Below are 112,477 nucleotides of genomic sequence, written 5' to 3'. Positions count from 1 at the left end.
CGGGCCGGGGCGGGCCGTCCGCAGCCGTCACCGACCACCGCTCTCCGGCACCCCGACGGCCGAAGACCCAGAGCAGACCGCCCTCCGCCCGCGAAGGCACCGCCCGGGCGGTCCCGGTCGTGAAGCCGCGGTCGGCCCCGGACCGCGGGGATGGCGCTGCCGCCGAACCCCTCCTCGATGAACGCCTCGGTCCCGGCCGAGGTGAGCGGGTGGCGATGCGCGGGCCGTCCTCCAAGGCCTCCGGCAGAACGGAGTCCTCCTGTGGGCCATCGGCCGCTCAGACGGCCTCCCGCCGCTGGAGGTAGGAGAACGCCCCCCACCCCGGCAGCACCGGGAACCAGAACGTGAGCACCCGGAACAGCAGCACCGCGGGCAGCGCCACCGCCGCCGGGACCCCCGCCACCGCGGTCAGCCCGCCGATGAGCGCGGCCTCCACCGCGCCCAGCCCGCCCGGGGTGGGCGCGGCCGACCCGATCGCGTTCCCGGCCAGGAACACCACGGCGACCGCCACCAGGCTCACCTGCGCGATGTCCGGGGCGAACGCCAGCACCGAGAAGTACAGGCACAGCACGAACGCCACCGTCAGCAGCACGGTCCCGCCCAGCCCCATCGCCAGGGAGGCGGGCCGTTGCAGGGTGTCCAGCAGCCGGGGCAGCACCCCGCGCAGGTAGGGGCGCACCCGCTCGGTGATCGCCCGGCGCAGCCGCGGCGACAGCAGCACCGCCGCGACGAGCACGGTGACGGCGATCGCGATGGACACCACCGTCGGCGAGGGCGTGAACCCGGTCCAGTACGAGGTCCCGGTCAGGTAGGCGCACACCAGCAGCAGCGGCACGTGCACCAGCAGTCCGACCAGCTGGCCGAGCCCGACCCCGGACAGCGCCAGCGGCGTGGACGCCCCGGCCTTGATCGCGAACCGGGTGTTGATGGCGATCGACCCCAGCCCCGCGGGGGCGGCGATGCGCACGAACGACGCCGCGTACTGCACCAGGACGCTGCGCCACCAGGGCAGCTCGACCGGTACGAACCCGATGAGCACCATCGCCGCCGCGACCATGCACGCGGTGGCCATCGCGAACGCGGCCAGTGCCCACCCCGGGTCGGCCCGGCCGACGGCGCTCAGGTCCACGCCGGTGAGCTGGTAGAGCAGGACCAGGCCGACCACGGTGGCGACGATGACGCTGACCACGGTGCGCGGCCGCATCCGCTCCACCCGCGCCGGTTCGGCGGGGGCCTCGGGGGCGACCTCGACCACCGCCTCGCGCAGTCGGCCGATGAGCCCCTTGCGGGCGCGCAGCGCGCGGCGCAGCGGGTAGGGCAGGCCGGGCGGTTGCAGGAACGGCAGGATCGCGGCGGTGGCGGGCACCCCGAGGGCGCGCACGGCGGAGGCGACGGCGCGTTCGGCGCCGACCCGGGTGGCCAGCAGGGCGACCAGGGCGGCCGAGTCCAGGGAGACGGTCAGGGGCGGCGCGGCCACCGAGCCGCGGCCCACCCCGGTGAACACGATCCCCCCGCCCGCCCGGTCGGTCCCGACGGTGGCCCCGTGCAGGTCGCCGTGGGCGACGCGGTGCCGGTGCAGCCGGCCCAGCGCTTCCCAGCAGCGGTCGAGCAGGGCGTCGGTGAACTCCTCCTCGGCCAGGTCGTCCAGGGGCCGGACCTCGGGCAGTTCGCGGACCAGCAGGACGGTGCCGGGCCGGGGTTCGCCGACGGCCAGCACCCGGGGGGTGGCCACCCCGGCATCGCGCACGGCGTGGGCCATGAGCGCGGCGTGCTCGGCGCGGCGGCGCACCCCGTAGAGCATGCGGGGGGCGAAGGGGCCGCGCAGCAGCAGCAGGTCGCGCAGCCGCCGCCAGAACCCGGCGGTGTTCTCGGAGCCGAGCACGACGGCCTCGGCGCGCCCGCCGTCGGCCAGGTCGACCAGGTGGCGGGGGTCGCCCTCGGGGTCGGTCCCGGCCGGGGTCACGGCGGTCGGCTCCAGGCCGAACCGGCGCAGTTCGGCGCGCAGCGACCCGTTGGCGGGGGGCGGTGTGCCGGCGCCGACGGCGTAGCCGAGCAGTCCGGCGCAGGTCACGCCGGCGATGACGGTGAGCAGGAGGGCGGGCAGGCTGGTGACCCCGGCCAGCAGGGCGCAGGCGGCGGCGGTGACGGTGGCGGCCCACAGCAGGGAGCGCACCCGGGGCTGGCCGGTCGGCATGGTGAGGAGGTAGGCCAGGGCGGCGGCGACATAGCCCAGGGTGGCCCCGGTGAACAGGTCGCCGGGGGCGTCGGGCAGGCCCGGGGGGATCCGCTCGGGTCCGATGAGCGTGTACAGGACCGCGTTGACCAGGGAGGTCAGCGCGTAGGCGGCGACGGCGGCCGCACCGGCCCGCACCAGGTCGCGCAGGGCCCCGGCGAAGAGGGTGATCAGGACCGAGGCGCAGACCAGGGTGATGAGGGCGAGGTTGGCGCCCAGGGCGGCGAGGAAGAGCGGCCCGGCGGGCAGCAGGGCGCGCAGGGCGTCGGGGCCGGCCTGGCCTTCGGTGACCGCCCGGACGGCGAGCAGGATCACCGCGATCACGCACAGTCCGCCGACCCCCACGAAGAGGTCGACGGGTCTGCGCGGGGCGCGCACTGTGGCGGGGCCGGGGGCCGGGACCCCCGTAGCGGTTGTCGTCACCCCTCCAGCCTGCCCGACCGGCGGAGTGTTCGAGCACCGGTACGGGGGCGTTTCGCGCGGTCCGTTCGGCGTTCGCGGGCCGGCCGCGCAGACGCGGACGGGGACGCCGGTCCGGCGTCCCCGTGGTCGGTGCGGCGTCAGGCCGGCGGGGGCAGCAGCCCGCGCCGGTAGGCCGGGACCAGGTTGCGCGGTACGAGGTACTCGCGTCCGCCCAGGGTGAGGGGCACCAGGTCGGGGGTCTTCGCCCGCCACTGGGAGCGGCGGGTGCGGGTGTTGGAGCGCGACATCCTGCGCTTGGGTACGGCCATCGTCGTTTCCGTCCGTGTCGGCGGCGGGGCCGCTGCCCCGCCGTCGGTCGTTCCTGTCCGTTACTTGTTGTAGCGGCGCTTGAAGCGCTCGACGCGGCCCGCGGTGTCCACGACGCGGGCGTTGCCGGTGTAGAACGGGTGGCTCGCGCTGGAGATCTCGACGTCGATCACCGGGTAGGTGTTGCCGTCCTCCCATTCGACGGTGTTGTCGCTGGTCCGGGTGGACCGGGTGAGGATGGCGAAGTCGCCGGCGCGGTCGCGGAAGACGACGGGCCGGTAGTCGGGGTGGATGCCCTTCTTCATGTCCGTGTGCCCTTTCCGGGGTCGGGGTGTGTGCGTGGTGGCGGCCGGGGTGCGGCGCGGGGTCAGCGCTCTTCCCTGAAGTCGACGTGGCGGCGGACCACCGGGTCGTACTTGCGCAGGGTGAGGCGGTCGGGGTTGTTGCGCCGGTTCTTACGGGTCACGTAGGTGTAGCCGGTCCCGGCCGTGGACTTGAGCTTGATGATGGGGCGGACGTCGTTGCGCGCCATGGGACTCTCCTTCACCTGTGGACTACGGGCCGCTGTGCACCATAGAAGGAAATGATAACCGTTTTTATTTCCTTGGACGACGCGGGCCCCGCCTGCGGGCAATTCGTTACTCTGTGTGGTTATCTCATCACCATTGGAGAGATTCGTCGCGACCGCGACACACCCCGGGAGGGGACCATGCCCGACCGCACCCGGCACACCGCCGCAGCCGTACCCGCCGTGACCCGGCGCAGCCTGCTCCGCTCCGCGGGCGCGGGGACCCTGGCCGCCGTCCTGGGGGGAGCGCCCGCCCCGACCCTGGCCGCCCCCGACACCGGGACCCCGGGCTTCACCGAGGTCCCGGCGGCGCGCACCGACCGGGTGACCGTCCCGGCCGGGTACACCGCCCGCGTCCTGCTGCCCTGGGGCGCGCCGATCTCCCCGGGCGGGCCCGCCTGGCGGCCCGACGCCGCGAACACCGCCGCCCAGGCCCGGCAGCAGGTCGGCACCGGGCACAGCGGCCTGCACTACCTGCCGCTGGGCCCCTCCCGTGAGGGCACCCGCAACGGCGTGCTGGTGATCGGGCACGCCGCGCTGGACCCGGTGCTGCTGCACCCCGACGGCGGCCGCGCCGACACCGCCGAACGCGCCGCCAAGGAGATCGCCTCCCTGGGGGCGACCGTGGTGCGGGTCGAGCTGTCGGAGGGGCGCTGGCGGATGGCGCGCGACGAGCTCAACCGGCGGATCACCGCCGACACCCCCGTGGTGTTCTCCGGACCGCTGGCCGGGCACGGCGCCCTGGACACCGGGGCCGACCCGCTGGGCACCACCGGCGGGTCCGCGCACGCGGTCACCCCCTGGCACACCTACCTGACCGGGGAGGACACCTTCGCCGACGCCTTCGGAACGCGGGACTCCTCCTGGCGCCCGCGGCCCGTGCACGAGGACCACGGGCTGACCGCGGACTCCGCCCGCGGCTGGCACCGGCACCTGCCCCGGTTCGACCTGGCCCGCACGCCCGGGGAGGCCGACCGGTTCGGCTGGGTGGTCGAGATCGACCCGTTCGACCCGCAGGGCCCGCCCGCCAAGCGCACCGCGCTGGGGCGGCTGGGGCACACGGGGCTGGCCGTCGCCCAGTCCCGGGGGCGGCCGGTGGTGTACATGACCGACGCCGCCCACGCGTACAAGTTCGTCGCCGCCCGCCCCTGGCAGCAGGTGCGCCGCCCGTCCGTGAGCCCGCTGGACGAGGGCACCCTGTACGCGCTGCGGCTGGACGCGGACGGCACGGGGACCTGGCTGCCGCTGGTCCACGGCCGCACCGGGCTGACCGTCCTGGACGGGTTCGCCGACCAGGCCGCCGTGCTGCTGCGGGCCCGCCGGGCGGCCGCGGCGGTGGGGGCGACCGCGTTCCGGGGGCCGGGGCGGCCGGCGGTCCACCCCGGTAGCGGAGAGGTGTACCTGCCCGAGGCCGACGGCAGCGGCGGCGGGCGGCTGCTGGCCTGGACCGAGGGGGCGCTGGACCACGCCGCCACCGTCCTGGCCTGGCGGGAGTTCGCCCGGGCCGGCGAGGGGTTCGCCGCACCCGGCGGGGCGTTCTCCGGGGCGGACGGGCGGCTGTGGATCACCACCGACGTGGCCCACCTGGGCTGGGACGCCGGCCGCGAGCGGCTGGGCAACAGCGCCCTGCTGTGCGCCGACCCGCACAGCGGGCGGGTGCGCCGCTTCCTGACCGGACCGCGCGGCTGCGGGATCGCGGGGGTGAGCACCACCCCGGACCAGCGCACCCTGTTCGTGGCGGTGCGCGAGCCGGGGTCCTCCGACGCCCGCTGGGGCGAGCCCACCGCGGAGGACCCGCGGGCGGTCGGCAACTGGCCCGGGTTCGACCCCCGGGGTCGCCCCCGGTGCGCGGTGGTGGCGGTGCGCAAGGACGACGGCGGGGCCGTCGGCACCTGACCGGCGGGCGGCCGGGGCATCGGCGGCCGTCCGGGGTCCGCGGTGCCCCCGATGCGCGGCGGCGGTGGCCGAACCGCTGATCCCGGCGTCAGGGCCCGCCTGCGGGGGACGGCCGCCGGTGACGGCGTACCGCCGGGCCGGAGCGGCGGCGACGGCTTCGGCGGGCGGGTTCCGGGGCGGCCCCCGGGAAAAGGGCGACGGCCCCGGGCGTCAGGCCTCGCGGCCGGGCACGGCCCGCCAGTACTGGCGGTGCTCCCGGTCGCGCACCACCAGGCCCCGCTCGGCCAGCGCGGCACGCAGCTCGGCGGCGTCGTCGGCGTCCTTCTTCTCCAGGGCCTCCTGGCGGGTGCGCAGCAGCGCCTGCGCGCCGGCGTCCAGGCCGGGGGTGCCGTCCAGCCAGCGCTGGAACGCGTCGGCGTGCGGGTCGCCCTCGGACCACGGGTAGCCGTGCGCCTCGAAGGCGGTGCGCAGCCGCTCCGCGCCGTGGTCGGTCTTCGCACGCACCGCCTCCGCGGTGTCGGTGTCCAGGACCACCGGTTCCCCGCCGTCCAGGAAGGCCGTCCCGAAGCGCTCGCGCGGCACCTCGGAGGTCTCCCCCGAGGCGGTGACGCGCACGGCCTCCCCGTCCACCGCCACCGTGATGACCTCGCCGTAGGCCGTCAGCGCCAAGAAGCCCCCGGCCACCGCGCCGACGGGGCCGGCCCGTGGATCACGGACCGGCCCCGTCGGGGTTCACGATGCGCCGGCCGGGTTCCAAAGGCCCGGAGCGGACGTCTTCGAGGAAAGGCCCGTGGCCGTAGGCCGTCCGTTGAGGGTGGCGGTGGGCGACGGGCGGGCGGGGATGTCCGCTCCAGGCCGAAGGTTCCCGCCTGCCGGAGGCGCATCGCCGGGTGGCGCGACCGTGGCCGTGGGCCGTCCGTTGAGGGTGGCGGTGGGCGACGGGCGGGCCGAAGCGAAGCGGAGGTCCGGAAAAGCGCGGCCTAGACGGCCTGGGCGCGCAGCGCCTCGCGCTCGGCGCGCTGGCTGCGGGCCTCGTCCGGGTCCAGCAGCGGAGCGGCCGCCAGCAGTTGGCGGGTGTACTCGCTCTGCGGGTTCTCGTAGATGGAGTCGCTGTCGCCCAGCTCCACCACCTCGCCCTTGCGCATCACCGCGACGCGGTCGCTGACCTGGCGCACCACCGCCAGGTCGTGGGCGACGAAGATGTAGGTCAGCCCGAAGTCGTCCTGGAGCTCCGACAGCAGCCGCAGCACCTGGTCCTGCGTGGACACGTCCAGCGCCGACACCGGCTCGTCGCAGATGATCAGCTTGGGCTTGAGGATCAGCGCCCGCGCGATCGCGATCCGCTGGCGCTGGCCGCCGGAGAACGCGTGCGGGAACCGGTTGTAGTGGCCGGGCTGCAACCCGACCCGGTCCAGCAGCTCCTGCACCTCGCGCTTGATCTTCTTGGTGTCGCGCTCGCCCTGCACCCGCAGCGCCGTGCCGATCGCGTCGCCCACGGTGACCCGCGGGTTCAGCGACGAGTACGGGTTCTGGAACACCATCTGCACGTCCCGGCGCAGCGGGCGCAGCGCCCGCTCGGACATGTGCGTGATGTCCCGGCCCTCGAAGACCACCCGGCCCCGGGTGGGCTCCAGCAGGCGCATGACCATCCGCGACAGCGTGCTCTTGCCCGAGCCGGACTCGCCCACGATGCCCAGCGTCTCGCCCTTGTACAGGTCGAAGGAGACGCCGTTGACGGCCCAGAAGTCGGTGGAGCGGCCCATGGCCCCGCCGCGCACCTTGAAGCGCTGGGCGACGTCCTCGACCTGGAGCAGCGGCTCGCCGTCGGTGGGGACGGGGGTGAACGCCTCGAACCTCGCCGGGTCGGTGACGGTGCCCGCGCGCTGCTCCTTCTCCACGCGGTCGGCGCGGTCCTGGGCGCGGCGCTGGGCCCGGGAGACCTCCACCCGCGGCACCGCGGCCAGCAGCGCCCGGGTGTAGGGGTGCTCGGGCTCGGACAGCACCGTGCGCACGTCACCGCGCTCCACCGCGACCCCGTGCCGCATCACCACGACCTCGTCCACCGAACCCGCCACCACCGCCAGGTCGTGCGAGACCAGGATCAGCGCCATGCCCAGATCCCGGCGCAGCTCGTCCAGCAGGTCCAGGATGCGCGCCTGCACCGTCACGTCCAGCGCCGTGGTCGGCTCGTCGGCCAGCAGCACCTTGGGATCGCACATCAGCCCCATCGCGATCACCACACGCTGGCGCATACCACCGGAGAACTCGTGCGGATAGGAGTTGATCCGCTTCTCGGGCTGGGGGATCCCCACCCGGTCCAGCGCCTCGACCGCGCGCTTGAGCGCGACGGACTTGGACGCCTTGGGGTGGTGGACCCGGTAGGCCTCCACCAGCTGGTTGCCGATGGTGTACTGCGGGTGCAGCGACTGCATCGGGTCCTGGAAGACCATCGCGATGTCGTTGCCGCGCATCGCCCGCAGCTGCTTGTCCGTGGCGGTCACCACGTTCTGGCCGGCCACCTCGATGGCGCCGGTGATCTTCGCCCGGCTGCCGCGGTGCAGGCCCATCAGGGCCAGCGAGGTCACGCTCTTGCCCGAGCCCGACTCGCCCACGATGCCGAGGGCGCCCCCGGCGGGCACCTCGAAGGACAGTCCGTTCACCGCCTGGACGTCGCCGTCCATGGTCGGGAACGCCACCCGGAGGTCGTCCACCCGGACGACGGGCTCGGTCGAGGCCATGTCACATTCCTTCACTAGAGCTGATCGGTACCGGCGCGGGGTCAGGCCGCGATGCGCACCCGCGGGTCGACCAGCGGGTACAGCAGGTCGACGATCAGGTTGCAGACGACGATGAAGACGGCGCCCAGGAGCGTCACACCGAGCACGACCGGCAGGTCCTTGCCGATGATCGCCTCGATGGCGTAGGCGCCCACGCCCTTGAGGGAGAACACCCTCTCCGTGAGGATGGCGCCGCCCAGGACCAGGCCCAGGTCCAGGCCGAAGATCGTCAGGATGGGCGTCAGCGCGGGGCGCAGGGCGTGCTTGAAGATCACCTTGCGCTCGCTCAGGCCCTTGGCGCGCGCGGTGCGGATGTAGTCCTCACCGAGGACCTCCAGCATGCCCGCGCGGGTCTGGCGCGCGTACTGGGCGGCGTGCAGGAACGCCAGGGTGATCCAGGGCAGCAGCAGCGCCGTGAACCAGGCACCGGGGTTCTCGGTCAGCGGCTCGTAGCGCGGGACCGGGAGGATCTTCCAGCCGTGGACGACGAACGCCAGGGCGAGCAGACCGGTGAAGTAGATCGGGAGGGACACGCCCACCAGGGCGGTGCTCATCGCCAGGCGGTCGAAGAGGCTGCCCTTCTTGACCGCGGACAGGACGCCGACGGCCACGCCGCCGATCAGCCAGATCACGGCCGCACCGAACGCGAGGGACGCGGTGATCGGCAGCCGCGCGAGCAGCTGCTCCAGCACGGGGCTGTTGGTGCTGAAGGAGTAGCCCAGGCAGGGGGCAGCGCACTCCACCGTCTCCCGGCCGAACTGGAACTGGTCACCGAAGACCAGGGACCGGATGAAGTCGAAGAACTGCACGATGACGGGCTGGTCCAGGCCCAACCGCTCCACCGTGGCGTCGAGCGCCTCGGGGGTCGGGGCCTTGCCCACGTACATCGCGGCCATCCCGCGCGGGGTCACGCCCGCCCACTTGGGCAGGACGTAGAAGATCCAGAAGGTCACCGCCGTGACGACGGCGAGCAACAGCAGTCCCGCACCGAGGCGGCGAAGAATATAGTTCAGCATCGCGGTCGGCGGCGGGGGTCCACGGGGCCGTGGACCCCCGCCGCGTTCACCTGCCTTCTCGTACTAGTTCAGGCCGGTAGGGGTACTAGCCCTGGTCCACGCCGAGCGCCATGAAGTCGTACATGGCGTAGGACGACGTGTAGTAGACGTTGGTGAGGTTGTCCGGGCGGTAGAACATCGCGCGGTCGAACACGACGGGCAGGATGGCGGCCTGCTCCATCACCAGGGTGTCGATCTGGCCGTAGATGTCGGCGCGCTCGTCCGGGTCCTCGGTGGTGAGGGCCTGGTCCCAGAGGGCGTTGACCTCGGGGTCGTCCAGCTCGGAGGTGTTGTAGTTACCGGTCTCCTGGATGGCGTCGCCGGAGGTGATCTTGTAGCCGAAGCCGTAGCCGCTGGCCCAGTCCGGGATCCAGCCCGAGACGCTCAGACCGATGTTGTTCTCGCGGACGTAGTCCTGCGAACCGGCGTACTGGGCGAAGAAGTCCTCGGCCGGGAAGGTCTTGATCTCCAGCTCGATGCCGACGCGCTTGAGCGACTCCTGGAGGGACTCGGCGGTCGCGATGTCCGGCTCGCGGCCCTCGCGGACGGCGATGTTGGTCTCGAAGCCGTCGGGCTCGCCGCACTCTTCGAGCTTGGCCTGCGCGGCCTCAAGGTCGCCCTTGTTGTCCTCGGACGGGTACAGGTTGGACTCGGGGTCCGAGCCGGGGATGGTCGGCGGGAGCAGGTTGGTGGCCAGGTCGCCGCCGGTGTCGCCGCCCCAGGCGCGGTGCAGGCTGTCGCGGTCGGCCGCGTAGGCGATCGCCTGGCGGCAGGCCGTGTCGAGGACCGGGGTGTGGATGTTGACGAAGCGCAGGGCCCCGGAGAGCGGGTTGTCCAGGTTGTTCTCGTAGGTCTCCAGGTCCTGGATCATCTGGCTCTTCATCGCCGGGCCGACGCCCACGCCGGAGAGGTCGACGTCGATCTCACCGTTGACCAGACGCTGGTCGATCTCGTTCTGCTCGACGCCGATCTCGACGGTGACCTCGTCCGGCAGGGCCGGGCGGGTCGGGTCGGTCGCGGCGTCCCAGTGCTCGTTGCGGACCAGGTCCAGCTTCACACCGGGCTCGTAGGCGCCGTCGAACTTGTACGGGCCGGAGGAGAGGACGTTCTCCCGGTACAGCGCGCCGCGGTCGGCCTCCTCGGGGACCGGGGCGGTCTGCGGCTGGGTCAGGATGTAGGGGAACTCCGAGAAGCTCTCCTTGAGGTGGAAGACCAGGGTGTAGTCGTCCGGGGTCTCGACGGCCGTGAAGGTGGCCATCGGGTCGTCGACCTCGTAGACGTTGAACGGCTCCTGGTCGAGGCTGGACTCGAAGTAGCGCGGGCCGTTGGGCAGCTCGCCGCCGTTGTAGTTGGAGCGGGCGATCGCGTACTTGATGTCCTGAGCGGTGATCTCGGAGCCGTCCTCGTACTTGAGGCCCTCCTGGATCTTGATCGTCCACTCGGTGAAGTCCTCGTTCGGCTCGGGCATGCCGGCGGCGAGGTCCGTGGTCAGCTCGGTGGACGCCTCGGCCGGGGCCGGGGTGAACGCCAGCAGCGTACGGGCGTAGTAGCGGGAGAAGTTCCAGCTGAAGCCGTAGTAGGTGTCGCCCGGGTCCGTGGAGTCGAAGTCCGACTGGATGGCGTACCGCAGGGTGCCGCCGGCCTGGTCGGACGGGTTCACGATCTGGGTCGAGCCGGCGTCGTACCCGGCGGCCGCGGTGTCGCCGCCGGTCTCGCCGGTGTCTCCGCCGCCGCACGCGCTAAGGAAGATGGACGCCGCTGCACCGAGTGCGACGAAGCCGAGGGTGCGTTTCCTCAAGGAACTGCCTCTCTTGCGAACCTGATGTGGGGATGGGTGGACCGTCCGGGGTGCCGTGCGCCCTTGTCGCGGTGCGGGGCGAGCGGGTGTGCCGCGCACCGGGCGCACGGGCCTAGTCGGAGGTCTTGGGGTCGAAAGCGTCTCGGAGGCCGTCACCGAACAGGTTGAACGCGAGCACGGTGATGAAGATGGCCAGGCCGGGGAAGAGGATGAAGTAGGGGGCGGTGGCGTAGTAGTCGACCGCCTCGGAGAGCATCTTTCCCCAGCTGGGAGTGGGCGGGTTGATACCGACGCCCAGGAAGCTCAGGGCCGCCTCGAACAGGATGTTCGTGGGGATGAGCAGGGTGGAGTAGACCAGGATCGGCGTGATCAGGTTCGGCAGGATCTCCCTGAACAGGATGTGCCGGTTGCTCGCGCCCAGGCTCCGGGCCGCCTCGACGAACTCCCGCTCGCGCAGGGAGAGCGTCTGGCCGCGCACGATGCGCGCGATGTAGGGCCAGTTGAAGAACCCGATGATGAAGACGATCACGCCGACGCGCAGCCCGTTGCCCTCCAGGCCGAGGAAGCCGCTGGGGATGACGCCGACCAGGGCGATCGCGAAGAGCATCAGCGGGAAGGCCAGGAAGATGTCCATGGCCCGGCTGATGACGGTGTCGATCCAGCCGCCCTTGTAGCCGGCGATGATGCCGAGCAGGGTGCCCAGGGCGACGCACAGCAGGGTGGACAGGAACGCCACCAGCAGGGAGATCTGCGCACCGTAGACGATGCGGCTGAACAGGTCGCGGCCGGTCTTGGGCTCCAGGCCCAGCAGGTGGTCGCCGCTGATGCCGCCCCAGTTGTCGACCGCGGGGAGCATCTCGCCGGGAGCCGGGTCCGTGTTGTTCGGGTCGGCGTAGGGCAGGCCGCTGTTGGGCTCCATCAGGTCCTGGTTGAACTGGGTCGGCGGCTGCCCGAACCACTTGGCCAGGAGGGGCGCGAAGATCGCGGCCAGGATGAGCAGCACGACGATCACGCCGGACACCATCGCGACCTTGTCCTTGCGCAGGCGCTGCCAGGCGATCTGGCGCAGGGACCGGCTGTCGGCGTCACCGCGCCCGCCCGGCGCCTTGACGCCCGCGGCCGCAGCCTCGGGCTGCTCCGCCGACTCTGGGGCATGCGAGGGCGCGCTCATCAGGCCACCACTCTCCACTCATACGCTTCTGGCCGAGGGGGACAGAGCCCACACGTGAGGCCTGTGGGGGGTGACCCATGCGGGTCTCACGGGTGGGGCCGGCCGGTTCTCGACGCTGGCTGGCGTGGGCGCCGGGGCTGCGGTGCGGGAGGATCACCCGCCGCCGCGGACCCCCGCCCGCGGAGGTGTCCTGATTCACACGAGGAGTTGGACACATCCACAGGGCGTTCCGCCCGGGTTGTTACACAGCGACAAACCTACTCGCCCTGTGGGGGCATACCGTCCAAATTCTGGCCATGTAGCTAAATCGTGACAAAAGCCTTCAAAAGACTCATATAACTACAAATGCCTTGATAGCTCGCATTCGTCGGATGACCGCCACGAGCTGGGGAGACGCGGGTATATCGCCGGGCCAACCTTATGTGCGCGATCCGCCCACGTCATCACCGAGCCGGACAAGCTATGGCAAGTGCTATGAGTCCGCCCGAGTCGATACGTTTCCGTTACTACACGGAGTCCTTCCTGTTTGCCGGGGCCCTACCGCACCGGGGTTTCGGACACTCTCCGTGATTACGGACGACCCCTGGGGCACCGGTGTCCGGCGGCTCCGGGGCACGGGCGCCCCGAGACCCGCCCCCCGGACGCACCGAGGGGCCGCCCCGCGCGATGCGCGGAACGGCCCCTCGGGCGACGGGACCGGCTGCGGCCCTACTCGATCCCGTGCTTGCGGAGCAGGTCCTCGATGTCGCCGAAGTCGGACGCGTCGTCCTGCTTCTTGCCGCCCTTGGGGGCGGCGCCCCCCACCTGGCCCTTCGGGGCGGCCGGCGCTCCGGCCGCGGGGGTCGCGGCCCCGCCCTCCCCGGCGGCCCTGGGCTCCCTGGCCCGGGCCTCGGTGCCCACGCCCCGGGCGCGCATGAACCCGGAGACGACGTAGAGCACCACGGCCAGCCCGGCCAGGGCCACACCGGCCCACACCATCGGGTTGAAGATCAGTCCCAGCAGGATGCCCAGGATGCTGAGCACGAACTGCCACACGGCGTTCATCAGCCCCAGCAGCCCCGCCGCCAGCGGCACCAGCGACCAGGCCACGCCGCGCAGGCCCGCGGCCGGGCCCTTGGCCCGCCACACCAGGAAGCTGATGACGAGGCCCACGAGGGTGAGGCCGCCGCCCAGGATCACACCGGTCATCGTCGTCAGAGTGTCAGGCATGGCACCAGTCTCCCACTCCACACCGCCGCGCACATCGGGCCGATCCCCTAGGGTCGTCCCCCGGTGGAGCCGGCCGCCGCCGGGGCCCGGCCGGTCCCGGCGGTGCGGACCGGGGACCCCGTGTCCACCACCGTACCCACGGCGGGCCGCCGTCACCGGGACGGCGCACCCCGGTCGCGGATCAGCGGTCGGCGACCAGGGACTCCAGCCACTCCAGGTCCACGCCCACCAGGTCGTCGCGGAACACCACGCCCTCGCGCGGCGGGATCACGACGTGGTCGGGCACCGCGACCGTGACGCACCCCGCGTCGGCCGCGGCGGTCACGCCCACCACCGAGTCCTCGAAGGCGACGCAGCGGCGGGGGTCCACGCCCAGGCGGCGGGCCGCCCGCAGGTAGGGGTCGGGGTGGGGCTTGTTGGCCGCCACCTCGTCGCCCGCCACCGAGTCGTCGAAGCTCTCCAGGCCGATGCCGTCGATGGCGTCGGCCACCAGCGCGCGTTCGGTGGAGGTCACCAGCGACACCGGGACCCCGGCAGCCGACAGCATGCGCACCAGCTCCTTGGCCCCCGGGCGCAGCCGGGCGCCGCCCGCGAGCTTGGCGCGGAAGCGCGCGTACAGCAGGTCCGCGACGTCGCGCGGGGTGAGGTGGTCGGCGCCGGTCAGCCCGATGATGTAGCGGCCCACGGGCTCGGCGGCGTTGCCCACGTTGGCCTCGTGGTCGCGTTCGGTCCACACCCCGCCGAGTTCGGCGACCGTCTCGGCCTCCGCCTCGTTCCACAGGTGCTCGCTCTCGATGAGCGTGCCGTCCATGTCCAGGAGCACCGCCTGTAGGCGGCGTTCGGCGGTCGGGTGCGGGGTGCTGGTCTCGGTCATGCGCTCGGCGGCGGCCCCTGGTGGTGCGGGCGCGCCGCGCTCTCCCCTCGGGTGCGGTGGTGTCGTCGACAGGGCGGCCCTCCATCGTGGCTGCTCTGGGGTGCCCGGCCGTGAAGCCGGGCTGTCGCCGCCCTTTCCACCGTACGAACTCTCGGACCGCCGCGGGGGACGAAAAGCGCGAATCCGCCGAGAGGTGCCCCACACCGCGGGCCGTCCCGCAGGAGTCCCCGCCCCCGTGGGACACGGCCCGCTTCCGCCCCGGGCCGCCCCGCCTCCACCGCCGGTCCCGGACCGGGGACGCGGGAGGCGGCGGCCGGACCGGCCGCCGCCCCGGCGGATTCGGTGAACCGACGGCTCAGACGTTGAAGTACGTCGCCTCCGGGTGGTGGACCACGATCGCGTCGGTGGCCTGCTCCGGCACCAGCTGGAACTCCTCCGACAGGTGCACGCCGACCCGCTCCGGCTCCAGCAGTCGCATGATCTTGGCCCGGTCCTCCAGGTCCGGGCAGGCACCGTAGCCCAGCGAGAAGCGGGCGCCGCGGTAGCCGAGCTTGAAGAACGCCTCCAGTTCGGCCGGGTCCTCGCCGCCGAAGCCCAGCTCGGCGCGGACCCGCGTGTGCCAGTACTCCGCCAACGCCTCGGTGAGCTGCACCGACAGGCCGTGCAGTTCGAGGTAGTCGCGGTAGGCGTTCTTCTCGAACAGCTCCGCGGTGGCCCGGCTGATCGCCGACCCGACGGTCACCACCTGGAAGGACACCACGTCCAGCTCCCCGGACTCCTTGGGCCGGAAGTAGTCGGCCAGGCACAGGTGCCGGTCGCGGCGCTGGCGCGGGAAGGTGAACCGGGTGCGCTCGGTCCGGCCCTCCTCGTCCAGCACCACCAGGTCGTTCCCCTCGCTGTAGCAGGGGAAGTGGCCGTGCACGACCGCGGCCTCCAGCAGGCCGTCGGTCTGGATGCGGTCCAGCCACATCCGCATGCGCGGGCGGCCCTCGGTCTCCACCAGCTCCTCGTAGGAGGGGCCCCCGCCGCCGCGGGCGGCCTTGAGCCCCCACTGGCCCATGAAGGTGGCGCGCTCGTCCAGGAACGCGGCGTAGTCCGCCAGCGGGATGCCCTTGCTGATCCGGTCGCCGAAGAACGGCGGCACCGGCACCGGGTTGTCGGTGGCCACGTCGCTGCGGGCGGGCATCTCCTCGGGCTCGGTGACCTTCAGGGCGGCGCCCCGCTTGACCCGCCGCTGGCGCAGCTCGGGCAGCGCGGCGCCCTCCTCGCCGCGCTTGACCGCCATGAAGGCGTCCATCAGGCGCAGGCCCTCGAAGGCGTCCTTGGCGTACCGGACCTGGCCGTCGAACACCTCGGCCAGGTCCTGCTCCACGTAGGAGCGGGTGAGCGCGGCGCCGCCCAGCAGGACGGGGAACTGCTCGGAGATGCCCCGGGAGTTCATCTCCTCCAGGTTCTCCTTCATGATCACCGTGGACTTGACCAGCAGCCCGGACATCCCGATGACGTCGGCGCGCTCGCGCTCGGCCGCCTCCAGGATCGCCGACACCGGCTGCTTGATGCCGATGTTGACGACGTCGTAGCCGTTGTTGGACAGGATGATGTCGACGAGGTTCTTGCCGATGTCGTGGACGTCGCCCTTGACCGTGGCCAGGACGATGCGGCCCTTGCCGTCGGCGTCGGTCTTCTCCATGTGGGGTTCGAGGTAGGCGACGGCGGACTTCATGACCTCGGCGGACTTGAGCACGAACGGCAGCTGCATCTGGCCCGAGCCGAACAGCTCGCCGACGGTCTTCATGCCCGCGAGGAGGGTGTCGTTGACGATCGCCAGGGCGGGGCGCTGTTCCAGCGCCTCGTCGAGGTCGGCCTCGATGCCGGTGAGCTCGCCGTCGATGATGCGCCGCTCCAGGCGTTCCCACAGCGGCAGGGCGGCCAGTTCCTCGGCGCGGGAGGCCTTCATGGACTTGGCGTCGACGCCCTCGAACATCTCCATGAACCGGGAGAGCGGGTCGTAGTCGCCCTCGCGGCGGTCGTAGATGAGGTCGAGGGCGACCTTGAGCTGGTCCTCGGGGATCTGGTTGATCGGCACGATCTTGGAGGCGTGCACGATCGCCGAGTCCAGGCCCGCCTGGACCGCCTCGTTGAGGAACGCGGAGTTCAGCACGATGCGGGCGGCGGGGTTGACGCCGAAGGACAGGTTGGACAGGCCCAGGGTGGTCTGGACCTCGGGGTAGCGGCGCTTGAGCTCGCGGATGGCGTCCAGCGTCTCGATGCCGTCGCGCCGGGTCTCCTCCTGGCCGGTGGTGATGGGGAAGGTGAGGCAGTCGATGATGATGTCACTGGTGCGCATCCCCCATTCCCCGGTGATCTGGTCGATGAGGCGGGAGGCCACCCGGACCTTCCACTCGGCGGTGCGGGCCTGTCCCTCCTCGTCGATGCACAGGCCCACGACGGCGGCGCCGTGCTCCTTGACCAGGGTCATGATCCGGGTGAACCGGGAGTCGGGGCCGTCGCCGTCCTCGTAGTTGACGGAGTTGACGACGGCGCGCCCGCCCAGCGCCTCCAGCCCGGCCTCCAGCACCGGGGGCTCGGTGGAGTCGAGCATGATCGGCAGGGTGGAGGAGGTGGCCATCCGGGAGGCCAGCTCGCGCATGTCGCGCACGCCGTCCCGGCCGACGTAGTCGATGTTGAGGTCGAGCAGGTGGGCGCCGTCGCGGATCTGGTCGCGGGCCATCTCCACGCAGCCGTCCCAGTCCTCGGCGAGCATCGCCTCGCGGAACTTCTTGGACCCGTTGGCGTTGGTGCGCTCGCCGATGGCCAGGTAGCTGGCGTCCTGGCGGAAGGGGACGCTCTGGTAGAGGGAGGAGGCCGCGGCCTCCAGGATCGGCCTGCGGTTCTTGATGCCGCGGCCCTGCACCCGTTCGGCGACCTGGCGCAGGTGCTCGGGGGTGGTGCCGCAGCAGCCGCCGACCAGGCTCAGGCCGAACTCGGAGGTGAAGGTGTCGTGGGCGTCGGCCAGTTCCTTCGGGGTGAGGGAGTAAACGGCGCCGTCGGGGCCCAGCTGGGGCAGGCCCGCGTTGGGCATGCAGGAGATCGGCAGCCGCGAGTAGTGCGACAGGTAGCGCAGGTGCTCGCTCATCTCGACCGGGCCGGTGGCGCAGTTGAGGCCGATCATGTCGATGCCCAGTGGCTCCAGGGAGGTCAGCGCGGCGCCGATCTCCGAGCCCATGAGCATGGTGCCGGTGGTCTCGATGGTGACCTGGGCGATGACCGGGACGTCGCGGCCCAGTGCTCTGCGCGCCCGGTTGGCGCCGACCACGGCGGCCTTGACCTGGAGCAGGTCCTGGCAGGTCTCGATCAGGACGGCGTCCGCACCGCCGTCGATGAGGCCGCGGGCGCACTGCTCGTAGTGGTCGCGCAGGAGGGCGTAGGGGGCGTGGCCGAGGGTCGGCAGCTTGGTGCCCGGACCCACCGAGCCCAGCACGTAGCGGGGCTGGTCGGCGGTGGAGTGGGCGTCGGCGGCCTCACGGGCGATGCGGGCGCCGGCCTCCGCGATCTCGTAGGTGCGGTCCTCGATGCCGTACTCGAAGAGGCCGCCGTAGTTCGCGGAGAAGGTGTTGGTCTCGACACAGTCCGACCCCGCCGCCAGGAAGGCGGCGTGGGTGTCGTGGACGATGTCCGGTCGGGTGATGTTGAGGATGTCGTTGCATCCCTCGTGCCCTTGGAACTGGTCCAGGTCGAGATCGTGCGCCTGGAGCATGGTCCCCATCGCGCCGTCCGCCACGACGACTCGCTGGGAAAGCGCTTCACGGAAGGTCAGGCGAGCTTTCATATTCCGCAACTCTAATCTCGGGGCACCCGGGGGATCCGGTGATCGACCCCCCGTTCCCCGTGTTCACGCGGTGTCTACCGGGGTGCCCGTGCCGGTGCAGTCCGGCTCTCCCCGTCCCGTGGTCGCGTACCGAGCAGTGGCGGGCTCGGTCGGACCCGTGGAGCGGTGGCGGCGAGGCCGCCGGGCTGGTCGCTCACTGGACCCGTCCGTGGTGCGGTCGGGTCGATGCGGCCGGGGACAACTGTGTCCGGATCAGTCGCTGCACCGAGGCTACAACATCGGCCGTTTCGCTACCTGAGATGGTCGTCTTACATGGTGTCCGGGAGTGGCGGAGGCCCGGAGCCGGTGCGAGAGCGTGCGCACTGTGAATAACCGTTCCCTCCGCAGGGTGCCACCCCGTAGTGTGGACTGCGTTCGTGTGCAGGAAGGGGCCGCCGAATGACCAAGCTCACCCGGGATCTCGTGGACCCGGTGCTGGTGGCTGCGTTCGAGGGCTGGAACGACGCGGGCGAGGCCGCGAGCCTGGCCGTGGAGCACCTGGCCCGGGAGTGGGACGCCCAGGAGTTGTGCTCCATGGCGCCCGACGACTACTACGACTTCCAGGTGACGCGGCCGCGGCTGACGGTCGTCGACGGGCAGGTCGGTCCGGTCGAGTGGCCCACCACCCGGGTACGGGTGGCGCGCATGCCGGGCGGGCGCGATGTGGTTCTGGTCACCGGGCCCGAGCCGAACATGCGGTGGCGGTCCTACGCCGCCGACCTGCTGTCCATCGCCCGGGAACTGGGCGTGCGGCGCGCGGTGCTGCTGGGGTCCCTGTTGGCGGACGCTCCGCACACGCGGCCGATCCCGGTCACGGGCATGGCGTCGCCGCGCGAACTGGGCGCGGAGATGGGCCTGGACGCCACCACCTACTCGGGGCCGACCGGCGTCGTGGGCGTGGTGCACGAGGCGTTCTCCGCGGCCGGGACCGAGGCGGTGTCGCTGTGGGCGGCCATCCCCCACTACGTGGCGCAGCCGCCCTGCCCCAAGGCGACCCTGGCGCTGCTGGCCTGGGTGGAGGACTTCCTGGACGTCAAGGTGCCGCTGGGCTCGCTGCCCGACGACGCGGTGTCCTGGGAGGCGGGGGTCAACGACCTGACCGCCGAGGACGAGGACATCGCCTCCTACGTGCGGGGCCTGGAGGAGGCCAAGGACACGGCCGAGCTGCCGGAGGCCTCCGGCGACGCGATCGCCCGCGAGTTCGAGCGCTACCTGCGCCGCCGCGACGACGACTGAGCGGTCTCGGGGAGGGGCGGGCGGGGTCCGCGTCCGCCCCTTCGCCGTGTCCCCGGGCACCCGGTGGCCACCGGCGCCCGCCGGGGCGCCTCGGGTCCGGTGGGCGGGGCCTACCCGCGCAGGTGGCGCCACTCGCCGTTGGCGAGCACGGCGGCCCAGGCGCCGGCGATGCGGGCCAGGCCGCGGCGGACCTCGTCCACGACGGCCGGGGCCAGCTGCTCTCGGGAGGGCTGTAGGCGCACGGTGACGCGCAGGCCGTCCAGCACCTTCTGGCCGCGGGCCAGCGCCTCCTGGTCGGGTTCGGCGGCCGGGTCCAGGACGGCGCGGATGCCCTCGCGCAGGGCGATGGCCTCGTCCAGGTCGGCCAGGGTGATGGGGATGGCCCCCTCGGCGGCCAGGCGGTGGGCGCGCAGGAAGTGCGCCAGGTCGGCCCGGTCGCCCAGGGCGGCGCCGGTCGAGACGAAGGCGGCGATGAGCTCGGCCGCGGGACTGAGTCGTGCGGGGGATTGGGGCTGCGTCTTCATGGGGGGTATCCCACCACGCTTCGGTAGCGGATTCCGGGGAACGGCGGGGCTGTTGGCCACAGGTGGTCACCGACCGCGTTCACATCGCCCCGAAACCGGACGAACACCCCCTGCGCACCCGAGATGTCCGCGGTTTCACTCCAGTCCGAAACCGGGTTCCCGACCAGCCGGTTCCGAGAGTGCGATCAGCCCGAGCGCCGCAGCCGCCACGCCCGCGGCGGCTCGGCCGCGTGCGGGACCCCCGCCTCGGCGAACCGGGCCCGCACCCGCGCCCCGCCCAGCCGTCCCCGTTCCAGGTGGACCGTGCCGCGGATGGCCTCGACGGCGTTGCGGACGATGTCCAGACCCAGCCCGGTGGACCCGCCGCCGCTGGCCCCCCGGCGCAGCGCCGCCGCCGGGTCGGCGAACCCCGGCCCGGCGTCCTCCACGATGAGCGTCACCCACCCGGCGTGGCGGACCACGGTCACCGCCAGCGGGCTCCCCGCCGGGGTGTGCCGGAACACGTTGCCGACCAGGGCGTCGAGCACCGCCGCGCACTCCTGCGGGGGCAGTGCCACCCGCGCCGGGGTGTCGGGCAGGTCCACCTCCACCTCGCGGCCCTGGTCCTCGCCGAACACGGACCAGAACCCCATCCGCTCGCGCACCACCGCGACCAGGTCGGACTCCAGTTCCGCGGTGAGCACGTCGGGGCGCGGGCGCGCGTTGCGGATGATCTCGTCCACGTCCCGTTCCAGGGCGCTGACCGCCTCCCGGATGCGCTCCCCCTCCGCCCCGGGCAGGAGTTCGGCGTCCAGCCGCAGTGCGGTCAGGGGGGTGCGCAGCCGGTGGGAGACGTCGGCGACCATCTCCCGTTCCTTGGCGAGGAGTTCCTGGACGTGCTCGCCGATCGTGTTGATGGAGTTGCCCAGCACGACCAGGTCGCGCGGTCCGCGCACCCGGACGCGGGCGTTGAGCCGCCCCGCCCCGATGGCCACCGCCGTCATCGCCAGGGCGTGCAGCGCCCGGCGGGCGGGCACGCTGAGCCGGTCGGCCGCGGCGACCGCGGCGAGCACGGCCACCGCCGCGGCCGCCACCAGGGCGGCCGCGGCCGGCCCGGCCTCGCGCAGGACGGCGCCGGCGGCCAGGTAGTCGATGACCTCCAGCCGGGAGAACCGGGTGCGCACCGTCATGGTGCCCGGCTCGTAGCGCTGCCCCAGGGGCAGGCCCCGGTGGGCGGGGGCGATCGCGAACACCCCCGCCGAGCGCCCGCCCAGCAGCTCGGCGAACAGGGCCGGGGAGTCGGGTTCGGGGTGGCACAGCCACAGCAGGCGGGCATCGGGGCCCACCAGGGCCACCGAGGCCCGGTCGGACAGCAGCGACATGCGCTCGATCGGGGTGGGGCGCTCGCCGAACACCCAGGAGCGGCGCTCGGCGGCCAGCAGCGCCAGCAGCTGGGCGGCGGCCGGGGTGTCGGCGACCCGGTGGGCGGCCACCGAGGGCGCGTCCGCGTCCCCGACCCGGATGCCGGCGTCGGCGCCGGACAGGTGCAGGAACACCGGTTCCTCGCCGTCGCCGCCGCCCATGTACAGCACGGCGGTGGCGTCGGTCCGGTCGCGCAGCACCTCCAGGGCCTCGGCCTTGCCGTGCGCGGAGGGGTCCGCGGCCAGGTCGGTGTCGAACTCGGTGCCGTGCGCGCCGACCAGGCGGACCTCGCCGGGCAGGCGGGACAGGGCGGCCAGGTCGCGCAGGGGGCGGGCGGAGATGACCGCGCACACGGTGCCGGGGAGTTCGGCCAGCTCGCGCAGGGCGCGGACGGCTTCGGGCAGGGGGCGGCGGTCGGGGCGGTGGTCGGTGTCCAGGGGGGCCAGGGCGCCGTCGTAGTCGCAGGCGACCAGCAGCCGGGGGGTACGGGCCAGCGCCGACACCCGACGGCGCACATCGGTGGGGAGTGCCTCCGGGCCGAGGAGGCCCGGCTCCCCGTGGAACGCTTCGACACCCTGCATGAGGGCCACCTCTGCCACCTCCGTCTGTCTGTGGGAACCCGGTCGGAGCCGACCGGCGAAACAAACGTAGATCAGGAGGAATCGGACAGGGCAGTGGTTTCACGTGACCTTATGGGTCGGCTAAGGAAGTCTTAAGGTGCGAAGCATCTGCACGTGCACCGGACCCGGAACCCGGCTGGTCAGGGGGTGGCGAGCACCCGCTCGACGGCGTCCGGCCCGCAGCGGCTGACGGCCTCGCGCATGAGGACGGAACGCACCCTCCCGGGAACGGCGAAGCGCTCGGGGCACCGCTCGAACCACCCCTGGGCCGCCTCCGGGTCGCGCACGGCCTCCAGCAGTTCGGCGAGCGCGTCCGGGTTCCCCCGCTGCCCCGGGGCGAGCGCCGCGCAGGCCCGGATCGCCGGGTCGGCGTGGGTGAGGAACTCCGTGGTGTCTCCGCCGGTCTCCCCCAGCACCAGGACGATGACCGCGCCCTCGTCCCGGGTCTCGGCCATGTCGGCCGCCCCCGACAGGTCCGGGGCCGGCCCGCCCAGGTGGGCAATGGCCCCCGCCGCCTCCACCGCGTGGATACGGGTGAGCCGGTCGGGGTGGGTGAGGTGGGGGTGCACCGCCGCGTACAGCTCCGGGGCGGCGTCGCGCAGGGCCACCCCCGCCTCGTGGTACATGAGGGATTCGATGGCCTCGTCCTCCCAGACGTCGATGACCTCGTCCTCGTCGTCGGAGGCCATGGCCGCGTAGATCCGGTCGCGTTCGGCCTCGTCCAGAACCGGGGGCGCGGGCTCGTACAGGTGGCCGGCGATCCCCCCGGCGGCGTGGCGCAGGAAGCCGAGCAGGCGCGCCCGCAGGGGCGCCCCGTCGACCGGTGCGTCCAGCCGCGGGTCGGCCAGGATCCCGGCGACGTACCGGGCCGCCGGAACGGTCGCCGAGTAGACGGTGCCCTGGTGGATCACCGCGGAGTAGAGGTGGTCCAGGGCCCGGGCGTGGTCGGCCGGGTCGTCGGAGAGCAGGAGGGACAGGTGCTCGGGCACGTCGGTACCCGGCCCGTAGGCGTGGCAGGTCCTCTTCCAGTCGGTGGCGGCGAGTACGTCGATTCCTGTGCTCATGCCTGGATCGTGGCAGCGCCCACCGACGTTTCCGGGCCCGGGTTCCCCGCGGGGGATGCCGAATGCCCGGTTCACCGCCGTTCCGGCGGGGATTCCCCCGGCGTCCGCGCGACCGCCCGCACCCCCGGGCGCCGGGCACCGGACGGGCCCCGGTCCCTGCTCGCGGGTGAGCGGAACCCGCCGGGGAAAGGCGGCGTCCCATGGGAGAACGACTTCCCCCGCTTCACTCCGGCACCGAACGCCGGGGCGGGTGGGAGAAGCGGACCCACTCGCATCTACGCTGGGAAACCCCTGATGAACCGCAGCATCACCTTCCCCTCCCCCACCGGTACCGTGCTCGCCCGGGCGGCCGCCGCGATCGCCTCCCTCACTCTCGCCACGGCCCTGACCTCGTGCTCCTTCTCGGTCGGTGAGCTGGAGCCGATCGACGGAGAGGAGTCCGCGACGACCGAGCCGACCGCGGACGCCGAACCGGACGCCACCGAGCAGGGCGGGGAGAGCCCGGTCGCGGACACCCCCGACACCGGGGACACCGACACCGCGGGCGGTCTGCCCATGGACGCCTCCCAGGCCCAGGCCTGGGCCGAGGACAACTACTGGCTCAGCGGGTCCGGGGAGGCGTTCTACCGGCTCGACTGGACGGCTTCGACCGCCACGGTCCTGGAGCTCACCCACTCGGGCACCGGCAACTTCATCATCTCCCCCTACAGCGAGGGCGGGGAGGGCCTCGGGAGCATCGTCAACGAGATCGGCGTCTACGAGGGGAGCGTCACGCTGACCGACGTGCTGATCGGCGCCACTCCCGAAGAGGTCGCCTACCTGCACATCCGGGCCAACGGACCCTGGACCATCGGCCGCTGACCCGGCGGGCCCGCACCACTTTCCGGGAGCGCTCCCGAACGGGGAACCCGGTGCGGGCCCCGACCGCCGTCCCGAACACACCGCGGCCCGGCCGGACGTCCGGCCGGGCCGCGGGCGCGGTACCGGGCGTGCGGCGCCGAGGCCCCGTCCCCGCGCCCCTGTCCGGGCGTGTTGCGGCCCGGGTCGTGTCCCGTGGAGTGGTGTGAGAACAACGGTTGTTCGAGCAAGAACAAATCGCCGACCAGCACGCCGTCACCTCTGGGGCTCTGGAGCCGAACGAGGTCACACCACCCGGTGGGGCACCATCGCGGTCCGAGGGCCGCGGACGGGTCGGGTCCCGGCCTCCGCCCGTCCGCCGGGACGGTCGCCGCCGCCTCCCGGTGCACCGCGCCCACGGCCGCGGGGCCGGGGAAATCCCCGAGTCCGCCTCGGGGAGGACGTCACAGGGCCACGCCGAGCAGGGTGTCGACGGTGGCGCGGGCCAGCGCCGGGGCGGCGGTGTCGGTGCCGCCCTCGGTGAGCGCGGCCTGCGCCCAGGCGTCCACCGCGGCCAGCGCCGCCGGGGCGTCCAGGTCCCGGGCCAGCGCGGCGCGCACCGCGGCCAGCAGCGGGGCGGCGTCGGGGGCCGCGCCCAGGGCGAACGCGGCACGCCAGCGCTCGGCGCGGGCGTGGGCCTCGGGCAGGTGGTCGTCGGTCCACTCCCAGGCGTCCCGGTAGTGGTGGGTGAGCATGGCCAGGCGGATCACCGCCGGCTCCACCCCCTGCTCGCGCAGCTTGGACACGAAGACCAGGTTGCCCAGCGACTTGGACATCTTCTCGCCGTCCAGGCCGACCATGCCCACGTGCAGGTGGGCGCGGGCGTTGGGGCCGCCGGTGATACAGCGGGTCTCGGCCGCGCCCATCTCGTGGTGGGGGAAGATCAGGTCGTTGCCGCCGCCGTTGAGGTCGAAGTTCGGGCCCAGCCGGTCCAGGGCGATGGCGCTGCACTCGATGTGCCAGCCCGGACGGCCCCGCCCCAGCGGGCTCGCCCAGGCGGGCTCGCCCGGCCGCTCGGCGCGCCACAGCAGCCAGTCGAGCGGGTCCTTCTTGCCGGGGCGGCCGGGGTCGCCGCCGCGCTGCCCGAACAGGTCGAGCATCGCGGCCCGGTCCAGGTGGCCGATCTCGCCGAAGTGGTCGGCCTCGGCGACGGAGAAGTACAGGTCGCCGTCGAGGTCGTAGGCGGCGCCGGTGTCGCGGATGCGGGCGGCCAGGTCGCTGATGAGGTCGACCGACTCGACCACGCCGACGTAGGAGGTCGGGGGGATGATGCGCAGGGCGGCCATGTCGTCGCGGAAGACGTCGATCTCGCGGTGGGCGAGGTCTCGCCAGTCGACGCCGATGGCCTCGGCCCGCTCCAGCAGCGGGTCGTCGATGTCGGTGGTGTTCTGCACGTAGTTCACGTCGTGTCCGGCGTCGCGCCACACCCGGTTGACCAGGTCGAAGGTCAGGTAGGTGAAAGCGTGGCCCAGGTGTGCCGCGTCGTAGGGGGTGATGCCGCAGGCGTACATCCCCGCCCGGGGGCCCGGGGCGGTCTCCTGTATCCGACCGGTGGCCGTGTCGTGGAGACGCAGGGGACCGCCGGTACCGGGCAAGGGGACGATGTCAGGCGCAGACCAAGAACGCATACCGGGAAGACTATCCGGACACCGGGTCGGCGAACGCCCGGGGAGGGGCGGCGTCCACGGTGATGATCCCCCCACGGGAGCGGGGAATCTGCGGCGGGGGCGCGGGGTTCGGCCGTGGGCGGACGCGGTCAGCGGTGCGCGGCGAGGTCGTCGCGGTGCCGGGCCGCGATGCGCAGTGCCGCCAGCACGGCGGCCGCCCCGCAGATCGCCGCCAGTACCTCGTTGCCCAGCCTCCAGTGCATCAGCGTGCCGCAGACGGAGACCACGTAGAGGAGCCAGTAGGCCCCGGTCTCCATGAGAACGCCGTTGCGTCCCTCCATCCCAGTCTCCCCCTGCCGTACGCACGTCGTTCCATGGTGCGCGTGTGACGGTGTGGACACCGTCTCTGACAGAGACGCACCGGTCACGCAGGGGGTTGTCACGCGCCGACGACCGGGAGTGTGACAGCCGCCATTGGTGCGGAGTACCCACAGGTACTCGTACGTCTGACCTGTCCATTTCCGTGACCAGAGTGACGAATGGCAGGGAGATCACGGCTTTCGGCCGGGACGGCCTCGGTGTCCCCTTCGGAGCCGGGACCGTCCGAAACCCGACCCGAGGGGCCGGGGACGACACCCGCCCGGAATGCGCCTGTTCCGAGCGGGCGGAACACCCGGCTCAGGGCCGGGCCGCGGCCTCCAGCTCCAGGAGGTCCAGGTCGTCGGCGGCCCGCACCAGGGCCGGGTCCCCCGGGACGCCGAACTCCGCCAGGTCGGCCAGCTCCGCGCGCATTCTGCGGCGGGCCGAGCGCAGGTCGGCCGGGTCGGTCAGGGGCCGGGCCGCCAGCGGGCCGTGCCCCGAGACCACGCCCTCGGACGTGCGCAGCTCCCACTCCCAGCCGGTGCTCCCGGCGGCCCGCCGGGCGTGGTCGAGGACCCCGACGGAGGCGGGGTTCCGGTCGTCCACGCGGACCCAGCGGCCGACCAGGCCGGCCGGGTCGACGGGACGCTGGTAGGGCTGGTCGGGGGCGGGGGTGGCGCTCATCGGCGGTCCTTCCATGGGGGACGGCTGACTCGGGCGTGCGGTGCACTCCTCGTGCGGATTGACGCAGCGTCCGGGTTTTCGGTTCACCCTCAATACGTTCACGCGGATCGCCTATGACGCGGTTTCGGAATTCTTTCGGGGGTTTTTTGTGGCGACCGCCTGGCCGGGTCCCCTACCGGTTCCCCGGAGCGGCCTCCCCGAAACCCCGGCCAAGAGTTGGGTAGGCTAACCTAACCGCGACCGGGCTCCCCTGCGGGCGCCCGCCCCCACCCCTCCGCCGGGAGATAGAGAGACGGCCCCATGAAGATCCGCAACCCCGAGCGCCGCGCCATGGTCCGCGCCCGCGTCGTCCGCACCGAGCGGACCACCCCGAACTTCATCACCGTGACCCTGGGCGGCGAGGAGCTCGCGGACTTCGAGTTCCTGGGCCTGGACCAGTGCGCACGGCTGTTCCTGCCCCGGGAGGGCCAGCAGCGACTGCGGCTGCCCCAGGCCGCGGGCAACGGCTGGATCGCGAAGTACTACCTGATGCCCTCCGCGGAGAAGCCGCTCTTCCGCAACTACACGCCCCGCCGGTTCGACGCCGAGCGCCTGGAGCTGGACATCGAGTTCGCGGTGCACGGCTCCGAGGCCCCCGCCTCCGGCTGGGCGCTGAACGCGAAGGAGGGCGACGAGGCCGGCCTGTTCGCCGAGGGGTACTACTACCTGCCGCCCGAGGACGCCGACTGGCAGCTGCTGGTGGGCGACGAGAGCGCGGTGCCGGCGCTGCTGTCGATCGTCGAGCGGGCCCCGCGGGACCTGCGCGCCGAGGTGTTCCTGGAGGTCCCCGAGTCCGCCGACGTCCGCGAGGTCGAGGTCCCCGAGGGCGTGAACCTGCACTGGCTGCCGCGCGACGGCGGCGGTGGCGTGCCCGGCGAGCTGGCGCTGCGGACGGTGCTGGCGGCGGACCTGCCCGCGGGGACCCCGTACTGCTTCCTGGCCGGGGAGCGGGCCCTGCCGACGGGGCTGCGCCGGGAGCTGGTGCGCGGGCGCGGGGTGCCCAAGACGCACATCTCGTTCATCGGGTACTGGCGGCACGGGGCGGCCGCCTACAAGTGACGCACACGCCGCGGGGCGGCCCGGGCGGTCCGCCCGGGCCCGGGCGGAACACGGCCGGATGACACCCGCACCGGGTGGAGCACGACCCGGGCGGAACCGGGCCCGGGCGGAGCACGACCCGGGGGATCGGACCTGACCGGCGGGAACACGACCCCCAAGAGATCGGGTCCCACCTCTTGTTCCGGGGCCTTAACTAAACGTAAAGTCACTTTACGATTCAGTGGGTCACCCGGCGACCGCGCTCGGTCGCCATGGTCGCGCCCCGGCGGCGCGACCGCTCCGTCCGCTCCCCGCCCCCCCGGGGCGGGACCACCCCCCGGAGTACGCGCATGCGCACCAGACGATTCCGCACCCCCCTGTCCGTCACGGCGGCCGTGGCCGCCCTGGCCCTCCTGGTCCCCGGCACCTCCGCCGCCGCCCCCGCCCCCGCCGAGGCCGAACCGGCCGCCACCGCGCAGGCCGCGCTGATCTGGTCCGACGAGTTCAACGGTGCCTCTGGGAGCGCTCCCTCCGCCGCGAACTGGAACCACGAGACCGGCGACCACGGCTGGGGCAACAACGAACTCCAGAACTACACGAACAGCCGCGCCAACTCGGCCCTGGACGGCAACGGCAACCTCGTCATCACCGCGCGCCGCGAGGCCGACGGGAGCTACACCTCGGCCCGGATGACCACCCGGAACAAGGTCCAGCCGCACTTCGGCCGGGTCGAGGCCCGCATCAAGATCCCGCGCGGCCAGGGCATCTGGCCCGCCTTCTGGATGCTCGGCGGCGACTTCCCCGGCACCCCGTGGCCGAACTCCGGCGAGATCGACATCATGGAGAACATCGGCCGCGAACCCCACCTGGTCCACGGCACCGTCCACGGCCCCGGCTACTCCGGCGGCGAGGGCATCAGCGGCTCCTACATGCACCCGCAGGGCTGGTCGTTCGCCGACGACTTCCACACCTTCGCCGTCGACTGGCGCCCCGGCTCCATCACCTGGTCGGTGGACGGCGACGTCTACCACTCCATCACCCCCGCCGACACCGGCGGCGACCCGTGGGTGTTCGACCAGCCGTTCTTCATGATCCTCAACGTGGCCGTCGGCGGGAACTGGCCCGGCTACCCCGACGGCAGCACGCGGTTCCCGCAGCAGATGCTGGTGGACTACGTGCGCGTGTACTCCCTCGACGGCGGAGGCGGCGGCACCGGCACCATCACCGCCTCCAACGGGATCTGCCTGGACGTGGCGGGCGCGGCCAACGCCGACGGCACCCCGATCCAGCTCGCGAACTGCAACGGGAACCAGGCCCAGCAGTGGACGGTGGGCTCCGACGGCACCGTCCGCGCCTACGACCGGTGCCTGGACGTGGCGGGCGGCGGCACCGCCGCGGGCACCCGGGTCCAGCTGTGGACCTGCAACGGGACCGGCGCCCAGCAGTGGACGCACACCGGCGGCCAGGGGCTGCGCAACCCGCAGTCGGGGCGCTGCCTGCAACCGGTCGGCCGGGTGCAGACCGACGGGACCCGCACCGAGATCGCGGACTGCGACGGCAGCGCCGTCCAGCGCTGGAACCTGCCCTGACCCCCTGACCCGCGCCCCGACCCGCCCCGGGGCGCACCCGTGACCCCCTCGGAATCGTGCGGCCCGCCGGTCTTCCCCACCGGCGGGCCGCACCCTTTCCGGGGTCCGTACCGCCGCGTCGGTCACGCCCCGTGGAGTGGTGTGGGAACACCGGTTGTTCCAACAAGAGCGAATCGCCGACCAGCGCGCCGTCACCTCCGGGGCTCTGGAGTCGAACGAGGTCCCACCACCCGGTGGGACACCACCGCCGCGTCCGGTCAGCGGCCGGGGTCGGCGGTGAAGGAGGAGGGGCGCACGCCCTCCCACGGCAGCCAGGAGGACCCGGCGGCGAAGGGGACGAAGCGGTCGTCGCCGCCCAGGTCCGCGAGCACCCGGTCGGCCAGGACCAGCCCGTCGACGGCCCACCCCCGCGGGTCCGCGGCGCGCTCCGTCCGCAGCTCCCCGACGTCCGCCGAGGACTCCACGTCCCAGCCGACCGCGGCCGCACGGTACCCGCGCAGCCCCCGCAGCAGGTCGTACAGGCCGCGGCCGAGCTCGGTGAACCCGGCGGCGTTCAGCCCCACGTCCGGCAGGCCCGCGTCCATCGCCACCCCGATGCCCACTCCCGCCGGGACCACCGACAACTCCACGCGGCCGGCGGGATCGGTCCACAGGGATGCGGGATGCAGCGGGATCCGGTGGGATCCCGCCGGGAGCGGACCGTGCGCGGCCGCGGCCGTCGCCGCCGTGCGGGCGGCGCGAACGTCCTCGCCGAAGTCGGCCACGAGCTCGAACACGATCGCCACGGCCGCCTCCTCGGGGTGTGCGCCCGGTGCCGGATGCCGCGGGCACCGGGACGCGCGGTGCTCCACGGGGTTCCCACCGCGTTCCGCACGGTATCAAGGCGGTCCGGCGGCGGGGGGCCCGGACGGGACCCCACCGCCGCCGCGCACCACCCGGCCTGCTGCGCCGCAGGTCAGGGGGCGAGTCGGACATCACACGCCGCAGAAGACGGTTACCGGGAAGTAGACCGCCCCCGGTGCCGGTTGTGCCAGTGTCGCCGGATGTCCGGACATCCGACCGCTCCGGGCAACGGAGCCCGCACCCCCGCGCACCGACCTCACCCCCCGGTCCACTCCACAGCCGTTCAGAGAGGTCCGCCATGCCCTTGGCCCTGCTCGCCCTCGCCGTGGGCGCTTTCGCCATCGGAACCACCGAGTTCGTCATCATGGGCCTGCTGCCGGAGGTCGCCGACGGGCTCGGCGTGAGCATCTCCCACGCCGGGTACCTCATCTCCGCGTACGCCCTCGGGGTCGTCGTCGGCGCCCCGCTGCTCACCGCGATGGCCACCCGGCTGCCGCGCAAGACCGTCCTGATCCTGTTCATGGTCCTGTTCGCCGTGGGCAACCTGGCCACCGTGCTGGCCCCCACCTACGAGACCGTGTTCGCCTCCCGGGTGGTCGCCGGGCTCCCGCACGGCGCGTTCTTCGGCGCCGGGGCGCTGGCCGCCGCCCAGATGGCCGGGCCCGCCCGGCAGGGGCGCGCGGTGGCCCGCATGTTCCTGGGCCTGACCGTCGCCAACATCATCGGTGTACCCGTGGGCACCCTGCTCGGCCAGGAGCTGGGCTGGCGGACCGCCTTCCTGGTGGTGACCGCGATCGCGGTGCTGGCCGTGGTCGGCATCGCGGTGTTCGTGCCGCCGCTGGAGCGCACCGGCACCGGGCGGCTGATGCCCGAGGTGCGGGCGCTGGGGAACACCCAGGTACTGCTGGGGCTGCTGTCGGCGGTGTTCGGGTTCGCCGGGGTGTTCGCCGTCTACAGCTACATCGCGCCGATGATGACCGAGCTGGCCGGGATGACCGGCGGGGGCGTGACCGTGGTGCTGGCGCTGTTCGGCATCGGCATGACCCTGGGATCGCTGGTCGTGGGCCCGCTGGCCGACCGGGCGCTGCGGCCCACCATCTACGGCGCGCTGGGTTCGCTGGCGGTGGTACTGGTCGTCTTCACGTTCACCGTGCACAACCCCTGGACCGCGATGGCGTCGGTGGTGGTGCTGGGCGCGGTCGGGTTCGGAGTGGCCACGCCTCTGCAACTGCTGGTGATGAACAAGGCGGGTGCCGCGCCCGCCCTGGCGTCGGCGGCCAACCACTCGGCGTTCAACCTCGCCAACGCGGGCGGTGCCTGGCTGGGCGGGGTGGGGATCTCCGCGGGGCTGGGGCTGTCCTCCCCGGCGGCGATCGGTGCCGTCCTGGCGGTGGCGGGGCTGGGGATCGCACTGACGGCCGGGTTCCTGGACCGGGGCGCGAAGCAGGCGGTCACGCCCACGGCCACCGGGGATCTCCCGGTCCCCGCGCCGGAGGTCTCGCGGCTCTCCTGATCCCGGCCGGGCCGACGCCGCCGACCGAGCGGGAACACCGGGGGGCGGCCACGCCGCTCCTTCCGTCGGCGCACCACCCGCCCCGGTGCCACCTGTCCGGCACGGGGAGCGCCGACGCGGGCGGTGGCCGCCCGGCGCGGTCCGACACCGGGCGGCACGGGAGCGACCGGCCGGTCCCGCGGTACCTCAGGAGCGGACGGCGGCCCCGAGGCGGGCGATGGCCTCGCGCAGCCGCGCGGGGCCGTGGCCCGCGTAGGCGATGACCAGGCCCGGCGGGCCGGGGGCGGTGCGGTGCCGCGACAGCGGCTGCACCGCCACCCCGGCGCGTTCGGCGCGGGCGGCGACCTCCCGGTCGTCGATTCCTTCGGGCAGCAGCACCAGCAGGTGCAGGCCCGCCGCCACCCCCAGGACCGTGCAGCCGGGCAGGTGGGCGCGGACCGCCGCCGCCGCGGCGTCCCGGCGGGCGCGGTGGCGTGCCCGCATGGTGCGCAGGTGGCGGGCGATGGTGCCGTCGCGCAGCAGCAGCGCCAGGGCCAGCTGGGGCAGCGAGGGCGAGCCCAGATCGGCGGCCCAGCGCGCCTGCACGACCTCCTCCAGCAGGTGCGGGGGCGGCACCAGCCAGCCCGCGCGCAGGGCGGGGGCCAGGGTCTTGGACAGGCTGGAGGTGTGCGCGACCAGGTTCGGGTCCAAGCCGTGCAGGGCGCCCACCGGTGAGCGGTCGTAGCGGTACTCGGCGTCGTAGTCGTCCTCGATCACCAGGCCGTCGCGTTCGCGCGCCCAGGCCAGGAGCGCGCGGCGGCGGGGCGGGGACAGGACCACGCCGGTCGGGAACTGGTGGGCGGGCGTGACCAGGACGGCGCGGGCGTCGGTGGCGGCCAGCGCGTCGGTGTCGATGCCGTCCGCGTCCACCGGGACCTGGACCGTGGAGCGCAGCCAGTGGCCGAGGATCATGCGGTTGCCGTCGGCGCCGGGGTCCTCGCGGGCCATGGTGTCCAGGCCGCGGGCGCGCAGGACCTGGGACAGGATGCTCAGGGCGCCGGTGACCCCGGCGGTGACCACGATCTGCTCGGGGGCGGCGCGCACGCCCCGGGAGCGGGCCAGCCAGGCGGAGAGCTCGGTGCGCAGTTCCGGGGTGCCCTGGGGCGGGGCGTAGCCGAGGGAGCGGGCGCTGGCGGTGGACAGCACCTCGCGTTCGGCGCGCAGCCAGGCGGCGCGGGGGAAGGCCGCCAGGTCGGGGATGCCGGTGGCGAGGTCGACGACACCGGTGCCGTGGTCGGGGGGTTCCCAGGTGCCGGTGGAACGTGCGGCGGGGGTGTCGACGGGGCGGGCGGCCACGGCCGTTCCGGCACCGCGGGCCGCCGTGAGCAGGCCCTCCTCGGTGAGGCGCTGGTAGGCCTCGACCACCGTGCCGCGGGCCACGCCGAGTTCGGCGGCCAGCGCGCGGGTGGGCGGGAGCCGGGTGCCCAGCGGCAGGACACCGGAGGCGATGGCGGAGCGCAGGGCCCCGGTGAGCCATTCGGTGCGCTCACCGCGCGGGACGGCGGAGGCGTCGAGTTGCAGGAAGTCCGAGCCCTGGGACATCTCCCCGCCTCCTTGGTCCACTTGGAACGCTCGCGTTTGGTCCTGTTGATCGGACCATAGCGGATCCAGAGTGGAGGCGTGCAAAAGACGACTTCCCTGAACTCCTCCTCTTCTTCCGCTTCTTCCGCTTCTTCCGCCGTCTCCGCGCCGTCGTCCTGGTGGGGGCTGTGGCCCGCCCTGGGCGGGATGGCGCTGATGGGCAGCAGCGTCGCCGTGATCGGGGCGACCGCGGACATGCCCGTGTTCGTCGTCCAGTCGGCCCGGTACGCGGTGGCGGCGGTGGCGGTCATCGCGCTGGCCCGCCTGTTCGCGCAGAAGGTGCCGCTGCCGCGCGGCCGGGACGTGCTCTGGGTGGTGGCGGGGGCGCTCTCCGGCCTGGTGGGGTTCAACCTGGCGCTGATCGTGGGGACGGCGCACGCGGAACCGGCGGTGCTCGCGGCGGCGGTGGCGTGCATCCCGATGGTGCTGTCGGTGGCGGGGCCGCTGACCCGCGGCGAGCGGCCGTCGGCGCGGATCGTGGCGGGGGCGCTGGTGGTCAGCGCGGGCGCGGTCGCGGTGACGGGGTGGGGGCACGCCGATGTGATCGGGGTGCTGATGGCGTTGTCGCTGATCGCGCTGGAGGCGGGGTTCACGCTGTTGGGGGCGCCCGCGCTGCCGCGCATGGGGGCGTGGGGGTACACGGCGGCGACGACGATGACCGCGGCGGTGGTCTTCGGGGTGCTGTCGCTCTTCGTGAGCCCCGCGGCGTGGACCGCGGTCACCGACCCGGCGGTGCTGGGGGCGGTGGTCTACCTGGGGGCGATCGCGACGGCGCTGTCGTTCGTGCTGTGGTTCACGGGGGTCGCGCGCATCGGCGCGGGTGCGGCGAGCCTGGCGGCGGGGGTGGCGGCGCCGACGGCGGCCCTGGTGGCGACTGCTCTGGGCGCGCCGATGCCCTCGGCGGGTGCGTGGATCGGCATGGCGGTGATCGGGGTCGGGCTCATGGTCGGCTTCGCGCCTGCTCCCCGCCGTTTCCGGGCGGCGGCTCCGGCGGCCTGAGCCCGTCCCCGAACCGGGTGTGCGCCCCGCAGGTGCGGGGCGCACACCCGGTTCGACGTGCAGCGGCGTCCGCGAGGCGGTGTCACCCCGGTTCCGGGGCGTTCCCGCGCCGGTCGAGGTCGTGCACCCATGCCGCGATGACGGCGGCCGCCTGGACCAGCTCGGTCCGCAGCCTGTGGGGGTCGGACTCCGCGAACGCCTCCGCGACCTCCTCTGCCAGGATCGAGCGCCAGCTCGGGTCCCCGGCGGCGGCCTCGGCCCCGCAGCGGTCCCGGGCGGCGTCGGCGGCCTCCCGGTCGCCGGGGAGGCCGGTCCCGTCCGCGTGCCGCTGGTCGCCCCACTTGGCGAGCTGGCGTTCACGCTCGGCGTCCAGCGCCGCGGTGAACTCGGCCGGAACGGCGGCCCGGGGCCTCTGCCCCGGTGCGCCCTCACCCACGGGCGACCGCGCCGAGAAGCGCACTCCACGCCGGGGAAGGCAGGCTGAGGTGTCCCGCGTCAGGGTTCCGAGAGTCGCGAACGGCGGTGTCGTCGCCACCCGGCTCCGCCACCTCCACACGATCACTTCGATCGCTGTAGCTCGACTTACGGAAATTCGGCTCGAAGGAGCCAGTGCCCATGGTCACCTCTCAGTAGTCCCCCACGGTGGGCTCCTCACACCACGACTGTCCTCATGAGGCCAGCGCGTCCCGGCACCTTCCCCGGCTGCTACCTCCGGGGTACAGTGACCCCGGGTTAGGTAGTACGGAAGCCCCCCGGTTCGACCCGGGGGGCTTCCATTTTACCTTCTAGAGCTCCTGGCGAGTGGCTCCGAGCAGGGTCGCCCACTCCGAGGCGGAGAAGGTGAGATGCCCTGCCTCCCGGTTCTGGGTGTCGCGCACCGCGGCGCCCCCAGGGAGGTCTGCGACCTCGACGCACTCCTGGGCTGTGGCGCTGTACGAGGACTTGCGAAACTTCAGGTCTTGAGTCAGGTGCACGTGCGGTTGTCCTAGTCGATGAGTCGGGTCAGATACTGCACGGACTCCGCAGGTGACAGAGCCGTGCCCTGGAGATGATCGAGGACATCACGGTAGTCCGCGATCTGCGCCGGGTCCTCCTGGTAGAGCCCGTCATGTCGTGTCTCCAGGTACACGATGGGCCGATCCAGGGGGTTGGGGAAATCCAGCAGCACGAATGGGCCACCGGTACCCGCATGCAGCCCAGTTGCGAACGGGAGCACTTGGACTGTGATATTCGGGCGCTCGGTCATGGCCACCAGGTGGCGGATCTGGCCACGCATCACCTCAGGTTCCGCAGCGGCCGCCGGGCGCACGAGAACGCCCTCGTCAATGATCGCCCACAGCCGAGGTGGAACATCCCGGTCGAAGATGCGCTGACGACGGACACGCGCGTCCACAACCCGCTTAATGTCCTCTGGGAGCACCAACCCTGCTCGCGCGGCCGCAGCGGCGTATTCCGGCGTCTGAAGCAACCCAGGCATGACTCCCATCTGATACGTCGCGATAGATGAAGCTTCGGCCTCGAATCCGAAATAGGCACCGGCGAAGTCGCTGTACTGGGTCCACCAGCCTTTGATACGGGACTGCCGGGTCAGCTCGAAGAGTGCTTCCCGCCGGGTCTCGTCGGTGACGCCATAGATGTCCAAGAGCAGCGCGATGTCGGTGACGTAGGGCCGTAGGCGCTTTCCGGTCTCGATGTTGGCGATTTTCGCCCTGCTCCATTCGAGCTTCTTGGCTGCCTGTTCCAGGGTGAGCCCGGCCGCTGCCCGGAGCTGTTTCAGCTCTTCAGAGAGCCTTCGGCGTCGGATGGTCGGGCTGAAGTCACCTGTGGGTTCGGGCATGCGTCGATGGTAGGGGCGTGAGCGTGTTGGGGCCAATGTCCGATTCACCCTCTCCTCTTCACGTTAGCCGATTCACAGTACCGGCTTGAAAAACTGTGATTCACCGATTTTAATGGAGCCCTACCTAACCCGCCGGGCTTCCCACCCGGCACCCTGACCGGAGGTGTGCGCGTATGGCGCGATACCGCTACCTGAACTGTTCCGAACCCGTGGCCGCCCGCTGGTCGGCCTCCGAAGCCCTCCGCCGACGACGGCCCCACCGGGCCGCCCGGGCCCGCATGTACGTCACCCACCCGGCGCGGGACCTGGCCCCGCTGACCCTGGCGGTGCGCCAGTGGATCTCCCAGACCACCCCGCCCCCGGCGCCGACGCCGATGACACCCCCGCTTCGGCTTCCGCACAGGATCGGCAACCCGGCCTCCCCCGCCCGGCCCCGGATTCCGGAGCCCCGCACCAGCCCGGACCTGCGGTCCGGGCCCCCGGCCACCCCGACCGCGCTCTCGACCCCGGGCACGCCTGCGGCCTCGGTCTTGGTGCCGAACCCGGTCACGGGCGCCGTCACCGCCCCGGCCTCGGAGCCGATCCCGCTCATGGAGCCGGTGGCGGAGTCGGTGCCCGCCTCGGGGTTCGCCGCCGCGCTGGCGTCCCGGCCCCGTATCCAGGCCCTGCGCGCAGGCACCCGCAACCGCACCCGGCCGAAGCCGACCCCGACCGCGCGCAGGGCGGCGGCGCGGTTGCGGGCCCGCACGGCCGCGTTCCGCACCACCACCCACCTCACCGCCGACCGCGACGGCCTGTGGAAGGACGCCATGGCCGCCGCCCGCATGGCCAAGTGGCACCTGAGGAGGGCCGCCTGATGCGCCGCGTCTGCGACATCCGCGAGTTCCCCTCGGTCCAGACCCTCGGCTTCTGGGCCCACACCCACCAGGTACCGCTGCGCTACCTCGGACCCACCCTGGAAGGCCACGCCGTCTACGCCGCCACCCACGGCCACACCACCCGGGTCGCGGTCACCTCCGGACGCGACCCCCACCCGCACCCGCTCATCTGGCGCAGCCCCCTGGAGGACCTGTGACCACCGAACCCGCCGAGCCCACCGGGCTCACCGGCACCCCCGGGGTCCCGCCCCCGCGCCCGCGCCCGAACCTGGATCCGACCCTGCTCATGCTGGACGACCTCATCCACCGCCGCTGGGTCCTCACTCTGGAGCCGACCCCCGACGGCGACACCGAGGTCGTCGCCTACCGACCCATCGGCTGGACCGGCCCCGGCGACCCGCACGAACGCCTCGCCGCACCCGACCACGCCGCCCTGCGCGACCTGCTGACCCGCCGCCACACCACCGACCACCCTGCCGAAGCGAGGGAGCAGACCATGGACACACCCGGCTACGACCCGGCCCAGGACCCCATCCCCGACGACCTCACCGACGAGGAGAAGAACGCCGTCCGCCGCCAGGGCGAGACCATCGCCACCCAGCGCGCCCTGGGCGCACCCCTCATCGGCGACCCGAACCGCAAGTACGCCCACGGCGACTGACCCGCCCGCCGAACACGGGTATCGAACCCGCTGCGCGCGGCGCTCCGCCCACATCGCGGAACGTGATCACCTGGACTGTTCCAGGTAGCGGTCACCCGCGAACCAGCGCAGCGCCGCGCGGAGCCGTTCGAGGTCCCGCTCGCTCCTCACCCCGATTCTTTTGACGGGGCTGGCATAGCTTCCATCAGGAGCTTGCTTCCCCGCCAGAGGAAGAATGCCATCATTGAGAGAACGGCCTTTCTTGGTCCAGAGGACGAGCCTGGCACCACGGCCATGACCCGTGATACCGACCTTTTCGACCTCACCCCACCAGACGCGCTTTCTCGCTTTCAGCCCACCACTGCCCACGATGAAACGCGAAGGAGTTTCCATAAACCCGATCAAACCTGCGATAGCACTGACCCCCAGGCTTATGAGCATGACAACAGGTAATGTTCCTGTACCTTCTTGCGCCCAGGCGTTGAGCAGGCCGATCAGCAGGACCATCAGCCCCCACGCGACCGCCTCCTCGAATGCCTTCTCGGCCCTGCTGCCGGTGAATACCACCTCTTGCACCTGCCGTGGCTCGACCTGCTCCTCGCCCTCGAAAGCAATCGCCGTGGTACTACCGGCATCCAGCTGTAGGCGTTGGGCCAGATAACGAGGTCCTCCGGTCTTCACCAACAGCATGTGCCGACCTGGCTCGACGGAGAAAGCATGGTCCTGCCCCGGTTGGATCAGCCCCATGGATGCATCGTCCACGATCGCCGTCATCGGGACCAGTCCAAGGTTGCCGATCACCAGATTCGCTTTTTCTTTCGACTCCCGGTGTGGACTTTTCTCCGGAATAAGGCGCACTTGCCCAGCGTCGAGCCCGCCACCGGCCTGATCCGGTTCGGTCTCGGCCAGGGTCGGTGGGAGACCCTGGTAGCCGGTGATGACCTCGGTGAGGTCTCCGGACGGCCATCGGCTCTCCCCCCGCCCTTCCTCGGCCGGTGCCATCGCGGACGACTCCCGCAGGAGGTGTTCCAGGTCGGGGCGGGCGGCGGGGTCCTTGGCCAGGCACTCCCCCACCAGTCCGGCCAGCGGGGCGGGCAGGCCGGACAGGTCCGGCTCCTCGTGCACGACCCGGAAGACCACCGCATGGACCGGCCCCTCCCCGAACGGGCTGCGGCCGGTGGCCGCGAAGGCCAGCACGCATCCCAGGGAGAACACGTCCGAGGCCGGGCCGATCTGCCGGGCCGTGGCCTGTTCCGGGGACATGAACGCGGCGGTGCCCAGCACGGTGGAGGTCCGGGTGTGGGAGGTGGCGTCCAGTGCGCGGGCGATGCCGAAGTCGATCAGCCGGGGCCCGTCGGCGGCCAGGATGATGTTGGCCGGTTTGAGGTCTCGGTGCACCAGGTCGCTCGCATGTACGGCGGCCAGACCTTCGGCCAGACCGGCCCCGAGCACCGCCACCGACTCCACCGGCAGGGGCCCGTGGTCGGTGACGGCCTGGTGCAGGGTGGGCCCCGGGATGTAGGCGGTGGCCAGCCACGGCGGATCGTCCTCGGGGCCGGCGTCCACCACCTGGGCGGTGTAGAACCCGCCCACCCTGCGGGCGGCGGCGATCTCGGCGGCGAAACGGCGCCGGAACTCGGCGTCCCGGGCGAGTTCGGGGCGCACGACCTTGACCACGACGGTGCGCCCGCCCGGGGAGCGCCCCAGGAAGACCTGCCCCATGCCGCCTCCGCCGAGGCGTGCGTGCAGCTTGTAGGGGCCCGCGTGGGTGGGGTCGCCGTCGGTGATGGGTTCGGCCATGGCACCGCTTCCGCGTAGGGGGTATTCACACGGTCGGCCCGATCATGCCAGAAGCGGGAACTCCGTTCGGGAGCGGCCGTACGCGGCCGACGCAGGGCGTGCGCGTTCGTCGCGACCGCACCCGAAGCCTTCGTGCGGCGGCCCTCAGCGGAGCCCCGGCACGTTGACCATCCGTCCGTCGGGATCGCGGACGACGAAGCCGCGCACTCCCCTCTCCTCGTCCTGCAAGGGGTGGACGGTCTCCGCCCCGCTCTCCCACACCGCCTCGTGGGCCGCGTCCACGTCGTCCACCTCGACGCTCATGTCCGGCGCGAACGGAGCGGCCCTGCCCTCGGCCATGGAGCCGACCTGCGCCGTCGGACCGGGCGGGGAGGCGAGTGTCATGATCCGGCCGTGGTTCCCACCTCTTCGAACCCGAGCAGGCCGTAGAACTCCGGGCTCTCCCGCACGGCTTCCGACCGGACATCGGGCACGACACGGCGAACGGTCATCGACGACTCCAGGCCAGGGGGAGGTCTCCTCCAGGGATACCAGCCGGTCCGTCGGCCGGACCGCCCCGGCCCTGCTCGTGCCGGACGACCTCGTCCACCGCCGCCGGGTCCTCACCCTGGAGCCCACTCCCCGACGGCGGCACCGAGATCGTCGCCCACCGCCCCATCGGCTGGACCGTCCCCGGCGACCCGCACGAGCGCCTCACAGCACCCGACCACGGCGATCACACCACACAAGAAACATACAGCCCCACAAATGAATATAAATCCCATTCTTCTTTCTAGCAACGAAACCCAACATCGACGCCACAAAACCGGATATCCGAATGGCGGACACCTCCCGACCTGCGACATCATTCCCCTATGTCGAAATCCTTGTTCCTGACCCTGGTGATCTCGATCGTCGCCCTCATCGGTTTCGGCTTGTACGTCCTGTGGGTGGGCGGCGGCATCACCAGGGACTTCGCCTGGGAGTTCGCCTCCTGGGTGGGCGGGGCACTGGGCGCCATCGTCCTGGCCGTCGCCGGCTGCATCACCATCTTCATGAGGATCGCGCGCAAGAAGGACGACGATGACGTCGCATGGGCGCGCCAACCCTTCGCGCGGACCCGGGGGTACCTGGTCGCGGTCATAGCCGTAACGGCCTTCTTCTCCACGATCATCGGTGGGGGCGTCGGCTACGGCGGCGCGCTGATGCGGCAGGACAGGGAGGAGCAGCGGTCCGCGAACGTATCCGCTTCCCCGGAGCCGACCGCGACTCCGTCGCCCGACAACACCGAGGGCGACCGAGCCGACGGGCTCCCGGAGCCGCCCACCACCGGGCCCCCGACGTCACCGGAAGACCCCCCTTCACCGGAGCAGACCCCGCAGGACGGCGAGAACGGCCCGGAACGGTGGGGGCTGTCCCGGCTCACGGTGGCCGAGAGCGGGCACCACTACGACACGGGGGCCGCCACCGTCGACGGCCTCACCCATACCGAGACCGTCCAGCTGAAAAGCTGCGCGAAGTGCGCCGTCGAATTCGACCTCGGCCGGGACTGGAAGACCTTCGAGGCCGTGGTCGGGTTGAGCGACGACTCCCCGAGCGGCTCGTCGGTAACGGTCCGGGTATTCGCTGACGACGACCTGCTCGACTCGCACACCCTCGGCCTGGGTGAGACCGGGGAGGTCTCCGTCAGCGTGGAGAACGCCCTGCGGCTGCGCCTGGAGGTGGAAAGGCTGGAGGACTCGGGGTGGACCGCAGTCTGGGCCGCTCCCACCGTTTCGCGCTGAGAGGGCGGGCCCCGGAGATCCCGCGCATCCGCGGGACCGGTCTCCGGCCGTGCCCGTGCCCGGACCCGGGCCCGTGTCAGTCCCCGGTCCCGGTGTAGCGCTGCGCGACCTGGCAGCGGAACGGGTCGCCGTCGAGGTAGACCTCGCGCGGCGACCCGGAGGGGCGGCGCCCGCGGCGGGCCGCGGCCGCGCGGACCGCGTCGAACGCCCGCAGGATCGTGGGGAACTGGACCTCGGCGTACGGTACGTCGACGAACAGCTCGGACCCGGCGGGCTCGACGCCGTCCGCGTCCGGTTCGCCGGTGACGGGCACGCGCACCTCGACGGGCCCGTCCGACTCCCAGCCCACCTCGCCGTGGTAGACGACGACCAGGGGGCACGACCGGTCGGCCGCCGTACCGGCCCGCTGTGACAGCTCGGCCGCGACGCGCTCGATGTGCGCGGACAGGTCCGCGACGGTCGTGCGCACCGTCCGCGCGACGAAGGGCCGGGCCGGAACCTCCCGGCTCGACACCGGCGGCGCGTCCTGGACGCCGTCCGTCCGGCCGTCGGGGAGACCGGCCGCGAGTCCGTCGAGCAGCGCGACCGCGCGCTCGTGCGCACGCACCGTTTCGGCGCGGTAGGCGTCCAGGAGCTCTCGCCGCTCGTCGTCGGAGGCGTCCAGGACGGCACCGATGCGTTCGAGCGGCATGCCCACGCGGCGCAGCAGTGCGATCGTGCGGGCGCGCCCCGCCTGCGACGGGCGGTAGTAGCGGTACCCCGTGTACTCGTCGACGGCGTCGGGGACGAGCAGCCCGCGCCGCTCGTACAGGCGCAGCGCCTTCGGGGAGAGCCATGTGACGCGACCGAACTCGCCGATCGACAGCCTCGCTCCGGTCTCGCTCACTTCAGCAAGTATGCGACCTCGACGGCCCACTTGTCGCGGTCCGGCTCGGTCTGCGGGTCCGTGAGGAACTGCTCCGTGCGCGCGTGCCAGTGGATGCCGTCGGCCCGCTCGTCGATGGCGAGTTCCAGGCCCTGCACACCCGCCCACTCCCACATGTCCCGGTGGGTCCGGGCGAGCGCGTCCGGACCGCCCTCCGGGCGCGCGACCAGGTAGCGGCCGGCCGGGATCACCCCGGTCTCGAACCCGTCGCCGATCTCCATGCACGCCGACACGGGGACGCAGACCGTGATGTCCATCGGGTCCGCGGCCGTCCGCAGGCGGTGGTACCGGTAGATCGGCCCGCCCCGCGGAATCCCGCCCGCTTCGGCCAGGGCGCCGTAGATCCGCGGGACGTGCTCGTTCACCCGGTCCCAGTGGGCGAGTTCGGCCGTCATCGGGACACCGACCCAGGGGCGCTCGGCCCGCTGCTCGACGGTGAATGCGCTCATCGTCCTCTCCCTCATGATCGCCACCCGTGTTCCGGGTGGGCCACGACCAGTGGACACCTTCCCCCAGGGACAAGGTCAATCCGGGCGGCGGGGCCCTTCCCACCGCGGAGCGCGGACGGGAGCGCTGGGAGGCCGGTGCCGGTGTGTCGGCGGGCGGAGGCCGTACCGGACACGGGCGCGGGTCCGGACACGGGCACGGGCACGGCGGGGTGGTCTCTCCGGTCGGGCGGTGCCCCGCGCGCGAGCGCAGGAGCCCGCCCGGCTCCGGGTGACCCGTGGCGCCCGGGGACGCGCCACCACCGGTACCGGGCGGGCCGCACCTCACCGCGGCCCGCCGATCACAGGGGGACGGGCCGCAGGGGCCGGTGCCGTCCGCCGCTAGCTGCGGATGTTGATGTCCACGCAGACGTAGAAGGCGTTGGCCGTGTCGGCGATGTTCCACCGGGCCAGCAGCTTGTGCCGCCCGCTGTACCCCGACAGGTCCACGGTGTGGCTGAACGACCACGGCGGGCGGGCGCCGTGATCGTTGAACACGGCCACCCGGTGGCCGCCGATGAAGTACTCCCAGGTGGACGTGGAGTGCGCCGCCGTGATGGTCCAGTTGAACGTCTGGACCCGGCCGACGTCGGTCACCCGCCAGCCGTAGCCGTCATCGTTCAGCTCGGAGAAGCGGCCGACGCCGCCGTCGCACCGCATGAGCCCCTTGGGGCCCTCGACGCTCTGCGGCTCCCACTGGATGCCGCCGCACTGGACGATGCCCGCGGCGCACTGGGCCTGGCGGCTCATCGGGTTCGAGATGTAGCCGTGGGCGCCGGCCGTGCCCGCGGGCATGAGGCCGAGGAACAGGGTGGTCGCGGCGGCCACTGCCGCCGCCGTGCGGAGCCGGTGCTTCTTGTGGGGGCGGGGGGTGTCGGACTTGCGGATCAACATGGTGCGGGTCCTTCGGTCATGGATCACCTTCCGGCGTCACGGAGGCCGGGAGGGTAGCGGGAATCCGTCGGGGGAGTCCCGGGCCGGTACCGGCCCGGGGCGAAGGCGAGCGCTCGGAACTGCGGAGGAATCGGAGGGGCCGCGGGCGCGGAGCCGCCGGGAGGCGGGTGCCCGAGGTCCCTCTGCCCCAGGGGTTTCCCGTCGGCAGGGTCCGGTAAGCGGCCCGTGACCAAGCGTCGGATCCGCTGGTGGGCGACGGGACCGGACCGCCCACAGGACCAGCGGGCGCCCTGCGCCCGGTGGTACGGGCCGGGCCGCCGGGTGCCTGCGAACCGGAACAGGAAGGATTCCGTTCTGTTGCACGGGTGGTTCGCACCGGAGGGAGGTGGACCAATCCGGCCGGGGCCGGTCGGCCGCGGTAGACCTCACTGGAAGGACACAGTTCACTTCCCCGGGTCGGGTCATCGCCCCCCGGCCCGGGCCACGGGCCCGGGGTGGGCCGCAGGTCCGACCGGCGGCCCGCCCCTCCCGGGCCGCCGCGCCGCCGTGCCGACACGATCCCGGCACCGCAGGGGCGTCGGCCACTGTTCGAGGCGGGGCGGGGCCCCGCCGACGGTCAGAGGTCGTCGCGCCGACGGCGGGGCGGCGCGTCGTGGTCCACCCCGATCTCGCCCCGGCCCTCCTCCCTCAGCGCCACCACGTCCCTCCATTCCGCGTAGCGTTCGCGGCGGTGCCGCAGGCCCAGCAGATGCCCCACGGCGTGGGGGTTCCAGGGATCCCCCGTACCCGACGGCCGGACCCTCCTCCGCCGGCGGGGCGAAGGCGGTGGCGTCCTCCAGTAGGACGCCCCGATCGGGGCCCGACGGCCACAGTTGCGACGCCGAACACCACCAGGGCCAGCCGAGGACGCCGTAGGTCCTCTCCATGCGGGCGACGGGCAGGCGCCACAGCACGATCCAGACGATCGCCCGGCGCCGTCGGCCCGAAGCGGACCGGCGGACACCGCGGCAGGGGCGGGGCGCGGCCGCCGCGCCGCTCACCGCCGGGGCGGCCGTCGGCGTCACCGCGGTGCCGGGCCACCGGCTGCTCGACGCCCCCGTTCCCCGCCGAAGGGGTCGATGAGCCCCCGGCCGGGTCGCGCCGCTCTTGTCTTGTTGCCGACCAGCCTGCGGTCTCCCTCTTCCAGGGACCGCGCATCGACGATCTTGTTCAGGGGCCCGGTCCCGGCGCGTGAGGGGTGCTCTCGGATCGTGGCGGCCGGGATTCGACAGCGCGCACGACAGCGGACAAGGACCGGGGTGCCGGCGGGTTCGCCTGATCCGTGACCTCAGGTCGGCTCCGGGGCTGCTCGCCGGTCACCCTGCCGCCCGCCGTGGCTTCGGGAGAACCGGGCCTGGTTCGCCGCCCCGGCCGGGAGTGAACTTCTCACCCCTGGCCGGGATCGCAAAGGGGAGGAAAACCGCCCATTTCGACCGCCATGGAGTGATCCCCGTACATCCCCGTCCCCTGGCCCCGACCCGTGTCCCCCCGCTCCTGCGCCACGGCCTGCTCGCCGTGTCCGCCCTGGCCTTGGTCGGCTCCCTGGCCGTCCCGGCCATCCTTTTCTCCACGTACCTCTTCTCCGTCGAGGGCTATTGCAACCCGTGGGGTATTCCGCGGGCCCCGGACCACCTGTCCGTCCCCCCGCACCACGTGAACCCGCCCTGTGACGGATTCGCCTCCCTGATGTGGGGGATGACGCTGCTGTTCCTGGTCACGGCCGCCGCCGCCCTGGCCCTGTGGATGCGGCTGCGCCCGGACCGGGGCGCCCGCCCGGTCCTGTCGACGGTCGGTGCCCTGACCACGGTGGCCGCCGCCGCCCTGGCCTGCGGCCCCATGGTGTACCTGAGGCCCGTCCCGGGGTTTCGCCGCCTGTGCGGGAACGCCCTGTTCGGGGTCGCCGACACCTGCCCGCACCAGGTCGGGCCACTGTGGTGGGCCCTGGTGGCCGCCGTGGCGGCGGTCGCCGCCTGGGCATGGTTCCACGGCCGCCCCCGACCCACCTAGTCACGTAGTGGTCGTTTTGGCCTGACCCCCCGGTCCATCCCCGCGTGCGCGGGGCTCACCGCGCCAGTCGAGAAAGAGCCCGCCGAACTCCTCGGTCCATCCCCGCGTGCGCGGGGCTCACATGACCAGCTGGCGCGAGAGCGCGGCGACCTCCGGTCCATCCCCGCGTGCGCGGGGCTCACGCGACCATGTTCTCGGTGGTGTAGCGGATCGGCGATCCATCCCCGCGTGCGCGGGGCTCACAAGGAGTCCGGCGCGTCCTCGGGCACCCTGCGCGGTCCATCCCCGCGTGCGCGGGGCTCACTCGCCGACGTCACGGCCGAACTCATGCCGATCGGTCCATCCCCGCGTGCGCGGGGCTCACCTCGTCGGTTGCGCGGCGGCCCGCCGCTACTTCGGTCCATCCCCGCGTGCGCGGGGCTCACTCCGGCGACCCGGACACGCCTTCCGAAGTCGCCGGTCCATCCCTGCGTGCGCGGGGCTCACGGTCAGGCGTCGCCGTCAGCACTGGGGATGTCCGGTCCATCCCCGCGTGCGCGGGGCTCACGGTCAGGCGTCGCCGTCAGCACTGGGGATGTCCGGTCCATCCCCGCGTGCGCGGGGCTCACAGTTAATGACCTGCATAAACGCAGAGCGTTATCTCCGCGTTATGAAAATCCTGCCGGGCACCACCTATCACTTCCGGACACTGTCGCACGGGGGGCTCCACCGGCTCAAGGCACAGGTCCGCCCACTCCGCTGTCCAGGATGGCGTCTGCCTTCGGCGACCGGAGGCGCTCCTAAGCTTCCAGGGTCGGGTAATCGAGGTACCCCCGGTCATCGCCTCCGTAGAAGGTGGCGCGGTCGGGCCGGTTGTACGGGCCCCCGGCGGCCAGGCGGGCCGGGAGGTCCGGGTTGGCCAGGAAGGCCGAGGCGAAGGAGACCAGGTCGGCTCCGGCGTCCGCCAGGGCGTCGGCCCCCGCTTCGTGCGGCGGAAGCGGTTCCTTGTCCCGGTGGGGGTTGAGGACCAGGGTGTGCGGCCAGGCCGCGCGCAGCGCCCGGGTCAGGTCTCGGCGGCCGGGGGCCTCGACGATGTGCAGGTACGCCAATGGGATCTCCCGCAGCTCTTCGAGCAGGGCCGTGTACAGCGCGAGGGAGTCCCCCTCCTCGATCCCCTGGGAGGTGCTCGCCGGGGACACGCGCAGCGCCGCCCGTCCGGGCCCGAGGGCGTCGGCCAGCGCCCGCACGAGTTCGACGGCGAACCTGATGCGCCCCCGCACCGACCCGCCCCACTCGTCCGTGCGCAGGTTGGCGCTGGTCGAGAGGAACTGCTGGGTCAGGTAGCCGTTGGCGCCGTGCACCTCGACGCCGTCGAAGCCCGCGGCGAGGGCGTTGCGGGCCGCGTCGACGTGCTCCCGGACGACGCCGCGGATCTCCCCGGCGGTGAGCTCGCGCGGCACCACGGGGTCCTTGCGGCCGGTGGGGGTGTAGATCTGCCCCGGCGCCGCCACCGCGGACGGGCCGACCGGCCGCAGGCCGCGGACGTCCGGGTGGCCGACCCGGCCGGCGTGCATGAGCTGCGCGAAGACCAGTGCGCCGTCGGCCTGGGCCGCCTTGACGACCGGTTTCCAGCTCTCGGCCTGTTCTGCGGTGTGCAGGCCGGGCGTGTCCGGGTAGCCCTGGCCTGTGAGGCTGGGCTGGACGCCCTCGGTGACGATCAGGCCCGCCGTCGACCGCTGGCCGTAGTACCGGGCCATGGAGTCGGTCGCGTGGCCCTCGGGGGTGGCTCGGCTGCGGGTCATGGGCGCCATGGCGATCCGGTTGGTCGTCCGGGCCGACCCGATGGTCGACGCCTCGAAGAGTGTCGGCATGTTCTCTCGGTCTCTTGGGGGGCGGGAAGCGTTCCTGTCGGATACCTGAGTACGCCCCGGGGGCCGGTCACCGCAAACTCCCCCGGCGGGCGGATCGAACTGTTGAGTGCAACGAACACGGTTTCTGGCACTGATCTTGTGGTGCGGTGACGGTCCGTCACGCGTTGGGGTTCGAGAGCTCAGGTGCGACGAGAGTCGAACGGAGTTCTTGTGCGTTCCAGGACTACAGCCCTCGTGACTCTTCGCGATCAGTCCACAAGATCAGTGCCAGAACCCGAATCTGTCAGTGGTCTGCGCAAGGAACATGCCGGTAGCCCGCCACTGCCTCACATGGCCGGAGCGTCACTCCCGCGGCTCTTCCCAGAGCACCTGTCGGCGCGCCGGGGCGGAGAGCAGAAGCTCCGTCCGTTGCAGGGCCAGGCGGGACGAGGCGACCAGTTCCTCCGCCGCGTTGTCGCGGAGTCGGAGATCGAGCGCGACCGCGAAGGCCCGGGCGGCCTGCGGGTAGTCCCGGCCGACGAAGTGGACCTTGCCCAGGTGCTGCCACAGGACGGCTTCGCGCGCGGTGCCGCGGGACAGGTCGATCAGCTCGCTGTACTCGACGACGGCCCAAGCGATCCGGCCCAGGTCACGACGGACGTCAGCAAGCAGAGCCCGGTGGCGGATGGTCGGCTCGGCCGTGGCCAGGGCCAGCGCGAGGGGCTCCGCCTCCTCGGGTCGGCCGTCCCAGAGCTTCTCCAGGACCGGCAGCGCTCGGTCGTGCCCATAGGCGCTGCGGAACTCTTGCACGTCCTCGATCACCGGGAGCAGGGTGAGGGCGTTCATGTACCAGCCCGGTCCACCCGGTATCCGCGCCCCGCTCGTTCCGGAGTGGGGGTCCGGGGCACGGGAAGTCATGTGCGGCAGGCTATCCGGAGTACTGGTGGTCGAGGAATGACCGGGAGGGACCGTTACCCCGCCTACCGACGGCTTCACCGCGTTGACCACTGTCATCTTCGCCGCGCTCAACACGAACTGGGAGCGGCGGATGGTCATCGCACTGCGCGACCCCCTCCCCTGTTTCGTGAGGTTCCATGAGCACGAGCCCAGATCTGCGCGCGGTGTACCCGACCGCCGTCGTCCAAGCGGCCGCGGTCGGTATGCCCGCACCGGTCCTGCTGCTCCAGGCCCCGGAATCCCAGTCCTTCGGCGGTGTCGTGGCCGTGGTGGTGCTGGTCGCGGTGGTGCACTGGGGTTGCGGCCGTTTTCTGCGGTCGCGGGGAGTCCCCGGGCCGTGGGGTCCGCCCACGGCGGTGACCACGGCAGTGCTGGCGGGCACACCCGTGGTCCTGTCGGCCTGGTCGCGGGTGGACTCGCTGCCTTTCCTCCTTCCCGTGCTCCTGTTCCTCCTGTGCCCGCTGGTGGCGCTCGTCGGTGTCGCCGTCCTGCGCTCCGGCCGTCGGCTGCCGAGCGCGCTCGGAGCGGTACTGGCCGTCAACGCCCTGGTCGCGGGGTCCTTGTGGTGGGTCTCCGAGGCCGAGCTGAACCGGGAGCGGGAGGAGGTGGAGCGGGAGGTCGCCGCATTCCCGCTGCCGATCGCCGTACTGGACTCCCCCGACTGGGAACCCGTACAGATCGAGGTCTCCGATGATCGGGACACGGCCTGGATCTATTACGCCCCCGTTGAGCCCGGACCCGAGCCGGCAGGGTTCCGGCTGGTGATGGTGACGGAGAGGTCGGCGGACCCCGGGGGCCGCTCCCCTCTGTTCGAGGGCTGTGAGCAGGAGAACGGCCGCCGTTTCTGCGAGGAGCACGGAGAGGCCGTGTTCACCTGGGAAGAGGACGTTCACGGTGATCCGGAGTGGGAGGAGCTGCGCATCCCCTTCGCCGCGGGGGCCACCGCCACGCTGCGGACCGCTGTGCCGACGGCCAAGGACGGAGAGACCCTGATCCCCTTCCCCGACGTCGGCATGGTGCATCTGGTCGACCGTGTTCGGCCTGCGGAGCCCGGAGAGGTGGAGGAGTCGGCGCTCACCCTGTGAGGGGGCGGCCGCCGGGGCGGTGGGGCCGGGCCTTTTCCCTCTCGCCGAACGGGTGGGGTGGTGGACACGGGCCGGCCGGTGGACGAGGGTGGCGGTACCGCGAGCGCGCTCGCGGACGCTCACCGTTCGGAAGGAGACGATCTCCGTGTCGCAACGAGTCCGGGGCGTGGTGGCCCGCGCCAAGGGGCAACCCGTCGAGTCGACGACCGTGGTGGTACCCGACCCGGGTCCCGGCGAGGCCGTGGTCGCCGTCCGCACCTGCGGGGTCTGCCACACCGACCTGCACTACCGCGAGGGCGGCATCAACGACGACTTCCCGTTCCTGCTCGGCCACGAGGCCGCCGGGGTGGTGGAGGCGGTCGGCGAGGGGGTGGCCGACCTCCAGGCCGGGGACTTCGTGGTCCTGAACTGGCGGGCGGTGTGCGGCCGGTGCCGTGCCTGCCTGCGGGGCCGCCCCCAGTACTGCTTCGACACCCACAACGCGCAGCAGAGGATGACCCTGGAGGACGGCACCGAGCTGTCCCCCGCCCTGGGCATCGGGGCGTTCGCCGACAAGACCCTGGTGGCGGCCGGGCAGTGCACCAAGGTGGACCCGCAGGCCGCCCCCGCGGCGGTGGGGCTGCTGGGCTGCGGCGTCATGGCCGGGATCGGCGCGGCCGTCAACACCGGGGGCGTCACCCGCGGCGACTCGGTGGCGGTGATCGGCTGCGGCGGCGTGGGCGACGCGGCGATCGCCGGGGCGAACCTGGTGGGGGCGCACCGGATCATCGCCGTGGACGTGGAGGAGCGCAAACTGCGGTGGGCGCGGCGCTTCGGCGCGCACCACACGGTGAACGCCGCCGAGACCGATCCGGTGCAGGCGATCCGCGACCTCACCGGCGGGTTCGGCGCGGACGTGGTGATCGAGGCGGTGGGCACCCCGCGGACCTACGAGCAGGCGTTCTACGCCCGTGATCTGGCCGGGACCGTGGTACTGGTGGGGGTGCCCACCCCCGACATGCGGCTGGACCTGCCGCTGCTGGACGTGTTCGGCCGGGGCGGCGCCCTGAAGTCGTCGTGGTACGGCGACTGCCTGCCCTCGCGGGACTTCCCCGTGCTGGTGGACCTGTACCTCCAGGGGAGGCTGGACCTGGACGGGTTCGTGAGCGAGCGGGTCGGGTTGGACGAGGTGGAGGAGGCGTTCGCCCGGATGGAACGCGGTGAGGTGCTGAGGTCGGTGGTGGTGCTGTGAGCGGCGCACGGGTGGAGCACCTGGTCACCTCCGGGGTGTTCGCCCTGGACGGCGGCGAGTGGGAGGTGGACAACAACGTCTGGCTGGTCGGCGACGACGCCGAGGTGCTGGTGGTGGACGCCCCGCACGACGCCGACGCGATCGCGAAGGCGGTGGGCGGGCGCCGGGTGGTGGCGATCGTGTGCACGCACGCCCACAACGACCACGTGGACGCGGCGCCGGCGCTGGCGGACGCGGTGGGGGCGCCGGTGCTGCTGCACCCGGACGACCGGGTGCTGTGGGACATGGTCCACCCCGGCCGGGCGCCCGACGGGGCGCTGGCCGACGGGCGGGAGATCGCGGTGGCGGGGACCGTGCTGCGGGTGCTGCACACCCCGGGGCACACGCCGGGCGCGGTGTGCCTGTACGCGCCCGGTCTGGGCACGGTGTTCAGCGGGGACACGCTGTTCCGGGGCGGCCCGGGGGCGACCGGCCGGTCGTTCTCGGACTTTTCGACGATCATCGGCTCGATCCGGGACCGGTTGTCGGGGCTGCCGCCGGAGACGGTGGTGCGCACCGGGCACGGCGACTCCACGACGATCGGCGAGGAGGCCCCGCACCTACAGGAGTGGATCGACCGCGGCCACTGAACGCCGAAGACGCCGTCTTCCGCACCACCGGGGTCCGGGGACGACGGCGGCCGAGCGGGTCGGGGCGGGGGTCCGGGGTCAGACGGCGCCGGCGTCCACCATGGTCCAGGCGTCCGGGTCGGCCGGGTCGGCGGTGAAGGCGTAGCGGACCGTGTCCCGGTCCACCGCCAGCAGCGTCACCGACCCGGTCGCCCACACCTTCCCGCCGCCCAGGTCGGCGTGGGCGATGAGGCCGCTCGGGTCGCCGGCGTCGTCCAGGCCCGCCGAACGCGGCGCGGCGTTGGCCGCCTCGGTGATCAGCCGCGGCCACTCCCCCCAGACCTCCTTGGGCGTGCGGGCCGCCGCCAGGTGCGGGTCCGGGCGGGTGCGTGCGAACTCGGGCGTGTGCCGGGCCGCCCGCGGGTCGGCCGGGTCCAGGCCGGTGTTGACGACGACGCTCACCCCCGCCGGGATCCGCCGGGTGTCCAGGCAGCGCCCGTCCCAGCTGTACAGGTCGGCGTGGTGGGCGTCGGCGTCCAACAGGTGGAACGGCGCGTACAGGGTGGGGTCCTCCCCCTGCAACGGGTCGCGCGGGGGGTGGGTCAGGGCGCGCAGCGGCAGCTCGCCGCGGCTGGCCGGGTAGGTGCCCTCCCAGGGCATCTTGCCGTCCCAGGGCCACCCGTTGAGCAGTGCGGCGGTGCGGGGCCGGTGCGGGTCCACCGCCAGCCAGGTACCGCCGGCCAGGCGGTCGCGCCCGCCGATGAGCCCGGGCCGCTCCGGCCAGTGGCGCCCGGGGCCGTCCCAGGGACGGTCTCGCATCTCGTCCCTGATGGCGGCGATGACCAGGGGTGTGTCGGCGTCGGGGTCGAATCCGACGATGACGGTGCACATGTGGACCTCTACCTACCCGTCTCTCCGGGTCCCCGCGGTGGGACCTCGGAGGTGGGAACACGGTACCCGGACTCATCCGGGCCGTACACCGCGGCTCCCGGTCCGGACCCGTACACCGCGGCTCCCGGTCCGGACCCGTACCCCGCCCGCCCGGTGCCCACACCCGGCGCCCCGGCGCCCGTGCGCCGCCGTGGTGCGACCCCCACCCGGCCCTGTGGGGCGGGCACGACCGCGTTCGGCGGCCCGGATCTTCTAGGCTTGTGTCCCTCCTTACCCTTGAGGCCTCGCCCTTGAGGCGTCCCGGGACCGCCGACCGGCCGGGACGCACCCCGTTGATGTCATTCCGCAGGAGCACGTGTGCCCGAGAACCCCGACCGCCCCGGCGGTGCGGAGGCGGCCCCGGAGCGGCCGTCCCCGCTCGCGACCGGTCCCTCCCGGCCGCCGGAGGAGCCCGGACTGTCCCCGTCCCAGGTCGCCGAGCGGGTCGCCGCGGGCCGGACCAACGACGTCCCGGTGCGGGCCGGCCGCACCGTCGCGCAGATCATCCGCGGCAACGTGTTCACCCGGATCAACGCGATGATCGCGGTGCTGTTCGCGATCATCGCCGTGATCGGCCCCGTCCAGGACGGGCTGTTCGCGATGGTCATCCTCATCAACACGCTGATCGGCATCGTCCAGGAGCTGCGCGCCAAGCGGACCCTGGACAGGCTCGCCATCGTCAACGCGGCCCGCCCCCGGGTGGTGCGCGGGGGCGCGGTGGTGCGGGTGGCCGCCCAGGAGATCGTCCTGGACGAGGTCCTGGAGGTGGGGGTCGGCGACCAGATCGTGGTCGACGGCGCCGTCACCTGGTCGGGCGGCCTGGAGGTCGACGAGTCGCTGCTGACCGGCGAGGCCGACCCGGTGGTCAAGAAGCCGGGCGACACGGTGATGTCGGGCAGTTTCGTGGTGGCGGGCACCGGCCGGTTCCGCGCCACCAAGGTGGGCCGGCACGCGTACGCGGCGCGGCTGGCCGAGGAGGCGAGCCGCTTCTCCCTGGTGCACTCGGAGCTGCGTTCGGGCATCAACCGGATCCTCACCTGGATCACCTACGCCCTGTTCCCCATCGGGGGGCTGCTGGTCTACAGCCAGCTGTTCATGGGCGGCCACGTCACCCTGGACGAGGGCGCCGCGGGCGGGCAGGTCTCCGGGCCGCTGGCGGACGCGCTGCGCGGCATGGTGGCGGCCCTGGTGTCGATGATCCCCGAGGGGCTCATCCTGCTCACCAGCATCGCGTTCGCGGTGGGGGTGATCCGGCTGGGCCGGTACCAGTGCCTGGTGCAGGAGCTGCCCGCGATCGAGGGGCTGGCCCGGGTCGACGTGGTGTGCACGGACAAGACCGGGACGCTGACCGAGGTCGGCATGAAGATGGCGGAGATCCGCGACCTGGGCGGCGGCCCGGCGGACGGACCGACACCGACCGCGGTGCTGGCGGCGCTGACCGCCCACGACCCCGACCCCAACGCGAGCATGGCGGCGATCGCCCAGGGGATGCGGGCCGGCGGCCACCGGGCCCCGGACTGGGAGCCCACGGCGCAGGCGGCGTTCTCGTCGGCGCGCAAGTGGAGCGGCATGGGGTTCCGCACCCCGGAGGGCGACGTGAACTGGGTGCTGGGCGCGGCGGACGTGCTCGCCCCGGGGCACGCGGCGTCCTCGGAGGCGGCCCGGCTGGGCGCCCAGGGGCTGCGGGTGCTGCTGCTGGGCCGCTCCTCGCTGCGGGTGGACGACCCGCGGGCGCCCGGTGAGGTGGAGCCGGTGGCCCTGGTGGTGCTGGACCAGAAGGTGCGCGCGGACGCCGCACCCACCCTGGACTACTTCGCCGAGCAGGGGGTGGACGTCAAGATCGTGTCCGGCGACCACGCCGCGTCGGTGGGGGCGGTGGGCCGGGGCCTGGGGCTGCCCGGCGCGGACCGGCCGGTGGACGCCCGGGAGCTGCCCGGGGACCCGGCCGAGCTGGGTCTGCGGGTGGACGGCCACTCGGCGTTCGGCCGGGTCACCCCCGAGCGCAAGCGCGACATGGTCAGGGGGCTGCGCGACCGGGGGCACACGGTGGCGATGACCGGCGACGGGGTCAACGACGTGCTGGCGCTGAAGGAGGCCGACATCGGTGTGGCGATGGGCTCGGGCAGCCCGGCGTCGCGTTCGGTGGCGCAGCTGGTGCTGCTGGACGACCGGTTCGCGGTGCTGCCGCGGGTGGTGGCCGAGGGGCGCCGGGTGATCGGCAACATCGAGCGGGTGGCGAGCCTGTTCCTCACCAAGACCGTGTACACGATGGTGCTGGCGACGGTCGTGGGGCTGCTGGCGGTGTCGTACCCGTTCTTCCCGCGGCACGCGACGCTGATCAACGCGGTGACGTTCGGGATCCCGTCGTTCTTCCTGGCGCTGGCGCCCAACACCGACATCGCCCGGCCGGGGTTCGTGGCGCGGACGCTGCGGCTGGCGGTGCCCTCGGGCATGGTGGCGGGGCTGGCGGCGGTGACCACCTACCTGCTGGTGCTGGGCGGTCGGACGGTGCCCGATCCGGCGGACCGGACGGCGGTGGTGATCACGCTGTGCACGACGACGCTGTGGGTGCTGCTGCTGGTGGCCAAGCCGTACGTGTGGTGGAAGGTCGTGCTGGTGGGGTCGATGGTGGGGCTGCTGACCCTGGCGATGGCGACCCCGCTGGGCCGGTGGTTCTTCGACCTGGACGTGAGCGACCCGGCCAAGGTGCTGACCGGGCTGGCGGTGGCGGGTGCGGCGATCGCGGTGATCACGGTGATCCGGGTAGTGGACGACCGGGCGATCGCGCGTGCGGAGGCGCGGGCCGCGCAGGAGGCGGAGCGGGTGGATGCCCTGGTCTGACGTTCGACGGCCGTGTCGCCCGGCGGGGCGGCACGGCCGTCGCCGTGTGCACGGTCGGGGTGGGACAGGAGGAGGTGCCCGTGGCCGAGACCGCTCCGCGGCACCTGCGCCGGGCGGTGGAACCGGCCGGGAGGGCCCCGGAGGCGGTCGACGGGGTCGCCCCGGGGGTGCCGGTGGCGGGCCCGGTCCCCGAGCCGGCCGGGGCCGTCCGTACCCTCCGGGCCCGCACCCACGGCCGCCCCTGAAGGGTCAGACGACGGGCGGGCGGTCGATGGCGAGGATGTCGACGCCCTCGGCCTCCAGGAGTTCCTCGAAGGCCTCCAGGCCCTCGGTGAGGACCACCTCGGCCTCGGCGGCGTGGACGGGCAGCAGCCACAGGTACCGGACGCCGCCGGGGGCCTGCTCCAGCAGCGGCCCATAGGGGTAGGGCGGGCTCACCAGCAGGTGCTCCATACGGGAGTCGCCCGTCCAGGGACGGCCGATGTGCAGCACCGAGCCGACGTCGACCCGGTGCTCCTCGAACGAGTTGAAGTGGGCGACCATGGCGAGCGTCTCGGCGTGGTCGTCGGTCTCGAAGGGCGCCATGAGCACGAACTCCAGGCCGCCGGAGGCGGAGGCGCCGACGGTGGCGTAGTTCCACCCGCGCCCGGGGCCCTGGGTGACGCGGTAGGAGGCGAAGTCCGGGAGCCGCTCCAGGACCGGCCCGTCCCGCCAGGTGACGGGTTCCAGCTCCCGTCCCGGCCAGAACCCGCGCAGGTGCTCCTCCAGCTCCGCCGTCCCCGCCCCTGCGCCCATCGCCGCTCCCGCCGTCGTGCTCCACCGGACCGGTGCCGTTCTACCGTGCCCGCGGCCCGGTTGTCACACCGGCCGCCCCGCACGGCGGCGCGGGGCGGCCGGTGTCCTCACCCCTCGCGGATGGTCATCCGGGTGATGGTGTCGCCGTCGACGGCGAAGGTGAACGCGCTGGGCCCGTTGGCGTGGTTGGACCGCCAGTCCCCCACCACCCGGACCCCGTCCGGGGTGTCCTCGACCGATTCCACGGTCAGCACCCCCTTGGAGCCGATGAACTCCTGGGCGCTCCAGGCCGCGATCTCCTCCCGGCCCAGGAACTCGCGCCCCCAGTCGTCCACCACGGCGTCGTCGGCGAAGGCGTCCAGGGCGCCCTCGTCGTGGGCGTTCACCCGGTCGAAGAACGTCGCCACCGGCTCGGGGATCTGCGTGCTCACATCGTCTCCTTCGTGTTCGGTCCCGATCACAGCTCCGGGTACAGCCATTTCCTCAGCAGCCTGCTCAGCGCGGGCATCAGCGCGTAGGTGAGCAGCGGGGCCATCACCGCCGGCAGGACCACGGTCCGCAGCGGCAGCGGCCAGTCGGCGAGCAGCGGTCCGGTGAACGCGGTGAACACCAGCACGCACGGGTAGACGGCGCTGAACGACACCAGCGCCATCTTCCATCTGGGCGGCGGCGTCACGGCGGTGCGCGGCAGGCTGAACCAGGTCTCCATGCCGGTGGTGTGCACCCGCCGGTCGGCCTCGGTGGCGATGCCGTCCAGTTCGGCGACGACGGCGTCACGCTCGGGCGAGCCGAGCCAGCGTTCGAGCGCACCGGTGTCGGAGAAGCGCAGCAGCGCGTGGTAGTGCCCGCCGGGCCGCTCCGGGGCGATCCAGGTGACGCCCTGGTGGCCGGGGAACCCGACCGCCGCCCGGTTGACCCGGCGCAGCCACTCCTCGAACTCCTGCTCGCGTCCGGGCTCCACCTCCCAGGTGAAGACCGTCGTGACGGGTTCGCTCATGCCCCCTCCCCCGTTCAGGCCGGGGCCATCACCGCCTCGATGGTGATGGGCAGGTCGCGGAACCTGCGCCCGGTGGCGTGGAAGATCGCGTTGGCGATGGCCGCGGCCATCCCCACCTGGCCGATCTCCCCGACCCCCTTGACGCCGAGCGGGTTGACCGCACGGTCCTCGACCTCGATCATCTCCACCCGCACGTCCGGGGCGTCGGCGTTGACCGGGATCAGGTACTCGCCCAGGCTCGGGTTGGCCCAGCGCCCCTGGTCCGGTTCCATGTGGGTGGCCTCCAGCAGTGCCTGGCCCAGCCCCCAGAGCATGCCGCCCATGAGCTGGCTGCGGGCGGTCTTGTGGTTGAGGACCCGGCCCGGGGCGAACACCCCGAGCATCCGGCGCACCCGGACCAGTCCGAGGTCGGGGTCGACGGCGACCTCGGCGAACTGGGCGCCGAAGGTGGCCATCCCGTACTCGTCCCCGCCCGGCGGGGCCCATTCGCCCAGGGCCTCGGCGTCGAAGGTCATGTGGCGGCCGAGCATCTCCCCGTAGGTCTCCCCGGCTCCGGTGTCGGGCCGGACCATGCGGCCGCCGGACACCCGGACGGCGGCCGGGTCGGCGCCGTGCAGCGGCGAGCCGGGGTCGGTGACGGCCTGGCCGACGAGCCGCTCGCGCAGGGCGGTGGCGGCGGTGTGGGCGGCCGCGCTGATCGCCCCGGCCCCCGCGGAGCCGACGGCGGCGACGGTGGTGGGCAGCTCGGTGTCGCCGTAGTGTGCGGTCACGGCCTCGGCGTCCATGCCCAGGGCGTCGGCGGCGACCTGCCGCAGCACGGTGCCGGCACCGGTGCCGAAGTCGGAGCAGCCGGTCTCGATGACGGCGCGCCCGTCGGCGTACACGCGGGCGCGGGCCCGCTGCGGGTTGACGACCCCGTACACCGGGTAGATGGCGCTGGCCATCCCGGTGCCCAGCACCCAGTGGCCCTCGCGCGCGGCACCGGTGACCGGTGCCGGGTCGCGGTCGGCCCAGCCGAAGAGTTCGGCGCCCAGCGCGTAGCACTCCCGCAGTCCCTTGCTGGACCAGGGCCTGCCGCTCTCGGGGTCGAGGTCGGCGTGGTTGCGCAGCCGCAGCTCGATGGGGTCCATGCCCAGCTCGTGGGCGAGTTCGTCCATCGCGGTCTCGATGACGAACGCGCCGGTGCCCTCACCGGGCGCCCGCATGAACGTCGGCGTCATGGTGGCGGCCTTGAACAGGTGGTGCACGCCCTCGAAGGCGGGGCACGCGTACAGCCGGTTGACCGGCCCCATCGACGGTTCGGCCCAGTCGTCGAAGGGCGAGGTGGGCGACGTCTTGGCGTAGCGGATCGCGGTGAGCTCCCCGTCCCGGGTCGCCCCCAGGGTGATCGTCTGCTCCTGCTCCTCGCGGTGCCCGGTGTTGGTGAACGTCTGGGCGCGGTCCAGCGCCAGGGTGACGGGCGCCCGCACGTGCTGGGCGGCCATCGCCGCCAGGGTGGGGTGCGCCCAGATCATCGCCTTGGAGCCGAAGCTGCCGCCGACGAACTCGCTGACCACCCGCACGTCCGAGGGCGGGATGCCGAGCAGCTGCGCGACGGTGAGCCGGGTGGCGGTGGGCCCCTGGGTGGCGTCGTACAGCGTGAGCTTGGAGTCCTCCCACACGGCGGTGGTCGCCGACGGTTCGATCGGGTTGTGGTGGTTGGCGGCGAAGTGGTGGGTGGTCTCGATCCGCACGTCGGCGCGGGCCAGGCCCGCCTCGACGTCGCCGCGCTCGATGCGGCCGGGGACGAACCCGCCGAAGATCCGCTCGGGTTCGTAGGTGTCCCCGCGCCCCTGGGCGATGGTGGTGACCCAGGGCTCCTCCGCGTAGGAGACCCGGACCAGTCCGGCGGCGTACTCGGCGCGCTCCAGCGTGTCGGCGACCACGACGGCCACGGGCTGGCCCGCGTAGTGGATCCGGTCGTCCTGCATCGGGAAGAAGCTCTGCCCGTGCGCGGTGGTGCCCGCCAGTGACGGGATGAGGTGCGGGGTCTGGGCCACCTTCGGCAGGTTGAGGTGGCTCAGGACCGCGATGACCCCTTCGGCGGCCAGGGCGGCGGACGTGTCGATCCCGGTGATCCGGCCGCGGGGGATCCGTGCGCCCACCAGGACCGCGTGCACGGCGCCGGGCGGCCGGTGCTCCGCCGAGTAGCGGGCGGCGCCGGTGACCTTGGCGTGGGCGTCGACCCGGTCCATGCCCCGGCCGATCTGCGCTGGAATGGTCATGCCGCCCCTCCTCCGGTGCGGGACGCGACGGTGGTCAGCGCCCGGACCATGGTCCTCTGGGCCAGTTCGATCTTGAAGCCGTTCATGGAGCGCGGGACCGCGTCGGCCATCTCGGCCTCGGCGGCGCGGGCGAACGCCTCGGCGGTGGCCGGGGCGCCGATCAGGATGTCCTCGGCACGGCGGGCCCGCCAGGGCCTGGTGGCGACCCCGCCCAGGCCGATGCGGGCCTCGGCGACGGCGTCGCCGTCCATGCGCAGGGCCGCGGCGCAGGAGGTGAGCGCGAACTCGTAGGACTCCCGGTCGCGCACCTTGAGGTAATGGGAGGTGCGGGCCATCGGCAGGTCGGGCAGGTCGATGCCGGTGATGAGCTCGCCGTGTCCGACGGGGTGCTCGCGGTCCGGGGTGTCCCCGGGGAGCAGGAAGAAGTCGTCGAACGCGACGGTGCGCTCCCCGTCCGGTCCGCGCAGGCGCACCACCGCGTCCAGGGCGGTGAGGGCGACGGCCACGTCGGAGGGGTGGGTGGCGATGCAGTGCTCGCTGGTGCCCAGCACGGCGTGGGTGCGGTTGACGCCGTGGATCGCGGCGCAGCCGCTGCCGGGTTCGCGCTTGTTGCAGGCGCGGTCGCCGTCGCGGAAGTAGGAGCAGCGGACCCGCTGCATGAGGTTGCCGCCCATGGTGGCCATGTTGCGCAGCTGGGCGGAGGCGCCCTTCTCCAGGGACTCCGCCACCGCGGGGTAGCGTTCGCGGACCGCCGGGTGGGCGGCCACGTCGCTCATCCGGGCCAGCCCGCCCAGGCGCAGCCCGCCGCCGGGCAGGTCCTCGATGGCGGCGATGGGCAGGTCGTTGATGTCGACGACGCGGCGCGGCCGGGCCACGCCGATGCGGATCATGTCGACCTCGGTGGTGCCCCCGGCCAGGTACTCGCTGCCGGAGTCCCGGGCGACCTCGGCGATGGCGGTGTCCACGTCGGCGGCGCGGGTGTAGGCGAAGGGTCGCATCACCGCTCCCCTTCCGCCGCGGCGCCGTCACGGACGTTGCGGACGGCCTGCCGGATGTTGGGGTAGGCGGCGCAGCGGCAGAGGTTGCCGCTCATCCACTCGGCGATCTCGGCGTCGTCGCCGGTGTGCCCCTCCTCCATCAGCGCCACCGCGGACATCAGCTGCCCGGGGGTGCAGTACCCGCACTGGAAGGCGTCCTCCTCGGCGAAGGCGCGCTGCATGGGGTGCAGGTCGTCACCGTCGGCCAGACCCTCGACGGTGGTGACCTCCCGGCCCTGGCAGGACACGGCCAGTGTCAGGCAGGAGAGCACGCGGCGCCCGTCGACGTGGACGGTACAGGCGCCGCAGGCCCCCTGGTTGCAGCCCTTCTTGGGGCTGGTCACGCCCATGCGCTCGCGCAGGGCGTCCAACAGGCTGACCCGGGGTTCGACGGTGACCCGGCGAAGGGTGCCGTTGACGGTGAGCAGGACGTCGACCGGTCCGGGCCCCAGGTCGCCGTGCTCCTCGGCGCCGGTGGCCTGTCGGGGTACGGCGGGGACGGCGGTGCCGGTGCGGCCGGGTTCGCGGGGCGTCATGACACCCTCCCGGCGGCGGCTCGGTGGGTTCGGACGGCGGACATGGGTCCCCCCTCGGGTGGCGGATGTGCACGCGGCGGCCGCCGCCCGTCACGGGTGGGTGACGGCCGCCGTGTTCTCGACCTCTGTGGATGCTCGCACCGTTCGGTTCGCGGCCGCGCCCATGGGGCGCCAAGGTCGGGTAAAACACGGATCCCGCGCAACCTCGGTGATCGCTTCCGATCGGACCGGTCGTTCGCCGTCCGGGAACGCCGTCCGGGCGGCCATGAGAACGAAGCGCGGCGGGAACCGGCCGGAAAAGCCGGGGGAGGCCCGGTTCCGGTCCGCGTCCGGCCCCGCGGCCGGGGCCTGGACACGGGACGGGGCCCGCCGAGGGACGGACGCTCGGCGGGCCCCGTCGCTCCCGGTCGGCCGGGAGGGAGGGTGGTCCTGCTAGTTCCGGCTCCGGTCGGTGTCGTCCGGCTCGAAGCGGCCCTGGATGACCCGGCCGCGCGAGGGCGCGGGGCGCTCCTCCTCGCGGGCGGCCCCGGCACCGCCGGAGGGGCTCCGCCCCGGGCCGAAGGGGCTCTGACCGAAGGGGCTCCGACCGGGCACCCGCACGCCCTGGGCCAGCAGCTCCGCCTCCATGCGGTCCTGCATGCGGCGCATCCGCCGCTGGGCCCAGCCGGTGAACGCCCAGCGCAGCAGGGGGCGGGTGAACGGCAGCACCAGCAGCAGGCCCACCACCGCGGTGAGGAAGCCCGGGATCACCAGCAGGACGCCGCCGGCCATCAGCATGAGGGGGTCGAGCAGACCGCCGCGCGGCTGCTGCCCCGAACGCAGCGCCTCGTCGGCGTCGCGGAAGGCCTTGGTCCCGGCCCGGCGCAGCACCGCCACGCCCAGCACCATGAGGGCGACCAGCGCGGCCAGCGTCCACGGGACGCCGATCCGGCCGCCGACGACGATCATGAGCCACACCTCGACGAAGGGCAGCGCCATGAGTGCGAGCACTGTCAGGATCGGCATGCGGAACCATCCTCGGGGTCGTACGGGCCGGTGAGGTCCTCCCTCACCGGGAAGAACGCCCCACCGCCCCGCATGGTTCCCCGTCCGCCGCCGTTCACCCCCGGGCGCCGTTCACCCCTGGTCGGCCTCCCGGCCCCTGCGGGAGAGGACCACCGCGGCGGCGACCGCCGCCAGGCCGACGGCGGCCAGCAGCGCCTCGGGGGCCGCGCCCAGGCGGGTGGCGATCGTGGGCCCGTCGGCGGCGGTGAGCTCGGCGATGTGGACGTCGGCCTCGGCCTCGGGCGACTGGTAGGCGACCGATCCGTCGGCGTTCACCACCGCGCTGATACCGCTGGTGGACACCACCACGGCGGGGCGGCCGTGCTCGACGGCGCGCAGCCGGGTGATGGCGAGCTGCTGGTCGGACTGGCCGGTGAAGTTGTAGTTGGCGTTGTTGGTGGGGATGACGATGATCCCGCCGCCCGCCGCCACGGACTCGCGCACGGGCGCGTCGAAGGCCACGTCGAAGCAGATGCCCACGGCCAGGGTGGTGCCGCCGATCTCCATGGCGCCGGGCTCGGTGCCGGGGATGGCGTCGGAGCTGACCTGCTCCAGGCGCTGCACGAACCGGGTGAAGAAGTCGCGGAAGGGGATGTACTCGCCGAAGGGCACCAGGAAGCGCTTGTCGTAGATCTCCCCCGGCCCGGTCTCGGGGTCCCACACCACGCTGGACACGTACCGGGTGCCGTCGTCGTTGAAGCGGCTCATGCCCCACAGCAGGGGCACCCCGGCGTCGGCCGCCGCGGCGTCGATGGTCTCCCGGGCGGCGGGGTCCCGGAAGGGGTCGATGTCGCTGGCGTTCTCCGGCAGCAGCACGAGGTCCAGGTCGGTGCCCTCGGCGCGGGCGGCGGCGGCCAGCTCGTGCACGCCGTCGGCGTGGTTCTGGAGCACCTGCATGCGCTCGCCCGCGATGGACATCTCGCCGACGTTGGGCACGTTGCCCTGCACCATGCCCAGGGTGACGGTCTCCCCGGCCGGGGGGCGGCCGAGGGCGGGGGCGACGGTGCCGCAGAGCACGACCGCGGCGGCCGCGGCCAGCGCGAGGGCCGCGGTGGGCAGGCCGGCCCGCGGGCCGCGCAGGGCGACGCGCAGCAGGGCCCAGAGCAGCAGGCCGCCGGTGAGGGCGACGGCGAAGGTCACCAGGGCGGAGGAGCCCAGGGCGGCGTATCCGGCGAAGGGCGTGTCGGGCTGGGCGAAGGCGAGCTTGCCCCAGGGGAAGCCGCCCAGCGGCCAGCGGGCGCGCACGGCCTCCTGGGCGACCCACAGGGCGGCGGTCCACACCGGCCAGCCGGGCAGGCGGGCGGCCAGCGCGATGCCCATGGCCATGGGCAGGTAGTAGACGGTCTCGGCGGCGGCGATGAGCAGCCACACGTCGGTGCCGAACACGTCCTGCCACTGCACCAGCGGGATCATGAGGGCGGCCCCGGACAGGGCGCCCAGCCAGGCGGCGCGGCGCATCCGGGTCCCGGCGACGGCGAAGAGGAGCAGGGCGGCGCTCAGCGGCCCCAGCCACCACAGTTCGTAGGGGGGCAGGGCGAGCAGCTGCGCCAGGCCCGAGCCCGTGGCGGCCAGGACACGCCACAGGAGGTCGTACCGGCCCCAGCGGTGACCGAGGGGGAGAACGGTGGCCGCACGGCCTTTCACCGGCACCGTGGGCGCCTGGGGGTCGACGGCGGGGGCCTCGCCCCGTTCCGTGTGTTCGGTGACCACGTGGGGTCTCGCTTTCCGCAGGTGTGGTGAGGGTGTGCGGTCAGCATATTGGGGGGACGCGGAAAAGGCCCGAGCCACCCTTCGGACCGGCTCCGTCCCGTCGGCGGCGAGCTCGGAAGACCGTTGTCTACTGGATGTTCGGGCCTTTTCCGGGTCCAACCCCCCGCCCGGTCGCGCTACTTCCGCCCCTCACCCGATCCCGGCTGCACCTGGCGCGTGATGCAGCGTCCGATCGGACGAGTGGGGGCCGCACAACCGGTCCGTCCAGTGCTGGACTGGTCGTTAGGTTACCCAGACTCCCCAACCGGATGCCTCAACCCGGCCGCCGTGTCGTGGCGGCCCCGCCGAGTGTCCGTTGGGGAGGAAGTGGTGAACCGTCGGACAGGCTAACGCACCTCGGGCCGCCATGCCAGTTGAGCACTCCGGGTTTCAGTCTGACCACAACCAGATCGATCATGATCCAACTCTGGACTTTTCGATCAAATTCCTGTCTCATATGATCAGCAAAGCAGTCCGGTTCGATCAACACGAGCACGAACCGGTCCGGGTGACCCGGGTCCACGGCCACGAGATCCCGGTCACCCCCGACCCGATGCAGCGGAGCACAGACATGGCGGAGATCGCCCTCGAAGGCGTCGACAAGATCTACGGCGGCGGCGTCAAAGCCGTCGACGACCTGAACCTGCGGATCGAGGACGGCGAGTTCATGGTGCTCGTCGGCCCGTCCGGCTGCGGCAAGTCCACCGCGCTGCGCATGATCGCGGGCCTGGAGGAGATCTCCGCCGGCACCCTGGTCATCGGCGACGAGATCGTCAACGACCGTCCGCCCAAGGACCGCGACATCGCGATGGTCTTCCAGAACTACGCGCTCTACCCGCACATGACCGTCGAGCAGAACCTCGCCTTCGGCCTGAAGCTGCGCAAGGTCCCCAAGCCCGAGATCGCCCGCCGCGTGCAGGAGGCGGCCGAGATGCTGGGCCTGGAGCCCTACCTCAAGCGCAAGCCCGGCGCCCTCTCCGGCGGCCAGCGCCAGCGTGTGGCCATGGGCCGCGCCATCGTCCGCGAGCCGCAGGCCTTCCTCATGGACGAGCCGCTGTCCAACCTGGACGCCAAGCTCCGCGTCCAGATGCGCGCCTCCCTCAACCAGCTGCACGAGCGCCTGGGCGTCACCACCGTCTACGTCACCCACGACCAGGTCGAGGCCATGACCCTGGGCGACCGGGTCGCGGTGCTGCGCGACGGCCGCCTCCAGCAGGTGGACACCCCCAAGCGCCTGTTCGACGCCCCGGTCAACCTGTTCGTCGCCGGGTTCATCGGCTCCCCCGCCATGAACTTCGTGGACGCCTCGCTGGCCGCGGAGGGCACCGGCGCGGTGCTGAAGTTCGCCGAGCACACCCTGCCGGTGCCCGCCTCCGTCCTGGACTCCCGCCCGCACCTGCGCGAGTACCTGGGCCGCGACATCATCCTGGGCATCCGCCCCTCGGACTTCAGCGACGCCGAGCTCGACGGCAACGGCGACCCGCGCATCGAGGTCACCGCGGACGTCACCGAGGAGCTGGGCACCGAGATCAACGTGATCTTCACGGTGGACGCCCCGCCGGTCCGCCACGCGGACGCCGCCGCCCTGGCCAAGGACGCCGCGGGCGACGACTCCGACGCCGCCGAGGCCGCGATGCCGCTGGGCGCGAACCGCTCGTTCTTCACCGCCCGGGTGAGCCCGCGCAGCCAGGTCCGTCCGGGCCGCTCGATCACGCTCGCGGTGGACGTGAGCCAGCTGCACTTCTTCGACCAGGAGACCGGTCTGGCCATCGGCCACCCGGACAACGTCTGACGGAAGGCGTAGACGGGGGTGTCGACTCCCGAGGCGTCCGGGCGGCCCCCACCGCCGTCCGGCACCTGACACCCCCTTCCCTTGCGGCGCCCCGCTCCGAGCGGGGCGCCGCCCTTTGCGTACGCTTTCTCCCATACCGGCACCCCGTCCCCGCGAGGATAGGGGCGGTCCGAATCCCGGAGGGCGCGGGCCGCCGCCACCCCGGCCTGCGGACCTCACCTTTCGGCAAGGTCCGTATCACCTTCGGGTGAGTCGGTTCTTTCTTGACCGTCCGATAGGGCGGGCCGAACGATGTGTAGGTGCGCAACCGAGCCCCCGGAGTCGCCCTCGTCCGCGAACCCTCGTCCGTCGTGGACACCCTGCACGGCCGCCCCGTGCCCGACCCCTACCGCTGGCTGGAGTCCGCCGACGACCCGCGGACGCTGCGGTGGCTGGAGGAGCGGGCCCGCGACCACGCCCGCGAGGCCGCCGGGTGGACGCTGCGCGACCGGCTCGCCGCACGCATCCGCTTCCACCTGGACGCCGACCTGTGGTCGGCCCCGGTGCACCGCCCCGGGCTCGTCATGGCCACCGTGCGCCCCGCCGGGGCCGAGCACCCGCGCCTGGTCGCCTTCGACACCCCCGCCGACCTCCTCACCGGGACCGCCGCAGGCGGCTCCCCCGCCCCGGTGCGCGCCGACCGGGCCCGGGTGGTCTACGACCCGGCGGCGGCCGACCCCAGCGGCCGCACCACCCTGGACGCCTGGGAGCCCGACCCCACCGGCCGCCTGGTCGCGGTGCAGACCTCCACCGGCGGGGTGGAGCGGGGCGTCCTCCAGGTGCTGCGCACCGCCGACGGCCACCCGGTCGGCCCGCCGGTGCGCGGGGTCCGCTACTCGCACGTGGCCTGGACGCCGCAGGGCCCGCCCGCGTTCTACTACGTGCGGCGCGACGACGAGGACGGCACCCGCGGGGTGTGGCTGCGCCGGGCCGCCGACGGCACCGAGGTGTTCGTGCGGGCCTGCTCGGGGCCGGGGACCGTCCCGGGGATCACGATCCTGGGCGGGCGGCTGCTGCTGTTCACCGAGAGCCACGGCACCGGGCACCGCACCGACCTGTGGCTGGCCGACCGGGCGGGCGGCCCCCCGCAGGCGCCGGACTTCCGGCCGCTCCAGGTGGGTGTGGAGGCCGAGACCGAGGCCGCCCTGGGCCCGGACGGGCTGCTGTACCTGCGCACCACCCTGGACGCCCCCTGGCGGCGGATCTGCGCCGCGCACCCGGACCGGCCCGGGCCGGAGCACTGGCGCGAGGTGGTCCCCCAGCAGGAAGGGGGGACACTGGACGCGTTCACGCCCTGCGGCACCGCCGACGCCCCCGAACTGCTGGTGGTGCGCACCCGGCTGGGCATCGACTCCGCCACCGTGCACGACGCCCGCACCGGCGCCCCGGCGCGCACCGTCGACCTGCCCGGCGAGGGCATGGTGAGCGGTCCGGTCACCGCCCCCGACGGAGCCGTGTACCTGGGCTACGCCGACGTCACCGCCCAGCAGCGGGTGCTGCGCCTGGCCCCGGGCTCGGCCCGCCCGCTGCCCTGGCCCGCCGGGGCCGCCGCCCCGCCGCCCGCCCCCGAGGTGGAGCGCACCGTGCTGTGGTGCCGCTCGGCCGACGGCACCCGGGTCCCGGTCACCGTCCTGACCGCGCGCGGCCCCGCCCCGGACGCCCCGCACCCCGATTCCGCGGCGGAGCGGCCGACGGGGCCGCTGCCCACACTGCTGCACGCCTACGGCGGGTTCGGCCGCCCGCGCCGGTTCGGGTTCAGCGCGACCGTGCTGGCCTGGCTGGCCTCGGGCGGGCGCTACGCGGTGGCGCACGTGCGCGGCGGCGGCGACATCGGCCGCGAGTGGCACCTGGCCGGGGCCGGACGCGGCAAGCCGCGCGCGGTGCAGGACCTGGTCGCGGCCGCCGACGCCCTGGTCGCGGCGGACCTGTGCACCCGCTCGGGGCTGTGCCTGTCCGGCGGTTCCGCCGGCGGGCTGCTGGTGCTGGCCGCCGCCGCGGCCCGGCCCGACCTGTGCTCGGCGGTGATCGCCTCGGCCCCGCTGGCCGACATGGCCCGGTTCGAGCGGCTGGGCCTGGGGCGGATGTGGACCCGCGAGTTCGGGACCGTCGCCGACCCCGACGACTTCGCCGCCCTGATGTCCTACTCGCCCTACCACCGGGTGCTGGAGGGCGCGGTGCGCACTCCGGGGCTGCGGTACCCGAGCGTGCTGCTCACCGGGTTCGCCGGGGACACCCGGACCGACGCCGCCCACCCGCGCAAGATGTGCGCGGCGCTGCTGGCGGCCGCCCGGTCCGAGGAGGGGCGGCCACCGGCCCTGCTGCGGTACGAGCGCGACGTCGGGCACGGCCCGCGCGCGGTCGGCCGGGCGGTGGGGCTGGCCGCGGACGCGCACGCGTTCGCGGCCCACAGAACGGGGCTGTCGCCGCGCCGCCCGGCGCGGGGCCGGTCCTGGTCCTAGAGGAAACCGACACGGAAAGCGAGGTACGGCGTATGGACCCCATCGAGGTCGAGGTCGAGGAGCTGGCCGAGGTGACCTCCCGCGACATCACCGCGGGCGGCGACAGCGACGGTACCGACTCCAGTTCCGACTTCATCTGATCCCATCCGCACCCGCCCGGTCCGGCCGCGTCCGGGCCGGGCGGGCCCCCGGTCCGTTGAAAGGCGGGAACCCAGTGACCGATCCCGGCCACCTGTTCAGTGAAGGGCTGTGCGGCACCGTGGGCCGGGAGGCCCTGACCGCGCGGCTGTCGGAGGAGTTCGTGTTCGCCGACCTGGGCGCGGACGCGGTGCGCTCCCTGGTGACGTTCGAGGACCTCAACGCCCTGCTGGCGGCGTGCGCCCCCGAGCCGCCGCGGCTGCGGCTGCACCGGGACGGCTCCCCGGTCCCGGTGGACCGGTACACCGAGGTGGGCACCGCCTCCCGGGTGACCCGCCGGGTGGTGCGGCCCGAGGCGCTGTACCGGGAGCTGCGCGCCGGGGCGAGCCTGGTGCTGGACGGGCTGGACCGGATGCACCCGCCGGTGGCGGCCGCCGCCGACGACCTGATGCGGCTGGTGTGCGAGCGCGTGCAGGCCAACATGTACCTGATCTGGGGCGAGTCGCGCGGGTTCGACACCCATTGGGACGACCACGACACGGTGATCGTGCAGGTGGAGGGGACCAAGCACTGGCAGGTGCACGGACCCGGGTCGCGCCCCCACCCGATGAAGAACGACGTGGACCACGACCACACCCCGCCGCGGGACGCCGACGGCGAACTCCAGGTGGTGTGGGAGGGGGTGCTGCGGCCCGGGCAGGTGCTGCACGTGCCGCGGGGCTGGTGGCACACGGTGACCGGGACCGGCGACGTGAGCCTGCACCTGACGTTCGGGTTCACCCGGGCGACCGGGGTGGACTGGGCCGACGCCCTGGTGCGGCGGCTGTTCGAGGAGGAGGCGTTCCGGCGGGACCTGCCCCGGTTCGCCGACCCGGACGTGCGGCGCAAGCACCGGCGGGAGCTGGCGGCGCGGCTGGCGGAGCTGGCCGAGGAGGCCGACCTGGACGCGTTCCTGGCCGAGCGGGACGCGCGGTTCCCGCGGCGCACGTCGTTCTCGCTGCCCTGGCCGATGGCGGAGGGCGCACCGGGTCCGGAGGCGCGGGTGGAGTTCGTGCCGATCCTGCCGCCGCCGCTGACCCGCGAGGGCGACAAGGTCGCCCTGTCGGTGGGCGGCCGCCGGTACACGTTCCCCGCCGAGGTCGGGGACGTGCTGGGCGTGCTGGCCGAGCGGCGCTCGCTGACGGTGGCGGAGCTGGCCGGGGCCGCGGGCGCGGCACCGGAGCGGGCCGCGGAGGTGGTGTCGGTCCTGGCCCGCCACCACCTGGTGCTGATCCGCTGACCGGCGGGACGACGGGCGGTGCCGCGGCGGGCGCGGCGCCGTACCCTCACCCCCCGGTGCCCCGTTCGGCCCGCACGTAGGACTCGATGCCGTCGAGGATGCGGCGGATGCCGAAGTCGAGCTCCTCCGCAGGGCCGCCGGTCCGGCCCGGGGCGGGGGCCTCCCCCAGGACCCCCTCCCTGAGCATGCGGTCGATGGTGGGGAAGCGCTCGGCGGTGACGACCCGGCGCAGGCTCTGGCTGTAGTCGTTCTCCGACTCGACCAGGGTGCTGCCGGTGCTCTGGGCGGCGCGGGTCATCTCGATCTCCAGGCGGACGGTGTCGCGCACCACCGCCGAGAGTATCGTCAGCATCTGGAGCGACTCGCCGACGTCGAGCCCGGAGGCGACCAGCTCGCGCAGGCCCGCCTCCATCCAGCGCAGGCCGTTGGGCCCGCTGGGGGGTGCGGAGAAGGCGACGAACACCGACCAGGGGTGGGCGCGGTGCATCTCCAGGGCGCCGTTGCACCACTCCTCCAGCCCTGCCCGCCAGTCGCCGTCCTCCCGGGGCGCGGGCGGAACGCCGTCCGTGGCGGTGTCCAGCATGAGGACGAGCATGTCCTCCTTGCTGTCCACGTGCCGGTACAGGGACATCGTGGTGTAGCCGAGCTCCCTGGCCACGCGCTGCATGGAGACCGCCTCGATGCCCTCCGCGTCGGCCACGCCGATCGCCGCGCGGACCACCGCCTCACGGCTGAGGCGGGGTTTGGGCCCGCGCCGGGCGGGCGTCGTGTCCAGCCCCCAGAGCAGTTCCACGTCCCGCGCCATCCGGCTCTTGCGCTCGTCCTCGGTCGTCATGGGCCACCAGTCGTCGGGGTCGTCGTTGACACCATCCTAGAACTGTGTATTGCTTATACTAATAAGTATGCAATATAAACAGTTTATGGCGCACGCGCCATGATCGCCGGTCCCCCGCCGTCCGCACCGAGGGACCGCGCAAGAGGCACGGGGGCACCCGGGCCCCCGCCGTCCGGGTGCTCGCCGCCCTGCCGCACCCCGACATGCGTGGCGGCCCGCCGCAGGAGGTTCGCCGACCACCGCGAGCGGATGCCGCGCGGCTTCGCGCTCATCTGCGGCATCGCGTTCAACCGGCTGGTCGTCCTGCCGCTGCTCCCCCTCGTGATCATGCGGGTACAGGCAGGGGCCGTCCCGGACGACGAGCGGGCGATCGCCCCGGCCGTCGCCGCGCCGTCGGGTTTCCCGTCCTGGACCGTGCCGCTGCTGTTCGCGGAGTGGTGGATCGAGTACCGTAAGCCGCGTCGGCGCCGCCGCCCGGCCGCCACCCGACCCGGAGGGTGCGCCCGCGGCCCCGGCGGACCCCGTTCCCGACTCCGCACGACGAACCCGGACGGAACCTTGGAACGGCCGCGACCTGCCTCTTCCCTGATCCGGGAAGGATTCCGATCACCCCGGTGATCATTGCGGGGACACCGATCGTTAGGGTAGCCTCACTTAACGAGGCGCAGACGTTCTACCCGTCCCCCCGGTGGCCTGCGACCGCGACCCCCGGACACGACGGCTCCGCTGCGACGAAGGGCAGGTTCCACACGGTGACTCCGGTGACCCCTGATCCGATCGAGGCCCTCCGTGACGCCTGTGCGCCCCTGCGCTTCTCCCCGCTCCCCGAGCTGACCGCCTCCGAGGAACTGCACGACCGCCCGGCCGGCACCGTGCAGTGGTACTCCGCCCGCGCCCTGGCGGCCGAGGGCTGGGTGCCGATCCTGTTCGACAAGCTGCGCACCGAGCACGGGCCCGGGCACCGGCTGCCCGCCGCCACCAACTTCCTGCGGGTCACCCTGCGCGAGCCGATCTTCATGGTGTCGGCGTCGCTGTACCTGACCGGCCGCGCACCCCTGCTCGACCCCGACGGCCTGTACCTGCCCTGGGACACCGCCGCCGCCCGGTTCGGCACCCCGGCCTCGGCGGACACGCGCTTCGCGGTCCTGCCCGGCGACCCGGCCGCCCGCCTGCCCGGCGCCGTGGTGGCCCGCGACGCCGACGAACAGGTCCGGCTGGCCGCCGAGGCCCTGTTCGCGACGTTCGAGCCCCTCATCGACGCCCTGCACGAACACTCGCGGGCGGGCAAGCGCACCCTGTGGGGCTGGGTGCTCGACACCCTGTACTTCTACATGCTCAACCCGGCCCGCTACCTGGCCCGGGACGCCGAGGCCGCCTGGGACCTGGCCGGACGCCTGGCCGACGCCGTGGTGGCGGCCGGCGCGGTCACCCGCAGGCGCCCGCGCCTGTTCCCCTTCGCGCCCGGGCACCCGCAGGGCACCTGGGCGGTGCGCGGCACCTGCTGCTTCGACTACAAGGGCGACCCCGAGCACGGGTACTGCACCACCTGCCCGCTCAAGTGCGACACCGAGCGCCGGGACACCCTGGCGGAGTGGCTGCGCGACCCCGCGCTGGCCCCCTGACCACGAGAGGGGCCCGGCACCGCGTCTTGGGACGTTGTCCCACCGAGTGGTGCGACCTCGTTCGACTCCAGCGCCCCAGAGGTGACGACGCGCTGGTCGGCGATTCGTTCTCGTTCGGACGACCGTTGTCCTCACACCACTGCACGGGAGATGATCCCGTCTTGGGTGCTGCCCGGGTTCCAGCGGTGCCGGGCCCCTGTGCTCCCCGCAGACCCCGGGGCGCGTCCGACGGATCGCTCCGCACCCGGCCACCGGTGTCGCCGGCGCAAGCGCCGGACCGACCGGACACGACCGCCGAACAAGCGCTACAGGACCGGGGTCCGGACCGGTTCGCCGTAGAACGGCTCGAACACGACGTGGTCGGCCTCCACCAGTCCCTGGACGGTGATCACCCCGGACGTGCTCTGCCCCGGGACGAGGGTCCTCGCATCCAGTTCGCGCACGTCCATCCCGATCCCCTCGGAGGTGCTGTGCAGCGTTCCGGAGGCGTCGACGACGCTGAAGTACAGCGGGTTGACGTCCAGTTGCTCCCGGCCGTTGTTGCGCACGGACACGTCGACGCTGGTGAAGTCCCCCGACGAGTACAGCGGCCCGGGCTCGAAGTCGGTGCGCCCGGCCGTCAGCTCCGCCCCGCCGGGCCCCTCCTCCAGTTGCAGGGGCCCGGGGTCGTCCGTCCCGGGCGCGCCCATCATGGGTGTACCGCTCTGCGCCAGGACCAGGCCGATGGCGGTACAGCCGCCGCCGACCAGCAGCAGGAGCAGCAGCACGCCGCAGCCGATGCCGAGGATCCTGCCCCAGGAGGTCTGCTTCTCCTGCGGCGGACCGTACCCCGGCGGCGCGCCGTACCCGCCGGACGGGTACGCGGCGCCGTACCCGGCCCCGTACGCGCCGGACGGTGGTGCGTGCTCCCCGTACCCGGGCCCGGGCGGGGCCTCCCCCCGGTGCGGGGGCGCCGGGTAGCTGCCCGCGCCCGCCCCGGGCATATCCGCCTCGCCGTAGCCGGGGGCGTATCCGGCGTGCTCGTACCCGGCCTGGGACGGCCCGCTGGGCCCCTCCGACAGCTCCCCGCCCACCGGCTCGGGCGGCCCGCCCGTGGGATGGCCGCCCGGCGGGTACCCGCCGGGCGGCGGCGTCCCGGGGCCGGTGTCCGCGTTCGGATCGCCCAGGGGCGGCGGCGCCCAGTTCGGTCCGGGCGGGGGCGGCAGGTGGCCGCCCTCCTCCGGTGACCCCGGGCGCTCCCGGCGCGGCTCGCCGGGGAAGACGTGCGGGGGCTCACCGGGCGGCTGCGGTCCGCCCTGCATCGGGTCCTCGGGGTCCCCCGGCCGCCACTCCTCCGGCGGGTGGTGGTTCACCGGGTCGTCCGGCGTCTGCCGCGGTCGCTCCTGCGGCCCTTCCTCGGGTTCCCGATCGGTCACGTGAGAACACCCCTCCAGCGGCGTCGGCCCACCGAGGGCGGTGGGCGCCCCAGATCTGCACGGTAACCGTGCCGGTCCGGGACCCGAGAAGGCCGTCGGGGCGTTTCCGGTAAAGGTCCGGATGTTTTTCAGCGCCCGGTGCGCACCGCCCGCAGCGCCAGCACGAACACCGGAACGGTGAACAGCGCGGCGAACAGGTTGAGGCCGCCGAAGCCCGCCTGGGCCAGGACCACACCGGACAGGCCGCCCGCGGCGGCCCCGCCCAGGTTCATCAGCAGGTCGCTGACGCCCTGGGCGCGGGTGCGCACGCCCACCTCCAGCGATCCGGCCAGCAGCGCCGTGCCCGACACCAGGCTGAACGACCAGCCCAGGCCCAGCAGGACCAGGCCGACGGTCACCCGGGTCTCGTCGTGTCCGGCGGTGCCCGCGACCGCCGTCGCCACCAGCAGCACCGCCTGCCCGGCCAACAGGACCGGGACCCGGCCCAGCCGGTCGCTGAGCCAGCCCACCACCGGGGAGAACGCGTACATGCCCGCGATGTGCAGGGAGATGGTCAGGCCGATCACGGTCAGGGCGGCGCCGTGGTGGGACATGTGGACGGGTGTCATGGTCATGACCGCGACCATCACCGTGTGCCCGGAGACGATGCCGACCACGGCCAGCAGCGCGCCCGGGGAGGCCGCGACGGCCCTCAGGACCGCGCTCACCGGCAGCTCGGCCGGGGCCTCGGCGGCCGGGTCGGCCGAGGCGGCGGCGCGGGCGGCGGTGAGCAGCGGGTCGGGGCGCAGCAGCGCGAAGGTGAGCAGGGCGCCCAGTACGAACCCGGTGGTGGTGAACACCACCGGGCCCAGCAGCTCGGGCAGGCCGAGCAGGGCGGCGACCCGGCCGCCGGGGGCGATGAGGTTGGGGCCCAGCACCGAGCCGACGGTGGTCGCCCACACCACGATGGACAGGTCGCGGCCGCGGCTGCGGTCCGAGGCCAGGTCGGCGGCGGCGTGCCGGGCCTGGAGGTTGGTGGCGGTCCCGGCCCCGATGAGGACCATGCCCAGCAGGAACAGCGGGAACAGCCCGGACACCGTGGCGGCGATGACGACGAGGCCGCCGACCGCGCCCAGCGCCCAGCCCAGCGTCAGCCCGGGGCGGCGGCCGCGGCGGGCCGCCAGCGAGGCCAGCGGCAGCGCGAACACGGCGGCGCCCAGGGTGATCATGGTGGTGGCCATGCCCGACCAGGTGTCGGAGCCGGTGAGCTCCAGGGCGATGAGGGCGCCCACCGCGAGCATCGCCCCCATGCCGATGCCGCCCACCACCTGGGTGAGCATCAGCGCCGCGACGGTCCGGCGCTGCAAGCGCAGGCGTGCCTCCTCCGGCAGGGTGCCGGGAACGATGTGCGTGGACACGCGACCTACTTCCGATTCATCCGATCAACGGAAGAATCGTATTACCGCACACTCTTTGTCCGCCATGTCGTATCACCCACGATTCCGGACGCCTCAGCGGCGACGGCGGTGGCGCCAGCCCAGGTAGTCGTGCTCGCGCTCGACCTCGCGCATCCCGGAGTAGAGGTCGCCGGGGTCGACCGCACTGATCACCACCCCCTGGACCGGGATCACCGGCCAGCAGGCGAACGCCCAGTAGCGGCGGGTGTGGACACCCCAGAACACGACCCAGGCACCCTGCTTCTGCCACTGGATGTGCTCAGCGATCCGACGCTGCTCGGCGTCCCGCGTGTCGTCCATTCCGCCCCGGGATGTACCCGGACCCGACTCCGCCGATCAGACCGGAATCGGCCACGCCGCAAGGGTTTTCGCCCCCCTGCGGAACGTGCGGACGCCCGCGCGCGATCCCGCGCGCGGGCGCCGACGGCGGTCCGCTCAGCGGCCGGGGACGAGCTCCGGGTCGCCGGGGACCGGCTCGGCCGGGTCGGCGCCCAGGGCGACCACCCTGTTGTCCCGGTCCACGTGCACGATGTGGGGCACGTGCTCGGCGCGCTCGGCCTCGGTCATCTGCGCGTAGGAGATGATGATGACCAGGTCTCCGGGGCTGACCAGGCGGGCGGCCGCACCGTTGATCCCGATGACGCCGCTGCCGCGCTCGCCGGTGATCGCGTAGGTGACGAGCCGGGCACCGTTGTCGATGTCGACGATGTGGACCTGTTCGCCGTCGACGATGTCGGCGGCGTCCAGCAGGTCGGCGTCGATGGTCACCGAGCCGACGTAGTGCAGGTCGGCCTGGGTGACGGTGGCGCGGTGGATCTTGCCGTTGATGAGGGTGCGCAGCACTGCTCGGTCCTCGTTTCAGGTGTCTTGCGGACTACAGGCCCCTCGCGGGGTCCCGTGCCCCTCCATGATGGACTCCGCCGTGACCGCTTTCGACCACGGGGTGCCCATCGCACGCAACACCCCTTTCAGGACGCGTGTTCCGCCGCCTCGCGGCCCCCGTCATCCCACCGACCCGGGGGCGTGCGCCTCCCGGGGCAGTTCGGCCGGGTCCAGCGCGCCGGTCATCACCGCGACCGCGTCGGACATGGAGCAGCCCGCCGGGTCCAGGACGGCGGCGCGCCGCCCCAGCCGCTGCACGTGCACCCGGTCGGCGACCTCGAAGACGTGCGGCATGTTGTGGCTGATCAGGATGACGGGCAGCCCGTTGTCGCGGACCCGCAGGACCAGGTCGAGCACCGCCCGGGACTCGCGCACGCCCAGCGCGGCGGTGGGTTCGTCCATGATGACCACCTTGTTGCCGAACGCGGCCGCCCGGGCCACGGCGACCGCCTGGCGCTGTCCGCCGGAGAGGGTCTCCACCGCCTGGTTCGGGTTCTGGATGGTCATGATGCCCAGGTCGTCCAGGTGCCGGGCGGCCTCCGCGCGCATCCGGGGGCGGTCGAGCATCCGGAACACCGAGCCGAGGATCCCGGGCCTGCGCGGCTCCCGCCCCAGGAACAGGTTGGCGGCGATGTCCAGGGACGGCGAGACGGCCAGGCTCTGGTGAACGGTCTCGATGCCCGCCTCGCGGGCGGCGATCGGGGTGGGCAGGCGCGTCGGGACGCCGTCGACGAGGATCTCCCCCTCGTCGGGGACCAGCGCGCCGGACAGCGCCTTGATGAGGCTGGACTTGCCCGCGCCGTTGTCCCCGATGACCGCGAGGATCTCCCCGGGGTACAGCTCCAGGTCGGCCCCGGCCAGGGCGGTCACCCGGCCGTAGCGCTTGACCAGGCCGCAGGCCTGGAGGACCGGCTCCCGCGGGGCGGCGGGGGCCTGCTCGGACACGGTGTCCTCCGCTGAGGTGGTCTGGTTCATCGCCGGGCCTTCCTGATCCACTGGTCGAGGGAAACGGCGAGGATCACCAGGACGCCCACCGCGAAGTTCTGCCACAGCACGTCGACCCCGGCCAGTGACAGGCCGTTGCGGCACACGCCGACGATGAGCGCGCCCATGACCGTCCCGACGATCATGCCGCGCCCGCCGAACAGGCTGGTGCCGCCCAGGACGACGGCGGTGATGCTGTCGAGGTTGTCCATCATCCCGGCCTGCGGGCTGGCCGAGGCGATGCGGCCGATGAGGATCCACGCGCCGACCGCGTAGACGAGCCCGGCCGCCGCGTACACGCCCAGCAGGACCCGGTCGGTGCGGATCCCCGACAGCCGGGCCGCCTCCCGGTCGTCGCCGACGGCGTACACGTGGCGCCCCCACCGGGTGGCGTGCAGCGCGTAGACCAGCACGCCCAGCAGCGCCAGCATGAGCAGGGAGCCGTAGGTGACGCGGGCGCCGCCGATCTCCAGGACCCGGCCGGTCCACAGCAGGACCGGGGACATGTCGACGCCGCGGACGGTCTCGCTGCGCGAGATCCACAGGTTGAGGGCGAAGAAGATGTTGAGCGAACCCAGGGTGACGATGAACGGGGGCAGCTTGACCCGGGTCACCAGCAGGCCGTTGAACAGCCCGCACGCGGTACCGCACACCAGTCCGGCGAGCAGGGCGAGCGGCCCGGGCAGCCCCAGGTCGGCGGAGAGCCGGCCCATGACCATCGAGCACAGGACCATGATCGACCCCACCGACAGGTCGATGCCCGCGGTGAGGATGATGAGGGTCTGCCCCAGGGCCAGGGTGCCGATGACGGCGGTCTGCTGGAGGATCAGCGAGATGTTGGTCGGTCCCAGGAAACCCGGGCTGATCACGGCGAACACGGTGACGGCCACGATCAGGACGGCGGCCGGCCCCAGGGTCGCCTGGGAGTGCAGCAGCCGCTGCACGCGGTCGAGGGGGCCGGCCGGGCGCACGTCGTCGATGACCGGCGGCGCCGGTGCGGGGGCGGGCGGGGAGGTGGTCACGGTGGTCTTCCTTCGTGGTCGGGGTGGTCGCGGCGCGGGTCGTCAGCCCCAGCAGTTCTCCAGGCCCCAGGCGCTGTCCTGCGACTCCACGCCCTCCATCGGCGCGTCGGTGACGAGCTGCACGCCGGTGTCGACGAAGTCCAGACCCTCGCTCGGTTCGGGGGTCGTGCCGTCGGCGGCGTGCGCGGCGACCGCCTCCACACCCTGGGCGGCCATGTCGAGGGGGAACTGCATGGAGGTGGCGCCGATGACGCCGTCGGCGACGTTCTGCACGCCCGGGCAGCCGCCGTCGACCGACACGATGACGACGTCCTCCTCGACCCCGGCCGCCTTGAGCGCCTCGTGGGCGCCCGCGGCGGCGGGTTCGTTGATGGTGTAGACGAGGTTGAGGTCGGGGTCGCGCTGGAGGAGGTTCTCCATGGCGGTGCGGCCGCCCTCCTCGGCGCCCTCGGTGACCTCGTGGCCGACGATGCGCGGGTCCTCCTCGTCGCCGATCACCGCCGGGTCGGCGAGGTCCACGCCCAGGCCCTGGAGGAAGCCCTGGTCGCGGCCGACGTCAACGGCGATCTGGTTGGGGTTGAGGTCGAGCATGGCCACGCGCGGCTCCTCGCCGCGCTCCTCGAAGTGCGCCGCGGCCCACCGGCCGATGAGCTCCCCGGCGAGGAAGTTGTCGGTGGCGAAGGTGGCGTCGACCGCGTCGGCGGGGTCCACGGGGGTGTCCAGGGCGATGACCATGATCCCGGCGGCGCGGGCCTGGTCCAGGACCGGGACGATCGCGGCGGAGTCGTTGGGGGTGATGAGGATGCCGTCGGCCCCGGCGGACATGAGGTTCTCGACGGCCGCGACCTGGCCCGCGTTGTCGCCGTCGTACTCGCCCGCGTAGGTCTGGAGGGTGACGCCGTTCTCCTCGGCCGCGGCCCGGGCGCCCTCGGCCATCTTGACGAAGAAGGGGTTGGTGTCGGTCTTGGTGATGAGGCCGACCAGGATCTCGCCGTCCCCGGCGCCGCCCTCCTCCGCGCAGGCCACGAGGGACAGGGTCAGGCCGAGTCCGGCGGTCGCGGCCAGGGCGCGGCGGGGCCAGGGGGTGCGGTGCTCCATGGGGGTCTCTCCTCTGAGGCGTTCCGTGGGGGCGGGACGGCTCGGGTGAACGTGATCGAGGCCACCCGAGACAACGATGTCCCGAAAGTTTCCGCGAGACTGCGCCACCGTGTCAATACCCTTTATCGCTTGAGTTCAGAGGCCCGAAAAGGCTTCCGATCCACCGTTGACAACGTTGACTCAGACGGGCAAGGTGAGCCACGTCACCGCTCGTCGCCGCCCACCACCCCCCGCGACGGGCGAGAACGGAGAGCCCCGTGCACCGACGCCCGCGCGCCACCCTGGCGGTGCCCAACGCACTGGCCGTCACCGCGGCCCTGACCCTCACCGGAGCCGTGCAGCCGACCGCGGCCGCGACCGCGGACCACCCGCACCGGCCCGTGATCCACTTCTCCCCCGACCGGAACTGGATGAACGACCCCAACGGGCTCATCCACCACGACGGCCTGTACCACCTGTACTTCCAGTACAACCCCGAGGGCGACCGCTGGGGCAACATGTCCTGGGGGCACGCCACCAGCCCCGACCTCGTCCACTGGACGGAACAGCCGGTCGCGATCCGGTTCACCGAGCAGGAGCACGTGTTCTCCGGGAGCATCGTGTACGACGAGCACAACACCAGCGGCCTGGGCACCCCGGAGAACCCGCCGCTGGTCGCCGCCTACACCAGCGCCTACACCCCCGCCTCCGAACGGCCCGGCGTCCAGGCCCAGTCCCTGGCCTACAGCCTCGACGGCGGGTACACCTGGGAGCGCCACGCGGGCAACCCGGTCCTGGACATCGGCCGCTCCGACTTCCGCGACCCCAAGGTGTTCCGGTACGAGGAGGGCGGGTACTGGGTGATGGCCGCGGTCGTGGCCACCGAGTACACCGTGCACTTCTACCGCTCCGAGAACCTGCGCGACTGGGAGTTCCTCAGCGACTTCGGGCCCGCCCACGCCGCCGACGGCATCTGGGAGGTCCCCGACCTGTTCGAACTGCCCGTCGACGGCGACCCCGACGACACCCGCTGGGTACTGATCGTCAACCTCAGCCCGGGCGCGATCACCGGCGGCTCGGGCGCCCAGTACTTCGTCGGCGACTTCGACGGCATCACGTTCACCCCCGACCACCTCGTGGACCCCGGCCCGCCCCCGGGCGACCTCATCGCCGACTTCGAGAACGGCTACGGCGACTGGGATGTGGTCGACGACCTCGACGGCACCGGCGGCCCGGGGCCCTTCGGGGACGCCCCGGCCGGCGGCACCCTGCCCCACCAGCAGCAGGTGCTGGGACGGGTCGGCGACGGCCTGGTCAACACCTACCTGGGCGGCGACGGGCCGCGCGGCCACGCCACCTCGCCGGAGTTCACCGTCGGGCGCGACCACATCAACCTCAAGGTCGGCGGCGGGCACCACCCCGACACCGGGGACGGCGGCCACGCCTCGGTCGACCTGCTCGTGGACGGCGAGGTGGTGCGCACCGCCACCGGGCGGAACACCGAGCACCTGGACTGGGTGGCCTGGGACGTCTCCGAGTTCGCCGGGCGCACCGCGCGCATCCGGATCGACGACGACGCCACCGGGCAGTGGGGCCACGTGCTGGTCGACCACATCGTGCAGTCCGACCACCCGCAGCCGGGCCTGGCCGCCTACGACTGGCTCGACCACGGCCGCGACCACTACGCGGCGGTGTCCTTCAACGACGCCCCCGGCGGGGAGCGGATCACCATGGCGTGGATGAACAACTGGCAGTACGCCGAGGCCACCCCCACCGCGCCCTGGCGCGGGGCGATGACGCTGCCCCGGCGGCTGGAGCTGCGCACGGTCGACGGCCGGCCGCGCCTGTTCCAGAACCCGGTCGACCGGCTCACCGAGGTGTACGGCGACCCCGTCCTGGACCGGCCCCGCATCCCGGTCACACCCCACCAGGGGTACGCGCTGCCCTCCGTCGGCCAGGGCCGGGCCTACCAGGTGGAGGCCACCCTGCGCCCGGACCGGGCACAGGAGTTCGGTCTGCGGGTGCACGAGGGCGGCGGGCAGGCGGCGGTCGTCGGCTACGACACCCGCACGGAGGAGTTGTTCGTGGACCGCACGAACAGCGGGAACACCGGGTTCCACCACGCCTTCCCCAGCCGCAGCGCCGCCCGCCTGCCCCTGACCGACGGCGCGGTGCGCCTGCGCGTGGTCGTGGACACCTCCTCGGTCGAGGTGTACGCCGCCGACGGCCTGGTCGCCTTCACCGAGCTCGTCTTCCCCGACCCCGCCCACACGGGGCTGTCCCTGTACGCCCTGGGCGGCCACGGGATCGCGGAGGACGTGACCGTCCGCCCGCTGGTACCGGACGGCTCCGGTCACTGACCCGGGACCATGGTGAACAATGAGACCGTCCCGGGCGTCGGACCACGCCCGGGGCGGTCCTGTCGTCGACGGAGAAGAAGATGCGGGTGTCGGTGAATCACAGCGAGGGCCCCGGGGCCGCCTCCGAACCGGTGCGCAGGGCCACCATGCGCGACGTCGCCGCCCTGTCCGGGGTGAGCATCAAGACCGTCTCGCGCGTCATCAACGGCGTGCCCTCGGTCTCCGAGGAGCTGCGCGACCGCGTCACCCGCGCCATCGTCCAGCTGGACTTCCAGCCCAACCTGGCGGCCAGCAGCCTGCGCCGCACCGACGGGGCCACCCGCCAGATCGCCCTACTGCTGGAGGACGTCGCCAACCCGTTCTCGGCCACGCTGAGCCGGGCCGTGGAGGACGCGGCCCGCGAACACGGGACGCTGGTGCTGGCGGGCAGCCTGGACGAGGACCCGCAGCGGGAGATGGAGCTGGTGCGCGCGGCCACCCTGCACCGGGTGGACGGCATCGTGCTGGTCCCGGCCGGCCTGGACCACGGGTACCTGCACCGGGAGATCCGCAACGGGACACCGGTGGTGTTCGCCGACCGGCCCCCGCGCGGCCTGGCCGCCGACGCGGTGCTGGCCACCAACGCCGAGGGGGCGCGGGAGGCGGTGCTGCACCTGGCCGACCACGGGCACACCGAGATCGCGTTCCTGGGCGACGAGCACCGGATCAGCACCGCGGTCGAGCGGCTGGCCGGGTACCGGGCGGCACTGGCCGAGCGGGGCCTGCCCGAACGGCCCGGCCGTGTGGTCTGGGACCTGCCCGACCCGCAGAGCGCGGCCAGGGCGGTGGGCGCGATGCTGGACTCCGACGACCCGCCCACGGCCCTGTTCACCGCGCAGAACCTGGTGACGATCGGCGCCATCCAGGCCCTCCAGGCCCGTGGCCTGCACCGGGAGGTCGCGGTGGTGGGGTTCGACGACTTCCCGATGGCCGACCTGCTGATGCCCCGGGTGACGGTGGTCGCCCAGGACGTGATGAGCATCGGGGCGCTCGCGGTGAGCCGCCTGTTCGAGCGCATCGCGGGCGACGCCTCCCCGCCCCGCGAGGAGCGGGTGCCCACCTCCCTGGTCGCCCGCGGCTCCGGCGAGATCCCCCCGCCCCGCCGCTGAGCGGCGGAGCGGGTCATGTCCCGTGGAGCGGTGTGAGAACAACGGTTGTTCGGACAAGAACGCATCGCCGACCAGCGCGCCGTCACCTCTGTGGCCCTGGAGTCGAACGAAGTCACACCACTCGGCGGGACACCATCGCGGAGCGGGGCCGAGAGAGCGCCCCTACGTGAGCGAGGAGTAGGCGACCACCCCGCGGCGGACCAGGTCGGAGGCCTTGCGGGCGGTGGAGCGCACGTTCTGGTCACCGGTGGCCCCGGCGATCTGGCCGAGCATGTCCACCAGCATCTTGGCGGTGCGCACGAAGTCGCCCGCGGTCATGTCGGACCGGCGCAGGATCGCGTCCAGCCGGTCGCCGCGCGCCCACTGGTGGGCCGTCCACACGAACCCCAGGTCGGGGCGGCGCAGGAAGCTCACCCGGTGGCGGGCCTCCACCTCGTTCAGCTCACCCCACAGCCGCACCATCTCGGCCAGGGTGTCGTCCACCCGGCCGCCGGGCAGGCGCGGGTAGGCCTCCTCGTTGCGGCGGGCCTCGTACACCAGGGACGCCGCGCAGGCCGCCAGCTCCACCGGGGTGAGGTCCTTCCACAGCCCCCGGCGCAGGCACTCGGCGACCAGCAGGTCCAGCTCCGAGTACACCTTGGCCAGGCGCGCCCCGTCGTCGGAGACGTCGTCGCCGTCCAGGTACCCCAGGTCCTCCAACACCCCGCACACGCGGTCGAAGGTGCGGGCGATGACGTGGGAGCGGCCCTCCACCCGGCGGCGCAGGGACTCGGTCTCGCGCTCCAGGCGGTGATAGCGCTCCGCCCAGCGGGCGTGGTCCTCGCGTTCGGCGCAGCCGTGGCAGGGGTGCTCGCGCAGCTCGGCGCGCAGCCGCAGCACCTCGGAGTCCTCCCCCGCGTTGCGCGACCCCCGCTCGTAGACGGGCTCGGTGCCCTGCTCCCTGAGCTTGTTGCGCAGCGTGGAGGCCAGGTCCTGGCGCGAGCGCGGCGACTTGGCCGAGAACGACTTGGGGATGCGCATCCGCCCCGACGCGTGCACCGGGACCGGGAAGTCCACCGCGTTGATCCGCTTGACCTGCTTGTCCACGGTGAGCACCAGCGGCGCGGGCAGGTCGTGGCGCAGCCCCGGGTCCAGCACGACGGCGTGCCCGGTGTGGCGGCCCGCGGGGATGCGGATGATGTCGCCGGGGCGGAGCTTCTCCAGGCTCTCCAGCGCCTCCTCCCGCCGCCGCGCCGACCGGTTCTTGGACAGCATCGCCTCGCGGTCGCTCAGCTCCCGACGCAGCCGGGCGTACTCCATGAAGTCGCCCAGGTGGCACTCGGCGGACGCGGCGTACCCCGCCAGCGCCTCCTCGTGCTTGCGCAGCTGCTTGACCAGGCCCACCACCGCGCGGTCGGCCTGGAACTGGGCGAAGGACTCCTCCAGCATCGTGCGGCTGCGCCGCCGCCCCACCTGGCCGACGAGGTTGACGGCCATGTTGTAGGAGGGCTGGAAGCTGGAGTTGAGCGGGTAGGTGCGGGTGCCCGCCAGCCCGGCGATGGTCTCGGGGTCGCTGCCCGCCTGCCAGACGACGACCGCGTGCCCCTCCACGTCGATGCCGCGCCGCCCGGCCCGCCCGGTGAGCTGCGTGTACTCGCCGGGGGTGAGCTGGACGTGGGCCTCGCCGTTCCACTTGTCGATCTTCTCGATGACCACGGTGCGGGCGGGCATGTTGATGCCCAGCGCCAGGGTCTCGGTGGCGAACACGGCGCGGATGAGCCCGCGCGAGAACAGGTGCTCGACGATCTCCTTGAACGTCGGCAGCATCCCGGCGTGGTGGGCGGCGATCCCGCACTCCAGGGCGCGCAGCCACTGGTCGAACCCCAGGACGGCCAGGTCGGCGCCGGGGATGTCGGCGCAGCGGGCCTGGGCGTACTCGCGGATGGCCTCGGCCTCCTCGGGGGTGGTCAGGACCAGCCCCGAGGACAGGCACTGGCGGACGGCGTCGTCGCACCCGGCCCGGCTGAAGATGAACGTGATGGCCGGCAGCAGCCCCAGGTCGTCGAGTTCCTCGATGATCGCCGGGCGCGAGGGCGGCGCGAACCGGCTGCGCGGGCGCATCTTGCCGCGTGAGCGCGACTGCGGGTGCCGCTTGCGGTGGGCCAGCTGGGTCAGCCGGGAGTCCTCCTCGGCGATGCGCGACAGCCGCGGGTTGATCCGCAGCGTCTGCCCGCCCACGTGGATCTCGCGGGGCTGCCAGCCGCGGTCGCGTTTGCGCTTCCGGCCGCCCCTGCGGTCCCGGCCGCGGTCGCGACCGCGCTCCCCGTCGCCGTCCTCGGAGTCCTCGCGGTCCCCGCCGCCGGTCTCCTGCGCCGCGTCCAGGTCCACGAACAGGTCGTGGATGCGCTCGCCCACCATGACGTGCTGCCACAGCGGGACGGGCCGCTTCTCGTCCACGATGACGGTGGTGTCGCCGCGCACCTGCTGGAGCCACTCGCCGAACTCCTCGGCGTTGGACACGGTGGCGGACAGGGCGACCATGCGCACCGACTCGGGCAGGTGGATGATCACCTCCTCCCAGACCGCGCCGCGGAACCGGTCGGCGAGGTAGTGGACCTCGTCCATCACCACGTACGCCAGGCCGCCGAGGGTGGCCGAGCCCTCGTAGAGCATGTTGCGCAGCACCTCGGTGGTCATCACGACCACCGGGGCGTCGCCGTTGACGCTGTTGTCACCGGTCAGCAGCCCGACCCGGTCGGCGCCGTAGCGCGCGACCAGGTCGTTGAACTTCTGGTTGGACAGCGCCTTGATGGGCGTGGTGTAGAAGCACTTGGTGCCCTCGGCCAGGGCCTGGTGGACGGCGAACTCGCCGACCACCGTCTTGCCCGAGCCGGTGGGGGCGGCCACCAGGACCCCGTGGCCGTTCTCCAGGGCTTTGCAGGCCCGGATCTGGAAGGGGTCGAACTCGAACCCGTACAGCCCCTGGAACGCCTCGATGGCGGGGCTGGAGGCGCCCTGGCGCCGACGGAAGGCGGCGTACCGCTCAGCGTGACTACTCATATGGCTCACAGCCTATGAGGTCAGCTCCAACATCTCGACCGACTTCGGCACCACCTCGCACACCAGCGGCGGCACCCCCAGGCGTTCCCCGTCGGCGTAGACGGGCACGCCCTCGGCCCGGATGGTGACGGTGCGCCCGCGTTCGGCGATGATCTCGGGCCGGGCGAGGTGGCCGCCGGTGAAGACCAGCGGGAACAGCCGCAGGAAGCGGGCCGTCGGCGTCTCGCGGCCGAAGACCACGTCGATGAGGCCGTCGTCGGGTTCGGCGGCGGCGCACACCTTCATGCCGCCGCCGTAGGAGGTGGTGTTGCCCACGGCGACGAGCATGCCGGGCTCGTCGATGACCCGGCCGTCCACGTCGATCTCGTAGCGGACGGCCTTGAAGGACCCGAGTTCGGCGATGACGCCCGCGAGGTATCCGGCCCGGCCGGCCCTGAACCGGAACCCGTTGACACGTTCGTTGACGCGGGCGTCGAACCCGCAGGCCAGCACGCTGAGGAAGTGGCGGCGGGTCCCGTCGGCCAGCTCCACCCGCACGCAGTCGACCGAGCGGGTGCGCCCGCGCAGGACGGCGGCGGCCACGTCGCGCATCGACCCGCGCGGGCGGCCGAAGGCGCGGGCGATGTCGTTGCCGGTCCCGGCGGGCACCACGGCCAGGGGGACCCCGGTGCCGACCAGCCCCTGTAGGGCCTGGTGGACCAGCCCGTCACCGCCCACGGCGACCAGGGCGTGCGGGGCGTCGGCGGCGGCCAGGCGGGCCAGGCGTCGGCTGTCGGCGGCCGACCCGCCGCTGTAGACGTGGACGTGCGCCCCGGCCTCCCGCAGCGCCTCCTTGAGGCGGACGGCGGTGACGGCGGCGCGGCGTCGGCCCGACTTGGGGTTGACCAGCAGGGCGATGTGAGGGGACGGCATGGGGGTCCTTCGCTACCCGGGGGCGGGGAGGGTGTACGGACGGCGCGGGGACGCCGCACACCCTCGCGCCCGGGTGTGCGCGGACGGCTCAGGAGGCGTCGGTCTCCCGTGCGGCCGCGGCGGCTTCCTCACGCTGACGGCGATGGTACTCCTCCATCGCCTTGGGGCTGTTCAGCGGGGAGGGGACCCATCCGACCTCGACGTCCACCTCGCCGCGCTGGATCCTGGCCTCCTCCTCGGTGAGGTACTCCTCGGGGATGTCGAACTCGCCGTCCCGGGCCCCCAGGACGAACGCCTCCCACTCCGCGGGGGTGAAGAACAGGGTGCCCTTCTCGGGGGACTTGCCGTCGCGGACCGCGCGGAAGCCGTCGTCGAAGGTGGCGACCTCCACGATCGCCGCCGATTCGGGGTCGGACAGGGAGGAGCGCATCCACACCGCGTCGGTGGTGTCGTGCCACTTCTCGTTGCCCATGGCCTCGGGCGGGAGCTCCCGCCCGGTCTGTGTCTGCTCGCTCATCGGATGTCCTCTTCATACTGCCGGGGACGCCGCCCGGGGGCGGAGAAAGCGGTCGGCGCCGGGGGCCCGACGACCCCCGACGCCGACCCTAGCGTGTACGGGAGGCGCTCAGGAGCGCTTGCCCGCTTCCTCCTCCAGGTCCGGATCGTCCAGGGAGGAGGGGGTCTCGTCCAGTTCGGAGGCCTCGTCGTCGGACAGGTCGCCGTAGGGGTCGTGCCGCTTCCTGCGGCGGTCGTTGAGGAACGCGAACAGCTCGGCGATCTCGAACAGCAGCACCAGCGGGACCGCCAGGGCCAGCATGGAGATCGGCTCGGCCGGGGTGACGACGGCGGCCAGGACGACCGCGGAGAAGATGATGACCCGGCGCCACTTGGCGATGGCGGCGTGCGGCAGGATGCCGATGATGTTCAGCAGGGCCACCAGCAGCGGCAGTACGAAGCCCAGGCCGAACATGGTCATCATGATGAGCATGTAGCTCAGGTACTCGCCGATGGTGAGGAAGGGCTCGGCGTCGTCGGGCAGGAAGCTGAACAGCACCTCCAGCGCGTAGGACGTGATGAAGTACGCCAGCGTGGCACCCGCGAGGAACAGCACCGCGGCCAGCGGGGCGAAGACGTAGGCGTAGCGCTTCTCCCGGGTGTGCAGCGCCGGGGCGACGAACGCCCACAGCTGGTACAGCCAGAAGGGCGCCGAGGCGATCGCGCCGACGAACAGCCACACCTTGAACGCGACGAAGAACGCGTCGAAGGGGCCGGTGACGATGAGGGAGCAGCCGTCCTGCGCCGCGACCTTCGACTCCGGCAGCGAGCAGTAGGGCTCCTTGAGGAACTCCCACACGTAGTCGTAGGCGAAATAACCGACCACGCACCCCAGGGCGAGCGCGATCCCCGCCTTCACCACGCGGTTGCGCAGCTCGCGCAGGTGCTCCATGAGCGGCATCCGGGCTTCCGGGTCGGCCGCCCGGCGTCGAGCCCTCATCCTGTGGTCACTCTTCTCTCCCTCGGGGCCGCGCACCCGTCGTGGGACCGCCTGCCCGGGCACGACGCGCCCTCGGCGCCGCACCCGTCACCGCGGCCCACCGGGGCCGCGCGAGCCCGCCGTCACTGCTGGTTGTTGTAAGGCTGGGGCTCGCCGGCCTCGTTGACGATGCGCTGGCCGGGCGGCAGCTGCGGGTAGGACTGGGCCTGCGGCTGCTGCGGCTGCGCCTGGGGGGCGGCCTGCGGCTGCTGCTGCGGCTGCTGCGGCTGCGCCGGGGCCTGCGGCTGCGTCTGCTGGGCCTGCGTCTCGTTCTGCTCGTCCTCGTTGTCCACCAGGCCCTTGCCCTCGGCCTTGAGGATACGGGCGCTGCGGCCCAGGTTGCGGGCCAGGTCCGGGAGCTTCTTGGCCCCGAACAGCAGCAGTGCGATGACCAGGAGGATCAGGATCTCACGTGCCCCGATACCCATCCTTCTCACTTCCTTTCGCGGCGCGATCAGGCGCCTTCGATGGTACGCGCACCGGACACGGAGGCGTCACCCGTCCCCGCCACGGCGGAGGGGGAGCGCGTGCGCCCCCTCGGTCCGGTGCTCGCCCGACGCCCGCGCCACCTGTCGGGCCAGCGCGTCCGCCGCCCGGCGCACGCGCAGTACGAGGGCGCCGATGAGGACACCTCCCACCACGAACGCACCGAACAGGACAGTCAGGACGATCACGCTTGTACCTTATCCCTTTCGCTCCGACCTACACTCGGCCCCCGAGTGAACAACCGAGGCTCGCTCGGGCGACGAATCGGTCTCGGCCCGTTCCGTACGGGTCCGCGTCACCGGTCCGCGTTCCCCGCGGGCTCACGCGGAGCGGTAGAGCTCCAGCGTCCTGTGCGCCTCGGCCCGCGCCTGCTCCGCCAGCGCCGGCGGTGCCGTGATCCGCCCCCGCGGGCCCAGCCGCAGGGCCAGCCGCACCACCCAGGCGGGCGCGGGGGTGCGCAGCACGGCGCGGACCCCGCCCCCGGGCAGCTCCGCCGTCGACTCGCACACGTAGTCCTCGGTGACCCACCGGGCCGAGGACTCCAGGTCCAGGGTGACCAGCGCGTCGCGGTCGGAGAGCTGGAGCAGCCCTCCGGACAGGTCACGGCGGCCCACCCCCTCGGGGACCTCGGCCGGGTAGGGCAGCACGGTGAGGTCCAGCACACGGTCCAGCCGGAACAGGCGCACGTCCTCGCGCAGCCGGCAGTACCCCTCCAGGAAGGTGTGGCCGTCCTGGACGACCAGGCCCATGGGGTCCACGTCGCGCTCGGTGACCTGGTCCAGGTACCCGGACAGGTAGCGCAGGTGCAGGCGCTGACCCGACTCCAGGGCCTCGGCGCAGCGCCGCCGCGTCTGCTCGACCTGTTCGTCGCCGGAGTCCTCCAGGCGGACCTGCACCGAGTCGGCCAGGGAGCCCAGGGCGGTGCCCGCGGCGGTGCGCAGCTTCTCCGAGACCCGTTTGAGGGCGCCCGACTCCAGTCCCTCGGCCTCGGGCAGCGCCTCCAGCAGGGACAGGCCCACGACCAGGCTGGCGGCCTCGTCGGCGGTCAGCCGCAGCGGCTGGGCCAGCGTGTCGGCGTTGCCGATGATGATCTCGCCGGTCTCCCTGGCCGCGTCCAGGTCCACGTCGATGAGGTCGCCGGGGGTGTACCCGGGCAGGCCGCACATCCACAGCAGGCTCAGGTCGGCGACCACCTGCTTCTCGGTCAGGCCGAAGTGCTCCGCCACCTCCGGCACCCGCACGTCGCGGCCCAGGGCGTAGGGCACGAGCATCAGCAGGCGGCGCAGCTGGTCGGCCGAACGCGGCCCGCGCGCCGGACCGCCGCCCGGGGCCGCCGCCTCGGCCGGGACCGGGTCGTGGGCGGGCACGTCGGCGTCGGCCGTCGCCGACAGGTGCTCGACCACGGCAGCACGGGCCTCGGCGGGTTCGACGATGACGGCGTTGGCGCCGTAGGACGCGACGTGCTCGACCAGGTCGGGGACGTCGGTGTAGGGGACGGTGAGGGCGTCCCAGCCGCCGTCGGGGCCCTCGCGTTCGCCCGGGACCACGCGCAGCGCCCCGCGGCGCAGGGCGTGGGCGGTGTCGGTGCGCACCCGCACGGTGGCGGTCGCCTCCGGCTCGGCGCGGTGCCCGGCCGCCACCGACCGCAGGTCGACGCCCTCGGGCACGACCACGTCGGGGCCGCCGCGCAGGACCTCCACCTCGCCGCGGATGCGGCCCAGGCGGAACACGCGGCGGGCGTCGCGCAGCCGGTCGTGGCCCACCACGTACCAGTGTCCGCGCAGGTTGACGATGCCCCACGGCTCGACCTCGCGCCGCTCGGGCTCGGACTGGCCGGGCTTGCGGTAGTCGAAGGCGATCGGCCGCCGGTCGCGCACCGCCTGCCAGACCGGCCCGAACGCGGACTCGTCGGTGCGCATGGCGGGGGTCAGCCCCGGGGCGGCCTCGGTGTCCACCGGCACCCCGGCCGAACGCAGCTTGAACAGGGCGTTGGCCGCGGCCTCGCCCAGGGAGGCGTGCCGCCAGGCGCGGGCGGCCAGGCCCAGCACCACGGCCTCGTCGGGCAGCAGTTCGATCTCGGGCAGCTCGTAGTCGGCCCGGGAGATGCGGTACCCCTCCTCACCGCTGATCGCGTCGCCGGTGCCCACCTGGATGGGGATGCCGCTGTCGCGCAGCTCCCGCTTGTCCCGCTCGAACATGCGCTTGAACGCCTGCTCGCTGTCGGCCTCGGCGTAGCCGTACACCGTACGGCGGATCTCCTGGGCCGTCAGGTGGCGGCGCGTGGACAACAGGCAGATGACCAGGTTCAACTGCCGTTCCGTCTTCCTGCGCGACATCGCCTGCACCCTCTTCTCGCCCGCGTGTGGAATGCCGTCGGCGGCGGGGCGCGTCGTCCCCGTGCCGACTCAGCAACGAAGGTACCGTGCCTTCCATGATCCGGTGGCGCCGTGGTGAAGTCCGTGAACTCCTGCCGTCCTGGCCCGGGGTGAGCGTGTGCCTGGCCGCCGTCGCGGACGGTGCGGGCGGGGAGGCGACCTGTCGGGCGATCGCCTACCCGGCCCTGGTGGGCGACCCCCGCCCCGGGGACGCGGTGCTGCTCAACACCGGGGCCCTGGACCTGGGGCTGGGCACCGGCGGGTACGCGATGGTGGTGGCCCTGCCCGAGCGGCTGCCGCCCGACCGGGAGGGGCCCGGACACCTGGTCAAGGCGCGGTACACGCCGTTGCAGACGCTGGTGGAGGGCGCCGACGAGCAGGACTCCCCGCACCACGCGACGCTGCGCGACGCGGCCGGGCTGGCGGGCATGCCGGTGGTGGTCGCCGACCTGCACTCGTCGCTGCCCGCGGTACTGGCCGGGATCCTGCACGAGCGGCCCGCGGCGCGGGTGGTCAACGTCATGACCGACGGCGGGGCGCTGCCCGCCGCGTTCTCGCGGACGCTGGGTGCGCTGCGCGAGGAGGGGCTGCTGGCGGGGTGCGTGACCACCGGGCAGTCGTTCGGCGGTGACCTGGAGGCGGTGACGGTCCACTCCGGGCTGCTGGCCGCCCGGCACGTGCTGGGCGCGGACGTGGCGGTGGTCTGCCAGGGGCCGGGCAACCTGGGCACGGGGACGCCCTGGGGGTTCTCCGGGGTGTCCTGCGGTGAGGCGGTCAACGCGGCGGCGGTGCTGGACGGGCACCCGGTGGCGGCGCTGCGGGTCAGCGAGGCCGACCCCCGCCCCCGGCACCGTGGAGTGTCCCACCACAGCCTGACGGCCTACGGGCGGGTGGCGCTGGCCCGCGCCGACGTGGTGGTGCCGCTGCTGCCCGGGGTGTTCGGGGAGCGGGTGCGCGTCCAGGCGGCACCGCTGGGCGCCCGGCACACGCTGGTGGACGTGGGTGTGGAGGGCCTGGAGGAGGCGCTGCTGGCGTTGCCGGTGAAGCCGTCCACCATGGGCCGGAGCCTGGAGGAGGACCGGGCGGCGTTCCTGAGCGCGGCCGCCGCGGGCCGCCACGCCGCCGCACTCGTGTGATCCCGTCCGTCGGGGACCTCGGCACGCCGCTGCCGTGGTGCGGCCCCATGCCTGGGGTGCGGCCACGCCTGCGCGGGGCGATCCCGCGGGTCGTCACCCGCCGGTGCGCAGGAGCGTGTCCGGGTCGGCGGCCTGCCCCGGCACCGGAACGGGGCGGGCCGGGCTGAGCGAGTGCGGCGAGGGCTCGTCGAAGAACGCCCCCGCGCGGAACATCGCCAGGGACGCCGGGTCGGCGCGGACCCCCTCGTCCACGCGGATCACCTCGGGCACGAACACCGCACCGTCCCCGCAGGTCACACCCCACACACGGCCCGGCCCCGCCGACACCACCTCGCCCGGGGCGCCGCCCCGGACCGCTGCGTCCAGCGCCCCCGCGCACAGGGTGATGCGGCTGCCGCCGAACATCGCGAAGGCACCCGGGTAGGGGTCGGCCAGGGCCCGCACCAGGCGGTCCACGTCGCGGCCCGAGGAGGTGAAGTCGATGCGCCCGTCGCTGGGGCGGCGGCGCGGCCACACCGACGCGTGCCCGCGCTGGGGCCGCCGGGGCGCGGTGCCCGCCAGCAGGTCGTCGATGCGGGCCGTCAGCATCTCGGCCTGGCGGCGGGCCACCCGGTCGTACAGGCCGGTGGCGGTGATGTCGGGCTCGACGTCGAACCACGCCTGGTCGATGATGTCGCCGGTGTCGCCGCCGTCCAGGTGCAGCAGGGTGACGGCGCTGGCCCGCATGTCGCGCAGGATCGTCCACGGGATGGGGGCGCGGCCCCGGCCGACCGGCAGCGGCGCCGGGTGCAGGCCGACCCCGCCCCGCGGCAGCGCCGCCAGCAGGTGTTCGGGAACGGGGCCGGACCACCCGGCGGCGACCAGCAGGGAGATGTCGCGGGCCGCGATCGCGTCGCGCACCTCGTCCGAGCCCAGGTCGGCGGCGCGCAGGTGCTCCAGGTCGTGGCGGCGGGTGACGGCCTCGTAGTCGACGTAGCCGGAGCGGTGGGCGAGTTCGGCGGGATAGGAGACCACCAGGGCCGGCGAGCGCCCCTGGGCGCACAGTTCCCTCAGGGCGGGAACCCCCAGGCCCAGTCCCGACACGTAGCAGTAGCGCACCCGGTCCACCACGGCCCCCTCCGCTCGGCCCACCGTTGGCACGACTCTACGCAGCGGGGCGGCGGGGCCGCCGGAGGCGGCGGTCGCTCTGCGTGTCCGCAACGCCGAGGGGCCTTCCGGCGACCGCCGGAAAGCCCCCTGGCTCAAGAAGCCCGCGCGAAGGCGCTACTCGGTCTCCTCCTCGGAGTCCTCCTCATCGCCGGCCTCGGACGCCTCTTCGTCCTCGGCACCCTCGGAGGGCTCCTCCTCGGGTTCGACCGGCGGCGGGTTGTCGAAGGAGCCCAGGACATCGACCACGAAGACCAGGGTGCCCGCCGGGGCGCCCATCGCCTCCTCCTCGGTCTCGCCGTAGGCCATGTCGCCGGGCACGACCAGGAGCAGGCGGCTGCCGGCCTTCTGGCCGACGATGCCCTCGTCCCAGCCCTCGATCACCGAGCCCGCGCCGATGGTGGTGTCGAAGGGGGCGCCACCGCGGGTCCAGGTGGAGTCGAACACGGGGTGGTCGCCGTTCTCGTCGGCCTCCCAGCGCACACCGGTGTACTGGACGATGACCTGCTGGCCCTCCTCGACCTCGCCGCCCGTCCCCTCGATCAGGGGAACGACCTCCAGCTCCTCGGGCGCATCGCCCTCGGGGACCTCGATCGTGGGTTCGCTGTGGCCCTCCTGGACCACGGTCGGCAGGCCGTCACCGCCGTCGGTGGTCTGCTCGCCCGGCACCACCGAGCCCATGCCGAAACGGTCCAGGATGTCGACGACCAGGACGCTGGCGCCCACCTGGGGCTCCTGGCCCATGGCCTCGGCCTGGGCCTGCTCGTCCTCGGTCAGCGGCGGGAAGACGTACACCGCGCGGCTGCCGACGGCCTGGTTGACCAGGACCGAGCTGATCTGCTCGGGCATGTCGGCCATGCGGATCAGGTCCGGGGCACCGGTCTCGTAGCTGGACTGGCCCTCGACCGGCTCGCCCTCGCCGGCGCCGGTCCACTGGAACTGGGCGACGTTGGCGACGACGAGGTCGTCGGCGCGGACCAGCTCCTCCTCGCCCGGGCCCTGGTCCACGACACCGGAGAGCTCCTCCTCGGGGGGCTCCATGTCGGGGAAGGTGACCTCGGGCGCCTCGCCGACATCACCCGTGACGGTGGGCAGCCGCGAGTCGAGCTGGTCACCGTCCATCCGCATGAAGGCGGGAGTGCGCCACTCCTCGGGGATGTTTCCGCAGCTTGAGACCGTCAAAGCGATGACGGTCAGGGGCACCGCGAGGGCGGCGGCACGTCGGTGCATGGGTCACTACCTCTGTTTTCCGGCTCGGGACAGGGTCACACTACCGAAAAGCGCGACCGCCACCACCTCCCCCCGAGGCGGAACATCGGTAACAAAAGGTCACCGCCCCCCGGACGTCCCCGTCCGGGGCGCCGGGAAGCGCCGCGGCCCCGGCGGCGGAGGACCGCCACCGGGGCCGCTGGTGCCGCCGGTCACATCCCGGCGATGAGCTTCTCCACCCGCTCGTCCACCGACTTGAAGGGGTCCTTGCACAGCACGGTGCGCTGCGCCTGGTCGTTGAGCTTGAGGTGCACCCAGTCGACCGTGAAGTCGCGGCGCTGCTCCTGGGCGCGGCGGATGAACTCGCCGCGCAGCCGGGCCCGCGTGGTCTGCGGGGGCACCGACTTGGCCTCGAAGATCTTCAGGTCGCCGACCACCCGCTCCATCTGGCCGCGGTTCTGGAGCAGGTAGAACAGGCCGCGGTCGCGGTGGATGTCGTGGTAGGTCAGGTCGAGCTGGGCGATCCGGGGCGAGGACAGGGACAGGTCGTGCTTGGCGCGGTAGCGCTCCAGCAGCATGTACTTGGCGACCCAGTCGATCTCCCGGGAGACCGACTCCAAGTTCTGGGACTCGACCGCCTCCAGGGTGCGCTGCCACAGCTCCAGGACCCGCTTGCCGGTCGCGTCGGTGCCGTGCCGGTCGACGTAGCTCTGCACCTTCTCCAGGTACTCGCGCTGGATCTCCAGCGCCCCCGCCTCGCGCCCGTTGGCCAGGCGCACCTTGCGGCGGCCGGTCATGTCGTGGCTGACCTCGCGGATCGCCCGGATCGGGTTCTCCAGGGTGTAGTCGCGCATGACCACGCCCGCCTCGATCATCCGCAGCACCAGGTCGGTGGAGCCCAGTTTGAGCAGGGTGGTGGTCTCGCTCATGTTGGAGTCGCCGACGATGACGTGCAGGCGGCGGAAGCGCTCGGCGTCCGCGTGCGGCTCATCGCGGGTGTTGATGATCGGCCGGGACCGGGTGGTGGCGGAGGAGACGCCCTCCCAGATGTGCTCGGCCCGCTGGCTGACGCAGTACAGGGCGCCGCGGGGGGTCTGTAGGACCTTTCCGGCCCCGCAGATGATCTGCCGGGTGACCAGGAAGGGGATGAGCACGTCGGCCAGCCGCCCGAACTCCCCGTGCCGGCCCACGAGGTAGTTCTCGTGGCAGCCGTAGGAGTTGCCGGCGGAGTCGGTGTTGTTCTTGAACAGGTAGATGTCCCCGGCGATGCCCTCCTCGTGCAGGCGCTGCTCGGCGTCGACCTGCAACCCCTCCAGGATGCGCTCACCGGCCTTGTCGTGCGCCACCAGGTCCACGAGGCTGTCGCACTCGGGGGTGGCGTACTCGGGGTGGCTGCCCACGTCCAGGTAGAGGCGGGCACCGTTGCGCAGGAACACGTTGCTGCTGCGTCCCCAGGAGACCACCCTCCGGAAGAGGTAGCGGGCGACCTCGTCCGGCGACAGCCGGCGCTGCCCCCGGAAGGTGCACGTGACCCCGTACTCGTTCTCCAGCCCGAAGATCCGTCGTTCCACGCGGCCTCACCAACTTCCCGTCACCGTCCGGCCCCAGACGACGGGGCCGCGTCGTCCGCCGGCCGGTGCGGCGCCTCGGGGGCGCCGCACCGTTTCTGCTATGCGTCGTCCTCGGTGGTGGTACCGCCGGAGGCGGACCCGCCGCGCCCCTCCTCCAGGAGGGAGACCAGGCGCGGCCCCTGGATGCGGCGGAACTTGCGGTGCTCCCTGGACCGTTCCAGGACGGCGACCTCCAGGTTGGCCGCCTCCAATTCGCGCTCCTCACCGTTCTCCCTGGCCAGGGCGTGGGTGGCGGCGTTGAGCGCGGCCGCGAGGGAGGCGTCGGCGGCGAACCGGTCCTTGAGCGCCTGGGAGACGTGCTCGGAGGACCCGCCCACCGCGACGAAGCCCTGCTCGTCGACGATGGAGCCGTCGAAGGTGATGCGGTAGATCTCGTCGCCGTCGACGGTGTCGCCGACCTCGGCGACGACGATCTCCACCTCCCAGGGCTTGAGGCTCTCGCTGAACACGGTGCCCAGGGTCTGGGCGTAGATGTTGGCGAGCTGGCGGCCGCTGACGTCGCGGCGGTCGTACTGGTACCCGCGCACGTCCGCGAAACGCACGCCCATCAGGCGCAGGTTCTCGAACTCGGGGTAGCGGCCGACCGCGGCGAAGGCGATGCGGTCGTAGAGTTCACTGATCTTGTGGAGCGTGCGGGAGACGTTGTCCGCCACCAGCAGGATGCCGCCCTCGTATTGCAGAACGACGGCGCTGCGGCCGCGCGCGATGCCCTTGCGCGCGTAGTCCGCCTTGTCCTTCATCTGCTGTTCGGGGGCGACGTAGAACGGCATCGACACCGCGGATCGTTTCCTTACCTAGAAGTCCAATGGGGCGAGGCGGGGCCGGCTGTTCAGGCCAGCGGGGCGGTGGGGCCGTCCGGGTGGGCGGCACGCCCCTCGACCACCTCCGTCGCCAGGCGGGCGACGTCGTCGGCGGGCAGGCGGCGGTGGCCGTCCTCGGTGATCACGTCGACCAGGGGGAAGATCTTGCGGTGCAGGTCGGGTCCGCCGGTGGCGGAGTCGTCGTCGGCCGCGTCGTAGAGGGATTCCAGGGCGACCTTGACGGCATCGGTCTCACCGAGGTCGTCGCGGTAGAGCTTCTTGATGGAGCCCTTGGCGAAGACCGAGCCGGAGCCGATGGAGTAGTAGCGCTGCTCCTCGTAGCGACCGCCGGTCGCGTCGTAGCTGAAGACGCGGCCCTTGCCCTCGTTCTCGTCGTAGCCGACGAAGAGGGGGACCACGACGAAGCCCTGCATGGCCAGGCCGAGGTGCCCGCGGACCATCTGGGCGAGCTTGTTCGCCTTACCTTCGAGGGAGAGCGAACGGCCCTCCATCTTCTCGTAGTGCTCCAATTCCACCTGGTAGAGGCGGGCCAATTCGATACCGAACCCGGCGGAGCCGGCAATGGCCACCGCGGAGTATTCGTCCGTTCGATAAACTTTTTCCATGTCGCGATTGGCGATCACGTTGCCCTGGGTGGCACGCCGGTCGCCCGCGATCAGAACGCCCCCGGGGAAGGTCAGCGCGACGATCGTCGTCGCGTCGGGGGCGAGGTGCTCGGCGGCGATCCCCTGCGCCGGCAGTCCGTGGCCGGGCATCAGTTCGGGCCTGACCTCTCGGAGAAACTCGGTGAAGGACGAGGTCCCCGCACTCATGAAAGCGGCGGGCAACCCCTTGCCCTCGAACCCTTCGAACACGCGACTCCCTCCACTCGCGCCCCGCCCCGACGCGGGCGGGACGCCTCGTCCTTAAGTCCTGTCAAAGCCGACCCTAGCCGGGTCCGCGGCGGTGCCGACGGCATCGTCGGTGCGCTGTCAGCGAACCGCCGCGGGGCCTACTGGCCGCCCTTCTGCACGAACTGCCGAACGAAGTCCTCGGCGTTGCTCTCCAGCACGTCGTCGATCTCGTCCAGGATGTCGTCGACGTCCTCGTCCAGCTGGTCCTTGCGCTCCTGAACGTCGGCGGATGCCTCGACCTCTTCGACCTCCTCGTCGCGGCGCGACGCGTGCTTCTGGCCGCCGGTGTCCTTCGCCATATTCGCTACCTCCCGTTCGGGGCTCTCGCCCTTATCTTGGCCCAACACCGGGCACCTCAACCCACTTCCCGAAGCCCGATACCGGCTGGTTACCTCGAACCACGGGGCGTACCCGCGACCGGAATCCGCACCGGCCACCCCCGCTCCCGGGCGCGTCGCGCACGGCCCGGGGTAGGGATCGCCGATCATTCGAGGCGCTGACCTGGCGCGTTACGGTTGCGTAGGGAGATGGTCACCGTGGGTTCCCGGGCGCTATGCGCGGGGGTGGAGGGGGCGGGAGGCGAAGGCCGCGGTGGGCCGCCCAGCCCGGGGGTTGTCCACCCGCCCGGGGTGCCCGGCCCCATCCGGGAGGAGAACCGGAGTCCTGCACCTCGGGGCACCTCAGTTGCCCACCCGACCGGGAACCCCGGCCACAGCCGGAGGGCATCGCGCCGCCCCCGCCCCCGGGGGGTTGTCCACCCGCCCGGGAACCCCGGCCCCATCCGGGAGGAGAACCGGAGTCCTGCACCTCGGGGGGTTGCCCACCCGACCGGAATGCTCAGCCCGAGCCGTGTCACGCCAGTGGGGTGCCCGGCCCCAGGGGGTCTTCGCGACAGAGGTGAAGGTTTCCAAAAGCCCAGCCGCTTGGAAACGGACGGGGCGCTACGCGTGGGCCCGGCCCCGGCCGCAGTCGGCGTACCGGCAGCTTTGCAGACCGGTGCGTTGGGCGCTCGTGCGGGGTGGTGGGGGTGTGACTGCCGGAGCCGGGTGCACGTGGAGCGTGCACACCCGCACCGCTCGGGGCGGGAGGCAATGGTCCGCCTGCAAAGGGCGGGATGCTCCACGCTCGTTTGAAAGCCCGACCACAGATGCTGTAACCCGGCGGTGCCCGCCCTCCGCCACCACAGGGGGGTGAAGGGAAGGAAGGACTGAGACCCCCACCACACGGGGGGTGGACCGGAGCGTGTCCGCGGGCCCCGGCCCCAGACCGGAAGGAGAACCGCGACCTACACCCCCCGGGTGAACCCGCATGTGCTCGCGGTCCCCACCACAGGGGGTGAGGCCTGGCCGTGTCCGCTTGCCGGTCTGCCCGGGACCGGGGGCTCGGACCGGGACGGGAGGCCGGGCGCGGGTCCCGCCCCCTGGGGTGAAAGCGAACAGTCCTTCCCCCCGACCCCTCTGCGGCGAGGTCGCGAGCACGCCCGGGTCCGCCCCCCTGGGGCCGGGGCCGCGGACGTGTTCTGCCTTCCCCCGGGCAGCCGGGGTGTGCGGTCCTTCCTCCGGCCCGGGGCGCAGGCCGCGGGAACACTCCGGTCCACCCCCTGGGGTACAGGTCGCGGGAACGCCTCCCTCAACCCCCCTTCGGTGGCGGAGGGCGGGCACCGCCAAGGTCACCCCACCTGTGGTCGGGCTTTCAAACGAGCGTGGAGCGCTCCTCTGTTTGCAGGCGGACCATTGCCTCCCGCCCCAAGCGGTGCGGGTGTGCACGCTCCACGTGCACCCGGCTCCGGCAGTCACACCCCCACCACCCCGCACGAGCGCCCAACGCACCGGTCTGCAAAGCTGCCGGTACGCCGACTGCGGCCGGGGCCGGGCCCACGCGTAGCGCCCCGTCCGTTTCCAAGCGGCCGGGCTTTTGGAAACCTTCACCTCTGTCGCGAAGACCCCCTATGGCCGGGCACCCCACTGGCCTGACACGGCTCGGGCTGAGCATTCCGGTCGGGTGAACAACCCCCCGGGGTGCAGGACTCCGGTTCTCCTCCCGGATGGGGCCGGGGTTCCCGGGCGGGTGAACAACCCCCCTGGGGTGCAGGACTCCGGTTCTCCTCCCGGATGGGGCTGAGGTTCCCGGGCGGGTGAACACCCCCCCGGGGGCGGGGGCGGCGCGACACCCTCCGGCTGTGGCCAGGCACTCCGGGCAGGTGGGCAACCCCCCCGAGGCCCAGGCCCCGCGGTTCTCCTACCGGCCATGGCGGCCAGACGGCTGCGGCCCGCACCCCCCGTGCCCGGGAGCGGGAGAACGCCCGCCCGGGCCCCCTGGGGTCGAAGGAGACGATCCTCCCACCGGCCGTGGCCGGGCCCCGAACAGCGCGCCCGTCACCCCACACAGCGTTGAGAGGACACGGGTGGCGCACAAGCTGGTCGGCCCTCGCGGCCGAGGGCGCGCGATGCCCTCCGGGTCGGCCCCGGTCGCACGGCCTCCCGCTACCCGCCGGTAAGAACCCTCCCCCGTAGGGCCGGGCGGCTGTCCGATATCGGGCGGCCGTCCGGCCCCTTATTCCGACCGTTCGTCTTGGGAGCGCTTCCGGGCAACAGGGGGACCTTGTTGCGAAAGGTCCGCGATCCCGTGGGCGGTGGCACTGTGACCTCGGTTGTTACCGCCGTGTAGCCACGCGGTCACGAAGGGAACGGCGTCCCGTGGCCGAATCCGGCCACACCGCACCCCTTGAAATGTGTGGCTTTACTCGCAGGGTAACCGGACGACTGCGGAAAAAGACAAGGTCGTTCAACATTCGACTACCAACAGCCACCACGGCACCCGGTTTCATCGGATGATCCCTTTGCTGCTTGGGCGCTTTCCCGAGAAAGCGGGTCTTTCCCTCGCCAAAGTGTCCACTTATGGTTTGGAATCGTTTACCGAGCGTCTCGGTGAGCTTCGCGGAGTGGACCAATCCCACACCGCGGAAGGGACGTCCGCCCCCACCGGAGCGGAAACCCATTCCCCCGTCAATCCCCCTGGAGAGTAGGGATCATGCGACCCTCCCCCGTTATCTCCGCCGTCGGAACGGGAGCCCTGGCCTTCGGCCTGGTGCTCGCCATGTCCCCCGGCGCCTACGCGGCACCCGCACCACAGGGCCCCGTCGCCGACGACAGCGCCTCCACCATGCAGGAGGCCCTGGCCCGTGACCTCGACCTGACCCAGGCCGAGGCCACCGACCTCCTGGAGGCCCAAGAGGACGCCCTGGACGTCGACGCCGAGGCGACCGAGGCCGCCGGCGACGCCTACGGCGGCTCCCTCTACGACATCGAGACCCAGGACCTCACCGTCCTGGTCACCGACGCCGACGCCGTCGAAGCGGTCGAGGCGACCGGCGCGCAGGCCGAGGTCGTCGAGTACGGCACCGAGGGCCTGACCGAGGTCGTCGAGGCCCTCGACGCCGCCGACGCCCCCGACGGCGTCACCGGCTGGTACCCGGACGTCGAGGGCGACACCGTCGTCCTGGAGGTCCTGGAGGGCACCGACGTCGACGCGCTGCTGGCCGACGCCGACGTGGACGCCTCCGCCGTCGAGGTGGTCACCACCGACGAGGCGCCGCAGCTGTACGCGGACATCATCGGCGGCCTGGCCTACTACATGGGCGGCCGCTGCTCGGTCGGCTTCCCCGCCACCAACAGCTCCGGCCAGCCGGGCTTCGTCACCGCGGGCCACTGCGGCACCGTGGGCACCGGCGTGACCATCGGCAACGGCCGCGGCACCTTCGAGCGCTCGGTCTTCCCGGGCAACGACGCCGCGTTCGTGCGGGGCACCTCGAACTTCACCCTGCACAACCTGGTCAGCCGCTACAACGGCACCTACCAGTCCGTCACCGGCACCTCCCAGGCGCCCATCGGGTCGGCGATCTGCCGCTCCGGCTCCACCACCGGCTGGCACTGCGGCACCATCCAGGCCCGCAACCAGACGGTGCGCTACCCGCAGGGCACGGTGTACTACCTCACCCGGACCAACGTGTGCGCCGAGCCCGGCGACTCCGGCGGTTCGTTCATCTCCGGTTCGCAGGCGCAGGGCGTCACCTCCGGCGGCTCCGGCAACTGCACCTGGGGCGGGACCACCTACTACCAGGAGGTCCAGCCGATGATCAACTCCTGGGGCGTGCGGATCCGCACCAGCTAGTCGTTCCCCCACCCCCTCCCCCGGTGTCCCCGCCCGCGCCGCGTGCGCGGGCGGGGGCGCCCCCGTTCCCCCGCGGGTCCCCGGCCGGGAGGGCCCGCCCCTTTCCCGGACGCGGGGATGCGCGGGCCTTCAGGAGCGGTGGACGACCTTCCCGTCCAGGACGGTCAACCAGGCGTCCACCGAACGCAGCTCGTCCGGGCCCAGCCCCTCGACCGCGCGGTCCAGGACCACGATGTCGGCCAGGTACCCCGGCTTGAGGGCACCGAGCCGGTCCTCCATCCCCAGCGCGTGGGCGGCGTCCAGCGTGTGCGCCCGCAGCGCCTCGTGCAGGGTGACCGCCTGGTCCGTGCCGATCTCGTCGCCCTCCCGGGTGGTGCGCCCCACCGCGTTGGCGATGGTGTCCATCGGGCGCAGGCTGGAGACGAACGAGTCGCTGGACAGCGCCGGGCGCAGCCCCAGGTCGATCTCCTCCCGCATCGGCTGGAGCCGGTGGGCCCGCTCCCCCAGGCGGCGCAGGAAGTCGCGCCCGCTGTCGTAGAGGAAGTTGGGCTGGTTGACCGGGATGACCCCGTACTCGGTGAACCGCTTGGTCTGCTCCACCGTCGGGTACCCGCAGTGCTCCACCCGCGGGCGCGGGTCGGGCCCCGACACCTTCGCCGCCGACGCGATCGCGGCCAGGGTGTGCTCCATTGCGGCGTCGCCCTGGGTGTGGATCGCCACCTGCCAGCCCTCGCGGGCGGCCCGGGTCACCAGGTCCACCAGCCGGTCGGGGTGGTGGTACAGGCTCCCGGCGAACTGGCCGCGCTCGCCGTAGGGGACGGTGAACTTGGCGGTGCCGCCCAGCAGGGTGCCGTCGGAGTAGAACTTCATGCCGGTCAGCCGCAGCCGGTCGTCGCCGAACGGCGAGGCCAGACCGGCCCGGGTGAGGGCGTCGAGCTGGTGGGACAGCGGCATGCCGAAAGTGCGCAGCGGCAGCGTTCCGGCGGCCCGGGCGGCCCGGTACACGCGCAGTTCGCGCGCCGACACCTGCGGGTCGCACACGGTGGTCACACCGGCGGAGAGGTAGGGGCGGGCGGCGTCGGCCAGCCAGCCCAGGAGGTGTTCGGTGGGCAGGTCGGTGTGGAAGTTGGGCCCGTGGCAGCCGATGTCGACGGCCAACGGCAGCAGCAGCTCCATCGCGGCGTCGGTGACCATGCCGGTGAGGCGGCCGCCCTCGTCGCGCACGAACGAGCCACCCGCCGGGTCCGGCACGTCCTCGCCGATGCCGCTCCAGGCCAGGGCCGCGGAGTTGACGACGGCCTGGTGCCCGGACACGTGGTAGACGATGACGGGGTGTTCGGTGGTGGCCGTGTCCAGGTCGCGGCGGGTGGGACGGCCCTCGGGGTACTTGGCGTCGTCCATGGAGAAGGCGCGGATCCACTGCCCGGCCGGGGTGCGGGCGGCCTCGGCGGCGAGGGCGGCGACCAGGTCGGCGGCGCTGCCCACCCGGGGGTAGCGGGCGTCGACGGCGGCCAGGGATTCGGCGGTGGACAGCAGGTGGTTGTGCGGGTCGATGAACCCGGGCAGGACCGTGCGTCCGCCCGCGTCGATCTCGGTGGCGCCGGGTCCGGCGGCGGCGCGGGCCTGCCCGGCCGTTCCGGCCAGGAGCACGCGCCCGTCGCGCACGGCCAGGGCCCGGGCACGGGGGTGGGAGTCGTCCATGGTCAGGACGGCGGCGTTGTGGATGAGCAGGCCGGGCACGGCTTCCTCCTGGTTCGGGTACGGGTGGGGTCCCGGGGCGGGCCGGAGGACGGCCGGCCCGCCCGGGGAGGGGAGGCGGGGCAACGGGGACCGGTGGTCCTCCCGGGAGTGCCGGGCGGTGGGCGCGGCCCGGATCAGGCCGACGCGGGCACCGGCAGGTCGGCGTCGCGGTGCCGGGGCGCGTAGGCCAGGCAGACGATGCTCACCACCGCCATCGCCATCAGCAGGCCCGCCACCGGCAGGATGCTGCCGGTCGCCGCGTACAGTGCGGTGCTGACCAGCGGCGACAGGCCACCGAAGATCGCACCGGCGACCTGGTAGGCGATGGAGATGCTGGTGTAGCGGGCCCGCGGCGGGTACATCTGGGCGAGCACCCGGGCGATCGGACCGTAGACCGCGGCCATGGCCAGGCGCATCACGCACAGCGCCAGGAGGATCAGGCCGACGCTGCCGGTCTCCAGGACCAGGAACTGCGGGATCGCCAGGACGATGACGCCGACCAGGCCGATGGTGACCACGCGGACGGTGCCGAAGCGGTCGCCCAGCCAGGACACCGCCAGGGTGGCGACGAGCTCCACGAACGCGGCCAGGCTCAGGCCGTTGAGGATGACCTGTTCGCTGATGCCGACCTCGGTGACCCCGTACCCCTGGAGGAAGGTGGTGACGATGTAGTAGCCGCCGACCGCGACCGGCAGGATGCCGATGCCCAGCAGCAGCGGCCGCCAGGAGGTGCGCAGCGCCTCGCGCACGGGCGGCTCGGCGGGCGCGCCCTGCTCCCGCACGGCCTCGAAGACCGGGGACTCCTCGACCTTGAGCCGGATGACCAGGCCGACCAGGACCAGCAGCACCGACGCCAGGAACGGCAGGCGCCAGGCCCAGTCGTGGAGGGCGTCGGCGTTCCAGGCGGCGATGAGGCCGAACGAGCCGGTGGCCAGCAGCGCGCCGGCGGGGTTGCCCAGTTGGGCGAAGGAGCCGTAGAAGGTCTTGTGCTCCTCGGGCGCGTGCTCGACCGCCATGAGGACGGCTCCGCCCCACTCGCCGCCCACGGCGATGCCCTGCACGAACCGCAGCACCACCAGGAGCAGCGGGGCGAAGAACCCGATCTGCTCGTAGGTGGGCAGCAGGCCGACGCAGAAGGTGGCCACACCCATCATGAGCAGGGTGGTGACCAGCGCCGACTTGCGGCCGAGCCGGTCGCCGTAGTGGCCGAAGACCAGGCCGCCCAGCGGCCGGGCGAAGAATCCGACGGAGAAGGTCGCGAAGGAGGCCATGAGGCCGACGACCGGGTCCGTCCCGGCGGGGAAGAACTGGGTGGCGAACACCAGGGCCGCGGCCGTGGCGTAGACGTAGAAGTCGAACCACTCGATGGTGGTTCCGACGAAGGCCGCCACGGCCGCACGCGCGGGGTGCGTGGACGTGGGGGCGGTCCGCTCTGACATGGGAACTCCGATTGCGCGTGACGTGGTCGTCGGGTGCTGCTCAGGTGTTGTTGTGACCGTAGACACCCGACCGCCACCGGCGACGGGATGTCCCGCACAGGACGTACCGTGACAAAAGTGCGGTGCGCACCGCCGGAACGCACGACCGGGATCGGGGAGCAGTTGTGAGCATCACCGTCCGCGACATCACCGCGGCACCGCACCTGGAGGTGTACGCCTCGGCCGGGTTCCCGGGCCTGGACCGGGCGGTGCGCTGGGCGCACGTCACCGAACTGCCCGACCCGGTGCGCTGGCTGCGCGGCGGCGAGCTGGTGCTGACCGTGGGACTGGGGCTGGGGACCGGCGAGGAGGAGCGGCGCGCCTATGTCCGGCGGCTGCACGAGGCGGGGTGCGCCGCCCTGGCCTTCGCCATCGACGTGTGGCTGGGCGGGACGATCCCGCCGGAGGTGCTGGAGGAGGGCGACCGGCTGGGGTTCCCGGTGCTGCGGGTGGAGGGCGAGACGCCGTTCATCGCCGTGGTGGAGGCCGTCGCCGACCACTACGCCGCCGAGCGGAGCCGGGAACAGGGCCGGGTGCTGGCCGCCCAGGACGCGATGGCGCGGGCGGCGCTGCGTTCGGGTCCGGCGGGGGTGATGCACGAGTTGGCGTCGGCGACGTCCGGGGAGTGCCTGCTGCTGGACCGCAACGGGATGACCAGCCGGGCCGTCCCGAATGCCGAGCCGGCCTGGCACGCGCCGGTGCGCGCCGCGGCGGCCGGGCCGGGCCGCACGCCGGGCATGCGGGTCCTGGCCGGGGACGGCCGGGGCGCCGCGGAGGGCGCGGACGGCGGAGGGGGCGGGGTGATCCTGCTACAGACCCTGGGCACCACCGGCCGCACCCTGGGGTGGCTGGCGCTGCGCTGCGCCGAGCCCTCCGCGAGCGTGCGGGTGCTGGCCAACCACGCGGCGTCGCTGTTGGCGGTGGACCTGCTGCACTCGCGCGACGCGCGGCGGGCGGTCTTCCGCGAACGCGCCCCGCTGCTGCGGGCCGCCGCGCTGGGCGGGCCGACGGGCGTTCCACTGACGCTGCCGCCCCCGCCGTGGGAGGTCGTCTGCTACCGGCTCGGCGGGGAGGGGGAACCCGCTCCGGGGGCGCCGGACGCACTGGACGCCGCGGCCGACGCCCTGGTGGACGTGCTCGGGGACACCGGCGCCGCGCAGAGCGCGGGGCTGTGCCCGCTGGACGGGGTCCTGGTGGCGGTGCTGCCCGACACGGGGCGTCCACACGCCGGGGAGCGCCTGCTCGCGCTGTTGCCGGGGGTGCCCGCGGCGGGGGCCTGCCGGGCGCGCGGGCCGGTCGACCTGGCCTCGGCGGTGTCCCGGGCGCGCGATGCGGTGCCCCCGCGGGGGTACCGGCACGTGGACGAGGCGGACGCCTGGGCGCTGCTGCGGGCGGCGGTCCCCGAGAGCGGGTCGCGGGCGTTCACCGAGGCCGTGCTGGGGCCGCTGCTGGAACACGACGGCCGCAACGGCACGGAGCTGGCGCACACCCTGCGTCACTACCTGGACGGCGGGGCGCACGTGGAGGGGGCCGCCCGGGACCTGGGGGTGCACCGCAACACGCTGCGGGCGCGGCTGCGCACCGCCGAACGGGTGCTGGGCCGTCCGCTGTCCGATCCGCGGACCCGGCTGGAGCTGTGGACGGCACTGAGCCTGCACCCCCTGCGCTGCACGGACGGCACCTGGCACGACTGAGCCGCGGGGTACCGGCGGTCCTGCGGGGTACCGGCGGTCCTCCCCGCCGCACGTGGGGAGGACCGCCGGTGGTCAGGCGGCGACGGTGTAGAGCCGTCCGGAGTGGGCGTCGGTCTCGATCTCGTCCACGAGGGCGACGGCGTAGTCGGCGTCGCTGAGCCGGCTGCGCCCGTGCTCGTCGGTGAGGACGACGTCGCCGCCGGTCCGGTAGCGGCCGGTGCGCTCGCCCTGGCTGACGAGTTCGACCGGCGGGGCCAGGTAGGTCCACCGCAGGTCGAGGCTGATCTGGTAGAGGAAGTAGGCGCGTTCCAGGGAGCGCGCCAGGTCGCGCAGGGGGCCGCGGGCCATCCTGCTCTGCCAGTAGGTGGCGGTCCTGGATTCGTCGGCGTACAGGTGGCCGGGGCTGCCGGCCACGAGGAGCCGCACGGAGGTGCCGGTGAGCAGGGAGATCAGGTGGCGGTCGACCTCCAGGTGGTCGCGTTCGCGGCCCACCTGGGCCTGGTGGGCGTTGACGAGGACATCCAGGCCGTCGAGGTCGCCGTAGTCGATCTCCATGGGGTTGCGGCGGATGTCGCACACGTCGTGCCCTCGCTGGCGGGCTTCGGCGGCGATGAGCGCTCCGATGCCCGTGGTCGCGCCGATGACACCGATCCGCATGGGAGTGGCGTTGTCTTGCATGGCGGGTCCTTAGGGACTGGTGCTGGGACCTGGTGCGGGGCCGTCGAACCGGAAAGGGACGGCCCCCACCAAAGAGAATGAAGTGACGGAGAGGTCTCCGCCACGTACACAGAACTTACCGGAGAGGTCTCCGCCAAGCAATCCCGAAACCCTGTGACGCGGACCGCAGCATCCTCGGGAAACGCCGCCTGAACTGGGATGACAAGAAATCGAAATATCGGCTAATCTTGGCGGAGAGATCTCCGCCAACGAAGGAACGACCGTGTCGACCAAGCGCGTCGAGCAGCTGCACGCCCAAGGCGTCCGCACGCGCGCCCACCTGCTGGAGACCGCCCGCGAGGCGTTCTCCACGTGCAGTGACGCCTCCCTGAACTCCATCGCCAAGAAGGCCGGAGTGGGCATCGGTACCCTGTACCGGCACTTCCCCACCCGCGAGGACCTGGTCTTCGAGCTGTACCGCGCCGAGGTGCAGCAGATGGCGCAGGCCGCCGACGACCTGCTCGACGAGCACCCGCCGCTGGACGCCTTCCGGCTGTGGCTCGCCCGGTTCGCCCGCTACGCCATGACCAAGGCCGGGCTCATCGGGGCGCTCCAGAGCGCCACCAGCCGGGGCCGGTTCGCCCAGGAGGCCCGGGGGCCGCTCACCGCCGCGCTCCAGCGGCTGCTCGACGCCAACCGCGCCGCCGGGACCCTGCGCCCGGACCTGGAACCCGACGACGTGCTGCTGGCCATCGCCGGGCTGTACCAGCTCGACCCCGCGGGCGACTGGGAGCCGCGCGCCAAGCGCATCCTCGAACTCGTCTGCGTGGGCCTGTGCCGCCGGGACACCGCCCCGTCGGGCGGGGCCGCACCGGCCTGACGGTCAGGGCAGGATCGAGTCCACGTAGCCGCCGTCCACCCGCAGGGCGCCGCCCGTGGTGGCCGAGGCCAGCGGCGAGGCGAGGTAGACGACCATGTTCGCGATCTCGTCGGGCTCGATGAGCCGCTGGATCAGGGACATCGGGCGGTGCTCGCGCATGAACACCCGTTGCGCCTCCTCCCAGGGCAGGTCCCCGTCCACCAGCTCGTAGACGAAGTCCTCGACCCCGCCGGTGTGCGTGGGCCCGGCGATGACGGAGTTGACGGTGACGCCGGTCCCGGCGGCCTCCTTGGCGAAACCGCGGGTGACCGAGAGCAGGGCGGTCTTGGTCATGCCGTAGTGGATCATCTCGGCGGGGACCGCCACCGCCGAGTCGCTGGCGATGGCGAGGACGCGCCCCCAGGAGCGCTCGACCATGCCGGGCAGGTAGGCGCGGGTCGTGCGCACCGCGGTCAGGACGTTGACCTCGAAGTAGTGGCGCCACTCCGCGTCGGTGATCTCCAGCGCCGGGCGGACGCCGAAGATGCCGAGGTTGTTGACCAGGACGTCCACGGCGGGGACCGCGCCCAGGACGCGCCGCAGGCCGTCGTCGTCGGCCAGGTCGCCGGGGGCGGCGACCAGGTCGGCGCGGGGGTGGTCGGCGGCGATGCGCTCCAGCGCGCGGTCCACCGACTCCGGGCTGCGCCCGTTGACCGCGACCCGCGCCCCGGCGCGGGCCAGAGCGGTCGCGATCGCCGCGCCGATGCCCTGGGTGGAGCCGGTCACCAGGGCCGTCTTACCGGAGAGGTCGATCTGCATGGTGCGCCCTTCGTCGGAGTCGGGAACGAAGATAGTTGCACACGCGCACTAAACGCAAGAGCACCTAACCGGCGCGTCGCCCCGCCTCCCCTCCCGGGCGGATCAGCCGGCGGACGGGGGGACGCGGTCGGCGGGGAAGCCGCCGGTGGCGATCGGCCCCCAACGCTTCGGCCTCACCCGGACCAGCGCCTTGCCCTGGCGGCGCATCGCCTCCCGGTACTCCGCCCAGTCCGGGTGCTCGCCCGCGATCACCCGGAAGTACTCCACCAGCGGCTCGACCGCCTCCTCACCGGCCAGGACCTCGGCCTCCCCGTCCACCTGCACCCAGGGGCCGCCGAAGTCGTCCGACAGCACCAGCACGCTCACCCGCGGATCGCGCGCGGCGTTGCGGGCCTTGGCCCGCTCCGGGTACGTGGACACGACGATCCGCCCCTGCCCGTCCACCCCGCAGGTCACCGGCGAGGCCTGCGGCCCGCCGTCACCGCGGCGGGTGATGAGCAGCGCGTTGTGCCGGGGCCGCACGAACTCCAGCAGTCCGGCCAGGTCGACGGTCGTGTTGGTCGCGATCGAAGGACTCATGGGCCTCTCTCCTCAGCGAAAACGGGTCCGGCCCGTCCCGCGGGCCCGGACCCCGGGGGCGGAGGGCACCGCCCCCGGGCACGGGTGCCGCGGGACCGTCCCCGCGCACGCCGGGCGGGGGCGCCGGGCGCCCGCGCCCCCGCCGGGCGGGTCAGCGGTTGCCCGACAGCACCGCCACCAGGTCGGCGGCGGTGGGCGAGGCGTCCAGCAGCCTCCCCACGTGCTCCTTCGTCCCGCGGCGGGGCTCCAGGGTGGGCACCCGCTGCAACGAGTCGTAGCCTGGCAGGTCGAAGATCACCGAGTCCCACGACGCCGCCGCCACCGAGTCCGCGTACTTGGCCAGGCACCGGCCGCGGAAGTACGCCCGGGTGTCCTCCGGCGGCTCGGTGACCGCCCGCTGCACCCGGGACTCCTCCAGCAGCCGCTTGATCCGCCCGCGCGCCGCCAGCCGGTTGTAGATCCCCTTGTCCGGCCGCACGTCCGAGTACTGTAGGTCCACCAGCTGCAACCGCGGGTGCGACCAGTCCAGCCCGTCCCGGGAGCGGTACCCCTCCAGCACCTTCAGCTTGGCCACCCAGTCCAGCTCGTCGGCCAGGTCCATCGGGTCGTTGCCCAGCCGGGTCAGCGCCGACTCCCACCGGTCCAGCACGTCCACGGTGTCGGGGTCCACGTCCGTGCCGAACCGGTCCTCCACGTACTTGCGCGCCTGGTCCAGGTACTCGCCCTGGATCTCCAGCGCGGTCATCCGGCGCCCGTCGCGCAGCTTCACGCGGTGCGCCAGCGTCGGGTCGTGGGACACCGCCCGCAGGTCGGCGACCGGGGTCTCCAACGACAGGTCCACGCTGATGAACCCGTCCTCGATCATCGACAGCACCAGCGACGTCGTCCCCAGCTTGAGGTAGGTGGAGATCTCGCTCATGTTGGCGTCGCCGATGATCACGTGCAGCCGCCGGTACTTGTCCGGGTCGGCGTGCGGTTCGTCCCGCGTGTTGATGATGGGACGCTTCAGGGTGGTCTCCAGCCCCACCTCGACCTCGAAGAAGTCCGCGCGCTGGGAGAGCTGGAAGCCGACCCCCTGCCCGTCGGAGCCGATGCCCACCTTGCCCGCACCCACCACCACCTGGCGGGACACGAAGAACGGGACCAGGTGGCGGACGATGTCGCCGAACGGCGTCGACCGCCGCATCAGGTAGTTCTCGTGGCAGCCGTAGGACGCGCCCTTGTTGTCCGTGTTGTTCTTGTACAGCTGGATGGGTTCGATCCCCGGCGTGGCCCCCGCCCGGGCGGCCGCGTCCGCCATCACCCGCTCGCCCGCCTTGTCCCACAGCACCGCGTCGAGCGGGTTGGTGACCTCGGGCGCCGAGTACTCGGGGTGGGCGTGGTCCACGTACAGCCGCGCCCCGTTGGTGAGGATGACGTTGGCCAGTCCCAGATCCTCGTCGGTGAGCTGCGTGGGGTCGGCCACCTCACGCGCCAGGTCGAAGCCGCGCGCGTCGCGCAGCGGGTTCTCCTCCTCGAAGTCCCATCGTGCCCGCCGCGCCCGGGCCGCCGAAGCGGCCAGATAGGCGTTGACCACCTGGGTTGAGGTGACCATCGCGTTGGCCCCGGGGTTGCCCGGCACGGAGATCCCGTACTCGGTCTCGATACCCATAATCCGCCGCACACTCATGCTGAAGAGATTATCCACCGGGGGGCGGTCTTGAACGCTTCCGCGTCGATTGTGGCCCAAGCGCCGTCTTCCCGGGAGTTCCCGGCCCCTCGGCGCGCCGTTGTCATCGCAGGTGGGACGGGCTTTCCCGGACCCGGGAAAAACCTTTCACCCGTTTTCTGCGAAAAGTCGGCCGACCGAACCCGGATTGGCGCCGCACACGGCACGGCCCCCGAAGACGGCGAAGGGCCGACCCGCGCGGCTCCCGCGCGGGTCAGCCCCTGCCACCTCTGGCCGTTACAGGTACCGACCGGTGTCGGCCACCGCGTCGATGCTCCGCCCGGAGGACGCGCCCTTCCTGCCGGTGACAAGGGCCCGGATGTGGACGAACCGCACGGTCCGGGGGCGGCGCCGACAGCAGCCGGGTGAGCACCCCCGCCGGCCACCGCGGCCCTTCAAAAGATCAACGTTCGTTGCAGCACGCCGGGCGGGTCAGCGGTTGACGTAGCCCATGTGCAGCTCGTTGTAACGGTCACCGTGCACACCGACCCGCTGGGCGAGGGTGTCCAGGTCGGCGCGTTCGTCGGCCGACAGCGCGACCCGGGTGGCGGCGGCGTTCTCTTGGATGCGGGCGGTGCGGCGGGTTCCGGGGATCGGCACGATCCACGGCTGTTGGGCCAGCAGCCAGGCCAGTGCGATCTGGCCCGGCGTGGTGCTCTTCTGAGCGGCGAGGGCCTTCACATGGTCGACCAGGGCCTGGTTCGCGGCGAGGTTGTCCGTCTCAAAGCGCGGGACCCGGTGGCGGATGTCGCCGTCGCCGAAGGTGGTGGAGGTGTCGACGGTGCCGGTGGCCGAAGGCATCATCGGATGCGCCCGTGAGGAGATGGGCCTGGGCCCCGTGCTTTCCGTCGCGGTGTTCCTCAGCATCGACGGCGTGGCCGGGTTCTTCGCCCACACCGCCTACCGATGGGTGCAGGTCGGTGGTAAGGCCCTGTTCCCCCGGACCATGGTCATCCTCACCATCACCGGATCCGCCTGGTTCCAGTGGATCCACGCCGCCGACCTCGCTCTGGCCGCGCAGGTCGCCCGTGCGGGGATGCCCCTCATCGCCGCCCTCCTCCTCGAAACCCTCCTCGTCTCCCGCAGGGCAGCGTGGAAGCAGGCCCAGACCAACAGCGGCTCCTCGGCCCCCCGAGCACGGTGGATGTGGGACCCCATCGGGTCAGCCGGAATCACGCGACGCATGCAACTGTGGGCCGTACCCGACTGGGAGGACGCCCTCGAACTCCACATGATCCGGCTCGAAGCGATCCGGCGACTTCGTAGAGAGTTCGGCCCGTTCTGGTCCCGGAAGGTGCCCGCCCACATCGCGGTCCGTCTCCAGAAGGGATTCCGGGTTCAGGAGGCCCCCGACATGGTGGACACCATCATCACCGAGCACCAGGCCCGCAAAGGCGGCACCGAACTTCCGCCCGAGCTCCCTCCCGCGCGTGACCCTCGCGTCTTCAACAAAGCGGTCGAGTACTACGCGCAGGCGGTCCTCGGCACCCGTGAACTTCCCTCCGAGCGAGGGTCGTGTGAGGCCTTCGACGTTCCCACGACAAACCGCCGCTGGGCCGAGCAGGTCATGAAGGCCGCCGAGGCACGCGCGGACGAGCGCAGCACGCCAGCTTCGCCCCCTGCCCTCAGCCCCCTACCCGCCTGAGAGAACGTTGTGGGGGTTGTGGATTGAAACCCGCCCTGAGCTGCGCATAGCACCCTAGACAGGGGCCCGTCCTCG

98 protein-coding genes and 1 CRISPR repeat array are annotated in these 112,477 nt (G+C 73.1%); of the genes, 29 read left to right on the top strand and 69 right to left on the bottom strand.

All coding sequences use genetic code 11. From position 1 onward, the window contains the following. Positions 1 to 277 precede the first annotated feature (277 nt). The 4 genes from QJS33_RS06885 to rpmG form a co-directional block, all read right to left on the bottom strand. Positions 278 to 2,656, bottom strand: a complete 2,379-nt coding sequence (locus tag QJS33_RS06885; RefSeq protein ID WP_306367012.1) for a lysylphosphatidylglycerol synthase transmembrane domain-containing protein — start codon at positions 2,654 to 2,656, stop codon at positions 278 to 280. A gap of 137 nt (positions 2,657 to 2,793) precedes the next feature. Continuing rightward, positions 2,794 to 2,964 (bottom strand): 50S ribosomal protein L32, encoded by a 171-nt coding sequence (gene rpmF / locus QJS33_RS06880; RefSeq protein ID WP_306367011.1) that lies wholly within the window; start codon positions 2,962 to 2,964, stop codon positions 2,794 to 2,796. 60 nt (positions 2,965 to 3,024) lie between these two features. Next, positions 3,025 to 3,267 carry a type B 50S ribosomal protein L31 gene (locus QJS33_RS06875; RefSeq protein WP_306367010.1) on the bottom strand — a complete coding sequence of 81 codons (243 nt, stop codon included), beginning with the start codon at positions 3,265 to 3,267 and terminating at the stop codon, positions 3,025 to 3,027. Positions 3,268 to 3,329: 62 nt separating this feature from the next. Next, positions 3,330 to 3,494 (bottom strand): 50S ribosomal protein L33, encoded by a 165-nt coding sequence (gene rpmG / locus QJS33_RS06870; protein ID WP_220562022.1) that lies wholly within the window; start codon positions 3,492 to 3,494, stop codon positions 3,330 to 3,332. 177 nt (positions 3,495 to 3,671) lie between these two features. On the opposite strand from rpmG, the gene QJS33_RS06865 reads away from it, so the two are divergent. After that, a complete protein-coding gene (locus QJS33_RS06865; protein WP_306367009.1) occupies positions 3,672 to 5,426 on the top strand; it encodes a PhoX family phosphatase in 1,755 nt (584 codons plus the stop codon). A gap of 210 nt (positions 5,427 to 5,636) precedes the next feature. Here QJS33_RS06865 and QJS33_RS06860 read toward each other — a convergent pair whose 3' ends face one another. From QJS33_RS06860 to metH, 8 genes are all read right to left on the bottom strand, one after another. Next, complete coding sequence (locus QJS33_RS06860) at positions 5,637 to 6,110, bottom strand: hypothetical protein (RefSeq protein ID WP_306367008.1); 474 nt, start codon at positions 6,108 to 6,110, stop codon at positions 5,637 to 5,639. 296 nt (positions 6,111 to 6,406) lie between these two features. Continuing rightward, entirely contained in the window at positions 6,407 to 8,164 is a 1,758-nt protein-coding gene (locus QJS33_RS06855) for an ABC transporter ATP-binding protein (protein WP_306367007.1), read from the bottom strand. Positions 8,165 to 8,205: 41 nt separating this feature from the next. Further along, the gene (locus QJS33_RS06850; RefSeq protein ID WP_306367006.1) at positions 8,206 to 9,219 is read right to left on the bottom strand and encodes an ABC transporter permease; all 1,014 of its coding nucleotides are present in this window, start codon (positions 9,217 to 9,219) and stop codon (positions 8,206 to 8,208) included. 85 nt (positions 9,220 to 9,304) lie between these two features. Further along, complete coding sequence (locus tag QJS33_RS06845; protein ID WP_306367005.1) at positions 9,305 to 11,056, bottom strand: ABC transporter substrate-binding protein; 1,752 nt, start codon at positions 11,054 to 11,056, stop codon at positions 9,305 to 9,307. 112 nt (positions 11,057 to 11,168) lie between these two features. Beyond that, positions 11,169 to 12,227: an ABC transporter permease gene (locus tag QJS33_RS06840; protein WP_306367004.1), complete on the bottom strand. Its 1,059-nt coding sequence runs from the start codon at positions 12,225 to 12,227 to the stop codon at positions 11,169 to 11,171. 708 nt (positions 12,228 to 12,935) lie between these two features. After that, positions 12,936 to 13,436 (bottom strand): cellulose synthase, encoded by a 501-nt coding sequence (locus tag QJS33_RS06835; RefSeq protein WP_306367003.1) that lies wholly within the window; start codon positions 13,434 to 13,436, stop codon positions 12,936 to 12,938. Positions 13,437 to 13,617: 181 nt separating this feature from the next. Beyond that, complete coding sequence (locus QJS33_RS06830) at positions 13,618 to 14,310, bottom strand: HAD family phosphatase (RefSeq protein ID WP_306367002.1); 693 nt, start codon at positions 14,308 to 14,310, stop codon at positions 13,618 to 13,620. 355 nt (positions 14,311 to 14,665) lie between these two features. Then, the gene (gene metH, locus QJS33_RS06825) at positions 14,666 to 18,139 is read right to left on the bottom strand and encodes a methionine synthase (RefSeq protein WP_306367001.1); all 3,474 of its coding nucleotides are present in this window, start codon (positions 18,137 to 18,139) and stop codon (positions 14,666 to 14,668) included. Between the two features lie 438 nt (positions 18,140 to 18,577). Between metH and QJS33_RS06820 the strand changes: the two genes are divergently transcribed. Beyond that, positions 18,578 to 19,414, top strand: a complete 837-nt coding sequence (locus QJS33_RS06820) for a PAC2 family protein (RefSeq protein ID WP_306367000.1) — start codon at positions 18,578 to 18,580, stop codon at positions 19,412 to 19,414. A gap of 110 nt (positions 19,415 to 19,524) precedes the next feature. Here the strand turns inward: QJS33_RS06820 and QJS33_RS06815 are convergent, their stop codons facing one another. The 3 genes from QJS33_RS06815 to QJS33_RS06805 form a co-directional block, all read right to left on the bottom strand. Further along, a complete protein-coding gene (locus tag QJS33_RS06815) occupies positions 19,525 to 19,938 on the bottom strand; it encodes an ABATE domain-containing protein (protein WP_306366999.1) in 414 nt (137 codons plus the stop codon). 185 nt (positions 19,939 to 20,123) lie between these two features. After that, complete coding sequence (locus tag QJS33_RS06810) at positions 20,124 to 21,920, bottom strand: trehalase-like domain-containing protein (protein WP_306366998.1); 1,797 nt, start codon at positions 21,918 to 21,920, stop codon at positions 20,124 to 20,126. 179 nt (positions 21,921 to 22,099) lie between these two features. Next, positions 22,100 to 23,023, bottom strand: a complete 924-nt coding sequence (locus QJS33_RS06805) for a hypothetical protein (protein ID WP_306366997.1) — start codon at positions 23,021 to 23,023, stop codon at positions 22,100 to 22,102. Positions 23,024 to 23,317: 294 nt separating this feature from the next. On the opposite strand from QJS33_RS06805, the gene QJS33_RS06800 reads away from it, so the two are divergent. After that, on the top strand, positions 23,318 to 23,884 hold the full coding sequence (locus QJS33_RS06800; protein ID WP_306366996.1) for a hypothetical protein: 567 nt from the start codon (positions 23,318 to 23,320) through the stop codon (positions 23,882 to 23,884). A 440-nt stretch (positions 23,885 to 24,324) separates the two neighbouring features. Here the strand turns inward: QJS33_RS06800 and mshC are convergent, their stop codons facing one another. The 3 genes from mshC to QJS33_RS06785 all read right to left on the bottom strand — a co-directional run bounded on the left by mshC (position 24,325) and on the right by QJS33_RS06785 (position 26,571). Further along, a complete protein-coding gene (mshC, locus tag QJS33_RS06795; protein ID WP_306366995.1) occupies positions 24,325 to 25,548 on the bottom strand; it encodes a cysteine--1-D-myo-inosityl 2-amino-2-deoxy-alpha-D-glucopyranoside ligase in 1,224 nt (407 codons plus the stop codon). 128 nt (positions 25,549 to 25,676) lie between these two features. Beyond that, positions 25,677 to 25,868 carry a hypothetical protein gene (locus tag QJS33_RS06790; RefSeq protein WP_306366994.1) on the bottom strand — a complete coding sequence of 64 codons (192 nt, stop codon included), beginning with the start codon at positions 25,866 to 25,868 and terminating at the stop codon, positions 25,677 to 25,679. A gap of 337 nt (positions 25,869 to 26,205) precedes the next feature. Continuing rightward, positions 26,206 to 26,571 (bottom strand): hypothetical protein, encoded by a 366-nt coding sequence (locus QJS33_RS06785; RefSeq protein WP_306366993.1) that lies wholly within the window; start codon positions 26,569 to 26,571, stop codon positions 26,206 to 26,208. 300 nt (positions 26,572 to 26,871) lie between these two features. Here QJS33_RS06785 and QJS33_RS06780 point away from each other — a divergent pair, with 300 nt between their 5' ends. Beyond that, on the top strand, positions 26,872 to 27,669 hold the full coding sequence (locus QJS33_RS06780) for a siderophore-interacting protein (protein WP_306366992.1): 798 nt from the start codon (positions 26,872 to 26,874) through the stop codon (positions 27,667 to 27,669). A 329-nt stretch (positions 27,670 to 27,998) separates the two neighbouring features. Next, positions 27,999 to 29,237: a family 16 glycosylhydrolase gene (locus QJS33_RS06775; RefSeq protein WP_372339604.1), complete on the top strand. Its 1,239-nt coding sequence runs from the start codon at positions 27,999 to 28,001 to the stop codon at positions 29,235 to 29,237. A gap of 257 nt (positions 29,238 to 29,494) precedes the next feature. Here the strand turns inward: QJS33_RS06775 and QJS33_RS06765 are convergent, their stop codons facing one another. Then, entirely contained in the window at positions 29,495 to 30,022 is a 528-nt protein-coding gene (locus tag QJS33_RS06765; protein WP_306366991.1) for a hypothetical protein, read from the bottom strand. A gap of 356 nt (positions 30,023 to 30,378) precedes the next feature. Here QJS33_RS06765 and QJS33_RS06760 point away from each other — a divergent pair, with 356 nt between their 5' ends. Next, positions 30,379 to 31,593, top strand: coding sequence for an MFS transporter (locus QJS33_RS06760; protein WP_306366990.1), 1,215 nt, complete (start codon positions 30,379 to 30,381; stop codon positions 31,591 to 31,593). Positions 31,594 to 31,779: 186 nt separating this feature from the next. Here QJS33_RS06760 and QJS33_RS06755 read toward each other — a convergent pair whose 3' ends face one another. Next, entirely contained in the window at positions 31,780 to 33,174 is a 1,395-nt protein-coding gene (locus QJS33_RS06755) for a PLP-dependent aminotransferase family protein (protein WP_306366989.1), read from the bottom strand. A gap of 78 nt (positions 33,175 to 33,252) precedes the next feature. Between QJS33_RS06755 and QJS33_RS06750 the strand changes: the two genes are divergently transcribed. Continuing rightward, positions 33,253 to 34,212, top strand: coding sequence for a DMT family transporter (locus tag QJS33_RS06750; RefSeq protein ID WP_306366988.1), 960 nt, complete (start codon positions 33,253 to 33,255; stop codon positions 34,210 to 34,212). 82 nt (positions 34,213 to 34,294) lie between these two features. On the opposite strand, the gene QJS33_RS06745 is transcribed toward QJS33_RS06750, so the two are convergent. The 4 genes from QJS33_RS06745 to QJS33_RS06730 all read right to left on the bottom strand — a co-directional run bounded on the left by QJS33_RS06745 (position 34,295) and on the right by QJS33_RS06730 (position 36,049). Beyond that, complete coding sequence (locus QJS33_RS06745) at positions 34,295 to 34,648, bottom strand: hypothetical protein (protein WP_306366987.1); 354 nt, start codon at positions 34,646 to 34,648, stop codon at positions 34,295 to 34,297. Next, positions 34,641 to 34,829, bottom strand: a complete 189-nt coding sequence (locus QJS33_RS06740; RefSeq protein ID WP_306367019.1) for a DUF397 domain-containing protein — start codon at positions 34,827 to 34,829, stop codon at positions 34,641 to 34,643. Before QJS33_RS06740 ends, QJS33_RS06745 begins: the two co-directional genes overlap by 8 nt. Positions 34,830 to 34,997: 168 nt before the next feature. Continuing rightward, entirely contained in the window at positions 34,998 to 35,186 is a 189-nt protein-coding gene (locus QJS33_RS06735) for a DUF397 domain-containing protein (RefSeq protein ID WP_306366986.1), read from the bottom strand. Positions 35,187 to 35,197: 11 nt separating this feature from the next. Beyond that, entirely contained in the window at positions 35,198 to 36,049 is an 852-nt protein-coding gene (locus tag QJS33_RS06730) for a helix-turn-helix transcriptional regulator (RefSeq protein ID WP_306366985.1), read from the bottom strand. A gap of 173 nt (positions 36,050 to 36,222) precedes the next feature. On the opposite strand from QJS33_RS06730, the gene QJS33_RS06725 reads away from it, so the two are divergent. From QJS33_RS06725 to QJS33_RS06715, 3 genes are read left to right on the top strand one after another with little or no spacing between them, the layout of a single operon-like run. Beyond that, positions 36,223 to 36,906 (top strand): hypothetical protein, encoded by a 684-nt coding sequence (locus tag QJS33_RS06725; RefSeq protein WP_306366984.1) that lies wholly within the window; start codon positions 36,223 to 36,225, stop codon positions 36,904 to 36,906. Next, positions 36,906 to 37,124: a hypothetical protein gene (locus QJS33_RS06720; protein WP_306366983.1), complete on the top strand. Its 219-nt coding sequence runs from the start codon at positions 36,906 to 36,908 to the stop codon at positions 37,122 to 37,124. The genes QJS33_RS06725 and QJS33_RS06720 overlap by 1 nt, the downstream gene beginning before the upstream one ends. Further along, positions 37,121 to 37,588, top strand: a complete 468-nt coding sequence (locus QJS33_RS06715; protein WP_306366982.1) for a hypothetical protein — start codon at positions 37,121 to 37,123, stop codon at positions 37,586 to 37,588. The genes QJS33_RS06720 and QJS33_RS06715 overlap by 4 nt, the downstream gene beginning before the upstream one ends. Before the next feature lie 66 nt (positions 37,589 to 37,654). On the opposite strand, the gene QJS33_RS06710 is transcribed toward QJS33_RS06715, so the two are convergent. Then, positions 37,655 to 39,367, bottom strand: coding sequence for a serine/threonine-protein kinase (locus QJS33_RS06710; RefSeq protein WP_306366981.1), 1,713 nt, complete (start codon positions 39,365 to 39,367; stop codon positions 37,655 to 37,657). A 144-nt stretch (positions 39,368 to 39,511) separates the two neighbouring features. Further along, positions 39,512 to 39,751, bottom strand: coding sequence for a VOC family protein (locus QJS33_RS06705; RefSeq protein ID WP_306366980.1), 240 nt, complete (start codon positions 39,749 to 39,751; stop codon positions 39,512 to 39,514). 470 nt (positions 39,752 to 40,221) lie between these two features. Between QJS33_RS06705 and QJS33_RS06700 the strand changes: the two genes are divergently transcribed. After that, the gene (locus QJS33_RS06700; RefSeq protein ID WP_306366979.1) at positions 40,222 to 41,130 is read left to right on the top strand and encodes an NPCBM/NEW2 domain-containing protein; all 909 of its coding nucleotides are present in this window, start codon (positions 40,222 to 40,224) and stop codon (positions 41,128 to 41,130) included. 76 nt (positions 41,131 to 41,206) lie between these two features. On the opposite strand, the gene QJS33_RS06695 is transcribed toward QJS33_RS06700, so the two are convergent. The 4 genes from QJS33_RS06695 to QJS33_RS06680 all read right to left on the bottom strand — a co-directional run bounded on the left by QJS33_RS06695 (position 41,207) and on the right by QJS33_RS06680 (position 44,191). Continuing rightward, positions 41,207 to 42,016, bottom strand: coding sequence for a MerR family transcriptional regulator (locus QJS33_RS06695; protein ID WP_306366978.1), 810 nt, complete (start codon positions 42,014 to 42,016; stop codon positions 41,207 to 41,209). Next, complete coding sequence (locus tag QJS33_RS06690) at positions 42,013 to 42,504, bottom strand: GyrI-like domain-containing protein (protein WP_306366977.1); 492 nt, start codon at positions 42,502 to 42,504, stop codon at positions 42,013 to 42,015. Before QJS33_RS06690 ends, QJS33_RS06695 begins: the two co-directional genes overlap by 4 nt. Positions 42,505 to 42,882: 378 nt before the next feature. Beyond that, on the bottom strand, positions 42,883 to 43,434 hold the full coding sequence (locus QJS33_RS06685) for a lytic polysaccharide monooxygenase auxiliary activity family 9 protein (RefSeq protein ID WP_306366976.1): 552 nt from the start codon (positions 43,432 to 43,434) through the stop codon (positions 42,883 to 42,885). A 616-nt stretch (positions 43,435 to 44,050) separates the two neighbouring features. Next, a complete protein-coding gene (locus QJS33_RS06680) occupies positions 44,051 to 44,191 on the bottom strand; it encodes a hypothetical protein (protein ID WP_306366975.1) in 141 nt (46 codons plus the stop codon). A 725-nt stretch (positions 44,192 to 44,916) separates the two neighbouring features. On the opposite strand from QJS33_RS06680, the gene QJS33_RS06675 reads away from it, so the two are divergent. Continuing rightward, positions 44,917 to 45,480, top strand: coding sequence for a hypothetical protein (locus QJS33_RS06675; RefSeq protein WP_306366974.1), 564 nt, complete (start codon positions 44,917 to 44,919; stop codon positions 45,478 to 45,480). A 30-nt stretch (positions 45,481 to 45,510) separates the two neighbouring features. Further along, positions 45,511 to 46,088: a CRISPR direct-repeat array (repeat unit 29 nt; unit sequence CGGTCCATCCCCGCGTGCGCGGGGCTCAC). Positions 46,089 to 46,259: 171 nt separating this feature from the next. Here QJS33_RS06675 and QJS33_RS06670 read toward each other — a convergent pair. Together QJS33_RS06670 and QJS33_RS06665 are read right to left on the bottom strand one after the other, a co-directional pair. Continuing rightward, positions 46,260 to 47,330, bottom strand: coding sequence for an alkene reductase (locus QJS33_RS06670; protein ID WP_306366973.1), 1,071 nt, complete (start codon positions 47,328 to 47,330; stop codon positions 46,260 to 46,262). Positions 47,331 to 47,672: 342 nt separating this feature from the next. Next, positions 47,673 to 48,155 (bottom strand): hypothetical protein, encoded by a 483-nt coding sequence (locus QJS33_RS06665; RefSeq protein ID WP_306366972.1) that lies wholly within the window; start codon positions 48,153 to 48,155, stop codon positions 47,673 to 47,675. Positions 48,156 to 48,403: 248 nt separating this feature from the next. Here QJS33_RS06665 and QJS33_RS06660 point away from each other — a divergent pair, with 248 nt between their 5' ends. From QJS33_RS06660 to QJS33_RS06650, 3 genes are all read left to right on the top strand, one after another. Continuing rightward, positions 48,404 to 49,351, top strand: a complete 948-nt coding sequence (locus QJS33_RS06660) for a hypothetical protein (RefSeq protein ID WP_306366971.1) — start codon at positions 48,404 to 48,406, stop codon at positions 49,349 to 49,351. 145 nt (positions 49,352 to 49,496) lie between these two features. Beyond that, positions 49,497 to 50,582, top strand: coding sequence for an S-(hydroxymethyl)mycothiol dehydrogenase (locus tag QJS33_RS06655; protein WP_306366970.1), 1,086 nt, complete (start codon positions 49,497 to 49,499; stop codon positions 50,580 to 50,582). After that, positions 50,579 to 51,211, top strand: coding sequence for an MBL fold metallo-hydrolase (locus QJS33_RS06650; protein WP_306366969.1), 633 nt, complete (start codon positions 50,579 to 50,581; stop codon positions 51,209 to 51,211). The genes QJS33_RS06655 and QJS33_RS06650 overlap by 4 nt, the downstream gene beginning before the upstream one ends. Positions 51,212 to 51,289: 78 nt before the next feature. Here the strand turns inward: QJS33_RS06650 and QJS33_RS06645 are convergent, their stop codons facing one another. After that, positions 51,290 to 52,081: an NRDE family protein gene (locus tag QJS33_RS06645; protein ID WP_306366968.1), complete on the bottom strand. Its 792-nt coding sequence runs from the start codon at positions 52,079 to 52,081 to the stop codon at positions 51,290 to 51,292. A 357-nt stretch (positions 52,082 to 52,438) separates the two neighbouring features. Between QJS33_RS06645 and QJS33_RS06640 the strand changes: the two genes are divergently transcribed. Next, the gene (locus QJS33_RS06640; protein WP_372339603.1) at positions 52,439 to 54,961 is read left to right on the top strand and encodes an HAD-IC family P-type ATPase; all 2,523 of its coding nucleotides are present in this window, start codon (positions 52,439 to 52,441) and stop codon (positions 54,959 to 54,961) included. Positions 54,962 to 55,041: 80 nt separating this feature from the next. Next, the gene (locus tag QJS33_RS06635; protein ID WP_306366967.1) at positions 55,042 to 55,206 is read left to right on the top strand and encodes a hypothetical protein; all 165 of its coding nucleotides are present in this window, start codon (positions 55,042 to 55,044) and stop codon (positions 55,204 to 55,206) included. Between the two features lie 4 nt (positions 55,207 to 55,210). On the opposite strand, the gene QJS33_RS06630 is transcribed toward QJS33_RS06635, so the two are convergent. The 8 genes from QJS33_RS06630 to lnt all read right to left on the bottom strand — a co-directional run bounded on the left by QJS33_RS06630 (position 55,211) and on the right by lnt (position 63,284). Then, on the bottom strand, positions 55,211 to 55,756 hold the full coding sequence (locus tag QJS33_RS06630) for a suppressor of fused domain protein (protein WP_306366966.1): 546 nt from the start codon (positions 55,754 to 55,756) through the stop codon (positions 55,211 to 55,213). Between the two features lie 107 nt (positions 55,757 to 55,863). Further along, entirely contained in the window at positions 55,864 to 56,187 is a 324-nt protein-coding gene (locus QJS33_RS06625) for a nuclear transport factor 2 family protein (protein WP_306366965.1), read from the bottom strand. Positions 56,188 to 56,213: 26 nt separating this feature from the next. Then, on the bottom strand, positions 56,214 to 56,753 hold the full coding sequence (locus tag QJS33_RS06620; protein WP_306366964.1) for an antibiotic biosynthesis monooxygenase: 540 nt from the start codon (positions 56,751 to 56,753) through the stop codon (positions 56,214 to 56,216). Positions 56,754 to 56,767: 14 nt separating this feature from the next. Next, positions 56,768 to 59,017 carry a xanthine dehydrogenase family protein molybdopterin-binding subunit gene (locus QJS33_RS06615; protein WP_306366963.1) on the bottom strand — a complete coding sequence of 750 codons (2,250 nt, stop codon included), beginning with the start codon at positions 59,015 to 59,017 and terminating at the stop codon, positions 56,768 to 56,770. Continuing rightward, positions 59,014 to 60,015 (bottom strand): xanthine dehydrogenase family protein subunit M, encoded by a 1,002-nt coding sequence (locus tag QJS33_RS06610; RefSeq protein WP_306366962.1) that lies wholly within the window; start codon positions 60,013 to 60,015, stop codon positions 59,014 to 59,016. The genes QJS33_RS06615 and QJS33_RS06610 overlap by 4 nt, the downstream gene beginning before the upstream one ends. Continuing rightward, positions 60,015 to 60,590 (bottom strand): (2Fe-2S)-binding protein, encoded by a 576-nt coding sequence (locus tag QJS33_RS06605; RefSeq protein ID WP_306366961.1) that lies wholly within the window; start codon positions 60,588 to 60,590, stop codon positions 60,015 to 60,017. The genes QJS33_RS06610 and QJS33_RS06605 overlap by 1 nt, the downstream gene beginning before the upstream one ends. A gap of 432 nt (positions 60,591 to 61,022) precedes the next feature. Next, on the bottom strand, positions 61,023 to 61,595 hold the full coding sequence (locus QJS33_RS06600; protein ID WP_306366960.1) for an FxsA family protein: 573 nt from the start codon (positions 61,593 to 61,595) through the stop codon (positions 61,023 to 61,025). Positions 61,596 to 61,706: 111 nt separating this feature from the next. After that, positions 61,707 to 63,284, bottom strand: a complete 1,578-nt coding sequence (gene lnt, locus QJS33_RS06595; protein ID WP_306367017.1) for an apolipoprotein N-acyltransferase — start codon at positions 63,282 to 63,284, stop codon at positions 61,707 to 61,709. 670 nt (positions 63,285 to 63,954) lie between these two features. On the opposite strand from lnt, the gene QJS33_RS06590 reads away from it, so the two are divergent. From QJS33_RS06590 to QJS33_RS06580, 3 genes are all read left to right on the top strand, one after another. Then, positions 63,955 to 65,175, top strand: a complete 1,221-nt coding sequence (locus QJS33_RS06590) for an ABC transporter ATP-binding protein (protein ID WP_306367016.1) — start codon at positions 63,955 to 63,957, stop codon at positions 65,173 to 65,175. 299 nt (positions 65,176 to 65,474) lie between these two features. Next, positions 65,475 to 67,673, top strand: coding sequence for a prolyl oligopeptidase family serine peptidase (locus QJS33_RS06585; RefSeq protein ID WP_306366959.1), 2,199 nt, complete (start codon positions 65,475 to 65,477; stop codon positions 67,671 to 67,673). Between the two features lie 214 nt (positions 67,674 to 67,887). Continuing rightward, positions 67,888 to 69,090, top strand: a complete 1,203-nt coding sequence (locus QJS33_RS06580) for a cupin domain-containing protein (protein WP_306366958.1) — start codon at positions 67,888 to 67,890, stop codon at positions 69,088 to 69,090. Between the two features lie 46 nt (positions 69,091 to 69,136). On the opposite strand, the gene QJS33_RS06575 is transcribed toward QJS33_RS06580, so the two are convergent. Continuing rightward, the gene (locus QJS33_RS06575; RefSeq protein WP_306366957.1) at positions 69,137 to 69,925 is read right to left on the bottom strand and encodes a TetR/AcrR family transcriptional regulator; all 789 of its coding nucleotides are present in this window, start codon (positions 69,923 to 69,925) and stop codon (positions 69,137 to 69,139) included. 207 nt (positions 69,926 to 70,132) lie between these two features. On the opposite strand from QJS33_RS06575, the gene QJS33_RS06570 reads away from it, so the two are divergent. Together QJS33_RS06570 and QJS33_RS06565 are read left to right on the top strand one after the other, a co-directional pair. Continuing rightward, entirely contained in the window at positions 70,133 to 70,543 is a 411-nt protein-coding gene (locus QJS33_RS06570) for a hypothetical protein (RefSeq protein WP_306366956.1), read from the top strand. A gap of 143 nt (positions 70,544 to 70,686) precedes the next feature. Beyond that, positions 70,687 to 71,547 (top strand): (2Fe-2S)-binding protein, encoded by an 861-nt coding sequence (locus tag QJS33_RS06565; RefSeq protein WP_306366955.1) that lies wholly within the window; start codon positions 70,687 to 70,689, stop codon positions 71,545 to 71,547. 305 nt (positions 71,548 to 71,852) lie between these two features. Here the strand turns inward: QJS33_RS06565 and QJS33_RS06560 are convergent, their stop codons facing one another. The 7 genes from QJS33_RS06560 to QJS33_RS06530 form a co-directional block, all read right to left on the bottom strand. Then, positions 71,853 to 72,962, bottom strand: a complete 1,110-nt coding sequence (locus tag QJS33_RS06560) for a DUF4352 domain-containing protein (protein WP_306366954.1) — start codon at positions 72,960 to 72,962, stop codon at positions 71,853 to 71,855. A gap of 128 nt (positions 72,963 to 73,090) precedes the next feature. Further along, entirely contained in the window at positions 73,091 to 74,359 is a 1,269-nt protein-coding gene (locus QJS33_RS06555) for an MFS transporter (protein ID WP_372339602.1), read from the bottom strand. Positions 74,360 to 74,452: 93 nt separating this feature from the next. Further along, complete coding sequence (locus QJS33_RS06550) at positions 74,453 to 74,698, bottom strand: hypothetical protein (RefSeq protein WP_306366953.1); 246 nt, start codon at positions 74,696 to 74,698, stop codon at positions 74,453 to 74,455. Between the two features lie 135 nt (positions 74,699 to 74,833). Next, positions 74,834 to 75,241, bottom strand: a complete 408-nt coding sequence (gene panD / locus QJS33_RS06545; protein WP_306366952.1) for an aspartate 1-decarboxylase — start codon at positions 75,239 to 75,241, stop codon at positions 74,834 to 74,836. Between the two features lie 159 nt (positions 75,242 to 75,400). Next, positions 75,401 to 76,255, bottom strand: a complete 855-nt coding sequence (locus QJS33_RS06540; RefSeq protein WP_306366951.1) for an ATP-binding cassette domain-containing protein — start codon at positions 76,253 to 76,255, stop codon at positions 75,401 to 75,403. Continuing rightward, complete coding sequence (locus QJS33_RS06535) at positions 76,252 to 77,286, bottom strand: ABC transporter permease (protein ID WP_306366950.1); 1,035 nt, start codon at positions 77,284 to 77,286, stop codon at positions 76,252 to 76,254. The genes QJS33_RS06540 and QJS33_RS06535 overlap by 4 nt, the downstream gene beginning before the upstream one ends. A 42-nt stretch (positions 77,287 to 77,328) precedes the next feature. Beyond that, a complete protein-coding gene (locus QJS33_RS06530; protein ID WP_306366949.1) occupies positions 77,329 to 78,384 on the bottom strand; it encodes a substrate-binding domain-containing protein in 1,056 nt (351 codons plus the stop codon). Between the two features lie 257 nt (positions 78,385 to 78,641). On the opposite strand from QJS33_RS06530, the gene QJS33_RS06525 reads away from it, so the two are divergent. Next, a complete protein-coding gene (locus QJS33_RS06525; protein ID WP_306366948.1) occupies positions 78,642 to 80,723 on the top strand; it encodes a glycoside hydrolase family 32 protein in 2,082 nt (693 codons plus the stop codon). 80 nt (positions 80,724 to 80,803) lie between these two features. Beyond that, positions 80,804 to 81,871 (top strand): LacI family DNA-binding transcriptional regulator, encoded by a 1,068-nt coding sequence (locus QJS33_RS06520; protein WP_306366947.1) that lies wholly within the window; start codon positions 80,804 to 80,806, stop codon positions 81,869 to 81,871. A 162-nt stretch (positions 81,872 to 82,033) separates the two neighbouring features. On the opposite strand, the gene QJS33_RS06515 is transcribed toward QJS33_RS06520, so the two are convergent. The 7 genes from QJS33_RS06515 to QJS33_RS06485 all read right to left on the bottom strand — a co-directional run bounded on the left by QJS33_RS06515 (position 82,034) and on the right by QJS33_RS06485 (position 90,178). Continuing rightward, the gene (locus tag QJS33_RS06515) at positions 82,034 to 84,910 is read right to left on the bottom strand and encodes an RNA helicase (RefSeq protein WP_306366946.1); all 2,877 of its coding nucleotides are present in this window, start codon (positions 84,908 to 84,910) and stop codon (positions 82,034 to 82,036) included. Between the two features lie 12 nt (positions 84,911 to 84,922). Beyond that, positions 84,923 to 85,822, bottom strand: coding sequence for a diacylglycerol kinase family protein (locus tag QJS33_RS06510; protein WP_306366945.1), 900 nt, complete (start codon positions 85,820 to 85,822; stop codon positions 84,923 to 84,925). An 88-nt stretch (positions 85,823 to 85,910) separates the two neighbouring features. Further along, on the bottom strand, positions 85,911 to 86,339 hold the full coding sequence (locus QJS33_RS06505) for a DUF397 domain-containing protein (protein ID WP_306366944.1): 429 nt from the start codon (positions 86,337 to 86,339) through the stop codon (positions 85,911 to 85,913). Positions 86,340 to 86,447: 108 nt separating this feature from the next. Beyond that, positions 86,448 to 87,278 carry a twin-arginine translocase subunit TatC gene (tatC, locus tag QJS33_RS06500; RefSeq protein ID WP_306367014.1) on the bottom strand — a complete coding sequence of 277 codons (831 nt, stop codon included), beginning with the start codon at positions 87,276 to 87,278 and terminating at the stop codon, positions 86,448 to 86,450. 161 nt (positions 87,279 to 87,439) lie between these two features. Next, the gene (gene tatA, locus QJS33_RS06495; protein WP_306366943.1) at positions 87,440 to 87,784 is read right to left on the bottom strand and encodes a Sec-independent protein translocase subunit TatA; all 345 of its coding nucleotides are present in this window, start codon (positions 87,782 to 87,784) and stop codon (positions 87,440 to 87,442) included. Positions 87,785 to 87,850: 66 nt separating this feature from the next. After that, positions 87,851 to 88,030 (bottom strand): hypothetical protein, encoded by a 180-nt coding sequence (locus QJS33_RS06490; RefSeq protein WP_306366942.1) that lies wholly within the window; start codon positions 88,028 to 88,030, stop codon positions 87,851 to 87,853. Positions 88,031 to 88,162: 132 nt separating this feature from the next. Then, complete coding sequence (locus tag QJS33_RS06485; protein WP_306366941.1) at positions 88,163 to 90,178, bottom strand: YafY family protein; 2,016 nt, start codon at positions 90,176 to 90,178, stop codon at positions 88,163 to 88,165. A 95-nt stretch (positions 90,179 to 90,273) separates the two neighbouring features. On the opposite strand from QJS33_RS06485, the gene QJS33_RS06480 reads away from it, so the two are divergent. After that, a complete protein-coding gene (locus tag QJS33_RS06480) occupies positions 90,274 to 91,353 on the top strand; it encodes a DUF3866 family protein (protein WP_306366940.1) in 1,080 nt (359 codons plus the stop codon). 93 nt (positions 91,354 to 91,446) lie between these two features. Here QJS33_RS06480 and QJS33_RS06475 read toward each other — a convergent pair whose 3' ends face one another. The 6 genes from QJS33_RS06475 to QJS33_RS06450 form a co-directional block, all read right to left on the bottom strand. Continuing rightward, the gene (locus tag QJS33_RS06475) at positions 91,447 to 92,463 is read right to left on the bottom strand and encodes a methionyl-tRNA formyltransferase (RefSeq protein ID WP_306367013.1); all 1,017 of its coding nucleotides are present in this window, start codon (positions 92,461 to 92,463) and stop codon (positions 91,447 to 91,449) included. Between the two features lie 153 nt (positions 92,464 to 92,616). Continuing rightward, the gene (locus tag QJS33_RS06470) at positions 92,617 to 93,729 is read right to left on the bottom strand and encodes an FKBP-type peptidyl-prolyl cis-trans isomerase (RefSeq protein ID WP_306366939.1); all 1,113 of its coding nucleotides are present in this window, start codon (positions 93,727 to 93,729) and stop codon (positions 92,617 to 92,619) included. Positions 93,730 to 93,920: 191 nt separating this feature from the next. Next, entirely contained in the window at positions 93,921 to 95,279 is a 1,359-nt protein-coding gene (gene pafA / locus QJS33_RS06465; protein ID WP_306366938.1) for a Pup--protein ligase, read from the bottom strand. A gap of 98 nt (positions 95,280 to 95,377) precedes the next feature. Further along, the gene (prcA, locus tag QJS33_RS06460; RefSeq protein WP_306366937.1) at positions 95,378 to 96,115 is read right to left on the bottom strand and encodes a proteasome subunit alpha; all 738 of its coding nucleotides are present in this window, start codon (positions 96,113 to 96,115) and stop codon (positions 95,378 to 95,380) included. A gap of 53 nt (positions 96,116 to 96,168) precedes the next feature. Further along, positions 96,169 to 97,014 (bottom strand): proteasome subunit beta, encoded by an 846-nt coding sequence (gene prcB / locus QJS33_RS06455; protein ID WP_306366936.1) that lies wholly within the window; start codon positions 97,012 to 97,014, stop codon positions 96,169 to 96,171. A gap of 137 nt (positions 97,015 to 97,151) precedes the next feature. Then, entirely contained in the window at positions 97,152 to 97,352 is a 201-nt protein-coding gene (locus QJS33_RS06450; protein ID WP_220562119.1) for a ubiquitin-like protein Pup, read from the bottom strand. A 2,731-nt stretch (positions 97,353 to 100,083) separates the two neighbouring features. Between QJS33_RS06450 and QJS33_RS06445 the strand changes: the two genes are divergently transcribed. Continuing rightward, positions 100,084 to 101,223: a S1 family peptidase gene (locus QJS33_RS06445; RefSeq protein ID WP_306366935.1), complete on the top strand. Its 1,140-nt coding sequence runs from the start codon at positions 100,084 to 100,086 to the stop codon at positions 101,221 to 101,223. A 129-nt stretch (positions 101,224 to 101,352) separates the two neighbouring features. On the opposite strand, the gene QJS33_RS06440 is transcribed toward QJS33_RS06445, so the two are convergent. Next, positions 101,353 to 102,963, bottom strand: coding sequence for an amidohydrolase (locus QJS33_RS06440; protein WP_306366934.1), 1,611 nt, complete (start codon positions 102,961 to 102,963; stop codon positions 101,353 to 101,355). Between the two features lie 134 nt (positions 102,964 to 103,097). Further along, entirely contained in the window at positions 103,098 to 104,402 is a 1,305-nt protein-coding gene (locus tag QJS33_RS06435) for an MFS transporter (RefSeq protein WP_306366933.1), read from the bottom strand. A 164-nt stretch (positions 104,403 to 104,566) separates the two neighbouring features. On the opposite strand from QJS33_RS06435, the gene QJS33_RS06430 reads away from it, so the two are divergent. After that, the gene (locus tag QJS33_RS06430; protein ID WP_306366932.1) at positions 104,567 to 106,135 is read left to right on the top strand and encodes a PucR family transcriptional regulator; all 1,569 of its coding nucleotides are present in this window, start codon (positions 104,567 to 104,569) and stop codon (positions 106,133 to 106,135) included. 72 nt (positions 106,136 to 106,207) lie between these two features. On the opposite strand, the gene QJS33_RS06425 is transcribed toward QJS33_RS06430, so the two are convergent. Continuing rightward, positions 106,208 to 106,813, bottom strand: a complete 606-nt coding sequence (locus QJS33_RS06425) for an NAD(P)-dependent oxidoreductase (RefSeq protein WP_306366931.1) — start codon at positions 106,811 to 106,813, stop codon at positions 106,208 to 106,210. Between the two features lie 262 nt (positions 106,814 to 107,075). Here QJS33_RS06425 and QJS33_RS06420 point away from each other — a divergent pair, with 262 nt between their 5' ends. After that, the gene (locus tag QJS33_RS06420; RefSeq protein WP_306366930.1) at positions 107,076 to 107,672 is read left to right on the top strand and encodes a TetR/AcrR family transcriptional regulator; all 597 of its coding nucleotides are present in this window, start codon (positions 107,076 to 107,078) and stop codon (positions 107,670 to 107,672) included. Positions 107,673 to 107,675: 3 nt separating this feature from the next. On the opposite strand, the gene QJS33_RS06415 is transcribed toward QJS33_RS06420, so the two are convergent. The 4 genes from QJS33_RS06415 to QJS33_RS06400 all read right to left on the bottom strand — a co-directional run bounded on the left by QJS33_RS06415 (position 107,676) and on the right by QJS33_RS06400 (position 111,558). Then, positions 107,676 to 108,470, bottom strand: a complete 795-nt coding sequence (locus tag QJS33_RS06415) for an SDR family NAD(P)-dependent oxidoreductase (RefSeq protein ID WP_306366929.1) — start codon at positions 108,468 to 108,470, stop codon at positions 107,676 to 107,678. A gap of 102 nt (positions 108,471 to 108,572) precedes the next feature. Then, complete coding sequence (locus QJS33_RS06410; protein WP_306366928.1) at positions 108,573 to 109,049, bottom strand: PPOX class F420-dependent oxidoreductase; 477 nt, start codon at positions 109,047 to 109,049, stop codon at positions 108,573 to 108,575. 151 nt (positions 109,050 to 109,200) lie between these two features. Beyond that, complete coding sequence (dop, locus tag QJS33_RS06405; protein WP_372339601.1) at positions 109,201 to 110,718, bottom strand: depupylase/deamidase Dop; 1,518 nt, start codon at positions 110,716 to 110,718, stop codon at positions 109,201 to 109,203. A 471-nt stretch (positions 110,719 to 111,189) separates the two neighbouring features. After that, positions 111,190 to 111,558, bottom strand: a complete 369-nt coding sequence (locus QJS33_RS06400) for an aldo/keto reductase (RefSeq protein ID WP_306366926.1) — start codon at positions 111,556 to 111,558, stop codon at positions 111,190 to 111,192. Between QJS33_RS06400 and QJS33_RS06395 the strand changes: the two genes are divergently transcribed. After that, complete coding sequence (locus QJS33_RS06395; protein WP_306366925.1) at positions 111,539 to 112,402, top strand: DUF2637 domain-containing protein; 864 nt, start codon at positions 111,539 to 111,541, stop codon at positions 112,400 to 112,402. The genes QJS33_RS06400 and QJS33_RS06395 overlap by 20 nt on opposite strands. Positions 112,403 to 112,477 lie beyond the last annotated feature (75 nt).

This window comes from Nocardiopsis sp. CC223A (genome assembly GCF_030766825.1).
Classification (GTDB): Bacteria; Actinomycetota; Actinomycetes; order Streptosporangiales; family Streptosporangiaceae; genus Nocardiopsis.
Note: the sequence above shows the minus strand (reverse complement) of the source record. Positions and strands in the feature narration are given on the sequence as shown.

What these genes read in the sequence shown, in the direction of transcription:
- rpmF (WP_306367011.1), bottom strand. Translation starts at nt 2,964, where the DNA reads ATGGCCGTACCCAAGCGCAGGATGTCGCGCTCCAACACCCGCACCCGC.
- QJS33_RS06875 (WP_306367010.1), bottom strand. Translation starts at nt 3,267, where the DNA reads ATGAAGAAGGGCATCCACCCCGACTACCGGCCCGTCGTCTTCCGCGAC.
- rpmG (WP_220562022.1), bottom strand. Translation starts at nt 3,494, where the DNA reads ATGGCGCGCAACGACGTCCGCCCCATCATCAAGCTCAAGTCCACGGCC.
- QJS33_RS06865 (WP_306367009.1), top strand. Translation starts at nt 3,672, where the DNA reads ATGCCCGACCGCACCCGGCACACCGCCGCAGCCGTACCCGCCGTGACC.
- QJS33_RS06855 (WP_306367007.1), bottom strand. Translation starts at nt 8,164, where the DNA reads ATGGCCTCGACCGAGCCCGTCGTCCGGGTGGACGACCTCCGGGTGGCG.
- QJS33_RS06850 (WP_306367006.1), bottom strand. Translation starts at nt 9,219, where the DNA reads ATGCTGAACTATATTCTTCGCCGCCTCGGTGCGGGACTGCTGTTGCTC.
- QJS33_RS06840 (WP_306367004.1), bottom strand. Translation starts at nt 12,227, where the DNA reads ATGAGCGCGCCCTCGCATGCCCCAGAGTCGGCGGAGCAGCCCGAGGCT.
- QJS33_RS06835 (WP_306367003.1), bottom strand. Translation starts at nt 13,436, where the DNA reads ATGCCTGACACTCTGACGACGATGACCGGTGTGATCCTGGGCGGCGGC.
- QJS33_RS06830 (WP_306367002.1), bottom strand. Translation starts at nt 14,310, where the DNA reads ATGACCGAGACCAGCACCCCGCACCCGACCGCCGAACGCCGCCTACAG.
- metH (WP_306367001.1), bottom strand. Translation starts at nt 18,139, where the DNA reads ATGAAAGCTCGCCTGACCTTCCGTGAAGCGCTTTCCCAGCGAGTCGTC.
- QJS33_RS06820 (WP_306367000.1), top strand. Translation starts at nt 18,578, where the DNA reads ATGACCAAGCTCACCCGGGATCTCGTGGACCCGGTGCTGGTGGCTGCG.
- QJS33_RS06815 (WP_306366999.1), bottom strand. Translation starts at nt 19,938, where the DNA reads ATGAAGACGCAGCCCCAATCCCCCGCACGACTCAGTCCCGCGGCCGAG.
- QJS33_RS06810 (WP_306366998.1), bottom strand. Translation starts at nt 21,920, where the DNA reads ATGCAGGGTGTCGAAGCGTTCCACGGGGAGCCGGGCCTCCTCGGCCCG.
- QJS33_RS06805 (WP_306366997.1), bottom strand. Translation starts at nt 23,023, where the DNA reads ATGAGCACAGGAATCGACGTACTCGCCGCCACCGACTGGAAGAGGACC.
- QJS33_RS06800 (WP_306366996.1), top strand. Translation starts at nt 23,318, where the DNA reads ATGAACCGCAGCATCACCTTCCCCTCCCCCACCGGTACCGTGCTCGCC.
- mshC (WP_306366995.1), bottom strand. Translation starts at nt 25,548, where the DNA reads ATGCGTTCTTGGTCTGCGCCTGACATCGTCCCCTTGCCCGGTACCGGC.
- QJS33_RS06790 (WP_306366994.1), bottom strand. Translation starts at nt 25,868, where the DNA reads ATGGAGGGACGCAACGGCGTTCTCATGGAGACCGGGGCCTACTGGCTC.
- QJS33_RS06785 (WP_306366993.1), bottom strand. Translation starts at nt 26,571, where the DNA reads ATGAGCGCCACCCCCGCCCCCGACCAGCCCTACCAGCGTCCCGTCGAC.
- QJS33_RS06780 (WP_306366992.1), top strand. Translation starts at nt 26,872, where the DNA reads ATGAAGATCCGCAACCCCGAGCGCCGCGCCATGGTCCGCGCCCGCGTC.
- QJS33_RS06775 (WP_372339604.1), top strand. Translation starts at nt 27,999, where the DNA reads ATGCGCACCAGACGATTCCGCACCCCCCTGTCCGTCACGGCGGCCGTG.
- QJS33_RS06760 (WP_306366990.1), top strand. Translation starts at nt 30,379, where the DNA reads ATGCCCTTGGCCCTGCTCGCCCTCGCCGTGGGCGCTTTCGCCATCGGA.
- QJS33_RS06755 (WP_306366989.1), bottom strand. Translation starts at nt 33,174, where the DNA reads ATGTCCCAGGGCTCGGACTTCCTGCAACTCGACGCCTCCGCCGTCCCG.
- QJS33_RS06740 (WP_306367019.1), bottom strand. Translation starts at nt 34,829, where the DNA reads ATGGGCACTGGCTCCTTCGAGCCGAATTTCCGTAAGTCGAGCTACAGC.
- QJS33_RS06730 (WP_306366985.1), bottom strand. Translation starts at nt 36,049, where the DNA reads ATGCCCGAACCCACAGGTGACTTCAGCCCGACCATCCGACGCCGAAGG.
- QJS33_RS06725 (WP_306366984.1), top strand. Translation starts at nt 36,223, where the DNA reads ATGGCGCGATACCGCTACCTGAACTGTTCCGAACCCGTGGCCGCCCGC.
- QJS33_RS06720 (WP_306366983.1), top strand. Translation starts at nt 36,906, where the DNA reads ATGCGCCGCGTCTGCGACATCCGCGAGTTCCCCTCGGTCCAGACCCTC.
- QJS33_RS06710 (WP_306366981.1), bottom strand. Translation starts at nt 39,367, where the DNA reads ATGGCCGAACCCATCACCGACGGCGACCCCACCCACGCGGGCCCCTAC.
- QJS33_RS06705 (WP_306366980.1), bottom strand. Translation starts at nt 39,751, where the DNA reads ATGACACTCGCCTCCCCGCCCGGTCCGACGGCGCAGGTCGGCTCCATG.
- QJS33_RS06700 (WP_306366979.1), top strand. Translation starts at nt 40,222, where the DNA reads ATGTCGAAATCCTTGTTCCTGACCCTGGTGATCTCGATCGTCGCCCTC.
- QJS33_RS06690 (WP_306366977.1), bottom strand. Translation starts at nt 42,504, where the DNA reads ATGAGCGCATTCACCGTCGAGCAGCGGGCCGAGCGCCCCTGGGTCGGT.
- QJS33_RS06685 (WP_306366976.1), bottom strand. Translation starts at nt 43,434, where the DNA reads ATGTTGATCCGCAAGTCCGACACCCCCCGCCCCCACAAGAAGCACCGG.
- QJS33_RS06670 (WP_306366973.1), bottom strand. Translation starts at nt 47,330, where the DNA reads ATGCCGACACTCTTCGAGGCGTCGACCATCGGGTCGGCCCGGACGACC.
- QJS33_RS06665 (WP_306366972.1), bottom strand. Translation starts at nt 48,155, where the DNA reads ATGAACGCCCTCACCCTGCTCCCGGTGATCGAGGACGTGCAAGAGTTC.
- QJS33_RS06660 (WP_306366971.1), top strand. Translation starts at nt 48,404, where the DNA reads ATGAGCACGAGCCCAGATCTGCGCGCGGTGTACCCGACCGCCGTCGTC.
- QJS33_RS06645 (WP_306366968.1), bottom strand. Translation starts at nt 52,081, where the DNA reads ATGTGCACCGTCATCGTCGGATTCGACCCCGACGCCGACACACCCCTG.
- QJS33_RS06630 (WP_306366966.1), bottom strand. Translation starts at nt 55,756, where the DNA reads ATGGGCGCAGGGGCGGGGACGGCGGAGCTGGAGGAGCACCTGCGCGGG.
- QJS33_RS06620 (WP_306366964.1), bottom strand. Translation starts at nt 56,753, where the DNA reads ATGAGCGAACCCGTCACGACGGTCTTCACCTGGGAGGTGGAGCCCGGA.
- QJS33_RS06615 (WP_306366963.1), bottom strand. Translation starts at nt 59,017, where the DNA reads ATGACCATTCCAGCGCAGATCGGCCGGGGCATGGACCGGGTCGACGCC.
- QJS33_RS06610 (WP_306366962.1), bottom strand. Translation starts at nt 60,015, where the DNA reads ATGCGACCCTTCGCCTACACCCGCGCCGCCGACGTGGACACCGCCATC.
- QJS33_RS06605 (WP_306366961.1), bottom strand. Translation starts at nt 60,590, where the DNA reads ATGACGCCCCGCGAACCCGGCCGCACCGGCACCGCCGTCCCCGCCGTA.
- QJS33_RS06600 (WP_306366960.1), bottom strand. Translation starts at nt 61,595, where the DNA reads ATGCCGATCCTGACAGTGCTCGCACTCATGGCGCTGCCCTTCGTCGAG.
- QJS33_RS06590 (WP_306367016.1), top strand. Translation starts at nt 63,955, where the DNA reads ATGGCGGAGATCGCCCTCGAAGGCGTCGACAAGATCTACGGCGGCGGC.
- QJS33_RS06575 (WP_306366957.1), bottom strand. Translation starts at nt 69,925, where the DNA reads ATGACGACCGAGGACGAGCGCAAGAGCCGGATGGCGCGGGACGTGGAA.
- QJS33_RS06550 (WP_306366953.1), bottom strand. Translation starts at nt 74,698, where the DNA reads ATGGACGACACGCGGGACGCCGAGCAGCGTCGGATCGCTGAGCACATC.
- QJS33_RS06540 (WP_306366951.1), bottom strand. Translation starts at nt 76,255, where the DNA reads ATGAACCAGACCACCTCAGCGGAGGACACCGTGTCCGAGCAGGCCCCC.
- QJS33_RS06530 (WP_306366949.1), bottom strand. Translation starts at nt 78,384, where the DNA reads ATGGAGCACCGCACCCCCTGGCCCCGCCGCGCCCTGGCCGCGACCGCC.
- QJS33_RS06520 (WP_306366947.1), top strand. Translation starts at nt 80,804, where the DNA reads ATGCGGGTGTCGGTGAATCACAGCGAGGGCCCCGGGGCCGCCTCCGAA.
- QJS33_RS06515 (WP_306366946.1), bottom strand. Translation starts at nt 84,910, where the DNA reads ATGAGTAGTCACGCTGAGCGGTACGCCGCCTTCCGTCGGCGCCAGGGC.
- QJS33_RS06510 (WP_306366945.1), bottom strand. Translation starts at nt 85,822, where the DNA reads ATGCCGTCCCCTCACATCGCCCTGCTGGTCAACCCCAAGTCGGGCCGA.
- QJS33_RS06505 (WP_306366944.1), bottom strand. Translation starts at nt 86,339, where the DNA reads ATGAGCGAGCAGACACAGACCGGGCGGGAGCTCCCGCCCGAGGCCATG.
- tatC (WP_306367014.1), bottom strand. Translation starts at nt 87,278, where the DNA reads ATGCCGCTCATGGAGCACCTGCGCGAGCTGCGCAACCGCGTGGTGAAG.
- tatA (WP_306366943.1), bottom strand. Translation starts at nt 87,784, where the DNA reads ATGGGTATCGGGGCACGTGAGATCCTGATCCTCCTGGTCATCGCACTG.
- QJS33_RS06485 (WP_306366941.1), bottom strand. Translation starts at nt 90,178, where the DNA reads ATGTCGCGCAGGAAGACGGAACGGCAGTTGAACCTGGTCATCTGCCTG.
- QJS33_RS06480 (WP_306366940.1), top strand. Translation starts at nt 90,274, where the DNA reads ATGATCCGGTGGCGCCGTGGTGAAGTCCGTGAACTCCTGCCGTCCTGG.
- QJS33_RS06470 (WP_306366939.1), bottom strand. Translation starts at nt 93,729, where the DNA reads ATGCACCGACGTGCCGCCGCCCTCGCGGTGCCCCTGACCGTCATCGCT.
- QJS33_RS06450 (WP_220562119.1), bottom strand. Translation starts at nt 97,352, where the DNA reads ATGGCGAAGGACACCGGCGGCCAGAAGCACGCGTCGCGCCGCGACGAG.
- QJS33_RS06445 (WP_306366935.1), top strand. Translation starts at nt 100,084, where the DNA reads ATGCGACCCTCCCCCGTTATCTCCGCCGTCGGAACGGGAGCCCTGGCC.
- QJS33_RS06435 (WP_306366933.1), bottom strand. Translation starts at nt 104,402, where the DNA reads ATGTCAGAGCGGACCGCCCCCACGTCCACGCACCCCGCGCGTGCGGCC.
- QJS33_RS06425 (WP_306366931.1), bottom strand. Translation starts at nt 106,813, where the DNA reads ATGCAAGACAACGCCACTCCCATGCGGATCGGTGTCATCGGCGCGACC.
- QJS33_RS06415 (WP_306366929.1), bottom strand. Translation starts at nt 108,470, where the DNA reads ATGCAGATCGACCTCTCCGGTAAGACGGCCCTGGTGACCGGCTCCACC.
- QJS33_RS06410 (WP_306366928.1), bottom strand. Translation starts at nt 109,049, where the DNA reads ATGAGTCCTTCGATCGCGACCAACACGACCGTCGACCTGGCCGGACTG.
- dop (WP_372339601.1), bottom strand. Translation starts at nt 110,718, where the DNA reads ATGAGTGTGCGGCGGATTATGGGTATCGAGACCGAGTACGGGATCTCC.
- QJS33_RS06400 (WP_306366926.1), bottom strand. Translation starts at nt 111,558, where the DNA reads ATGCCTTCGGCCACCGGCACCGTCGACACCTCCACCACCTTCGGCGAC.